Below are 114,140 nucleotides of genomic sequence, written 5' to 3'. Positions count from 1 at the left end.
TCGCAGCACGCCGATATGGCGGGGTTGGGCGGGCAGAGGATGCTTCATGCGCTTGGCAACATTGAGAACGGGAAAGTTCTACATTCTATATGATAAGGACAGTCTATGTGACGCCGACCAGGCGCCACAAATTGGCCCGTCAACCTTCGAACCCGACTGGTGGCTGGCGCAAGGCCGGGTCACCGGCCAGGCCCCGGGGCGCGGTGCCAGCCTGTTTCTGGATGCCGGTACTGGAGAAGAGTGGGTACTGCGCCCTTACCGCCGCGGCGGCATGGTGGCACGCTTCAGTGATGCCCGTTATCTATGGACCGGCCTGGAGCGCACCCGCGCCTTTCGCGAGATGCGTCTCACCGCCGACCTGCTTGCCCGTGACCTGCCGGTTCCGCGACCGGTCGCCGCCAACGTCACCCGCCATGGTCTGACCTATGAGGCCGCGCTACTCACCGTGCGCATTCCCGGCGCCCGCGCCCTGGCCAGCCTGCTGGAAAATGGCGAAGCCGATGGCGAGCTACTGCAACGGGTCGGTGCCACCATCCGCCGTTTCCACGATACAGGCCTCGACCATGTCGACCTCAATGCCCGCAACCTGCTGGTGGATAAAGGCGGCAAGGTGTGGTTGATCGACCTGGATCGCTGTCGACTGCGTCCCGACGGAGCCTGGAAAGCCCGCAACCTGAAGAGACTAGAGAGCTCTGTAGCCAAGTTTGTCGCTACAGAAGAAATAACGCGCATAATCGAGCGGATTACTGCCAGCTATGGTAGTTGACGCTCTTGTGTGGTCATGAAGCGCGGCTTGACTGTTTTCTCCATGAACCTTGCCCACTTGCGCCGAATCTTGCGCCGTCCAAGCCAAGGCACATATGCTGGCAATGGAATAAATTCCGAGACACCAAGGCCGTCGATCAGTATGACCGCGGTGGTATCCGTCCGCTCAATCACAAGCAGATTGCTCATCACCAGATCGCAAGGCACCACATTATAGGCCAACAAGTAGGTCTGGAGTGCTTCGAGCCCAACCCAAAATTGACCTACCTGCTGCTGCGTCAGCGGCTTGGCCAGGTATTCAGCCACATTAGGTGGAAGTAGTCCCTGATCATCGAGCACCAACTGCTGCTCGATTCCGATCACTTCATCATCTTTCACCACCCCAAAGAACTCAGGAATAAATGTGAAAGGAACCTTCCTTCGCTTCAACAGCCGGAAATATCGAAGTTCGCGATAAGTCTGCTTGGCCTTTTCTCTTCTACTGAGTTTAATACAGCGAGCTGGATCATTTGGGTGCAGATAGCAGATGCGCTCATCTCCCCGGCCGATGATCTTCCAGTTTTTTACATCTGGCATTGAGCCGCCTGCTTTTCCTGATATACGTCAAGGATGCACCGGTAGTTCTGGGCCATGATTTCTTCTATGTCGAGGGATAATGCCAGCTCTCGGCAGCAAATTTTCAGACTAGCATCACCTTTCCTCCTGGCCCAGTGGGACATAGCGTCGGTGAGTGCTTCAATGTCATCTGGGCGATCGATAACCGTAGCCACCTCTGACGTCACCACCTCTTTAGCGCCACACTTTTGGGTAGTTATAACTGGCGTTCCACAGGCAAGTGCCTCAAGTACGGTAAAGCCAAACGGCTCGTAATACGCCGGTAGCATATAGCAGTCGGCAAGGGAAAAATATCGTTCTGGTGAAGGCTGCTCGCCCAGGAATCGGCATTTATCTGCAATGCCGAGACTCTGGGCAAGCTCCTGATACTGAGCCTGTCGAGAGTCACGCCCAACCACCAGCAAGATGGCTTCTCCGTCGAGCCGGGAGAAGGCTTCAAGGGTTGGCTCCAGCCCTTTGCGACGATAACCGGTGCCCAGAAACAGAAAAACAGGAACTTGACCATCCAATTCTAATTCCTGGGCAAGAGCACTAACATCACCACTGAGCCGTGTGCGGTCAAAACGCTGAGTGTCGACAAAGTTATGAATCACAGAGCGCCGCTCAGCAGGTACATTGTACGCTTCGGCAATCTCATGGTCGCTTTGCCGAGAATTTGATACCACATGATAATAGGCGCCAGGCGCCATGGCCCGAGCCTCAATTTGCGCAGCCACCCTATCCTTCCACCGCCACTGACGCTTCGGCTTCGAGGCAAGATGGTGATGGACAGTGCCACCACCTATGCGCAACAGATCATGTGTCCAGGTTTTTCCCAATCCATAGACGAGATCATAGCCTGCAGCCTCTACATGGCGCTCCACCGCCTGGGCAAAACGCCACATGCGCTGGGCCTTACCAATACTGAACGGGCGTAAGCGAACAAAACGAATAGCCGGATGAGACGGAGCCACGTGGGAACGGCAGATGATTGTAACATCCTCACCACGCTCGGCTAGATACCGTGACAGTTCATTAAGAAACCGCTCAGTACCGCCGGAGGCAGCGTGGCGCATATGTACTAGGGCTATTTTCACCGGCATGGCCTCATGGTCGGCTCGTTCATATATCCCGAACACGACGTTTCATATATTTCCAGAACACACCGTTTGCATTAGCCACGGCGATTACCAAACCACGCCAGCCATCGAGAAAGCCGCACTTTAAAAGATAGGTACGCAAGAAAGCAAACGCGGATTTTAACACAACAACCCACACGGGATATACCGGAAACTTGTCCGATTTTGCACGAATAGTCGAATATCGATTTATCTTATCCAAAAACTGACCAAGTTCGGTGACAGCCAGATGCTCAATGCAACCGTCTAAACGAACGACTGACGTGGATTTTGCAACCTTCACTGACTCATGCACCATGGCATCATTGAAGTTATGCCATTGGCGATGAAAGACACGCACCAACCAGTCATTGCCCCAGCCCGAATGATGCACGGGCTTGCCCAATAGCCAGTTTTCTCGCAACACCTCTACCACCTGATCGGTATCAGCGGTGGGCAGCCAGCTGGCCAGCGCCTCAAGCCAGCAACTGGTGGGCGCCTCGTCGGCGTCCAACGAGACAATCCACTCACTACGAGCGAGTGACACGGCATGGCGCTTGGTAGGGCCAAAGCCAAGAAAGTCGCCCTGGTGAAGCGATACGTTGGCGTAGCGACGAGCAATTTCGAGAGTCTCATCGGTGGAGCCATTGTCGTAAACTACCACCTCCCCCAGGGCTTCGAGCGAGTCCAAGGTGCGGCCCAAGGTTGCCGACGCGTTGCGCGTGATGATCACGGCGCTTAGCTCAGAGAGCATGCAAAAACCACCCTGCCAGAATAGACACCGGATGCTACTATAGCCGTCATTATACCCACAAACCTTCTACGAGGCGGCTTTGCACATCATCCATGCCAATCTGGCCCGGGGGTTTCGCGGCGGCGAGCGGCAAACAGTGCTGCTGATCCAGGCACTGGCCGACAAGGCAGAAGTATCACTCCAGACGCTTGTGTGCCGGCCAGATTCGCCTATGCGCGCAGAGCTGGCCACAACCCACGGTCTTCGATTTGTCAGCGCTCGCCATCAGCTGGCCGGCCATCGACAGGCGGGGCGAGCCACCATGGTTCATGCCCATGACGCCAAGGCTGTACATTGGGCTTGGCTACACCATCGACTGTTTGGCATTCCCTACCTGATTACCCGTCGGGTGGATACACCCGTCAAGCACAAACTCAGCAACAGAATTTTTTACCGTGAAGCGCATCGCTGCGTCGCGCTATCCCGGGTTATTGCCGAGAATATCCAGCCGCTAAGCCCGCACCCGGTGGCACAAATTCCCAGCGCATTTACTCCACTAGTCTCAGACCCCAACATAACGCGGGCTTTCCGTGCACGCTATCCCGGTCGATTCCTGGTCGGCCACGCTGGGGCCCTTGTGGACCGACACAAGGGACAACGTGTTCTGCTCGACGCGGCTCGACGACTACAACACTCGCAGCCGGACATGCTATTTGTGTTTTTTGGCCAAGGCGAGGATGAGGCCGAACTAAAGCAAGAAAGTATCAGGCTGGACAACGTAATCTGGGCCGGCTTCAAGTCCGATATCGGCAATTACCTTCCGGCATTGGATATTTTTGCCTTTCCTTCTCGTAACGAAGGGCTAGGGTCAGTGTTGCTGGATGCCATACGAGCAGAGGTGCCCGTGGTAGCTAGCAAGACGGGCGGTATCCCGGATATTGTCCGTCATGAAGAAACCGGTCTCTTGTTTCCGACTGGTGATAGTGAGTATCTAGCTGAATGTTTGGTAAGGCTGCGCGACATCGACTTACGCAAAAGGCTTGTAGAAAAAGCCTCCCAGCATTTAGCCAAATACAGCCCTGAGGCTATGGCTAACTCATACACATCACTCTATTCTCGAGTCTAAAAAATCGTATTTATTCAATGAAATTACTCAACATGGGCGGAAAGAACGCTTATCGTGCGCATAAATTCATGTTTTACGCCTCAGGTCTGCTAGGTGCCCTACCTCCGAGAAGCCTTTTCCGACGTCGGCGCGATAAACTGATGGCCCAGTTTGACACCCTGCCTTCAGCCGATCAGGAATTTATCATGAAACGCGTAGCCTATTACAACAAACTTGACACCTTATCAGAGCTTTCTGGTGCAGCCACTAGCAACCAAGACTTCAAAATACACTCAAAAAAATCCACATATCATCTCGACTTTTACCAAGTTGCTAAGCACTTCCCAGCAAGTAGTGCATATCACTATCGTTTTGGCGACAAGACTTTCGTTCCAAACGAACCCACGTTTGTCAAGAGCAGGCCAATTAACGGGGAAAACTACAATTCAGTACTACTCAAACTCGACAGCGTTCGACATTTTTACACGGTAAACGATCCTTATGATTATGATAAAAAAAAGAGCACCCTAGTGTGGCGGGGAGCAGCACATCAACCCCACCGCCAAAATTTTCTAGCACAGTGCCACGATATGGCCCAGTGCGATGTTGGTGCTACCGACAACAAGGTAGAAACGACCGCATATCGAAAGCCATTCATGTCTATCAAACAACAGCTTGGGCACAAGTTTATCTTCAGTATTGAGGGCAACGATGTTGCCACAAATCTGAAATGGATAATGGCATCGAATTCGTTGTGCTTTATGAAACAACCAGCTTATGAAACTTGGTTCATGGAAGGTACGCTGACCCCAGGCCACCACTATGTAGAGGTCAGTGATGATTTTTCCGACCTGGACGAAAAAGTTGCATACTACCTAACACATCCCGAAGAAGCCCAAGACATCATACACAACGCCAACCAATACATTACCAATTTTTATCACCCGCAACGGGAAAGGCTCATCGCACTGCTGGTTTTTGAGCACTACTTAGCACACACACAACAATATATTTAATAAATACCCACGGTAACTTTACAATATTTTTCTGATGATGATGAGTGAGGTTAGATGCAGGACTCATGGGCTAGTCTAAATGTTAAAATTTCCCAAAATATCAAGCAGCAGTACTGCTTTACGTTCTAAATAAACCTTTTCCTCTTGATATCTACCTTTATAGGTCTGCTTTGCAACAACCGAATTTAAAAAAACATCTATAGACTCTTTGTTATTACAAAAATTGTTTGGCAAATTAAAGAACATTTTTTCTTCAAAGTCATTAAATAATTCACCCATGCTTTCATTTAAAAAATAGGCCAATGTGAAATATGGCATAAAACCATACTTCTCAGCGTTATGTACACCTTGTGCATATATTTTATCAGGATGTGTCTTTTCATACCCCAGCTTGCGCATCATTTTCTTACTATTCGAAACGTAAATTGCGAACTCTCTATCCTTCAGCAAATAACTTAAATAAAGACCAAATGCTTTAGCAATTAAAGGTGAGCCTTTTTTAGCATAAATAAACCAAACTTCAAGGGGGCGACTCTTTACCTCTTCTTGTCTAAACATGAAAAAATCAGCTTGGTGCTTAATATGTGGAAGCCAAGAGCTAAGCGGCTTTAGGCAAAAGGTGGTTGCATCTGCCCATACACCACCAAACTGAGTTAGCAAATAGACTCTCAACAAATCAGCCTTATTAGCCTTTGTTAGCCTTATGTTGCATAAATGAAATATAGAATTAAAATCAAACCCTAACTTATTTTCGATATTCTCATCATTTAAAAATACCACCTTATAATCCGGGTTTAGCTTTTCCCAAGAAACATAGCTGAGCCGAACCACTTCAGGTGCGTTTGCCAAGTCTGAATCCCAATAAATCCATATAATTTTAGTATCGGTGCCTTGCTCATATGAGGTTAAGCATGCATCTTCTAAAATCTTTAAAGAAATCTTTGCTCTTTCTTTTAGCTCTTCATTTTCAAACCCTTCACCGATACCATGAGAATATCTATATCTCTTCTCTACCCAATCTAACTTTTTTCTAACTTTGAAAAACTTTTTTTCGAAAAAATTGCTTTTTATAAACTTATCCAGCATTTACGCCTCCATCACAACTCAATATTATAAAAACTCATCACATTAGCTATTTGCTTGTCATTATACCCCCTGTCCACGTTTAATTTATTCAAACCCACAACATAGCTATTCGATATTTCGATGAAATCTTTGAAATCCCTACCTTGTACATTTATAATCTCAGTTCCATTTAATTTTGCCATGAAAAACAACCACACATCATCTGCATAAGGGCAAATATCAGTGAATATTTCTTTCTTTGCCACATCTTTATACAAGGATCCCGGAGGATATAATATTGCTCCGCTGCCTGTTAAAAATATATTACCATTATTATCATTGGTTTCTTTCGCCCACTTCCTATAAGGCCTTATTTTACCTTTCTTATAAGTAATCTCATGTGCTCTATTTCCTATTATAGCGTTTGGATTTTTTTTATGACTTCTCAACAAGATTTCAATAGTATCTCTAGGGTATAAAACATCATCGTCTAAAGTAATAATCACACTATTTGGAAAACTTTCTATCGTAGGAATTATCTTCTTGTAACTTCTAATATCTGAACAAAACCTAACCTCAAGTCCAAAACTCACCCTTGATGTGATTGATATTGGCAAGTCATTAAAGTCAAATTCATCTTCTGCAAGCCATAGAATAACTCTGTTAGGCAAAACAGTTTGCTGAGAAATAGTTTCAAGAACCAAATACACGTCATGGATTCTTTTTGAGTAAGTCGTCAAGCTTACAACTATCTCACCATTTACAATACGCTTTTCTTGAGTTAGCTTCTTCAGCTTTCTCGCATCAACCTGGCACTGTTTTTTAGCCACCTCTCTCTCTACAAGTGCTCCGATTTTATAAATATTTCTCTTTTGCACCTTCTTAAAAAACATGGAACTTGGCCTCTATTCGTAAAAACAGGAAGAATGTCGGGTCCCGTATGACTAACTACCCGTTTGGTAAATAACTCAGAACGTTTGTCCTGCTATTCTTTAATCGCTGCGATCGGTGACTGATGGTACAGTGCCTTCTGCGGGATATGTTGATTGTACAGCCAAGCGTAGCACTTGAGTGTCTCTTCCAAGTCCTCGCTTGAGACATAGCACCGGGTCGAGAGCACGTCGCTAACCCGTTCGTTGAAGCGCTCCACCATGCCATTCATCTGCGGCCGTCCCGGCTTGATTAGCCAGTGCTCGATACCATAGACCTGACACTACTGATCGAAGGAATGGCGACCGCTGGGCTTGCGTTCGCCTGCCCGCGTGAAGCGACCGGTGAAAGACTTGGGTTTCTCGTCGTCACCGGCGGCCTGCCAAGCCAGTTCCACCAGCGTCGGCACTTCATGCCGCTTGAGCATGCGATGCAGGGCAGAGCGTGACAAGCGGGGATTCAGGAACTCACACGCAACGACGAGATGGTCATCCAGGCCGAGGCACAGGAACTCACGAGCCGTGATCAGCACCTCCTCTTGCTCGGACGTGAGCGTAGCCAGGAGGTTGTGACGCGTGTAGGGTCGATCATAGACATTATCACGATAACGCCAGCGCCGAATGGTCACGGTGACAACACCACACTGACGGGCCAGCTCGCTATCCGTGATGCTGGAGGGTGCTGCCTGGATCTTGGCACGAATCTTCGGTGTCGTCGCCGCTTGTTTATGCAGCTTGATGTCCATGAACCTGCTCCCGGATGAATTGCTGAAGAAGCTCCCTCGCGGCTAGCAAAAAATAATTTGATCATCCGGGACCCTACACTCCCCATCAAATGCAGCACTGACAGCTAATGATCGATGCTATTTTTTCCAGCGAATTCTACTTGATGATCGAAGCAAGCTCTATCCTGAATCCGAGAAGCTGACGCCAGCATTTTTCTTATCATCCAGTAGCGCACAACTTTTGTCTCTGGCCAAAAAATCGGAAGATCCCGGTAGTTGTCAAGAAATCTGTCGACTCTGCGTTCATTCAGGCCCCATGATCTTGCTCCACCAGTGCTGGGTAGGATCAAATGCATGCCGGACCAAAATGACGCCCCCAGAACTGACACGGGCTTTGTTATCGCCTTCTCCAACGCCAATGGCGTATTCTGGAAGTACATGAAGGCCTACGCGCTCCACCAGTCTTCCTGACAGGGTCCATGGATGCAGCTGAAAGGCCGCCACCCGATCCCTATCGAAGAGACTCATGCAACTCGCAAACCCGAACTGGCTCAAACATTCTCGCTGGTGGTCCCTGCTCGTCATCGGGGTCTGCCTTGGCTATGCCATCGCCACCGTGGCCGTGCTGCCACTCTGGAGCCTGATCCCCATCACCGGCCTCTGGCTGGGCCTTGGCTGGCTGCTGCGCTGGGGAAGGCCGGCCACGCCACGCCCGCCCCGGCAGATCTGGCCCTGGTCGCTGGTGCCCCTTTGCCTGTGGGGCGTCTACGTCTACCTGGCCGAAAGCTTCGGCATCGTCGAGATCGGGGCGATCTTCTTCCACCTCCAGGCCGGGATCGCCGAGCATGGAGGCAGCAGCCGCCTGCTGGCGGCGGCACTCTATACCCTGGCGATGCTGGCCCTGCTCGCTGCCTATACCTGGCTGGTGCGCCGTGACCATCGCTGGCGCCTCGTCGACCGCCTGCTGGCACTGGTACTGATCGCCACCAATCCGCTCTTCTACAGCATGGGGCAACGCAGTGCGGCCATCGTCACCGATGACGGTGCCTGGCTGGATCGTCGCTATGTGGCTCCGACGATCCAGCAGGCGCCGGAGAGCCCACCCAACCTGCTGCTGCTCTACCTGGAAAGCATGGAGCGCACCTATGCCGACCGCCAGCGCTTCGGGGATGCCTACGCCTTCCTCGATGCCCTGGGCCGACGCGGTCATGTCTTCGAGGGCATACGCCAGCTGGAGAACACCGGCTGGACCATGGCCGGCATGATCGCTAGCCAGTGTGGCACCCCGCTGATGCCCGCGGGCCTGCTCCACGACAACCAGTTCGAGCCTCTGGGCCGCGTGGTTCCCGGTATTCGCTGCCTGGGCGACCTGCTGGATGAACAGGGCTATCGTCTCAGCTTCCTGGGCGGCGCCAGTACCGAGTTCGCCGGCAAGGGAATCTTCTACGAGGATCATGGCTTCGACAGGGTGATGGGACGAGCCAGTCTCGAGCCTCGTCTCGTCGAGCCCGATTATGTCAACGACTGGGGACTCTACGACGACAATCTGTATGACTTTACCATCAACGAGATTCGCCGCCTGGAGGCGGAAGATGCCGGCCCCTGGGGGGTGGTCAATCTGAGTCTCACCGCCCATGCGCCCAGAGGCTATCCGGCGCGGGCCTGTCGAAAGCGTCAGGGCGAGTTCGACGGCGAGGATATCCTCTACTCCGTGGAGTGTTCGGCCTGGCTCGCCTTCGACCTGATCGACCGACTCGAAAATGAAGGGCTGCTGGAGAATACGCTGGTCGTGCTCGCCAGCGATCATCTGACGATGCGTGTGTCGGCCTGGGAGCAACTCATCGCCGGCGAGCGGGACAACACCTTCATGTTGCTGGGCCAGGGTATCGAGGCCGGCCAGCGGACCCATCGCGAGGCCGCCTCTATCGATCTTTTCCCCACCATACTTGAGGCGATGGGCTATACCATCGAGCGCCACCGGGCTGGGTTAGGTGTCTCCCTGCTCTCCGAGCAACCGACCCTGGTGGAGCAGCATGGCCTGACCGACCTGGCGGCTCGCATGCACGAAGAGACCGCCCTGCAGCAGCGCTTATGGGAAGGCCTGATACCTGAAGGCAGGCAGCAGAAGAGCGGGCAGGCCGCTTCCCGGCAGATTCTGGATGCGCTCGACAATACTGCAGATGAAGCAAACTCCGGCAAGGACTAACCGCGCATCAGCTCCTTGCGATGGTGGTACGCCACGCATGAATCGCCCGGTGCACTCGCTCGGGAGCCATCTCCACCAGGCAGCGCGTATGACCCAGTGGGCAGGTACGCTCGAAGCAGGGCGAGCACTCAACGGCCAGGTAGTGGATCTCGGCGTTATCGGTCAGTGGCGGCGTATAGGCCGGCGACGAGGAGCCATAGAGCGCCTGGACGCGAGTGCCCACCGCCGCCGCCACATGCATCAGCCCCGAGTCATTGGTGACCACCTGCTCGCAGTCGGCCAGCAGGTCCACGGCGTCGGCGAGGCGTGTCTTGCCGCACAGATTATGGGCACCCATCAGCCCATCGACGATCGTCTCACCCGCCTCGACATCCTTGGGCCCTCCCAGCACCCGCACCTCGACCCCCTCTGCTATCAGCGCCTCGGCCAGGCTGCGGAAGTGCTCCAGCGGCCACTGCTTGGCGGGGCCGTACTCGGCCCCCGGCATCATGCCGATGGCCGGTGACGCGGAAAGCCCCAGACGCTCGCGCAGGGCGGCCTGATTACCCGCGTCCACCATCAGCCGAGGCTGAGGTATGGGGAAGTTGCCCCTGGCCGCCTCCTCGGCGGACAGCCCCAGGGAGACAAAACGCTTGACGGTCTGGTCGAGCACGCTCTTGTCGAGACGACGACGCTCGGTGAGCAGACCAAGGCGCTGCTCGCCATGGAAGCCGACGCGTCGTGGGATACCCGCCAGGAAAGGCACCAGCGCCGATTTCCAGGAGCGCGGCAGCACGATGGCTCGATCGAAACGACCCCGCAGCCCGCGAGCCGCCTCACGGCGTACGGACCAGCCGAACTGGCCATGAGCCACGTCCAGGGCGATCGTCTCATCCACCTCGGGCATGCGCTCGAGGATCGGCAGCGACCAGCCCGGCGCCATCACGGCGAGTGTGCAGCCGGGGTGGCGGTCACGCAGCGTCATCAACAGGCTCTGGGCCATCACCATGTCGCCGACCCAGGAGGGGCCGACCACCAGGATACGCTCGCCGCTTGTCTCCCCCCGCGAAGCCGATTCAGCCATTCAGCCACTCCAGGTACTCGCGTACCCCCTCGGCCACGGTGCGAAATTCGCGATCGTATCCGGCCTCGCGCAGCCGCGAGATATCGGCTCGGGTATAGCTCTGATAGCGCCCCTTCAGCTCATCGGGAAAGTCGATGTACTCGATGGCCCCATGACCATAGTAATCGATCACCGCGTTCCCGATCGCCTTGAAGGGTTCGGCACGACCGGTGCCCAGATTGAAGATGCCGGACGCTTCGGGGTTGTCGAGGAACCACAGGTTCACATCCACCACATCCCCGACGTAGACGAAGTCGCGGCTCTGCATGCCGGCATCAAAGCCATCCCAGGCGCCGAACAGCTTGACGTCCTGGCCGGCGCTGATCTGGGTATGGTGGTGATAGGCCACGCTGGCCATCTTGCCCTTGTGCTGCTCTCGGGGACCATAGACGTTGAAGTAGCGGAAACCCACCACCTGGCTGCGAAATGAATCCCGGTGGATACGCACATACTGGTCGAAAAGCAGCTTGGAGTAGCCATAGACGTTGAGCGGCTTCTCGTGCTCCGGCGCCTCCTGAAACACCTCGCTGCCACCGTAGGTGGCCGCCGAGGAGGCATAGAGGAAGGGAATCCCCCGCTGCTGACAGAAGTGCAGCAGCACCTTGGAGTACTCGAAGTTGTTATCGAGCATGAAGCGGCCATCCCACTCGGTGGTATCGGAGCAGGCTCCCTCGTGAAAGATCGCCTCGATCTCCGGCAGCCTGGCAGACTCTCCGCGCAACTCGGCCTCTACCCGCTGGCGGAAGTCATCCTTGTCCAGATAGTCACCCAGGCTGCAATCGGCCAGATTGACGAACTTGGTGCCGTCGCTCAGGTCGTCGACCACCATCACATCCTGATGGCCACGCTGATTGAGTGCCTTGACCAGATTCGAGCCGATGAAGCCGGCCCCGCCTGTCACTACGATCATGGAGAGATTCCTCTGTTCGGGGCGTGCGCCTATAACCGATCTTCCGGTGATTGTATACTTGAAGCCCTGTGAATTCATGGCCAACGGTGCTTTTCCAATGACACTCGCGACACCAACGTCGACCTCGCCCTCCGGGCCGGCGCCAGACGTCTCAACCTTTCAGGGTCTGATCCTGGCCCTGCAGCAGTACTGGGCCGATCAGGGCTGCGTGGTGCTGCAGCCGCTGGACATGGAGGTCGGTGCCGGTACCTTCCATCCGTCGACCTTCCTGCGCTCCATCGGGCCCGAGACCTGGAACGCCGCCTATGTGCAGCCCTCCCGTCGTCCGACCGACGGCCGCTATGGCGAGAACCCCAACCGCCTGCAACACTACTACCAGTTTCAGGTGGTGATGAAGCCCTCCCCCGCCGAGTTTCAGGAGCTCTATCTCGGCTCTCTCAAGCACCTGGGCCTCGACCCCCTGGTTCACGACATCCGTTTCGTCGAGGACAACTGGGAGTCCCCCACCCTGGGTGCCTGGGGCCTGGGCTGGGAAGTGTGGCTCAACGGCATGGAGGTGACTCAGTTCACCTACTTCCAGCAGGCCGGCGGCATCGAATGCTTTCCCGTGACCGGCGAGCTGACCTACGGCCTCGAGCGTATCGCCATGTATCTGCAGGACGTGGACAGCGTCTACGACTTGGTGTGGACCACTGCCCCGGATGGTTCCAGGGTCAGCTACGGCGATGTCTACCTCCAGAACGAGCGTGAGCAGTCCGCCTATAACTTCGAACACGCCGACGTCGATTACCTGTTCGGTGCCTTCGACCAGAACGAGCGGGACTGCACTAGGCTGCTCGAGGCCAATCTGCCGCTGCCCGCCTATGAACAGGTGCTCAAGGCCTCGCACACCTTCAACCTGCTCGATGCCCGCCACGCCATCTCGGTGACCGAACGCCAGCGCTACATCCTGCGCGTACGCACCATGGCCCGTGACGTGGCCCACGCCTATTTCGATTCGCGCAAGGCCGCCGGCTTCCCGCTGGCTCCCGAGGCACTGCGCCGCGAACTGCTTGAACAGGGAGACGCTTGAGCATGGCTGCCAACACCCTACTGGTTGAACTGGGCGTCGAGGAACTACCTCCGAACGCCATCGACGCCCTCTCCGATGCCCTGGCCGAAGGGCTGCGCCGCGGCCTGAGCGATGCCGATGTCGAGCATGGCGAAATACGTGCGTACGCCACGCCGCGTCGCCTGGCGGTCCAGATCGAGTCCCTGGCCGGCAAGCAGCCCGACCGGGTGGTGGAGAAGCGCGGCCCGGCACTGGCCGCTGCCTTCAAGGATGGCCAGCCCTCCAAGGCCGCCGAAGGCTTCGCTCGCTCCTGCGGCGTCAGCGTGGATGAGCTGATTCACCTGGAAACCGACAAGGGCACCTGGCTGGGGTATCGCGAACAACAGCAGGGGGAGAGTATCGCTGCCCTGCTGCCAGCCATCCTCAAGAAAGCCGTCGCCGCCCTGCCGGTACCCAAGAACATGCGCTGGGGTGCCTCACGGGTGGAGTTTTCCCGGCCGGCACACTGGCTGGTCGTGCTCTATGGCAACGAGATCATCGAAGCCGAGGCACTGGGCCTCGAGGCCGGCCGCACGACCCGTGGCCATCGCTTTCATGCTCCCGACCCCATCGAACTGGCCCACGCCGATGACTATCTCGCCACCCTGGAACAGGCGTGGGTTCTGGCCGACCGCGAGCTACGCCGCGAGCGTATCCGTGAGCAGGTACTTTCGGAAGCGGAGGTGCAGGAGGCCACCGCAGTCATCGATGAGGCGCTGCTGGTCGAAGTCAGCGGCCTGGTGGAGTGGCCCGTGGCCCTCACCGGCAGCTTCGACGAGCGCTTCCTTGAGGTACCGGCCGAGTGTCTGATCTCCTCGATGAAGGCGAACCAGAAGTACTTCCACCTGCTCGATAGCGAAGGCCAGCTGAAGCCGCTGTTTATCACCGTTGCCAATATCGACAGCAGTGAGCCCGACCGCGTCATCGAGGGCAACGAGAAGGTCATTCGCCCCCGCCTGGCCGATGCTGCCTTCTTCTACGATACCGACCGCAGGCGCACCCTGGCCTCTCGAATCGACGAGCTCTCGGGCGTTGTATTCCAGAAGCAGCTCGGCACCCTCGCCGACAAGGCCCACCGTACCGCCGCCGTGGCCGCCTTTATCGCCGGCCAGCTAGGTGGTGATGTCAGCCATGCCCGCCGCGCCGCCGAACTGGCCAAGTGCGACCTGGTGACCGAGATGGTGCTCGAGTTTCCCGAGCTCCAGGGCACCATGGGTCGCTACTACGCCGCTCAGGATGGTGAGCCCGCCGAGGTGGCCCGGGCCATGGAGGAGCAGTACCTCCCCCGCTTCGCGAGCGATGCCACTCCCCGGAGCCGGACCGGCCAGGCCCTGGCCCTGGCCGACCGCCTCGACACCCTGACCGGCATCTTCGGTATCGGCGCCCGCCCCACCGGTACCAAGGACCCCTTTGCGCTGCGTCGCGCCGCCATCGGTGTGCTCAACATCATGGTCAAGGGGGAGCTGCAACTCGACCTCCGTGAGCTGCTCGAGCTGGCCGCGGCCCAGCACCAGGGGCTGCCGTACGCCGAGAACCTTGTGGATGAGGTGCTTGCCTACATGCTCGACCGCTTCCGGGCCTGGGGTCAGGGTGAGGACATCTCGACCGAGGCTTACCTGGCGGTGCGGGCACGCCCCGTGACTCGTCCGCTGGATTTCGCCCGCCGCCTGCGCGCGGTAGAGGCGTTCACCGGACGCGACGAGGCCGCCGCCCTCGCCGCTGCCAACAAGCGTGTCTCCAATATCCTTGCCAAACAGGGCAGTGAGGTGAGCAGCACCGTGGATGCCACTCTGCTGCAGGAAGCCGCCGAGAAGAGGCTCCACGACGCGGTGGTCAGTCACCGAGACAGGGTCACGCCACTGCTCGTTGAGGCGCGCTATCAGGAGGCGCTGGATGTCCTGGCCGGCCTGCGTGAGCCGGTTGATACCTTCTTCGATGAAGTGATGGTCATGGCCGATGATGAGGGGGTGCGCTGTAACCGGCTCGCCCTGCTGGCCGGCCTGCGGGCACTGTTCCTCGAGGTTGCCGATATCGCTCAGCTCCAGCAGTAACCGCCCCCCGTAGCACCATCGAGGCCGGCAGCAACAACTGCCGGCCTTTTTGTATCTGGCCACCCTGGTGTTTCACATGGAACATGGGCTGCCATTCATGGTGATGTTTCACGTGGAACATCGCCGTTCCAGCCACGCAACGCCAAACAATAGCCAATCACCCCCACGCCCTTGCTCCTTGCTCCTTGCTCCTTGCTCCTTGCTCCTTGCTCCTTGCTCCTTGCTCCTTGGCAGGCCATGTTTCACGTGAAACACTGCGTGCCAACCAACCCAGCGAAAAGGAAACGGTGCCGTGCATACCAGTGATCGCCTGGTGATCCTCGACCGAGATGGCGTGATCAACCAGGACTCTGATGACTATGTGAAATCTCTGGCGGAGTGGATTCCCTACCCCAGCGCCATCGCAGCCATAGCACGCCTGAGCCAGGCCGGTTGGACGGTAGCCGTGGCGACCAACCAGTCGGGCATTTCTCGTGGTTACTACACCGAGGAAACCCTGGCAGAGATGCATGAGGAACTTTGCCGCCGGGTAACCGAGGCCGGTGGCGAGATTGCCCATATCGCCTGGTGCCCTCACGGTCCCGATGACCACTGCTGCTGCCGCAAGCCGCTGCCCGGGCTACTGGAGCAGATTCGCGATGCCCTGCAGCTGCGTGGCCTGGCAGGCAGCTGGATGGTGGGAGACAGCCTGCGCGACCTGCAGGCCGGAGCCCCCATGGGCTGTCGCCCCGTTCTGGTTCGCACTGGCAAGGGTCAGCGCACCCTTGAGCAACACACCGAGCTGGCCGCTCCGGGTAACGATACGCTGATCTTCGACAGCCTGGCCGACTTCGTCGGCTGGCTTCTAGGAGATGGGGGTGACAGTGGACGTGGGAGTGAGAGCGAGGATGGAAATAAGGCGTGAGGCACAAGGGCCCGGCTCAGCCTCCCCACGCCTTGAGGTACAGTGATGAAGAGGCCCGTCATCGATAGCGATGACGGGCCTCTTACAGTCGCCTGATGACGGGCATCAAGGCGATTGGCGGTGTTTCACATGAAACATGTGATCAGACATCGAGATTGGCCACCAGGGCGAAGCGCTCGATGAAGTCCCGGCGCGGCTCCACCTCATCGCCCATCAGGGTATTGAACATCATGTCGGCGCCCACGGCATCCTCGATGGAGACGCGCAGCATACGCCGTGTCTCGGGATTCATGGTGGTCTCCCAGAGCTGCTCGGGGTTCATCTCCCCCAGCCCCTTGTAGCGCTGGATGGAGAGGCCACGCTGGGCTTCATTCATCAGCCACTCGAGGGCAGCGTAGAAGCTCGACACGGAGCGCTTGCGCTCCCCGCGCGCCACATAGGCGCCCTCCTCCAGAAGCCCGTTCAGGGTCTCGCCGAGGCTCGTCATGGCGCGATAGTCGGCGCTGGTAAAGAAGTCGATGCCCCACACATAATCGGTCGCCACGCCATGGGCGGCGATCGTCACCGCCGGAAGGTAGAGGCCTCGCTCACTGTCATCCTCGAGCCGGAAGCTGTAGCGCGGTCCACCTTCATAGGCGAGCTGCGCATCCATCTCGGCCTGCAGACCCTCGATCCAGTTCTGCATGGTGACCCGGTCGCGCAGACTCACCTCGCCGTCGAGTTCCGCGGCATGCACGATCTTGCGCAGCACCTCTTCGGGATAGACCCTCGACAGACGCTCGATGCGACGCATGACATCACGATACTGGTCGACAAGTGCCTCGAGCTGGGCCCCGCTGATCCCTGGCGCATCGGCATTGACATAGAGGCGAGCGCCATCCAGAGCCGTGGTGGTCAGGTAGTCGGTCATCGCCTGCTCATCCTTCAGGTAGAGCTCCTGCTTGCCACGCTTCACCTTGTAGAGCGGTGGCTGGGCAATAAACACATGCCCCCGCTCGATCAGCTGCGACATCTGCCGGAAGAAGAAGGTCAGCAGCAGGGTGCGGATATGCGAGCCATCCACGTCGGCATCGGTCATGATGATGATCGAGTGATAGCGCAGCTTGTCGGGGTTGAACTCCTCACGCCCGATACCACAGCCCAGCGCGGTGATCAGGGTGCCGACCTCTGCCGACGATAGCATCTTGTCGAAGCGCGCCTTCTCGACGTTGAGGATCTTGCCCTTGAGCGGCAGGATGGCCTGGGTACGGCGGTCACGCCCCTGCTTCGCACTGCCACCGGCGGAGTCACCCTCTACCAGAAACAGCTCCGACAGACTCGGGTCCTTCTCCTGGCAGTCGGCCAGCTTGCCTGGCAGGCCGGCGATATCCAGGGCCCCCTTGCGCCGCGTCATGTCCCGCGCCTTGCGTGCCGCTTCACGGGCACGCGCGGCATCGAGCATCTTGTTGACGATCGCCTTGGCTTCGTTGGGCTTCTCGATCAGATACTCGCCAAGCAGACGCGCCATCTCCTGCTCTACCGCCGTCTTGACCTCCGAGGAGACCAGCTTGTCCTTGGTCTGGGAGGAGAACTTGGGGTCCGGCACCTTCACCGAGATGATCGCCGTCAGCCCTTCCCTCGCATCATCACCGGCGGTACTGATCTTCGACTTCTTGAGCAGCCCCTCCGACTCGATATACCCGTTGAGGGTACGCGTCAGTGCCGCGCGGAAGCCTGCCAGATGGGCGCCACCATCCCGTTGCGGAATGTTGTTGGTATAGCAGAAGATGTTCTCGTTGAAGGAGTCGCTCCACTGCATCGCCACCTCTACCCCGATACCGTCCTCGCGGTCGATATTGAAGTGGAAGACAGGGTTGAGGACTGTCTTGTTGGTGTTGAGGTGATCGACAAAGGCCTTGAGGCCGCCTTCATAGTGGAACAACTCCTCCTTGCCGGAGCGCTCATCGATCAGGCGAATGGCCACCCCGGAGTTGAGGAAGGAGAGTTCGCGCAAGCGCTTGGCCAGGATGTCGAAGTGAAACTCGATATTGCCGAAGGTCTCCGACGAGGGACGGAAGTGCACGCGCGTACCGGAGTTTTCCGTCTTCCCCACCACCGACAGTGGCGCCTGGGGCACACCGTGACGATAGAGCTGCTCGTGCACGTTACCGGCACGCCACACCGTTAGGCGAAGCTCCTCGGACAGCGCATTGACCACCGAGATGCCGACGCCATGCAGACCACCGGAAACCTTGTAGGAGTTGTCATCGAACTTGCCGCCGGCATGCAGTACCGTCATGATCACTTCGGCGGCGGATACTCCCTCCTCCTCGTGAATATCCGTCGGAATGCCGCGGCCATTATCGCTCACCGTCACCGACTCATCGGGATGAATAACGACACGAATCTCGCTGCAGTATCCGGCCAGCGCCTCGTCGATGGAGTTGTCCACCAGCTCGAACACCATATGGTGGAGCCCGGTGCCATCATCGGTATCGCCGATATACATGCCGGGACGCTTGCGTACGGCATCGAGCCCCTTGAGAACCTTGATACTCGATGAGTCGTAGGCCTGTTCGCTCATTGACTGCTCCGTCATGAAATCTGTCACTCCAGTGGCAGCAACGTACCGTTCCCGGACGCCGAGCGTTTCACGTGAAACATCTCGACCGGGGTCTCGGCCTGCCACAGATCCGCCAGGGCATCGTGATCGATGGTGGTGATGAACACCTGGCAGCGCATGTTTTCCAGCCAGCGGCAGAACAGTCGCCGATGCGTGTCGTCCAGTTCCGCTGGAAGGTCGTCAATCAGGTAGACGCAGCGGCGTCCCGTACTGGCTTCCAGCAATCGCCCCTGAGCCAGCTTCAGGGCACTGACAACCAGTTTCTGCTGGCCCCTGGACAGGACCTCCACCGCGGGCCGCTTTCCCAGGCGGATCGCCAGGTCGGCTCGCTGAGGCCCCTGCTGGGTAAACCCCATCTGCCGATCGACATCGCGGCCCTGTCGCAACAGTTCGCCCAGCGACTTGCGTCGATCCCAGCCGCGCGAGTAGCGCAACTGAAGATCCTTCAGCGGCAACAGCCCGTTCAGGGTTTCCTCGAAGACCGGGAGGAAGGCCGTGATCCAGGCGGTGCGCATCTCATCGATCCGCTCGCTCCAGTGCACCAGCTCCAGCTCCCAGGCCGCCAGAGAGTCGGGGTCCATTCTACCATGCCTGAGCAGGGCGTTCCGATGTTTCAGCGCCCGCCGAGCGCGTTGCCAGGCCTCCAGGAAGTCATGTTTCACGTGAAACACTCCCCAGTCGAGGAACTCTCGCCGGCCAGCCGGAGAGCCCTCCAGAAGCTGGAAGGCATCGGGATTGATCAGCTGCAGGGGAAGGGTCTCCACCAGTCGCGAGAGCCGACTGACACGCTCCCCTGCAAGGCGAACCTCAAGTTCGTCCTCATTGCGACGGCGCCTGACGCCGAATGGCACAGGGGGGGAGCCGGCGATACGGCCATGGACCATCAGTTCATCACCGCCATGGGCAATGACATGACGCATGTTACGGGTACGGAACGAGCGCCCCATACCCAGAACATGGATACCTTCCAGCAGGCTAGTCTTGCCACTCCCATTCTCGCCAGAAATCAGATTGACTTGGCAATTCGGTTTGAAATCAACAGGTTGAAGATTTCTCAGGCCATGGAAGACGAGATGATCAAGGGGCATAGACATAAGGGGAGAACATGGCGGCCCGGTCGGGCCGCCCTGGGTGGGTCACAGGCGCATCGGCATGACGACGTAGAGAGCGTCCCCACCACCCGGCTCCTCCATCAGCGCACTGCTATTGGAGTCTGCCAGCGTCATCTGGATGCGCTCGTCGTCGATGGCATTGAGCACATCGACCAGATAGCCGACATTGAAGCCGATCTCGAGAGAGTCGCCGCTGTATTCGATCGCGATGTTCTCCTCGGCCTCTTCCTGCTCGGGATTATTGGCCATCACCTTGAGATTGCCCTCCTCGAGGTGAAGTCGCACTCCTCGATACTTCTCGTTGGAGAGAATCGCGGTGCGTGACAGCACCTGCCGCATCTCGGCACGCTCGGCGATGAACACCTTGTCCCCACCGCGGGGAACCACTCGCTCATAGTCGGGGAACTTGCCGTCAACCAGCTTGGAGGTGAAGGTGAAGTCTCCCGTGTGGGCCCGAATATGGCTGGCTCCCAGGGTCAGGCTGACCGGATCCTCACCATCATCGAGCAGGCGCACCAGCTCCAGGATCCCCTTGCGCGGCACGATCAACTTCTGAGGCGACTCCACATGAAGCTCCGCCGGACGCGAACAGACCGCCAGGCGGTGGCCGTCGGTAGCCACCGCGCGGATCAGGTTGTCACGCATCTCGAGGAGCATGCCATTGAGGTAGTAGCGCACATCCTGCTGTGCCATGGCGAAGGAGGTAGCGTCGATCAGGTGCTTGAGCATTCCCCGCGGCAGGCTCAACTCGGTGCTGCCCTGACTGTCCTCGATGCTCGGGAACTCGGCGACCGGCAAGGTAGAGAGGGTGAAGCGCGATCGACCACTACGCAATACGGCGCGCCCATCCTCGAGGGAGAGCTGGATCTCGGCCTGGTCGGGGAGCGACTTGCAGATATCCATCAGCTTTCGGGCTGGCACGGTAACGCCACCAGGCTCATCCACCCGGGTTGCCACGGTGCGACCGATCAGCTCTACCTCCAGGTCGGTGCCGGTCAGAGCGACCTCCTCCTGCCCTACCTGAATCAACACATTGGAAAGTACCGGCAGGGTCTGGCGGCGTTCGACCACGCCTGCCACCAGCGTCAACGGTCGCAGCAGCGCTTCGCGGGAGATGGAAAATTTCATGTCGGCTCCACGTCTTGTCCTGAAGGGGTTGCAGCCGGCAGGGGCCCGGCCAGATGGCATGACGACCATTAAACCACAAGCCGGCAGTATCTCGGAGGGCGAAGCGATCAGCTGGTCAGCAGACGCATGAGGTTCTTGTAGTCCTCACGGATATCGGAGCTCTCCTCCTGAAGTTGCTTCACCTTGCGACAGGCGTGCAGCACCGTGGTGTGATCACGCCCTCCGAAGGCATCACCGATCTCCGGCAGGCTATGATTGGTCAGCTCCTTGGCCAGGGCCATGGCCACCTGTCGAGGGCGTGCCACCGAGCGAGAGCGGCGCTTGGAGAGCAGGTCGGCGAGCTTGATCTTGTAGTACTCGGCCACGGTGCGCTGGATATTGTCGACCCCCACCTGCTTGTCCTGGAGGGCCAGCAGGTCCTTCAGCGATTCGCGGATAAAGTCCTGGGTGATCGGCTTGCCCATGAAGTGGGAGTCGGCGATTACCTTCTTGAGTGCCCCCTCCAGCTCACGCACGTTGGAACGGATCTTCTGGGCGATAAAGAAGGCGGCGTCGTGCGGCAGGTCGACCCTGGCCTGATCGGCCTTCTTCATCAGGATGGCGACACGCGTCTCGAGCTCCGGGGGCTCGATCGCGACCGTCAGCCCCCAGCCGAAGCGGGACTTGAGGCGCTCTTCCACACCGCTGATCTCCTTGGGATAACGATCGGAGGTCAGGATCATCTGCTGCCCGCCCTCGAGCAGGGCGTTGAAGGTATGGAAGAACTCCTCCTGGGAGCGCTCCTTGCCGGCGAAGAACTGGATGTCATCGATCAGCAGGGCGTCGACGCTACGGTAGAAACGCTTGAAATCGTTGATGGCGTTGAGCTGCAGTGCCTTGACCATATCGGCCACGAAGCGCTCGGAATGCAGATAGACGACCCGCGCATTCTCGCGCCGGCCCGCCAGGGCATTGCCTACGGCATGCATCAGGTGGGTCTTGCCCAGGCCCACGCCCCCATAGAGAAACAGCGGGTTATAGGCCCCACCGGGATTCTCCGATACCTGGCGCGAGGCGGCCCGAGCCAGCTGGTTCGACTTGCCCTCGACAAAGGTCTCGAAGGTGAAGTTGGGATTGAGGCCACTGGTGTGCTTGAGACTCCCCTCCACCTGGACCTGACGCTCCCCTCCTGGTCGTCGGGCCGACGGCGCGTCGTCTCGGGATGTCTGAATCTCGGCCTCGTCGGCCACCTCACCCCGGGGTCGCGTATGGACCGCCGGAGCTGCCGGCTGCCGCGGCGTCGCCGACACGGGCGTGCCGAGCTCCCGCGGTTGTGGCCGAGGCGTGGCACGCCGGCTTCCCACGCTCAGGACCACCTTGGGCGGCCGCGCCGGGGAGAGCTCGCGCAGCAGTTCGGTGATCCGCTTGGCAAACTTGTCGCTGACCCAGTCACGCACGAAGCGATTGGGGGCCAACAGGCACAGCTCTCCCCCTTCGCCCTCCTCTACCTGAAGCGGGCGAATCCAGGTGTTGAACTGCTGCGAGCTCAACTCATCCTGCAGGGTATCCAGACACTGTTGCCAGAGAGCCAGCGACACGCGACGTCACCACCTTGTCGTAAAACGGCCGGGCATTGTATCGCCACAACACTCGGTTATCCACACCCCGAGGCACCTTGACACACCCTGTGGAAAACAGGCGTATGGTGTGATGACGCCTTCTGGATTGAGCTGTGGGCAACCCAGCGCTGTGGAGAAGACCCATTTTCATCCACAGGATCTCCGCGAGGAGGGCACCGTTTTTCCCGCCATTATCCACATATTTTATTGCAGCCCAACTAATTGTCATAATTGATATAAAACCAGTTATCCACAAACAGCTTCCCCAGTATTAATAACAAGGCATTACAAGATATAAACATTATTGTTATTGATGCCGCGCAAGCCCGCTACGTACTTGAATCCCCCTTGGCTGCCGAGATCCCACACCACCCAGCACGATCGCCCACCACGCCTGCCTTGACGAAGAGTGCAATTAGCACACGGAAAAATTGCACCGCTCGGGGGAAAACACTACAATTTCCGGTCTTGAGCCGAATACGTCCGGGTTCCCAGCGGGAATCCAGACGCCTCGAAAACGACGAATCGTCCTGAAAACCACGTGGGAATAACGAGTTATGAAACGCACCTTTCAGCCCAGTGTCCTGAAGCGCAAGCGCATGCATGGTTTCCGTGCCCGGATGGCCACCAAGAACGGTCGTGCCGTACTGGCGCGTCGTCGCGCCAAGGGTCGCAAGCGCCTGAGCGCCTGATCACGGACCCTGCGTGCCCTGCCAAACGTTTCCCCGCCGTCTGCGCCTGCTGACGGCAGGGGATTACCGTCAGGTCTTCGATAACGCTGCCTTTAAGGTACATGGTAAAGGGCTGATGGCACTCGCCTCGCCCAACGATCTGGGACACCCCCGTATCGGCCTTGTGATCAGCAAGAAGAGCATGCGCCGCGCCGTGGACCGCAATCGTGTCAAGCGGCTGGTGCGCGAATCGATCCGGTTCCAGCAACATCGGCTACCTGCCGTCGACATCGTGATACTGTCACGTCGCGGAGTCGGCGAACTGGACAATGAGACCCTGCACCGGCAGCTGTTCGGAATGTGGCGAAGGCTGACCCGCGACGCCAAGAAATCGTTCGCAACACAGCCATCACCGAGCATCGAGCCACTCTCATCGGATCGGAGCCCGCAGGATCATGAGCGCACCCCTTCTCGAGGCAGGACTTGACGCTGCCGGGGCTACCCTAGAAAGTCCGTGTTCGGAATACAGCCTGCCCTTGGCAGGCTTTTGTCTATCTCGGGCGGCTGAATCGCCTTCCGCCCCTGGCAAGTTCACTACCCACTGGGCAGAACCCTCATGGACGTAAAACGACTCCTATTGCTGATTCCACTGGCGGTGCTCGCCTATCTGATCGTCGTTCAGTGGAATCAGGACTACGGCCAGATGGCCGCTGAGCCGCAGGCTCCCTCCTTCGCCAGCAGCCAGCCCCAAAGCACCGGCTCCCAGGCCGAAAGTGCCGAGGAAGGCCTGGCAGCCCCCACGGCGAACGGTGGCGATCGCATGACGGAGGCGATGCCTGGCGAGAACGCGACAGCGTCCAGCCGGGACCTGGTTGCCGTGATGACCGATGTGCTGGACCTGCGTATCGATCCCCAGGGCGGTGACATCGTCTATGCGGCGCTGCCTCAGCATAAGTTGACCCTCGACTCGGACCGCTCCTATGTGATGCTCTCCGATGGCGAGACGCGCAGCTATGTGGCACGTTCCGGGCTTCAGCTGGATGGCCAGTCTGGGCGCATCGCCTACGCTCCCGAGCAGACCGAGTATCGCCTGGCCGAAGGAGACAGCCGCCTCGAGGTGGACCTCAATGGTGAGGTCAACGGCATCGAGGTCATCAAGCGATTCACCTTCGAGCGCAACAGCTATGCGGTGGATGTCGAATACTTCCTGGCCAACCACACCGAGTCTCCTGTCTCCGCTCGCTTCATCGGCCAGCTGGCCCGCGACAACAGCAGCGACCCCTCCAGTGGCCCCAAGATGGGCATGCGCTCCTATCTGGGCGCGGCCTACTCCACGCCTGAGGATCGTTACCTGAAGGTCGACTTCGAGGAGATCCAGGAGGGCAAGTTCGAGAACCGCGAAGCCGAGGGCGGCTGGGTAGCGATCATCCAGCACTACTTCGTCAGCGCCTGGGCCCCGCCGCAGAACCAACAGAACCTCTTCTACGCCACCACCGACTCCCGCGGTCGTAATGTGGCCGCCTTCGCCGGCCCGGTGACGGAACTGGCGGCCAATGGCGAAACACGCCTCGGCGCCACCCTCTATGTGGGCCCCAAGGTGCAGGACTACATGGAAGCGGTGGCACCCAACCTCAAGCTGACCGTCGATTTCGGCTGGCTGTGGTTTATCGCCAACCCGCTGTTCTGGTTGCTCGACAAGATTCATGACGTCATCGGCAACTGGGGCTGGTCCATCGTGCTGTTGACCATCCTGGTCAAGACCGCCCTGTGGCCGCTCTCCGCCAAGGCTTACAAGTCCATGGCCCGCATGCGCAAACTGGGCCCGGAGATGCAGCGCCTCAAGGAACAGTATGGCGACGACCGCCAGAAGATGTCCCAGGAGATGATGAAGTTCTACCAGAAGGAGAAGATCAATCCTCTGGGTGGCTGTCTGCCGATTCTGGTGCAGATGCCGGTATTCATCGCACTCTACTGGATGCTGCTGGAGTCCGTGGAACTGCGTCACGCGCCCTTCATGTTCTGGATTCAGGATCTCTCGGTGAAGGATCCGCTGTTTATCCTGCCGATCCTGATGGGTGCCTCCATGTTCGTGCAGCAGATGCTCAACCCGACGCCGCCGGACCCCATGCAGGCGAAGATCATGCGCATGCTGCCCATCGTCTTCGCCTTCTTCTTCCTGTGGTTCCCGGCCGGTCTGGTTATCTACTGGGTGGTGAACAACATCATCTCCATCGCCCAGCAGTACGTGATCACTCGCAAGATCGAGAACGACCCAAGCGTCGGCAAGGGCATGAAGACCAAGTAACCGCTCATTCCCGAGCCACTCCCCGGACCCCCGCCTCATGCGGGGGTCTGGCGTTTCAGGGAAGGCGCAACGACAATGCCTGCATCACGCATAGGAGACCCCCATGGCCCCGCTTCACGACCAGGACACCATCGCCGCACTGGCCACGCCGCCGGGACGCGGCGGCGTCGGCATCATCCGGGTCTCAGGCCCGCTCTGTGCAATGATCGCCAAGGCGGTGGTGGGCCACTCCCCCGCACCTCGTCACGCGCACTATGGACCCTTTCGAGGCGGCGGCGGCGTGATCGATGAAGGCATCGCGCTCTTCTTCCCCGGGCCACACTCCTTCACCGGGGAGGATGTCCTCGAGCTGCAGGGGCATGGTGGTCCGGTGATCATGGATCTGCTGCTCGGCCGCTGCCTCGAGCTGGGGGCCCGCCCCGCCCGTCCGGGGGAGTTCTCCGAGCGCGCCTTCCTCAACGACAAGCTCGACCTCGCCCAGGCCGAGGCGATCGCCGACCTGATCGATGCCAGCTCCCAGGCCGCGGCGGAAAATGCCTTGCGCTCCCTGCAGGGGGACTTCTCCAGGCGTGTCGAGGGCCTGGTGGAGCGTCTGATCGAGCTGCGCATCTATGTGGAGGCGGCCATCGACTTCCCCGAAGAGGAGATCGACTTCCTGGGTGACGGCCGGGTGGCGGCGATGCTCGCCGAGGTAAAGGCGGAGCTGGCCATGGTGCGTGCCGCCGCCGGCCAGGGCGCACTGATGCGTGAGGGCATGAACGTGGTGATCGCCGGCCGGCCCAATGCCGGCAAGTCGAGCCTGCTCAATGCCCTGACCGAGCAGGAGACGGCCATCGTCACCGATATAGCCGGCACCACTCGGGACGTGCTGCGCGAGCATATCCATATCGACGGCATGCCGCTGCATGTGATCGACACCGCCGGCCTGCGCGACACGCCGGACGCCGTGGAGCGGATCGGTGTGGCTCGCGCCTGGGCGGAGATCGAGAAGGCCGACCGGGTGCTGCTGCTGGTCGATGCCGCGGCCACCGACGCTACCGACCCGATGGCCATCTGGCCGGAGTTCGTGGCCCGGCTACCCGATCCTTCTCGGCTGACCCTGGTACGCAACAAGATCGACGCCAGCGAAGAGCGCCCGGGGCTCGACTTGTCCACACCCACTCCCATCGTGAAGCTCTCGGCGAAGACCACGGAGGGTGTGGATAACCTGAAGGCGCATCTCAAGGAGGTGATGGGCTTCAACGCCACGGCGGAGGGACGCTTCTCGGCCCGTCGGCGCCACCTCGATGCCCTGGACCGTGCCGAGGAGGCACTGGAGAACGGAGAAGCCCAGCTCACCGGCCACGGCGCCGGCGAGCTGCTCGCCGAGGACCTGCGTGATGCCCAGCAGGCGCTGGGCCAGATCACCGGTGAGTTCAGCGCCGATGATCTGCTCGGCGAGATTTTCGGTAGCTTCTGTATCGGCAAGTAGATAAGCATGCGAGAGCTTCGACGGCTTCTGTATCGGCAAGTAGATAAGCATGCGAGATCTTCGGCAGCTTCTGGATCGACCAGAAGCGTTCACTTGCGAAAGAAGTGCGTCTTGTCGAACAGCTCGTCCAGTCGCTCGTAGCGATCACGGACCTCCGGCCATCGCTGCTCCTGGACCGCGGCGATCATCGCCTCGAGCAGCAGCAGGGTGGAGACGCTGGAGTCCCACCCGGAAGGAATCTCCACCCAGCAGTTGAAGGTCACATCGGCCACACTCGAGATCGGTGATCCCCACTGGTCGGTACACAGCACGATGGCCACGCCACGCTGGCCGACCAGCTCGGCCAGGCGCAGCAGGTTGGTCTCGTAACGGCGGATATCGAAGATCAGCAGGGTATCCCCGGGCTGCATGTCGAGCACGTAATGGGGCCAGGTACCCGAGGAGTCGCTCAGATGAGTGACTCGAGGGCGAACCGCCTGCAGATGGGTGAAGGCGTAGTCGGCCAGGGCATGAGTGATGCGTCCACCGACGATATAGAGCTGATGCTCGGCATCGGCCATTCGGTGAACCGCCCGATCGAACTGCTCCAGCTCTATCTGGGCGAAGGTCTGCTCAAGGTTATGGCGAACCGCATGGGTGAAGCGGTTCAACAGGTGCGTCTCGGGCGCCTCGGTGAGCCAGCTGTTGCGCCGCTGGGTCGGGCCCACCCCGCGGGCCTCCAGCTCCTCGAGCAGCGCCTGATGAAACTGAGGATAGCCCTTGAAACCAAGCTTCTTGACCATTCGCGCCACGGTCGGCGAGGAGACCCCTGCGTTGCCGGCGACGCTGGTAATCGAGGCGAGCCCCGCCGCCGGGTAGTTCTCCAGCAGGGTATTGGCCAGCTTGCGCTCGGACTGGGTCAGTACCGAGTAGTGCTGGCGGATAAGCTCACGCACGGTAGCCTTGAGGGTCGTCAAGCATCACCTGTCTGTGGCACGCCATGGCGGTGTGAACGGCGCTTCTGAAGAAATCTTGACATGCTGATCAACTCCCGTCTATATCTTTACAAGACCGTGGAGGAAGCACGATGTCAACAACAACAACGTCAACAACAGTGACATCCCCGAGCGTAGAGCTGCACAACCCTGCCGGCATGGGGCCGGTGATATTATTGTGCGAACACGCATCGCATCATATCCCCACGCCCTATCACGAACTGGGTCTCGCCCCCCGTCACCGCTACAGCCATGCGGCCTGGGACCCAGGAGCCCGCGAGCTGGCCCTGCGGCTCTCACAGGCGCTGGATGCGCCCCTGGTGGCCAGCCGTGTGTCGCGACTGGTGTATGACTGCAATCGCCCGCCCGAGGCGGCCAGCGCCATGCCCGAGCGCTCCGAGATCATCGAGGTCCCGGGCAATCGTCGGCTGACACCTGCCCAGCGCCAAGCCCGTATCGAGTCCGTCTACCTTCCCTTCTGCGCCAGCGTGACCCGGGTCATCGAGTCTCGCACCGAGCAACACCATCCCACCGCGCTGGTCACCGTGCACAGCTTCACCCCCGACTACCACGGCCGACGAAGGGCGGTGGAGATCGGTGTGCTCCACGACGCCGACAGCCGCCTGGCCGATGCCATGCTGGTCCAGGCACCACGTCTGGCGCACCGCAAGGTAGAGCGCAACGCGCCCTACGGGCCCGAAGACGGCGTGACCCACTCGCTGAAGTTGCATGGCATCGGCCATGGGCTGCCCAACGTGATGCTCGAGATCCGCAACGACCTGCTGGCCACCCCCGAGGCCATCCACACCCTGGCCGACGAGCTGCTGCAACTGCTCGAACCGGCTCTGGTGGCACTGGGGTTGATCCGCCCCGGCCCGAAAGGATCCCCCCATGCCTAGCCTGATCCGTGGCTATATCCGTGCCATCGACGCTCTCAACCGCGTCATCGGACGGGCCGCCATGTACCTGATCTTCGTGCTGATCGGCGTGCTGCTGTGGTCGTCGACCTCCAAGGTGTTCCTGACTCCCTCGATGTGGACGCTCGAGACCGCCCAGTTCGTCATGGTGGCCTACTTCGTGCTGGGTGGCCCCTACTCGATCCAGCTGGGTTCGAACGTTCGCATGGATCTGTTCTACGGCGACTGGAGCCTGAAGACCAAGGCCTGGGTCGATGCCTTCACGGTGTGCTTTCTGCTCTTCTATCTGGGGGTGCTGCTGTATGGCGGACTGGTATCGACCGCCTACTCGCTGGGTTACTTCGGCAGCGAACCCTTCGCCTTCCTGTTCAACCTGGGATGGACCTTCCTGACCCAGGGCTCCTCGGCAGCGGGGGAGATGATCGGCTTCCTGGAGCGCAGCCCCACCGCCTGGCGGCCGTGGCTCTGGCCGATCAAGACCCTGCTGTGCATCGGGATTTTTCTGATGATTCTTCAATCCCTTGCCGAATTTTTCCGGGATATCGGCCGGCTTCGCGGAGTGGACATCTGATGTCGTACGAGATGATCGCCATCGTCATGTTCAGCTCGATGATGCTGATGCTGATGACCGGACAGCGGGTATTCGGCGCCATCGGCTTCGTCGGCGCCCTGGCCGGCGTGCTCCTCTGGGGCACGGGAGGGGTGGATATTCCCTTCTCCTCGGCCATGAAGCTGATGAAGTGGTACCCGCTACTGACCCTGCCGATGTTCGTCTTCATGGGCTATGTGCTGTCGGAAAGCCGCATCGCCGACGATCTGTATCGGATGTTTCATGTCTGGATGGGCCCGGTAAGGGGAGGCCTGGCCATCGGGACCATCGGCCTGATGGTGCTGATCTCGGCCATGAACGGGCTTTCGGTGGCGGGCATGGCCATTGGCGCCACCATCGCCCTGCCCGAACTGCTGCGACGTGGCTACGACAAGATCATGGTCACCGGGGTCATACAGGCAGGCTCGAGCCTGGGGATTCTCGTGCCACCCTCCGTGGTGCTGGTGCTCTACGCCATGATCGCCCGTCAGCCGGTGGGCCAGCTATGGCTGGCCGGGGTGCTGCCGGGGCTGATGATGGCGACGCTGTTTATCCTCTACATCTACTTTCGCTGTCGCCTGCAGCCCGAGCTGGGACCGGTGCTGCCCGCCGAGGAGCGCGATGTGCCCATGGCGGAAAAGCTGCGCCTGCTGCGCGCGGGCGTGCTGCCGCTGGTGATCTTCGCGGTGATGATGGTGCCCTTCGTCAAGGGCTGGACCTCGCTGGTCGAAAGCTCGGCGGTGGGGGCCACGGCGGCCCTGCTGGCGGCCATCCTCAAGGGACGCATGACGCGCCGGGTATTCGAGGTATCGGTGCGCCAGACCCTGGCGATCTCCTGCATGTTCATGTGGATCATCCTCGCCGCCCTGGCCTTCGGCGCCATCTTCGATGGGCTGGGTGCGGTCAAGGCGATCGAGAGCCTGTTCACGGAGAAGCTGGGACTATCGCCATGGCTGATCCTGATCCTGATGCAGCTCAGCTTCATCGTGATGGGAACCTTCCTCGACGACACCGCCATGCTGGTGATCGTGGCGCCGCTTTATGTGCCGCTGGTCGATGCGCTGGGCTTCGATCTGATCTGGTACGGCGTGCTCTACACCATCACCACCCAGATCGCCTACATGACCCCGCCATTCGGCTACAACCTGTTCCTGATGCGCGCCATGGCCCCTCCCGAGATCGGCCTGCGCGACATCTATCGTTCGATCATCCCCTTCGTGTTCGTGATGACCGTGGCCCTGAGCCTGGTGATGCTGTTCCCACAGATCGCCCTGTGGCTGCCCGGCTATGTCTATGGCCACTAGACATATCAATGACATCGACTTGGCGTTGGCTTCGGGTCTCATCGCCATGAAAGGGGCTCTCAGGGAGGAGCGCCAAGAGCGTAAAACCAGGAAAAGACGAGCGTTATCAACAGTGTTATGAAATAGCAGGAGAGCGACACAATGACAACAAGACGCAAGTTTCTGATCACCGCCGCCGCCGGAGCCGCCATGGCACCGCTGGCCAGCCGCGTCATGGCGCAGTCCCAGGACGAGCCCACCATCAAGTGGCGCATGCAGACCTACGCCGGCGCCGCACTGGCCGAGCACGTCGCCAAGCCGGCCATCGACCTGTTCAACCGCATCGCCGGAGACCGCATGCAGATCGAGCTGTTCTACGCCGATCAGCTGGTGCCTACCGGCGAGCTGTTCCGTGCCCTGCAGCGCGGCACCATCGACGCGGTGCAGTCTGACGACGACTCCATGGCCTCACCCACGGAGGTGACCGTGTTCGGCGGCTACTTCCCCTTCGGGTCGCGCTATAGCCTGGATGTCCCGGTGCTGTTCAACCAGTACGGACTCAAGGAGATCTGGGAGGAGGAGTACGCCAAGGTCGGCGTCAAGCACGTCAGCGCCGGCGCCTGGGACCCCTGCCATTTCGTCACCAAGGAGCCGATTCGCAGCCTCAAGGATCTCGAGGGCAAGCGTATCTTCACCTTCCCCACCGCCGGGCGCTTCCTGTCACAGTTCGGTGTGGTACCGGTGACGCTCCCCTGGGAGGACATCGAGGTGGCCGTGCAGACCGGCGAGCTGGACGGTATCGCCTGGTCCGGTATCACCGAGGACTACACGGTGGGCTGGGCCGATGTCACCAACTACTTCCTGACCAACAACATCTCGGGGGCCTGGATTGGCCACTTCTTCGTCAATATGGAGCGCTGGAATGCGCTGCCCGAGGATCTTCGGCTGCTGTTCGAGGTGTGCTGCGAGCAGTCTCACTATTATCGCCAGCACTGGTACTGGGGCGGTGAGGCCAGGCTGCGGGTGCATGGCGACAAGCTCGAACTCACCTCCATCCCCGATGCCGAGTGGGATCAGGTGGAGAATGCCGCCCAGGAGTTCTGGGACGAAATCGCCGCCCAGTCGGAGACCAAGGCCAAGGTGGTCGAGATCTTCAAGCAGTACAACGCCGACATGCGCAAGGCCGGCCGTCCCTACCGCTACACCGACGCCTGAGCTATCACACCCCCGGCTACGCCGGGCTCAAAGCCCACCGCGCCCCGACACCGTCGGGACGCGGCACGGCGACCCCATAAGGAGCCATGGAAATGAACAGTGCAGTGACGCTGGATGCCCTGGAAGACCTAGCGGATCGGGTCAAAAACGGTGAGGTGGACACGGTGCTGGCGTGTTTCGTCGATATGCAGGGCCGCCTGATGGGCAAGCGGCTGCATGCGCACCACTTCATCGACGGAGGCTGGCGGGAGACTCACTGCTGCAACTATCTGCTGGCCACCGATCTGGAGATGGAGACCCCGGATGGCTATGCCAGCACCTCCTGGCAGGCCGGGTACGGCGACTACATCATGCGCCCCGATCTGACCACGCTACGCCCCCTGCCCTGGCTCGAGGGCACGGTGCTGGTGCTGTGTGACGTGCTGGATCACCACACCCACGAGCCCGTGCCCCATTCACCCCGAGCGATGCTGAAGCGCCAGCTGGCACGTCTGAGTGATCTGGGACTGAGCGCGATGATGGCCACCGAGCTGGAATTCTTCCTGTTCGAGAAGAGCTTCGATGAGATCCGCCGGGGGGACTTCCGCGACCTGCAGCCGATCAGTGGCTACAACGAGGACTACCATATCTTCCAGACCAGCAAGGAGGAGCATGTGATGCGTCCGGTGCGCAATCATCTCCACGCCGCCGGGATACCCATCGAGGGGACCAAGGGGGAAGCCGGCAGGGGTCAGGAAGAGCTCAATATTCGCTACGCACCGGCGCTCGATACCGCCGACTATCACACCATCGCCAAGCACGCGATCAAGGAGATCGCCTGGCAGCAGGGTCGCGCGGTGACCTTTCTGCCCAAGTGGCACCACGCTCATTCGGGCAGCTCCAGCCATATTCATCAGTCATTGTTTCGAGATGGATCGTCCGCCTTCTTCGATGAGGATGACGACCTGGGCATGTCGCCACTGATGAAGCACTACCTGGCCGGACTGCTGCACTACGCCACCGATACCACCTACTTCCTGGCGCCCTACGTCAACAGCTACAAGCGTTTCCAGAAGGGCTCCTTCGCCCCGACGCGCACGGTGTGGTCGGTGGATAACCGCACCGCCGGCTTCCGCCTCTGTGCAGCGGGTACCGAGGCGGTACGGGTGGAAAACCGCATCGGCGGCTCCGACCTGAACCCCTACCTGGCCATGGCGGCCCAGCTGGCCGCCGGCATTCGCGGGATCACCGAGGAGCTGGCGCTATCGCCGCCGGCCAAGGGCGACACCTACAGCGGCGACAGTGGCTTGATTCCGCAGAATCTGCGCGATGCCAGGGATGCTCTCGCAGGCTCCACGATGCTGCGCGAGTCATTGGGCGACGATGTGGTCGATCACTACGTGCGCGCCGCCGAGGTCGAGCTGGAAGCGTTCGACCAGGTGGTGACCCAGTTCGAGGTGGCACGCGGCTTCGAGCGTGCCTGAGAGAGTCACTGCTACAACGATTTCAGCCTATCGGAGAGGATAATGGGCCAGACACTGCAATGCATCTCACCAATCGACGGCACGGTCTATGCCGAACGCCTGACGCTGTCACCCGACGCCGCCCGACAGGCGGCACGACAGGCGCGTCAGGCCCAGCTCGAGTGGGCGGCACGTCCGCTGCAGGAGCGTATCGACCGCGTCCTGGGTGGCATCACCGCGGTGGGTGAGATGAACGACGTTATCGTTCCCGAGCTGGCCCGGATGATGGGGCGGCCGGTGCGCTACGGGGGCGAGTTCGGCGGCTTCGAGGAGCGCGGCCGACACATGGCTTCCATCGCCCAGGAGGCGCTGGCCGATATCAGGGTCGGCGACGACCCCGGCCTCAAGCGCTATATCAAGCGTGTCCCTCACGGCGTGGTGCTGGTGGTCGCGCCCTGGAACTACCCCTACATGACCGCCATCAACAGCGTCGCCCCGGCACTGATCGCCGGCAACAGCGTGCTCCTCAAGCACGCCACCCAGACCCTGCTGGTGGGTGAGCGCATGGCTCAGGCGTTCCACGCAGCAGGGGTGCCCGAGGCGGTGTTCCAGAACGTCTTCCTCGATCACGCCACCACTTCGACGCTGATCGCCGAGGGGAGCTTCGATTTCATCAACTTTACCGGCTCGGTGAACGCCGGCCGCACCCTGGAGCAAGCGGCGGCAGGCACCTTTACCGGCATGGCCCTGGAGCTGGGGGGCAAGGACCCGGGCTATGTGATGGAGGACGCCGACCTCGACGCCGCCGTCGCCACCCTGATCGACGCCGCGATGTTCAACTCCGGCCAGTGCTGCTGCGGCATCGAGCGCATCTACGTGCACGAAAGCCTCTTCGACGCCTTTGTCGAGAAAGCCGTGGCACTCGTCGAGGGCTACCGGCTGGGCAACCCGCTGGAAGAGACCACCGATATCGGACCCATGGCCCATGTGCGCTTCGCCGCCGAGGTACGTGCCCAGATCGATGAGGCGGTCGCTGCCGGCGCCACGGCGCATATCGCCACAAAACCCCAGGACGACGGCGGTGCCTACCTCACGCCGCAGATCCTGACCGACGTAACCCACGACATGCGGGTGATGCGCGACGAGAGCTTCGGTCCGGTGGTGGGCATCATGCCCGTCGCCGATGATGCCGAGGCGATTCGTCTGATGAATGACAGCCCCTTCGGGCTGACCGCGAGCCTATGGACCACCGACGCCGCACGTGCCCGGCATATCGGCGACCAGCTCCAGACCGGCACCGTGTTCATGAACCGCGCCGACTACCTCGACCCTGCGCTGTGCTGGACCGGCTGCAAGGATACCGGCCGCGGCGGCTCACTCTCGGTCATCGGCTACCACAACCTGACCCGCCCCAAGTCCTACTACCTCCAGGCGCCATCGGGCTAACCGATACCAGGCATCGAACACGCCCCGAACGGGGCAACGCTTACTATCCGAGGAAGGTAACAACATGACGCTGACGGGAAACTGGTCCTACCCCACCGCCATCCGCTTCGGCGCAGGGCGGATTGGCGAACTACCCGAGGCCTGTGCCCAGGCCGGCATCCGCCGCCCCCTGTTGGTAACCGACAGGGGGCTGGCCACCCTGCCCATCACTCAAGCCACGCTGGATATCCTCGAGGCGGCCGGCCTCGGACGCGCGCTGTTCGCCGAAGTCGACCCCAATCCCAATGACACCAACCTGGCGGCCGGAGTGGAGGCGTACCGGGACGGCAACCATGACGGTGTCATTGCCTTTGGAGGGGGGTCCGGGCTCGACCTGGGCAAGATGGTAGCCTTCATGGCCGGCCAGACGCGCCCGGTGTGGGACTTCGAGGATATCGATGACTGGTGGACCCGTGCCGACGCCGAGGCGATCGCCCCCATCGTCGCGGTGCCTACCACCGCCGGAACCGGCTCGGAGGTAGGGCGGGCCAGCGTGATCACCAACTCCCTAACTCACGAGAAGAAGATCATCTTCCATCCCAGGGTGCTGCCCTCGGTGGTGATCTGCGACCCCGAGCTCACCGTCGGCATGCCGAAGCCGATCACAGCCGGTACCGGCCTGGATGCCTTTGCACACTGCGTCGAGGCATTCTCCAGCCCCCACTATCACCCCATGAGCCAGGGCATCGCCCTCGAGGGCATGCGTCTGGTCAAGGAGTATCTGCCGCGCGCCTATGCCGATGGCGGCGACATCGAGGCCCGCGGCCAGATGATGAGCGCGGCGATGATGGGCTCCACCGCCTTTCAGAAAGGCCTGGGGGCCATCCATGCGATGAGTCATCCCATCGGGGCGCTGTTCAATAGCCACCATGGCACCACCAATGCCATCTGCATGCCGGCGGTACTCGATCTCAACGCCGAGGCGATCCGCGAGCGCTTCGACATGGCCGCTGCCTACCTGGGCATCGAAGGCGGTTTCGATGGCTTCCGCACCTTTGTACAGACGCTCAACGACCGGCTGGGCATTCCCCGTACCCTCTCCGAGATAGGAGTGACCGAGGATCGCATCGACGAGCTGACCCGCATGGCCCTTCAGGACCCCAGCTGCGGAGGTAACCCCATCGTGCTGACCCAGGACAATCTCGAGGCACTGTTCAGGCGCTGCCTGTAATCCCTTCGACTCTCTGCCCGCTACTCGCCCACCCACCAGTCGGCCTGGTAGCGGGCCTCTCGCGACAGCAGCGGTGCCACCCGCGCCATGGCCCCGGCCAGGCGCTTATCGAGCCCCCAGGGCGGATTGATCACCAGCATGCCGCTGCCATACATGCCGCGCTCGCCCTCCCTGGGGGCATGCTGCAGGAACTCGCTGCGCCATACCTTGCGCAGGCCATGCGCCTTCACCGCCTCGAGCAGCTCATGGTGGCGCCCCGCCGGCAGCAGCGGGTACCACACCAGCACCACGGCATGACGCGCCTTGTGCAGGGTCGTCGACAGCGTATCGGCCACCTCGACATACTCCTGCTTGCGCTCGTAACTGGGGTCGATCAGCACACAGAGACGCGGCGTCTTCACCGGCAAGCGCTCCACGAGCCCCTTCAAGCCATCGCCGTGGATCGTGCGAACGGCGCCCCCCAGCACCTGGTCCGCCAGGTGATCATGCTCCCCGGGATGCAGCTCGAAGAGCAGCTGACGATCCTGGGAGCGCCGGCGCTGGCTCATCCACCAGGGCGACCCTGGGTAATGGCTCAACCGTGACGGATCCGACTGTACCTCGGCCAGTGCCACCAGCCAGTCATGCAGAAGCCCATCCGTCGAAAGCGACTCACGGGACTCCCATAGCGGCAGAACCCCCTGATGGTACTCATGCAGCCGAGCCGTCTCCTCCGCGGCCAGGGGATAGAGGCCTCGGCCGGCGTGAGTATCAATAAACGTAACAGGTGATTCTTTACGTAATAAATGATCGATGACCCCGTACAGGGTCAAGTGTTTATGAACGTCGGCGAAGTTGCCGGCATGATAGGCGTGCTGATAGGAGAGCATGGAGCGGGTCCGCGAATCGGCCAGAAAGAGAAAGGGCTCGCCACACCAGTGACGAGCCCGAAGGGTTACCGCTCGCTGTCGCGGTAGCGCTTACTCGAAGCGACTCTGGATGGGAGAGAGGGTAATCTCGACCCGACGGTTCTGGGCACGCCCCTGCTCGGTGTTGTTGTTGGCCACCGGCTGGTTCTCGCCATAGCCGGTCATGTTGAGACGACCGCTCGCCACACCGGCCTGGGAGAGGTAGTTGCCGACGGCCTGGGCACGACGCTCGGAGAGGCGCTGGTTATAACCGGCATCGCCTGTGCTGTCGGTATGCCCACCGATATTGACGCGGGTGTCGTCATACTGGGTCAGCACCCTGGCCACATCATTGAGGGCATTACGCGCATTGGAGGTCAGTTCGCTGGAGTCGAAGCCGAAGGTGACCTCGCTGGGCATGTTCAGCACGATATCGTCACCGCGACGGTCGACACCAATGCCGGTGCCCTGGGTGCTCTGGCGAAGCTGCTGCTCCTGACGATCCATGTAGGCACCGACACCGGCACCCGCGGCGGCGCCCACGGCGGCACCCACCAGGGCACGATCGCGACGGCTGGTGCTGCCGTCACCGCTCAGGGCACCGGCGGCGGCCCCCACCACGGCGCCGATGGCGGCACCGGTCCCCGTCTGGTTGCGGTTGGTCTGACCGCTATAGGGATCCGTAGTGGCACAACCCGCCAGCAGAACGGCGGCTGCCAGCGGGGCAACAAGGCGGAATGGCTTGGTCATCGTGATTATCTCCTTGGTTCGGTGGCCCGGTCGATCATCCATGGGGCCATTGAGGGCAAAGGTTGCGATGAGCCTTTACACGGGCGGCATCGTCACTGCTCGTCGATCGATGCCAGCAATTCATTCAAGAATAGTAGACCTCGCGGGGTAGCTTGAAGCCTGTGGCCGGCTTCCATCAACAATCCTTTTTCACGGGCGGTCGCGAGACGTTCGGCCAGCACGGCTTCCGGTAGGCCGGTGGACTCACGCCAGAGCGCCATCGGCACCCCCTCGGGGAGTCGCAGGACATTCATGGCGAACTCCAGCGGCAGATCGGCCTCGCCGACGCGATGCGCATCGGCAACGAAGCCGCGCGGGTCATGCCGCCGGCGCAGATAGGCCTCGGGCTGACGACTCTTCCAGCGGCGTTCGATACGCAAGCCGCCCTCCTCGCCGGGTAGGCTCAACTTGCCATGGGCGCCGGCCCCGATGCCCAGGTAGTCACCGAACCGCCAGTAGTTGAGATTATGCCGCGATCGATAGCCCTCTCTCGCATAGGCCGAGATCTCGTAACGGTGATAACCCGAAGCCTCGAGACGCTCATGGCCCCGATCCTGGATCTCCCACAGCGCTTCCTCCTCGGGCAGAGCCGGCGGATAGCGGTAGAACTCCGTATTGGGTTCCAGGGTGAGCTGATACCAGGAGAGATGCTCGGGTCCCAGCGCCTGGGCACGCTCAAGATCCTGCAGCGCCTGTTCGGGGGTCTGGCCCGGCAACCCATGCATCAGATCGACATTGAGGTTGTCGAAACCGGCCTCGCGGGCTTCGGCAAAGGCGGCCTCGGCGTCATCACCACTGTGGATGCGGCCCAGTGCCTCGAGCTGCGCCGCCTGGAAGCTCTGGATACCCAGCGACAGGCGGTTGATGCCCACCTCTCGGTAGCCGGCGAAGCGACCGCGCTCTAGGGTGCCGGGATTGGCCTCGAGGGTGATCTCGATATCGCGGGCCAGGGGCAGCCGCTCGGAAACCCCCGTCAGCAGGCGACGATAGAAGCCTGAAGAGAGCAGACTCGGGGTGCCGCCGCCGATAAAGAGGCTGACCAGCTCGCGCTCCCCCGCCAGCGGCAGGTCGGCGTCCAGATCGGCGAGCAAGGCCTCGAGATAGGCCTCCTCGGGCAGCCCGGCATCGCGGCCGACCCCATGCGAGTTGAAGTCGCAGTAGGGGCACTTGCGCACACACCAGGGCACGTGGACATAGAGGGCCAAGGGCGGAAGCACCGGGGACGGAAATGCCATCAGCGGCTCCCGTCGACTCGGCGGAACGGCTCGACCAGAGCCTGCAACGCCCGCCCCCGGTGACTCAAGCGGTTCTTCTCCGCCGCCGACAGCTCGGCGGCACTCATGCCCTGATCGGGCAGCCAGAACAGCGGATCATAACCGAAGCCACCCTCGCCACGCGGATGGGCGAGGATCTGCCCCTCCCAGCTACACTGCACGATCAGCGGCACCGGGTCCTCGGGATGGCGAAGGTACACGAGTACACACCAGTAGCGTGCATCGCGGGCCCCTTCGGGAACCTCGGCCAGCGCCTCGAGCAGCTTCGCATTGTTGCGCGCATCGCTCTTCGGTTCGCCGGCATAGCGGGCCGAATAGATACCGGGTGCCCCCTCGAGGGCGTCGACCTCGAGGCCCGAATCATCGGCCAGCGCCGGCAGGCCACTGACACGACTGGCCTCACGCGCCTTCAATAGAGCGTTTTCGACGAAGGTCAGGCCGCTCTCCTCCACCTCGGCGACGGCAAAGTCCGACTGTGGGAATACCTGGCAGCCCAGCGGCCCCAGCAGCTGGGCGAATTCACGCAGCTTGCCGGCATTACCGCTGGCAAGCACCAGACGAGCGGGAGTGATCATGACATTTCTCTCAGGCAAGCTTCACGTGCTCCTCGATCAACCCCAGCAGGGTATCGGCGGCATTGTCCGCGGTGGTATCGAGATGGACCAGATGCAGACGCTCCTCGTCGCCGAACGGCTCGAATCGCCGCTGCTGCCGCGCCAGTACCGCCAGGCTCTCCTCGACGGCGCCCCCCTGGCGCGTGGCCCGTTTCTCGATGCGCCGCCTCAGGGTGGCATCATCGGCCTCGAAGCTGACCAGCAGACAGGGAAGGCCACGCGCCTCGGCCTGCTGACGCAGCTGATCGCGCTGGGCACGCGTCAGACAGGTGGCATCCACGCAGGCGGGAATGCCGGCATCGAGCAGAAAGCCGGCACAGGCGGCAAGCCGCCGATAGGTCGCCGCGGTGGCCGCCTCGCCGAAGATATCCACAGCCGTCTGGCCGGGATCGCCCTGTGGATGGCCTGAACCCTCCTCGGGCTGTGCGAGTCGCTGGCGTTCCGCCTCCGAGCTGACACGAATCGCACCGAGGCCGGTCACCAGCCCACGGGTAAAACGGCTCTTGCCGCTGCCCGAGACGCCCACGGCGATCACCAGTGGAGGGAAGCGGAACTCCGCGATCCGCTCGGCAAGGGCCAGGTAGCGACGGCACTCGGCCATGCTTTCGGCCAGCAGGGCGGAGTTTTCCGAATCGACACCATCCGCGAGTCGACGTCGCAGGGCGCGTCGTGCCGACGTCAGGGCATGACAGGTTCCGAACAGCGACAGCAGACGGGCGAGTTCATAGTCCCCCGACCGACGCAGATAGCGATCCAGCGCCAGCCGCGTCAGCTCCGGGGTCTCGCGGCCCTCCAGGCCCACCAGCAGCGCCGCCAGGTCGCTGGCCGGATCGTCGGCGAGATCGGCCCCCGGCACCTCCAGGTCACGTCCGATGGCGTTGACCAGCAGCGGTCGACCGGCGTGACACAGGCGGCTTTCGGGATGGTGCAGCGCCCAGCTCGGCACCCGACGGTGGGCACGCGCCTCGAGGATGGGCGTCAGCCGCACCAGATCCTGCTCCAGCCACTCTCCCAGCTGATCGAGTCGCTTACGCTCCCCTTCATCCCACAGAGCCCCGCGAATCTCCGCCAGCTCGGCCTTCATGGCCAGCGTCAATGGCCGACCGGCCTCCTGCGCCGCGGCGGCGTCGGATATCGCATCGCGATGATGGGCCACCAGCGCATCGATAAGCGATTCCAGCTCAAGACTTTCGCCACTGCCGGCCTTGTCGGCGTCCAGGGTATGACGCATGGGGGTTCTCCCGGTGGTGATTCAATGAGGCGTCAGTCCTGACGCTGCTCAGTCTTGACGTTGCATAGCCACGAAGGCCTTCTCGGCGGCATCCAGGGTGAACTGGATATCCTCCGGTGTATGGGCGCTGGACATGAAGCCCGCCTCGTAGGCCGACGGCGCGAGATAGACACCCTCGTCGAGCATCGCCGAGAAGAAACGGCGGAAGGCATCGGCATCACAGGCGGTGGCCTGGGCGAAGTTGTCGACTCGGCTCTGGCCGGTGAAGAAGAGGCCGAACATGCCCCCCGCACTCTGGGTGATCATCTCCACCCCTGCCGCGTCGGCACGCTCCTGCAGGCCGTGGCAGAGGGTATCGACCCGCTGTGCCAGGGCATCATGGAAGCCGGGCTCACGCAGCTTGCCGAGGAGTGCGATGCCCGCCGCCATGGCCAGCGGGTTGCCGGATAGCGTGCCCGCCTGATAGATGGAGCCCAGCGGCGAAATATTGGACATGAGGGCCTCGTTCCCGCCGAAGGCGCCCACCGGCATGCCACCGCCAACGATCTTGCCCAGGCAGGTCAGGTCGGGGCGCACGCCATAGTGCGCCTGGGCACCTCCCATGGCCACGCGGAACCCGGTCATCACCTCGTCGAAGATCAGCACGCTGTCGTGGGCGTTGCAGACTCGACGCAGGCACTCCAGGAAGCCGGGCTGCGGGGGAATGCAGTTCATATTGCCGGCCACCGGCTCGACGATGATGCAGGCCACCTGATCGCCGATCTCCTCGAAGCACTGCTCCACGGCCTCGACATCATTATAGGCCAGGGTGATGGTGTGCTCGGCCAGGGAAGCGGGAACCCCGGGAGAGCTGGGCTCGCCGTGGGTCAGTGCGCCCGAGCCGGCCTTGACCAGCAGGGAGTCGGAGTGACCGTGGTAGTTGCCCTCGAACTTGACGATCTTGTCGCGTCCGGTGACGCCACGTGCCAGACGGATCGCCGACATGGTGGCCTCGGTACCGGAGTTAACCATGCGTACCATCTCGATGGAGGGGATCATCTCGCAGATAAGATCCGCCATGGTGGTCTCGATGGCGGTGGGGGTCCCGAACGAGAGGCCGTTGTCGAGGCGGCTGCGCACCGCGCCCAGCACATCGGGGTCGGCATGTCCGGTGATCATCGGACCCCAGGAGCCCACGTAATCCACATAACGCTGGCCCTCGACATCGAACAGATAGGCTCCCTGGGCGCGCTCCATGAACACCGGCGGGCGATGCAGCCCCTTGAAGGCGCGCACCGGCGAGTTGACGCCCCCGGGAATATGCCGGCAGGCCTGAGCGAAAAGCTGAGCGGAGGTTGTCATATCGTATCTGTCCTCGAAGCTGTGGATAATTCTCTGGATAAGCTATTCACAGGGGGTGAAAAGGTGGCAAACGTCTTCAATTCCCCCATTCTCGATGCTCCGGCCGCCAAAGACCATCCCCCCATCAGGGAGAAGCGGGCGATCCGCGGTGCGTCGCCATCGGCAAGTGCCAGAGGCGACGCGGCAGCGCCTGGCCCGAGCCGGGTCGCCAACCGTGCGACAGGGCTTCCCAGGTGAAGGCCTGTGCCTGTTCACACGCCGCCACCAGCGACTCCCCAAGGGCTAGGCGCGTGGCCAGGAAGGCCGCCATGGTGCAGCCGGAGCCATGAAACTGCCCCGTCAGCCGCGGCCAGTTCCACTGACGACTCTGGTCAATGGCATGCAGTGTGTGTGTCACCCGATCCGCCGGTGCGCCGGGTACGGGGTCGTCTGTCCCGGTCACCAGTACCGCCTGACAGCCAAGATGCATCAGCGCCACGGCTCGCTCCGTGTCCTCGGCCAGTTGCGGCGACAGCCTCGTCAGCTCACCCCGGTTGGGGGTCAGGATATCCACCCGTGGCAGCAGCCGTTCCCGGTAGGCGTCGATCAGCTCGATTGTGGATAACTCTCTTCCCCCGCCGGCGCGCAGCACCGGATCGGCCACTACCGGCACCCCGGGGAAGCGTTCGAGAATATCGCTGACCGCATCCAGGGTAGCCAGATCGGCCACCAGGCCGAGCTTGATCGCCGCCACCTCGAACTCATCGAGGGCAGCGACACTGGCCCGCATGACATCGGGGTCGGCAGGCAACACCCTGGAGACATCCGTACAGGACTGAACGGTCAGGGCCGTGGGGACGGTAAGCGCCCAGCCGCCACCGGCGGCCACCGCCTCGGCGTCGGCTACCAGACCCGCGCCGCCGGTAGGGTCATGACCCGCCAGTACCAGCACCACCGGAAGATGGGGTTCGTGTGTCACGTTGTCTGCCATCAGAACGGCTTGAGCACGGCCAGGAAGATGATGATCAGCAGGGCGATCACCGGCAGCTCGTTGAACCAGCGAAAGAAGACATGACCACGCCGGCAGCGTGCCTCGGCAAACTGCTTCAAATAGATCAAACAGACATGGTGATAGCCGACCAGCAGTGCCACCAGCAGCAGCTTGGCATGGATCCACCCCTGAGTCAGCCAGCCGGGGTTGAGCACCAGCATGATGCCGCCGAACAGCAGCACGGCAATCATGGAGGGGGTCATGATGCCGCGATAGAGCTTGCGCTCCATGACCAGGAAGTGATCGATTGCCTGCTGCTCCCCCCGGTCACGCGCCTTGGCGTGGTAGACGTAGAGCCGGGGCAGATAGAACATGGCGGCAAACCAGGTCACCATGGCGATGAGATGCAGGGCCTTGAACCACAGATACATGGGAGTTCCTTGCGAGACCGATGAGGTGATGGGTGGCGTCAGCCACCGACGCGATAGAAGCGTTCGATGGCTCCGCGGGTGATGATACCGGAAATGCGCTTCTGCTTCGGCCGATGACCATGCTCGACATAGAGCGCATCGAGCATCGAGTCGTTGAGCTTGTTGAACGCCTCGGAGAGCGTGGCCTGCAACCCGATCGGGGCGAGCTCCAGGCGCTCGCCGGGTATCTCCAGCAGATCCACCAGGGGTGGTTCACTCCTGTCCCTGCTTCTCTCTTTCGGTGTTCCCTTCCTGCGACCCTGTCGATCGCCGGCCTCCTCGCCCTCGAGGGGTGAACCTGCATTCTCCTTCTCTTCCCGGGCGGTCTCTTCCTGGACAGTGAGCCAGCGAGCCAGATCCGCGGCCTTGAGCGCCAGTATCGGCTTCTCGTCACTGGAGCGCTCGATCAGGATCCACACCGGCTCCGATTTCAGCAGCGCCCGCGCCTTCTCATGGGTCACCATGCGCTGGGTACGCTCCAGCCGACGATCCATCACCGCCGGTACCGAGACCCGCGAGAGCGCCTGCATCAACGGCTGCTGAAGGGGGTGCAGCCCCTGGCGCTTCACGCTCAGGAAGAAGCCGCTACAGCGGCATAGCTGCCGCGCGGTCAGGCAGGAGATCACCACCGCGAGCATGCCTGGGAGGATGATATTGGGGTTGTGAGTCAGCTCGAGCAGCGCCATCAGCGCCGCCAGCGGCGCCTGCAGTACCGCCCCCATCATCGCCGCCATGCCCAGCATGGCGAACAGCGCCGGGTCGGATGCCTCGATGGGCAGAAGCCAGTGGCCCGCCATGCCACACAGCGCACCGGCTGCCCCACCGATCACCAGTACCGGCCCGATGATGCTGACCGGAATTCCGCAGGCCACGGTGCCGGCGGTAAGCAACAGCTTGCCGATCGCCACGGCGATCAGCACATCCACCGCCACCGAACCGCTGAGAGTGGCCTGCAGTGTGTCGTAGCCCATGCCCTGTACCTGGGGGTACCACCAGGCCACGACGGCCACGGCACCGCCTGCCATCAGGAAGCGCAGCGCCATGGGCAGAGGCTCCAGGCGATCCCCCAGCCGCGAGACCCTCACGAACAAGCCGGCGAGCAGGCCAATGACAAGGGCACTGACGATGATCCACGGCAGATCGAGCAGCGAGTTGAGATGCAGGTCGGGCACGAAGATCGCAGGGTCGGGGCCATAGACCATCTGAGCCACCACAGCGCCCATGGTGGAGGCCAGGATCACCGGCATGAAGCCGATGATGGTGTACTCCATCATCACCACTTCCATGGCGAAGATGACACCGGCAATCGGGGTATTGAAGGAGGCGGCGATACCGGCCGCCGTACCACAGGCGACCAGCACACGCAGGCTGTTATGGGGCAGTCGCAGGCGCTGGCCCAGGCCGCTGGAAGCGGCGGCCCCTAGGTGAATGGCCGGCCCCTCGCGACCGGCGGAGAGCCCCCCCAGCACCGAGATCAGGCCTACCACCCATTGGGTCAGCCAGTTACGCAGCGGAAAGCGTCCCTGATGGTAGGTCAGGCGGTCGATCACGTGAACGACCCCCACCTGACGGCCAGCCGGGGGAATCGACCACATCCACAACCCGATCAGCAGCGCCGCCCCCAGCGGCATCAGGCTGCGCAGCACCGGTGGAATGGGCTCGAAAGCCTCGGGACTGTCGGCGGGGAAGAGCCACAGTCCACCCAGCTCCAGCAGACTGCGAAACCCCACCATCAGCACGCCGGTCAGCACTCCCGCCACAACGCCCAGGACGCAGAGTTGCGGTAGGGCATCCACATTGGCAAGCTGGTGGCGAAAGCGCTCCAGTCCTTGGCCGACATTGAAGCGTGGCAAACGCGGCACGTCGTGGTTTCCTTTACGACTGAGTGACAACCTTCCGGTCTTTCACCTGTGTATCATACCCCAGCGGGGCGTTGACAGCCCGGCACCCATCAATCCAAGGAGGCTTACGTGATCAAGGTCGGAATCGTCGGCGGCACCGGGTATACCGGCGTCGAACTGCTCAGGCTGCTGGCCCAGCATCCCCAGGTGGAGATCGAGGCCATTACCTCACGCTCCGAGGCGGGCCAGTGCGTCACCGATCTCTATCCCAATCTGCGTGGTCACTATGACGACCTGACCTTCAGCGAACCCGATGTGAAGCGTCTCGGCGCCTGCGATGCCGTGTTCTTCGCCACTCCCCACGGCGTGGCCCACGCCCTGGCCGGTGAGCTGCTCGAGCAGGGCACTCGCGTCATCGATCTTTCCGCCGACTTCCGCCTGCGTGATGCCACGGAGTGGGCCGAGTGGTATGGCCAGCCCCATGGAGCACCGGCACTGCTCGACGAGGCGGTGTATGGCCTGCCCGAAGTCAATCGTGACAGGATTCGTGAGGCACGCCTGATCGCCGTACCCGGCTGCTATCCCACCGCCGTCCAGCTCGGCCTGCTGCCGCTGCTTGAGGCCGGCCTGATCGATGTGGAACGTATCATTGCCGACTGCAAGTCCGGTGTCACCGGTGCCGGCCGCGGCGCCAAGGTGCCCTCGCTGCTGGCCGAGGCCAGCGAATCCATGAAGGCCTACGGCGCCAGCGGCCATCGCCACCTGCCGGAAATCCGCCAGGGCCTGGGCGATGCCGCGGGCCGGGCGGTAGGATTGACCTTCGTGCCCCATCTGACGCCGATGATTCGCGGTATCCACGCCACCCTCTACGGCCGCCTCACCGGCAGTCACGACGACCTGCAGGGGCTGTTCGAACAACGCTTCGCCAACGAGCCCTTCGTCGATGTGATGCCGCCGGGTAGCCACCCGGAGACCCGCAGCGTCAAGGGTGCCAACCTCTGCCGACTCGCCCTGCACCGCCCCGGCGACGGCGATACCGTGGTCGTGCTCTCGGTGATCGACAACCTCGTCAAGGGCGCCTCGGGCCAGGCGATCCACAACCTCAACCTGATGTTCGGCTTCGACGAGAACGCCGGGCTTGCCGCCCCCGCGCTGATGCCCTGATCCCTTCCCGCTTTCCCGGCAGAGGTTGACCAGAGCTATCGCAGATAACTTGACAGCTCGGTAGCTCGGGGCTGATCTGGCGACAAGCCCCGGAGCGCCGGACCGACGAGGAGGCGCTGTGAACCCTTCTCTGGGCGCTACCGACGCCTTCCCTGGCGTAGGACCTCCTCTTCGGCTTGTCCCCAGCGCCCCTTGGCTCCGGTAACTGCGATAGTCCTGAGAAGTTGACCCTTTTGCTGGGGTTTGCGGATAATGATCGGTCACACTTCCATCCCCTGGAGTCCACCATGAGCGAAGCCGAATCCTTCGTCCCCACGCCTCTGATGCTGTCCGACAGCGCACGGGCCCGGCTGCGCGCGCTGATCGCGGAACAGGGCAACAGCGAGCTGAAGCTACGCGTCTACGTCACCGGTGGCGGCTGCTCGGGCTTCCAGTATGGCTTCGACTTCGCCGACGACATCGCCGACGACGATACCGTCATTGCGTTCGGTGACGTGGCGCTGGTGGTCGACCCTCTCTCCTACCAGTATCTGGTGGGCTCCACCGTCGACTACGAGGAGGGGCTGGCCGGCGCTCGCTTCATGGTTCAGAACCCCAACGCCAGCACCACCTGTGGCTGTGGAGCCTCCTTCATGGTGTAACACCGCTCCGCTGGTGTGGAGCGTGAGATTCCCCAACTTGACGCTCTGTCGGAATCTCGCCAAGGTTGACACGGCGAGTCCCACAGAAAAGTCCCAAGAACAGGGGAACCCCATGAAGAATAGCACTACGGCCTCACCCTTCCTGAAACAGACCCTTATGGCCAGCGCCCTGGCCCTGGGCAGTGGTCTGGCCGGCTCCGCCCTGGCCCAGGACGCCACCGTCAACGTGGTCACCGACCCCAGTTTCGTCCCCTTCGAGATGCTGGATACCGAGACCGGCGAGATGGTCGGCTTCGATATGGATATCATCCATGAAGTGGCCGACCGCGCCGGCTTCGAGGTCAACCTGACCACCATGGAGTTCAACGGCATCATTCCGGCGATCCAGACCGGCAGCCAGGAGATCGCCATCGCCGGTGTGACCATCACCGAAGAGCGCGCCGAGATCGTCGACTTCTCCGATCCCTACTACGACTCCGGCCTGCGCATCATGGTGCGTGCGGATAACGACGAGGTGGAGAGCCTGGAGGATCTCGAAGGCCTGACCGTGGCCACCAAGATCGGCTCCACCAGCTATGACTTCCTCCAGGAAAAGCTGGGCGACAGCGCCGAGATCACGCCCTATCCGGGCACTTCCGACATGTACATGGCGCTGCTCGGCCGCAATGTCGATGCCACCTTCTACGATGCGCCCAACGTCGGCTACTTCGCCCAGACCCGCGGCGAGGGGCGTACCAAGGTGGTCGGCCCCCTCTACGAGGGGCAGCAGTATGGCATCGTCTTCCACAAGGGCAGCGAGTGGGTAGAGCCGGTCAACGAGGCACTGGCCGCGATGCAGGAAGATGGCACCTACGACGAGATCTACACCAAGTGGTTCGGCGAGGCGCCCAGCGACGACTGAGGCGGCTCCCCCTCCCGATATCGTCGCCCCCCGGGCGACGCGAGTATCCGCGGGGCCGGGCGGCATGACCACCCGGCCCCGTGTCGTTTAACACTCCCGGAGAACTTCTCGTGGACGTGACCTTTCAATTCGACTGGGCGGCCGCCTTCAGCTCGATACCACACCTGTTGCCGGGCGTTCCCTGGACGCTGCTGATCTCCTTCGGCGGTCTCGCCATCGGCTTCGTGATCGGCATCGTCTTCGGCCTTATGCGCATCAGCCCGGTCGTCTGGCTGCGCCTGCCCGCCATCTTCTATATCGAAGTGTTTCGGGGCACCCCGATCCTGGTACAGGTACTGTTCATCTTCTACGGCCTGCCGCAGATTCTCGGTGAACCGATCAACGCCCTGACCGCCGGCATTGCCGCCATCGCCGTCAACTCCGGTGCCTACATCTCCGAGGTGGTTCGTGGTGGCGTGCAGTCTATAGAACGTGGCCAGCGCGAAGCCTCACTCTCCCTTGGGCTGTCGCGTACCCAGGCATTCCGTTACGTGATCTGGCCTCAGGCCCTGCGTCGCATGATCCCGCCACTAGGCAACCAGGCGATCATCAGCATCAAGGATACCTCGCTGTTCTCCGTGATCGGGGTCGGCGAGCTGGTGCGACAGGGCCAGATCTATATCGCCACCACCTTCACCGCCATGGAGGTCTACCTGATGGTGGCAATGCTCTATCTGGCCATCACCTGGACCCTGTCGATCCTGCTGCGCCAGCTCGAGCGTCGCGGCCTGGTCGGCCAGTGACGGGGTTAACAAAGAGCAAGTGAGGGCCAACACATGACCCAGAAAGAGAAGACGACCTCCGCCATCGTACGCATGGAGAAGGTCAACAAGCACTTCGGCAATCTGCACGTTCTGAAGGAGATCGACCTGGAGGTCATGCCCGGTGAGGTGGTGGTGATCATCGGCGCCAGTGGCTCCGGAAAGTCGACCCTGATTCGCTGCATCAATGGCCTGGAGGAGTTTCAGGATGGCCATATCGATGTGGACGGCAACGAGCTCACTCCCCACGGCAAGAGCGGCCGCGCGCTGCAGAGGATCCGCACGGAGGTGGGCATGGTGTTCCAGCAGTTCAACCTCTTTCCCCATCTGAGCGTGCGCGACAACGTCACCCTGGCCCCCATGAAGGTGCGTGGCTGGAGCGAGGAGGACGCGGTGGAAACCGCCGAACGTCTGCTCGAGCGCGTCGGGATCGCCGATCAGTCCGAGAAGTATCCGACCCAGCTCTCCGGTGGCCAGCAACAGCGTGTTGCCCTGGCCAGGGCGCTGGCCATGGAACCACGGCTGATGCTGTTCGACGAGCCGACTTCCGCACTCGACCCCGAGATGATCGGCGAGGTGCTCGACGCCATGCGTGAGCTGGCCCGGGAAGGCATGACCATGATCATCGTCACCCATGAGATGGGGTTCGCTCGGGAAGTCGCCGATCGGGTCATCTATGTCCACAAGGGTGAGATCGCCGAGGTGGCGCCCCCCGAGAAGATCTTCGATAGCCCCAACGATGAGCGTACCCGCAGCTTCCTCTCGCGGGTGCTCAAGCACTGAGACTGTCCTGTCTATAAGAGCTGTTCGTGAGCCCTGCTCGTGAGGAAAGGAAAAATGGCCCAGCCGCATCGCGGCTGGGCCATTTTTTTGGCTGTGGACAGAATTTCTTCTGATCTCCTGAATTTCGGCTCCAGGGCCCGCGCCTGAGGGATTCGTGGATAACTGCGGTGGTTGTTCACAGCCGCGGGCACAAGCCAGGTAGCCGACGGTGGAAAAGCGGTGAGGGGTTGCCGTTGTGGACAAGCCGGCACTCCATCCACAGGCTTTTCGCCGCTCATCCGCAGGCTGTCAGCCTCTTCTCCTCGCCGTGGTCAACAATGCAAGTCACTAATCAGAAAGGAGAGGAATTGGTTATCCACAGATATTGTCCACACCAGTAGTTACAACCATTACAGAACTTCTTTATTTATATACTGATATTAATTAATAGTCGGTAAGGAGAAAAACACACCGGCGACCAGGGTGTGGAAAACCCTGACGATTACCCACAGGAGGTTTATACTGGCGGGCTGATTTCATCCCTAGTTCGCAAGACAGGCGCCATGGCGCCAATGAGGTGCACCTTGGATTACCCCGACCGCTTCGACGTCATCGTCATCGGCGGCGGCCATGCGGGAACCGAAGCCGCCCTGGCCGCTGCTCGCATGGGCTCTCGAACCCTGCTGCTGACCCACAACATCGAGACCCTCGGGCAGATGTCCTGCAATCCGGCCATCGGGGGCATCGGCAAGAGCCATCTGGTTAAGGAGATCGATGCACTGGGCGGAGCCATGGCACAGGCCACCGACCTGGGAGGCATCCAGTTCCGCGTGCTGAATGCCCGCAAGGGGCCTGCCGTGCGGGCGACCCGTGCCCAGGCCGACCGAGTGCGCTACAAGGCGGCCATTCGTGGCCTGCTGGAGAACCAGCCGAACCTGACGCTGTTCCAGCAGGCCGCCGGTGACCTGATCGTCGATAACGACCAGGTACGCGGTGTGGTCACCGAGACCGGTATTCGTTTTCACGGCGAAACCGTGGTGCTGTGCACCGGTACCTTCCTCGGTGGCGTCATCCATATCGGACTCGACAGCACCCACGGAGGCCGTGCCGGTGATCCGCCCTCGAACCGCCTGGCCAATCGTCTGCGTGCCCTGCCGTTCCGGGTCGATCGTCTCAAGACCGGCACCCCCCCGCGCCTCGATGCGCGTAGCCTGGACTTCTCCCAGCTGGAGGAGCAGCCCGGTGATTCGCCCACCCCGGTAATGTCGTTCATGGGCAGCCGTGAGCAGCACCCCCGCCAGGTAAGCTGTCATATCGCCCATACCAACGAGCGCAGCCACGAGATCATCCATGCCAACCTCGATCGCTCGCCGATGTACTCCGGGACGATCGAGGGGGTCGGTCCACGCTACTGCCCCTCCATCGAGGACAAGGTCCACCGTTTCGCCGACAAGGCAAGCCATCAGGTCTTCATCGAGCCCGAGGGGCTCGATACCCATGAGCTCTACCCCAATGGCATCTCGACCTCACTGCCCTTCGATGTGCAGCTGCAGGTCGTCCGCTCCATGAAGGGGCTCGAGAATGCCCATATCACCCGGCCCGGCTACGCCATCGAGTACGACTTCTTCGACCCGCGTGACCTCAGGCATTCGCTGGAGACCCGGTTCATCTCCAACCTGTTCTTCGCCGGGCAGATCAATGGCACCACCGGCTACGAGGAGGCCGGTGCCCAGGGACTGCTGGCGGGTCTCAATGCCGCCCGCCGTGCACAGGGGCTCGATACCTGGTGCCCCGGACGCGACGAGGCCTATCTCGGCGTGCTGGTGGATGACCTGATCACGCTCGGCACCCGAGAGCCCTACCGGATGTTCACCTCCCGCGCCGAGTACCGCCTGCTGCTTCGCGAAGACAACGCCGACCTCCGTCTCACCGAGATGGGCCGCAAGCTCGGGCTGGTGGATGACGTACGCTGGGCGGCCTTCAGCGAGAAGCGCGAGGCCATCGAGCGTGAAAGCGCCCGGCTCAAGGCCAGCTGGGTCCAGCCCGACAGTGTCGCGGCGGGTATCATCACCGAGAGGACCGGCAAGGCGCTGACCCGGGAGTACAGCCTGATGGACCTGCTCAAGCGTCCCGAACTCGGCTATGGCGATGTGGCGGGACTTCCGGGCATCGAGGGTCAGGCGGTGAGCGACGAGGCAGTGGCCGAGCAGGTGCAGATCCAGGCCAAGTACCAGGGGTATATCGATCGCCAGCGCGACGAGATCGCCAAGCTGAAGCGCCACGAGGCGACGCCGTTGCCCGCTGATCTCGACTACACCCGGGTCGATGGGCTGTCGCATGAGATTCGTCAGAAGCTGGAGGAGGCGCGTCCCGAGACGCTTGCACAGGCCTCGCGGATCTCAGGCATCACGCCCGCAGCGATATCGATCCTGCTGATTCACCTCAAGAAGCGTCGACTCCTCGATGATCACAAGGTGGCCAACGCATGATGGAGTCACAGGGCATGGTGGAGACGAGACTCGACGAGGGGCTCAAACAGCTGGAGATCAGCGTCGATCCCGAGCAGCGTCGCCAGCTGCTCGCGCTGGTCGGGTTGTTGCACAAGTGGAACCGCGCCTATAACCTCACCGCGATACGCTCGGCCGAGGAGATGGTCTCGCGCCACCTGCTGGACAGCGCCGCGGTGCTGCCCTACGTGAGCGGGCGAACACTGCTGGACGTGGGCGCCGGGCCGGGCTTTCCCGGGTTGGTGCTGGCGATCCTCAGGCCTGACCTCGAGGTAACCCTGCTCGACAGCAACGGCAAGAAGGTTCGCTTCCAGCGTCAGGCGGCGATGGAGCTGGGGCTCACGAATGTAACGCCGGAACAGGCGCGGATAGAGGCCTTCGAGGAGCGCTATGACCAGGTGATCTCCCGAGCGTTCGCCAGTCTTGGCGACTTCGTCGCGCTGACCCGTGAGCGAGTGGTGGCCGGTGGCCAATGGCTGGCCATGAAGGGGCCCTCCGTGGACGAGGAGCTGGCCGAGCTGCCGGCTGAGATCATCCCGGTGGCCCATCACCGCCTCGAGGTGCCCTTTGATGTCGGCACTCGCCTGCTGGTGGTGCTAGAGCGCCGGACACAAGCCCCGGCACCCTGACAACCCGCGTTTCCCCGCAACGGAGTTGCCCGTGACCAAGATCATCGCCCTGACCAACCAGAAAGGTGGCGTCGGCAAGACCACCACCGCGGTCAATCTCGCCGCCAGCCTGGCGGCCCTGGATCGCCGTGTGCTGCTGGTCGATCTCGACCCTCAGGGCCATGCGACCATGGGCAGTGGCATCGACAAGCATGACCTGGATGGCAGCGTGCTCGAGGTGTTGCTCGGCGAGCGTGATGCCACCGGAGTGATCCTCGACTGTCCCGAGGCGGGCTATGCCTTACTGCCGGGCAACGGTGACCTGACCGCCGCCGAGGTCGCCCTGCTGGACAGAGAGGCGGGACGCGAGCGCTGCCTGGAGAACGCCCTGTCGGCAGTGGCAGACGAGTATGACGTGGTGCTGATCGACTGCCCCCCGTCGCTCAACATGCTGACCGTCAATGGCCTGACAGCGGCCCATGGGGTGCTGATACCGCTGCAGTGTGAGTTCTACGCCCTGGAGGGGCTCTCCGCGCTGCTCGACACCGTGGAGCAGATCAAGGACAGCGTGAACCCCGGGCTCGAGATCTTCGGCATCCTGCGTACCATGTTCGATGCCCGTAACAGCCTGACCCGCGACATCACCAAGCAGCTGCGCGACTACTTCGGCGAGACCCTGCTCAAGGCCACCATTCCCCGCAACGTGCGGGTCGCCGAGGCGCCCAGCCATGGCCTGCCGGTGACCAAGTATGCGCGCTTCTCGCGGGGGAGCCAGGCCCACCGGGTGCTGGCCAAGGAACTGATTCGGCGCCTGTCGCTGTAACTCCTGTTGTGCAACATCAGTGATGAGGGAAAGTCGATGACGCGTAAACGCGCCCTGGGACGCGGCCTGGATGCCCTGATCGGTGGTAATGCCCGCCGCCGCGAGAGCCTCGACCTGCCCGAGGTGGAACTTGATGACGATGAGGTGTCGAGCAACCCTGCCACCGAGCCGGAACCGGTCGAGCGTCTCGAGCGGCTGCCGCTAGGCCAGCTTTCCCGCGGCAAGTACCAGCCACGCCGCGATATTCAGCCCGAGGCGCTGGAGGAGCTGGCCGACTCGATTCGAGCCCAAGGGGTGATGCAGCCCATCGTGGTGCGCCCCGTGTCCCAGGACCGCTACGAGATCATTGCCGGGGAGCGCCGCTGGCGTGCCGCCCAGCTGGCCGAACTCGATGTCATTCCCGCGGTGGTTCGCGAGGTAAGCGACGAGGTCGCGCTGGCCCTGGCGCTGATCGAAAATATCCAGCGCGAGAACCTCAACCCGGTCGAGGAGGCCATGGCCCTCAAGCGGCTGCTGGAGGAGTTCGAGCTTACCCAGCAGCAGGTGGCCGACGCGGTGGGCAAGTCCCGCACCCAGGTCACCAACCTGCTGCGGCTGCTGGCCCTCGACCCCGAGGTGCAGACCCTGCTGGAGCGTGGCGACCTCGACATGGGTCATGCACGTGCCCTGCTGGTCCTGCCGGCTGCCAAGCAGCGCAAGGCCGCCCACGAGGTGGTCAATCAGGACCTGACCGTGCGCGCGACCGAGGCACTGGTGAAGCGGCTTGCCGAGGGACAGCCCGGCAAGGCCGAGCCGGCACCGCCCAGCCCGGACGTCACCCGACTGGAGACTCGTCTGGGCGAGCTCCTCGGCGCCCCGGTGAAGATCCAGCATGGCCGTGGCGGCAAGGGCCGAGTGACCATCCGCTACTCGAGTCTCGATGAGCTGGATGGGATCCTCGAGCACATTCGCTAGCCGTTGTGGCATGATGCACGTCAGGTTGTCGACAACTTTTGCACCTTTGGTCGAAAAATGACCGAAAATCACGGGGAAAGCCTGCCACCTCAGTTGAAGCGCCGGCGGGGCTTCCCTATAATCCGCGGTGATTTTGGCCTTGTGCCAGGCTCGACCCAAGGATCCGGCGAGAAAACGATGAGATATCCCGTGACTCGCCGGCACAATCTGGGCTGGCGTCTACTGCGACTGGAAGCCCTGGTGATGTTCGCCCTGGTCGCCGTAGCGACCCTGCTGGGAGGCGTCGAGGTGGGGCTATCGGCCCTCTCGGGGGCCCTGGTCGGCCTGCTGCCCCAGGCGTTCTTCGTCTGGCGAAGCAGCAGCAGCCTGGCGCGAGGCGGCAGACAGGCACATCGGTTCGTGATGAACCTTTACCGTGCCGAAGCGGGCAAGTTCGGTTTGACGGTGGCACTGCTGGCGATGGTCTTCGTGGCAGTGCCCCCCTCAAACCCGATTTCTTTCTTCAGCGCATACGTGGCGACCCATCTCATGCCCTGGCTGGCAGCATGGCTAAGGCGTGAGCGGTCGACCCCTTAACCGAGGTGATCTTCGCATGGCAGCAGGCAGTGATAACGCGGCGGCTAACTATATACAGCACCACCTCCAGAACCTGACCTTCGGCCACCACCCCGAGAACGGCTGGTCCCTGGCACACAGTGCCGAGGAGGCCAGCGAGATGGGGTTCTGGGCCATCCATCTGGATACCATGGGCTGGTCCATCGCCATGGGGGTGCTGTTCATCTGGCTGTTCCGCAAGGCCGGCAAGGCGGCGACGACCGGTGTTCCCGGGCCGCTGCAGAACCTGGTGGAAGTGGTCTTCGAGTTTATCGAACTCACCGTGCGTGGCGCCTTCCACGGCCGCAACCCGGTGATCGCGCCCCTGGCACTGACGCTGTTCGTCTGGATCTTCCTGATGAACGCCCTCAAGCTGGTCCCGATCGACTTCGCGCCCGGAGTGTTCGCCCGACTCGGCATCGACTACATGAAGCTCGTGCCGACCACCGACCCCAATGCCACCCTGGGCATGGCCATCGGTGTGTTCGGTCTGATCATCTACTACAGCATCAAGGTCAAGGGTGCTGGCGGCTTCGCCAAGGAGCTGTCGCTGACCCCCTTCAACCACTGGTCACTGATTCCCTTCAACCTGGTGATGGAAATCATCGGTCTGCTGGTCAAGCCGCTGAGCCTTGGCCTGCGTCTGTTCGGCAACATGTTTGCCGGTGAGGTGATCTTCATCCTGATCGCCCTGCTGCCCTTCTGGGTGTCCTGGACCCTGAGTGTGCCCTGGGCCATCTTCCATATCCTGATCATCACCCTGCAGGCCTTTATCTTTACCGTGCTGACTGTCGTCTATCTGAGCCAGGCACACGAGCACCACTGAAGTCGAACCCCTTGCAACACCCTTAACCTTCAACCCTAAACCCTTAACCCTAAACTACTCTCAATCAGGAGCATTACCATGGAACTCGTCTATATCGCTGCCTCCCTCATGATCGGCCTGGGCGCTCTGGGTACCGGCATCGGCTTCGCCATCCTGGGCGGCAAGCTGCTCGAGTCTACCGCTCGTCAGCCGGAGCTGGGCGACCAGCTGCAGACCAAGACCTTCCTGATGGCGGGCCTGCTCGACGCCGTGCCGATGATCGGCGTGGGTATCGCGATGTACCTGATCTTCGTCGTTGCCGGTTAATGCATGACAGCACCGAGCGCACGGCGCTCGGTTTGCTTGTTTCCGGACAACACGAACCTGTCAGAGGTACCGCCCCGTGAATATCAACATGACGCTGATCGGGCAGACGATCGCCTTCGCGATCTTTGTCTGGTTCTGCATAAAGTACGTGTGGCCACCGATCAGCAATGCGCTTCATGAGCGCCAGAAGAAGATTGCTGACGGCCTGGATGCGGCCAGCCGTGCATCGCGCGACCTGGAACTCGCCCAGGAGCGCGCCGAGCAGACGCTGCGTGAAAGCAAGGAACAGGCTTCACAGATTCTCGAGCAGGCCAACAAGCGTTCCTCCCAGATGGTCGAGGAGGCCCGTGAGCAGGCCCGCGTCGAAGGCGAGCGTATCGTCGCCTCCGCTCGTGCCGAGATCGAGCAGGAAGTCAATCGCGCCAAGGACGAGTTGCGTGCCCAGGTGTCCAGCCTGGCGGTCACCGGTGCCGAGCGTGTCCTGGAAGCCTCCATCGACGAAAAGGCCCATCGCAAGCTGCTCGACAAGCTTGCTGCCGAACTGTGAGGAGGTGATCCATGGCGGAACTGTCTACCGTCGCCAGGCCCTATGCCAAGGCGGCGTTCGAGTACGCACGCGATCACCAGACGCTGGATACCTGGTCCGACTGGCTGAGCAAGCTGGCCATGGTGGTAACGAGCCGTGAGGCACTCAAGCTTCTCGCCAGCCCCAAGCTCGACGTAGAGCGCAAGGTGGCCCTGGTGGTCGAGCTGGCGGAGGTCGACCTCGATGAGGCGGCTAGCCGCTTCCTCAACACCCTGGGTGAGAAGGGGCGCCTGCCGGCCCTGGCCGCTATCGGCGAACAGTTCGAGACGCTGCTCGCCGATCACGAGAAGCGCGTCGACGTTACCGTGGTGTCGGCCTACAAGCTCACCAAGGCCCAGCAGGACAAGCTCTCCGGCGCGCTCAAGAAGCGCCTGAATCGCGAAATCTCCATTACCACTCAGGTGGATCCCGAGCTTCTCGGTGGTGTCATCCTGCGTGCCGGCGATACCGTCATCGACGGGTCGGTGCGTGGTCGATTGAGCCGCCTTTCCGAAGCCCTTACCGCCTGAGTCTGAGGGACATGGCATGCAGCAACTGAATCCTTCCGAGATCAGCGACATCATCAAGCAGCGTATCGAAAAGCTGGATGTCGCATCCGAAGCCCGTAATCAGGGCACCATCGTCAGCGTTTCCGACGGCATCGTGAAAGTACACGGCCTCGAAGACGCGATGTTCGGTGAAATGATCGAGTTCCCCGGCAGCATCTACGGCATGGTGCTCAACCTCGAGCGTGACTCCGTGGGCGCCGTGGTGCTTGGCGACTACCTGCAGCTTGAAGAGGGCATGACCGCCCAGTGCACCGGACGCATCCTCGAGGTGCCGGTGGGCCCCGAGCTGTGCGGGCGCGTGGTCGATGCGCTGGGCAATCCCATCGACGGCAAGGGCGAGCTCAACGCCAAGCTGACCGACGCGGTGGAAAAGGTCGCCCCCGGCGTCATCACCCGTCAGTCCGTCGACGAGCCGATCCAGACCGGCTTCAAGTCCATCGACGCCATGGTGCCGATCGGCCGCGGCCAGCGTGAGCTGATCATCGGTGACCGCCAGATCGGCAAGTCGGCGATCGCCATCGATGCCATCATCAACCAGAAAGGCACCGGCGTCACCTGTGTCTACGTGGCCATCGGTCAGAAGCAGTCGACCATCGCCAACGTGGTGCGCAAGCTCGAAGAGCATGGCGCCATGGAGCACACCATCGTGGTCGCCGCCGGCGCCGCCGATCCGGCCCCGATGCAGTTCCTCGCGGCCTACTCCGGTTGCACCATGGGCGAGTACTTCCGCGATCGCGGTGAAGACGCCCTGATCGTCTACGACGACCTCTCCAAGCAGGCCGTGGCCTATCGTCAGGTCTCCCTGCTGCTGCGTCGTCCGCCGGGCCGTGAAGCCTATCCCGGTGATGTCTTCTACCTCCACTCCCGCCTGCTGGAGCGCGCGGCACGCGTGAACGCCGACTACGTCGAGAAGTTCACCAACGGCGAGGTGAAGGGCAAGACCGGCTCGCTGACGGCGCTGCCGATCATCGAGACCCAGGGTGGTGACGTCTCGGCCTTCGTTCCGACCAACGTGATCTCGATCACCGACGGTCAGATCTTCCTCGAGACCGACCTGTTCAACTCGGGCATCCGTCCGGCCATCAACGCCGGTCTCTCGGTCTCCCGTGTCGGTGGTTCCGCCCAGACCAAGATCATCAAGAAGCTCGGCGGCAGCGTGCGTCTGGCCCTGGCCCAGTACCGTGAGCTGGCGGCCTTCGCCCAGTTCGCTTCCGATCTGGACGAGGCGACCCGCAAGCAGCTGGAGCACGGTCAGCGTGTCACCGAGCTGATGAAGCAGAGCCAGTATGCGCCGATGTCCGTGGCCGAGATGGCACTCTCCCTGTATGCCGCCAACGAGGGCCATCTGGAGGAGGTCGAGGTCAACAAGGTTCTGGACTTCGAGCGTGCCCTGCGCGACTTCATGAAGGCCGAATACGCCGAGCTGCTCGACAAGATCAACCAGACCGGCGACTACAACAGCGAGATCCAGGACGGACTGAAAGAGGGTCTCGAGAAGTTCAAGGCCACTCAGAGCTGGTAATCCCGTTGGCCCATCCCGCCCGCGGGATGGGCCCTGGAGCTTACTGAGTGCCACGAACGGAGTAGATCGCTATGGCAGCTGCAAAAGAGATACGCACCCAGATCGGGAGCATCAAGAACACGCAGAAGATCACCAGCGCCATGGAAATGGTCGCGGCGTCGAAGATGCGCAAGGCCCAGGACCTGATGAAGTCCAGCCAGCCCTATGCGCGTCAGATTCGCAACGTGGTCGCGCATGTCGCCGATGCCAACCCCGAGTACCGCCACCCCTGGATGGTCGAGCGTGAGGTCGAGCGCGTCGGCTACATCGTGGTGTCCACCGACCGCGGCCTGTGTGGCGGCTTGAACATCAACCTGTTCAAGGCCGTGACCAAGGACGCCAAGGCGTGGCATGACCAGGGGGCCGAGCTGGATTTCTGTGCCCTGGGCAGCAAGGCCGGCAGTTTCTTCAGAAGCTACGGGGGCAACCTCGTCGCGGCGAAGAGCGGCCTGGGCGAAGCGCCCGAGGTCGAGGATCTGATCGGCAGTGTGAAGGTGATGCTGGATGCCTATGACGAGGGTCGGCTGGACCGCCTGTGCGTGGTGTACAACGAGTTCGTCAACACCATGACCCAGAAGCCGGTGGTCCGTCAGCTGTTGCCCCTGTCACCCGATATGGGCTCGGATTCGAACGACGAAGAAGACAAGCGTCCCGGTAGCTGGGACTACCTGTATGAGCCGGATGCCAAGGCGCTGCTGGATAGCCTGCTGGTGCGATTCGTCGAATCGCAGGTCTACCAGGCGGTGGTCGAGAACGGAGCCTGTGAGCAGGCCGCCCGAATGATCGCCATGAAGAGTGCCACCGATAACGCCGGCAATCTCATCGACGACCTGGAGCTGGTGTACAACAAGGCCCGTCAGGCGGCCATTACCCAGGAAATCTCCGAGATCGTCGGTGGTGCCGCGGCCGTATAAGCGCCAGGGAGGCCATGGCCCTCCCGGCATGCAGGTTTCATTTTCAGGTATTTGAGAGGAACCAAGATGAGCGGACGTATCGTACAAATCATCGGCGCGGTGATTGACGTAGAGTTTCCGCGGGACAATGTTCCCAAGGTCTACGACGCGCTGAAGGTCTCGAATGTCGAGACCGTGCTCGAGACCCAGCAGCAGCTGGGTGATGGCGTGGTGCGTACCATCGCCATGGGCTCCACTGAGGGGCTCAAGCGGGGCATGGACGTCACCAACACCGGTGCGGCCATCTCCGTGCCGGTGGGCGAGGAGACGCTGGGTCGCATCATGAACGTGCTCGGCGAGCCCATCGACGAGGCGGGCGAGATCGGTGAGCAGGAGCGCATGCCGATTCACCGCAGTGCGCCGGGCTATGCCGACCAGGCGGCTTCCAGCGAGCTGCTCGAGACCGGCATCAAGGTCATCGACCTGGTCTGCCCGTTCGCCAAGGGCGGCAAGGTCGGCCTGTTCGGCGGCGCCGGTGTGGGCAAGACCGTCAACATGATGGAGCTGATCCGCAACATCGCCACCGAGCACAGCGGCTACTCGGTCTTTGCCGGTGTCGGTGAGCGTACCCGCGAGGGTAACGACTTCTATCACGAGATGACCGAATCCAACGTTATCGACAAGGTATCGCTGGTCTACGGTCAGATGAACGAGCCGCCCGGGAACCGCCTGCGCGTGGCCCTGACCGGCCTGACCATCGCCGAGAAGTTCCGCGATGAAGGCCGTGACGTGCTGCTGTTCGTCGACAACATCTACCGTTATACCCTGGCCGGTACCGAGGTCTCCGCCCTGCTGGGTCGGATGCCCTCCGCGGTGGGTTACCAGCCGACCCTGGCCGAGGAGATGGGTGTGCTCCAGGAGCGCATCACCTCCACCAAGACCGGCTCGATCACCTCCGTGCAGGCCGTCTACGTGCCCGCGGATGACCTGACCGACCCGTCGCCGGCGACCACCTTCTCGCACCTGGACGCCACCGTGGTACTGGCGCGTTCGATCGCCGAGCTGGGTATCTACCCGGCCATCGACCCGCTGGACTCCACCTCCCGTCAGCTCGACCCGCTGGTGGTGGGCGAGGAGCACTACGGCGTCGCTCGCGGCGTGCAGAACGTGCTGCAGCGCTACAAGGAGCTCAAGGACATCATCGCGATCCTGGGCATGGACGAGCTTTCCGACGAGGACAAGCTGGCCGTGTCTCGCGCGCGTAAGATCCAGCGCTTCCTGTCACAGCCGTTCTTCGTCGCCGAGGTGTTCACCGGTTCGCCCGGCAAGTACGTGTCCCTCAAGGACACCATCCGCGGCTTCCAGGGCATCCTCGACGGCGAGTACGACGAGCTGCCGGAGCAGGCCTTCTATATGGTCGGCACCATCGACGAGGCCGTCGAGAAAGCCAACCAGATGAAGTAATCCCGTCTACCTGGGAGACGTCGTCATGACGAAAAGCTTCAAGTGCGAGATCGTCAGCGCCGAGGAAGGAGTCTTCTCCGGCCAGATCGAGCGGATCATCGCCAACGGGCGCATGGGCGAGCTGGGCATCCTGCCCGGTCACACCCCGCTGCTGACCGAGCTCAAGCCGGGACCGGTGCGCGTGCTTCATGATGGCGGTCAGGAGGAGAACTACTACGTTTCGGGAGGCTTCATGGAAGTCCAGCCGGACGTGGTGACCATCCTGGCCGACTCGGCCACCCGTGCCCATGACCTCGATGAGGCGGCGGCGGAAGAGGCTCGACAGCAGGCGCTGAGGAACCTCAACGACAAGTCCGCCGAGCTGGACTACACCCGGGCATCGGCCGAACTGGCCGAAGCCGTGGCCCAGCTGCGTACGATCCAGCAGCTACGCAAGAAGGCCGGCAAGGGCTGATCTTTGCCCCAGCGTGAAGTCTCGCGCCCCCGGCTCGACGGTAATGTCGAGCCGGGGGCGTTCTTGTCTCTATCATCCCGGTAGCCTGACCCTGGGGCGCCGAGGAGCATGCCATGTCCCTCACCGATATTCTCAACACCCATCGGGCCACACTCTGCCAGGCGCTTGCCGAAGAGGAGAGCGAGCGCGCCACTGCGCTGCTGTCCGAGCTGCGCTCGGCGGATATCGCCGAGATCCTCGGGGCCGTCCTGTCGGAGGACGAGGAGCCGTCCCGCACCCTAGCCCTGATGGAGTACCTGCCCCTGGAGCGGCGTGCCAGCATGCTTGGGCATCTGCCCGGTGATACCCAGCGGGTGCTCGCCGAGGCGATGAGCGATGAGCGCCTGCTGTTGACCCTCGAGGAGATGGGCTCCGACGAGCGTGCCGATCTCTTCAACCTGCTCGACGAGGATCGCCGCCAGAGTCTGCTGCGGCGCATGGCCCGACGCGAGCGGCAGGAGCTCAAGCGCCTGGCCAGCTACGAGGAGGGGACCGCCGGGGCGATCATGACCACGGACTACGTGGCCATTCCCAGTGGCATGACGGTCCCCCAGGCGATGATGCGGGTTCGCCAGACGGCGCCCGATGCCGAGACGGTCTATCAGCTCTATATCATCGATGGCCATGGCCGGTTGGCCGGCACCCTGTCGTTGCGTCAGCTGATGGTGGCGCCACCCGGAGAGCAGATCGACGAACTGATGATCCGCGATGTCATCCACACCTCGGTCGACGAGGCTCAGGAGGAGGTGGCGCGCATCGTCGCCCGCTACGACCTGCTGGCGCTGCCGGTGGTGGATGGCGATGAGCGACTGGTGGGGATCGTTACCCACGACGATGCCATGGACGTGGTCGAGTCCGAGGCCACCGAGGATATCCACAAGGGGATGTCGATCGGCACCCTGGAGGGCGGGGTCAGCCGAGTGCCGCTGTGGAGCCTGTATCGCAAGCGTGTCACCTGGCTGGTGCTGCTGGTATTCGCCAACCTCTTCTCGGGAGCGGGGATCGCCTACTTCGAGGAGACCATCGCCGCCCAGGTGGCACTGGTGTTTTTCCTGCCACTGCTGATCGGCAGCGGCGGCAACGCCGGCGCCCAGGCCGCCACCCTGATGGTGCGCGGCATGGCGACCGGCGACGTGGGCATCAAGGACTGGGGCAAGCTGATGGGGCGTGAGATGCTGGTGGCGGGCTCGCTGGGCCTGACCATGGCCCTGGCGGTGGCGCCCATCGGGGTCATGCGCGGCGGTGAGGCGCTGGCCCTGGTGGTGGCCATGAGCATGGTCACCATCGTGCTGTTCGGCAGCCTGCTGGGCATGTGCCTGCCCTTCCTGCTCGACCACCTGGGCTGGGATCCGGCCACCGCCTCGGCGCCGTTGGTGACCACCCTGATCGATGCCTCCGGCGTGCTGATCTACTTCGGCATCGCCACGACGATCCTCGGTACATGAGCCCTGAACCGATGGCAAGCGGGGCGGACAGCTCGGTCGCGCGGGTGTATCCTCTGCACGGCGTGGCGCCTACGGGTGCGGGCTTCATCTGACAGGAAACTACCATGGATTGGCTTCAGGTCGTCATACTCGCGATCGTACAGGGACTCACCGAATTTCTGCCGGTCTCCAGCTCCGCTCACTTGATCCTGGTCCCCGTCCTCACCGACTGGAGCGATCAGGGGCTGGCCTTCGATGTGGCGCTGCATATCGGCAGCCTGGCGGCGGTGGTGTTCTACTTTCGTCATGAGCTCGTGAAGATGACGTTGAGCTGGTCGGGTTCGCTGGTGGGGCGCGGCGTGGATGCCGATGCCCGCCTGGCCTGGTGGGTGGTGCTGGCGACGATACCCGTGGGGCTGGGGGGGCTGATCTTCCATGATGATATCGCGGAGGGGATGCGCTCGCCGCTGATCATCGCCTTCGGCCTGATTGCCTTCGGCCTGCTGTTGGCCTATGCGGACCTGCGTCAGAGTGGCAGTCGCGACGAGTATCAGCTGACCCTGCGCGATGCCCTGCTGATCGGTCTGGCCCAGGCGCTGGCGTTGATTCCCGGAACCTCGCGCTCGGGCATCACCATCACCGCGGCGCTGTTGCTGGGCATGAATCGTGAGGCCGCGGCGCGTTTCTCGTTCCTGATGTCGATCCCGGTGATCGTGATGGCCGGCGGGATGGAAGTCGTGGCACTTGTCCGCGATGCCGCGGAGGTGGAGTGGGTTACCCTGGTGGTGGGGGGGCTGCTCTCGGCCATCAGCGCCTATCTCTGCATTCACTACTTCCTGGCCTTTATCAAGCGGGTCGGCATGCAGCCCTTCGTGATCTACCGGCTGCTGCTCGGGGCCTGGCTGCTATGGCTATTCTGGTAACACCCCCTGTGAGGAGTCCGGCGTGATTCGACACCTGCTGTTGCTGCCCACCTTGCTGCTGCTGCTTGCGCTGGCGGCCTGCTCCGAGCGCGACCGGCCGCTCGATTCGCCGGTACGCCTCGAGGGCGCCATCTTCGGCAGCTTCTACCAGGTGACCATCGTCGATCCCCTGACCCGCGGTGAGGCCAGCGCCCTGGAAGAGGGGATTCTCGCCGAGCTCGAGGCGGTGGATGCCAGCATGTCGCTCTACCGCGATGACTCCGAACTGATGGCCTTCAACCAGGCACCGACCGGGGAGTGGCAGCCACTCTCCGATGCGCTTTACGAGGTCCTGGCCATCGGTCGGACCGTGGCCGAGGAGAGCGGCGGAGCCTTCGACATGACCATCGGCGGGCTGGTCAACCTGTGGAGCTTCGGTGCCGAGGCCCGTCCCCGGGAGGTTCCCGCCGACGCCGAGCTGGCCAGGCGCCTGGCACAGGTCGGCACCGACGCGCTGGAGCTCGACGCCCAACAGCGTGAGGCGAGGCGTACGCGCGAGGTGACCGTCGACCTGGGTGGGGTCGCCAAGGGCCACGCCACCGATCGGGTAGCCGCCTTTCTCGACGCCGAGGGGGTCGAGCACTATCTGGTGAACCTCGGTGGTGACCTGCTTGCCAGCGGCTACCGGGACGGCGAGAAGGAGCCCTGGCGCATCGGTATCGAGGCGCCCCTGGAGGATCGCCAGGAGGCGCAGTATATGCTGTCGCTGCACGATGTCTCGGTGGCGACTTCCGGCGACTACCGCAACTATTTCGAGGAGGAGGGGCGGCGCTACTCCCACACCCTGGACCCACGCAACGGGCGGCCGATCACCCATCGCCTGGCGTCGGTCAGCGTCTTCCATACCTCCAATGCCTGGGCGGATGCCTGGGCCACGGCACTGACGGTGCTCGGCGAGGAGGCGGGCATGGCGCTGGCCCGTGAGCACCGGCTGAGTGCGCTGATGATATTACGCGGGGAGGAGGGCTGGACGAGCCGGGTCACTCCCGCCTTCGTCGAGCAGTTCGGCAAGGCGCGGGTCGAGGAGCTCGGTCTCGAGGTCGCGGACAGCGACGCCTCCCGGCAACATGAACAACAGGATCAGGAGTGAAGGATGACGCTTGATGTCGTGATACTGGCCGCCGGGCAGGGCACCCGGATGCGCTCGACCCTGCCCAAGGTGCTGCACCGTCTGGCCGGCAAGCCGATGGTACGCCACGTGATCGATACCGCCGCGGGACTCAGCGCCGAGCGCACCCACGTCGTGGTGGGCCATGGCGCCGAGAAGGTGCGTGAGGCCCTGGCCGACTGTCGGGTGCACTTCGCCCTGCAGGCTGAACAGAAGGGCACCGGCCATGCCGTGGCCCAGGCGCTCGACGGGCTCGGCAATGGCAAGGTCCTGGTGCTCTACGGTGATGTTCCCCTGATCCAGCGCACGACCCTCGAACGACTGCTGGAGGGTGTCGACGACGATCACCTGGGCCTGCTCACCGTGACCCTCGATGATCCCAGCGGCTATGGACGCATCCTGCGCAATGCCGAGGGGCAGGCGGTGGCCATCGTCGAACACAAGGACGCCAGCGAAAGCGAGCGTGCGGTGCGAGAGTGCAATACCGGCATCATGGCGATGACCGCCAGCCAGCTGCGCCGCTGGCTGCCGCGACTCTCCGCCGACAATGCCCAGGGCGAGTACTACCTCACCGACATCATCGCCATGGCCGCCGCCGAGGGCGTCAGGGTGGTCACCGCTCAACCGGGCGACCCGATCGAGGTGGAGGGGGTCAACAATCGCCTGCAGATGGCGCGTCTCGAGCGGGCCCACCAGCAGGCCATCGCCGAAAAACTGATGACCGAGGGCGTGGCGCTCGCCGACCCGTCGCGTCTCGACGTGCGTGGCACCCTGCGCTGTGGTCATGACGTGGAGATCGACGTGGGCTGTGTCTTCGAGGGCGAGGTGGAGCTGGGCGAGGGCGTTCGCATCGGGCCCCACTGCGTGATTCGCGACAGCCATATCGGCGCCGAGAGCGTGATCGAGCCCCATAGCGTCATCGAAGGGGCGGTGATCGCCGGACACGCCACCATCGGCCCCTTCGCGCGCCTGCGGCCCGGCTCGCGCCTGGCGGTAGGGACCAAGGTCGGTAACTTCGTCGAGACCAAGAACGTCGAGGTGGGCGAGGGCAGCAAGATCAACCATCTGAGCTATGTGGGCGACGCCCGCCTGGGGCGCGGTGTCAACGTCGGTGCGGGCACCATCACCTGCAACTATGATGGTGCCAACAAGCACCATACCGAGATCGATGACGAGGCCTTCATCGGCTCCAACAGTGCCCTGGTAGCGCCGGTAAGCATCGGGCGGGGAGCCACCGTGGGGGCCGGCTCCACCGTGGCCAAGGATGTGCCCGACAACTCCCTGGCGGTGACTCGTGCCCGCCAGATGACCAAGGCGGACTGGCCCCGGCCCCGCAAGCAGGACGACTAAGGAGAGAGAGCGATGTGTGGAATCGTCGGAGCCGTTGCCGAGCGTAACGTGGAAGGGATTCTTCTGGAGGGCCTCAAGCGCCTTGAGTATCGTGGCTATGACTCTGCGGGCATGGCGGTGCTTGACCCCGACGGCAGACTGCAGCGGTGCCGGGCGATGGGCAAGGTGGCGGCCCTGGAGGAGCGCCTGGTCGCCGAGCCGCTGGCCGGTCGCAGCGGGATCGCCCATACCCGCTGGGCGACCCATGGTCGACCCAGCGAGGTGAATGCCCACCCCCACCAGTCCGGCGAGCGCCTGGCGGTGGTGCACAATGGCATCATCGAGAACCATGAAGCCTTGCGTCGTGAGCTCGAGGCCGAGGGCTACCACTTCACCTCCGAGACCGACACCGAGGTGGTGGCGCATCTGCTGGAGCGCGAGAGCCGCCAGGCGGGTGATCTGCTCACCGCGGTACGCGGCATTCTCGCTCGGCTGGATGGGGCCTATGCGCTGGGAGTGATCCACGCCGATGAGCCCGACGTCATCATCGGGGCCCGCAAGGGCAGCCCGCTGGTGGTCGGGGTGGGCATCGGCGAGGCCTTTCTCGGCTCCGATCCGCTGGCCCTGCTGCAGGTCACCGACCGTTTCATCTACCTGGAGGAGGGGGATGCGGTTCGCCTCTCCGCCGGTGGCCGCATCGAGATCTTCGATGCCGACGGTGAGGCGGTGAAGCGTGAGATAACCACCTTCGAGCATGGCGATGGCGCGGCCAGCAAGGGCGAGTACCGTCACTTCATGCTCAAGGAGATCCACGAGCAGACGGCGGTGATTGGCGCGACCCTGGAGGGGCGTCTCGGGGAGCGCTCGGCGCTGGTGGAGAGCTTCGGCCCCGAGGCCGAGGCGCTCTTCGGGCAGGTCAGGCAGATTCATATCGTTGCCTGTGGCACCAGCTATCATGCGGGCATGGTGGCGCGCTACTGGCTGGAGCGCTATGCCGGCGTTCCGGTGCAGGTGGAGGTCGCCTCGGAGTATCGCTATCGCCGGGTCGTGGTTCCCGAAGGGACCCTGTTCGTGACCCTCTCCCAGTCCGGCGAGACCGCCGATACCCTGGCGGCGCTGCGCTTCGCCAGGGCGGGCGACTATCTGGCCAGCCTGGCGATCTGCAACGTGCCGGGCAGCTCCCTGGTGCGCGAGTCGGACCTCTCACTGATGACCCATGCCGGGCCCGAGATCGGCGTGGCGTCCACCAAGGCCTTCACGACGCAGCTTACCGCCCTGCTGTTGCTGACCCTGGCGCTGGGGCGCGTCAAGGGGCTCGACGAGGCCGTGCAGGCCGAGGTGGTCACGGCGCTGCGCGGCCTGCCGCGGCTGGTGGAGCGTGTGCTGGCGCTGGATCCGGCCATCGAGGAGCTCTCCATGGCCTTCGCCGAGAAGCAGCACGCCCTCTTCCTGGGGCGTGGGGCTCACTTCCCCATCGCCCTGGAGGGCGCGCTCAAGCTCAAGGAGATCTCCTATATCCACGCCGAGGCCTACCCGGCGGGCGAGCTCAAGCATGGCCCGCTGGCACTGGTCGACAGCGAGATGCCGGTGATCTCCGTGGCGCCCAACGATGAGCTGCTCGACAAGCTCAAGTCCAATCTGCAGGAGGTGCGCGCGCGCGGCGGTGAGCTGTTCGTGTTCGCCGACGAGGGGGTAGGACTCGAGGCCTCCGAGGGCATTCGGGTGCTGCGCCTGCCCCGGGTGCATGAGGCGCTGGCGCCGATCGTCTATACCTTGCCGCTGCAGCTGCTCAGCTACCATGTGGCGGTCCTCAAGGGTACCGATGTGGATCAGCCACGCAACCTGGCCAAGAGCGTGACAGTGGAGTGACGGCCCCAGGTGCTGAACCGCCGCTCCATCTGGGGCTGCCCATGTGGGCCAATCCCGACTGGCGCGGCGGACTCTATCCTCCTCATGGCGGCGGCCTCGAGGAGTATGCCCGGGTCTTCACCTGTGTGGAGGGCAACACCACCTTCTACAGCGGCGCGCCACGCGCCGAGACCGTGGCGGCCTGGGCGCGTCAGGCACCCCCGGGCTTCCGTTTCTGCTTCAAGCTGCCCGCCGCCCTGACCCATGAGCGACGCCTGGCCGGCATCGAGGCCGAACTCGATGCCTTCCTCACGGTCCTCGAACCGCTGCACGGCCGCCTGGGCCCGTTGATGGTCCAGCTTCCCCGGGATTTCGGTGGCGATGAACTGCCTCGTCTCGAGGCGCTGCTCGCACGCTGGCCGGGCGACATTCCCTGTGCGGTCGAGGTGCGCCACACCGATTTTTTCCACAAGGGGAGCGTCGAGCGCCATTTCAACAGGATGTTGATAACTCACGGTGTGGATCGGGTGATGCTCGATGTGCGCCCCCTATTCGCCACTCCCGCCGGTGAGCATCCCGGCCTGCAGCAGGCCCAGCGCGAGAAGCCGAAACGCCCATTACACGTGCTTTCCACGGGAGGTCGACCCCTGGTGCGCTATATCGGGCATCACGACTCGACCATCAATGAACATTACTTCGCGGCCTGGATCGATCGCCTTGCCCTGTGGATAAAACAGGGGAAAACCCCTTATCTGATGGTGCATACACCGGACAACCGGCAGGCACCCCAGCTGGCGCGGCGCCTCCATGATCGCCTGGCAGAGCGACTGGCCCTGCCCTCCTTGCCGGCCTTCCCCGGCGAGGCCCAGGCCAGCCTGTTCGGGAGTTGATGCCTGCTTCCCCCTGCTCCTAAAGAGCAAGTGCCAAACCACAGAAGACGCTGGCCATCGAGTGTTTGATCGGATAGTTTTATGGTCCGGAGTGCTCATACCCCCGGATTCTGACTGGATTTGGCGCTGAACCTGCGTCGATCTTGCGATGGTCCTGCGCTCCCGTGCTCTTCGGTCAACGGCCACCCGCCGACGATCGTGAAGCGCAACGGCAGTGATCCTGCCCGGATCCTGTCATGCTCTGGACGGTGTCATGTAATCCATGACGCTCTGGACGTGGCAATGACAAGCACAAGCCGCCAACGCGCCGGATCGGCCGCTGGCGACACGTACACACAGGGTGAAACATGTCCAAACTCTCCCATGCACAGTGGTCATCGAAGATGGCCTTTATCCTGGCAGCCACCGGTTCGGCGGTGGGGCTGGGCAATATCTGGCGCTTCTCCTATATGGTAGGGGATAGCGGGGGCGCGGCCTTCGTGCTCATCTACCTGGCCTGTGTGGCCCTGGTCGGCCTGCCGATCCTGGTCGCCGAATGGCTGATCGGCCGCCGTGGCCAGAAGAACCCGATCAACTCGATGCTCGACCTGGCTCGTCAGAGCGGTCGTCTGCCGGCCTGGGCACTGGTCGGGGTCAGTGGCGTTCTGGGTGCCTTCCTGATTCTTTCCTTCTACAGCGTGATCGGCGGCTGGTCGCTCTTCTATACCCTGGGTTCGGTCACCGGCAAGTTCACGGGCATGGACTCCGATGGTGTCGGCGCCATCTTCAGTGGCCTGCTGGGTAACGCCACCGCCTTGACCCTGTGGCATACCGCCTTCATGGCGCTGGTGATCTTTATCGTGGCTCGCGGCGTGACCAAGGGCCTGGAGGGTGCCGTCAAGACTCTGATGCCGGCACTGGTCATCCTGATGGTGGTGCTGGTGATCTATGGCATGACCACCGGTCACTTCGGTGAGGCCATGGCCTTCATGTTCAGCCCCGACTGGAGCGCCATCAACGGTGAGGTAGTGCTGGCCGCCATGGGACAGGCCTTCTTCACCCTGTCGCTGGGCATGGGCATCATGCTGGCCTATGGCTCCTATCTGGGTGAGGACGTCAGCCTGATCGGCACGGCACGCACGGTGATCATTCTGGATACCGCCATCGCGCTGCTGGCCGGCATGGCGATCTTCCCCATCGTCTTCGCCAATGGCCTGAGCCCGGGCGAGGGACCGGGGCTGATCTTCGTCACCCTGCCGCTGGCCTTCGGCAACATGGCATGGGGTACCATCCTCGGCCTGGCGTTCTTCCTGCTGCTGACCTTCGCCGCCCTGACTTCGGCGATCTCGCTGCTGGAGCCGACGGTGGAGCTGCTCGAGGAGCGTACGCCGCTATCGCGTGTCGCGGCCACCCTGGTGGCCGGTGTGGCGGTCTGGGTGCTGGGTATTGCGGCGCTGATGTCGTTCAACGTCTGGGACGAGTTCCTGATCCTGGGGCTGAACGTCTTCGACTTCCTGGATACCCTCACCAGCAAGTTCATGTTGCCGCTGACCGGCCTGGGCGCGATCCTGTTCGTGGCCTGGCGTCTCGACCGCGACAGCGTGATCAACGAGCTGGGGCTCTCGGCCGGTCAGGCCCAGCTGTGGCAGGTGGTGTCTCGTGTGGTGGCACCGATCGGGGTGGTCGTGGTGTTCGTCTACGGCCTGGTCTAGGCTCGCCGACCATCACGGTACTGGCTTCAAGCCCTGACGAGCCCCGCCCTGGCGGGGCTCGTTGCATATCGTGGGGTGACGTCAGTGCATGGCGTCCTCGGTGAGCTCGGCTTCTGGCAACTCGGCGATCTCCCGAGCCAGCTGCTTGAACTCGCTGTGGAGCTCGATGCCACGCCGGGCCCGCAGGTGACGCTGGGCGGCGGTACGAGTCCGCTCTTCGTGCTCATGGACTTCCATGCTCATGAAGATGTCGAGAAGTTCACTCTTCAGGGAGGTTAACCGTTCGGTCTTGTGCATGATCGACTCTCTCCTTGGACGCTACGCGACACTGCACTTGTTACTATACATCACTTGACAGAATGATGACGGCGTGAGTCTTTTCCTCATGACGCTGCCTCAACGCTCCCCGGGCGGAGGCGCACTGCCCATATGGCCCCGCCTTCGGGCATACTGTAATTGGATAACATGAGTCAGATACCATGATCGTTCGTCATCGCATTGCGGTGGCCAGCCAAGGAGTTCCGTGTGAGTCGTGCCCTGTTCGATGAGATGAGACACCGCATGGAGCACTTCCGCCGCTCCGAGCAGAAGGTGGCGCGCTTCGTGCTGCGCAACCCCGAGGAAGTGATCCATATGCGCATCGTCGACCTGGCGACCGAAGCCAAGGTCAGCGAACCGACGGTGGTGCGCTTCTGTCGGGCGCTGGGCTGCAACGGCTTCCAGGACTTCAAGCTCAAGTTGGCGCAGATGCTGGCGGCCGGCAGCCAGTTCGCCCAGTTCTCGATGAACGACAGTGACTCGGTGGCGGAGTTTTCCCACAGCATCTTCGACTCCACCGTGGGCACCCTGCTGTCGGTGCGCGACCGCCTCGACAACGAGGCGCTGAGCAAGGCGATCAATGCCCTGGCCATGGCCAATCGGGTCGAGTTCTACGGTTTCGGGGCCTCCGGCGCGGTGGCCTTCGATGCTCAGCACAAGTTCTTCCGTCTGCAGATCTCCACCGCCGCCTATGCCGACCCGCATATGCAGAACATGTCGGCGGTGACCCTCAAGGAGGGGGATGTGGTGGTCGCCATCTCCCAGACCGGCCGCACCCGGGCGCTGGTGGCCAGCGTGCGCCTGGCACGGGAGGCCGGTGCCACGGTGATCGGGCTGTGCCCCGACGGTTCGCCGCTGGCCGAGGAGGTGACCCTGCCGCTGTATATCGACGTTCATGAGGACACCGAGATCTACACGCCCATGAGCTCGCGCATCGCCCATCTGGTGCTGGTCGATGTGCTGGCCGTGGGCGTGGCCAAGACCCGCGGTCCCAAGCTCGCCGAACAGCTTCGTGAAGTGAAGAAGAGCCTGACACCGCTGCGTTTTCCGGAGCAGGACGGCAAGCCGTAGCCACTTGAGGATACGGCTTGCCCGGGGACAGCTCGCCTCCCGCAGGGGACAGATCCCGGCCAAGCCGCCCAGTCCGCGTTGGTGCACCCTGCTTACGGTGCCCTCAGGGGGTAAGCTTCCAGCCAGGGGCATATGGTAAGCTGGTCGGCCATTCTCGACCCGGCACAGCCTTACCATGGACGACGTCACGGCGATCCTCGACCACCTGAATGCCGCCCAGCGCGAGGCGGTCAGCGCCCCCCAGGGCAATATGCTGGTGCTGGCCGGGGCCGGCTCCGGCAAGACCCGGGTGCTGGTGCAGCGCATCGCCTGGCTGATGCAGGCCGAGGGGCTCTCCCCCTATGCGGTGCTGGCCGTGACCTTTACCAACAAGGCGGCCCGCGAGATGCGCACGCGTCTGGAGGCGTTGGTAGGCACGTCACTGCGCCATGTCTGGGTCGGCACCTTCCACTCCATCGCCCATCGCCTGCTGCGCACCCACTGGCAGGACGCTCGCCTGCCCCAGCATTTCCAGATCATCGACAGCGATGACCAGCTGCGCCTGATCAAGCGACTGATCAGGGAGAACGACATCGATGACGAACGCTTCCCGCCCCGTCAGGTGCAGTCGTTCATCTCCGGCTGCAAGGAGGAGGGGCTACGCCCCCATCGGGTCGATGTGCATGGCGATGCCTACCTGGGCCAGATGGTCGAGCTCTATGATCGCTATCAGCTGACCTGCGAGCGTGGCGGCCTGGTCGACTTCGGCGAGCTGCTGCTGCGTAGCCTGGAGCTGCTGCGTGACAACCCGGCGCTACTGGCCCACTACCAGCAGCGTTTCGCCCATGTGCTGGTGGACGAGTTCCAGGACACCAATACCCTGCAGTACGCCTGGCTCAAGCTGCTGACCGGCATGACCACGCCGATGACCGTGGTGGGTGACGATGATCAGTCGATCTATGGCTGGCGTGGCGCTCGTGTGGAGAACATTCGCCGCTTCGAGCGCGAGTTCCCGCAGACGAAGACGGTGCGCCTGGAGCAGAACTATCGCTCCACCAGTGCCATCCTCGAGGCCGCCAACGCCCTGATCGGCCACAATGCCGAGCGCATGGGCAAGACGCTATGGACCGCCGGCGAGCGCGGCGAGCCGATCTCGGTCTACAGCGGCTTCAATGACCTCGACGAGGCGCGCTTTATCGTCGACACGCTGCGCGAACGGGTCGAGGAGGGGGTCAATCGCCGCGAGATCGCCATTCTCTACCGCTCCAATGCCCAGTCGCGGGTGATCGAGGAGACCCTGATCCGCCAGGGCGTGCCCTATCGTATCTATGGCGGTCATCGCTTCTACGAGCGTCTGGAGATCAGGAACGCCCTGGCCTACCTGCGACTGCTGCTCAATCGCGATGATGATGCCTCCCTGGAGCGGGTGATCAATGTGCCGGCCCGGGGCATCGGCACGCGTACCGTGGAACTGCTGCGCCGGCGTGCCCGCGAGGGGAGCGTCTCGCTATGGCAGGCGCTCCATGATGGTCTGGCCGACGGCGCCCTCAAGGGGCGTGCCGGCACCGCTCTGCAGGCCTTCGCCGATCTGATCGATACTCTGGACAACGATGGCGCCGGCCTCGCGCTCCACGAGATCATCGACCATGTGATCGCGCGTACCGGGCTGCTCGAGCACCATCGCAATGAGAGGGGAGAGAAGGGGCAGGCGCGGGTCGAGAACCTCGAGGAGCTGGTCACCGCGGCCAGGGCCTTCACCCAGGGCGACGCCTTCGATGCACCGGAGGCCGGCGAGGGGGCCACGGCGCTGGAGGCCTTCCTCTCCGAGGCGGCGCTCAACGCCGGCGAGCATGAGGCCGACGAGTTCGAGGATAGCGTTCAGCTGATGACCCTGCACTCGGCCAAGGGTCTCGAGTTCCCGGTGGTGTTTATCGCCGGGGTGGAGGAGGGGCTCTTTCCCCACCGCATGTCGGCGGAGGACCCGAGCCGCCTGGAAGAGGAGCGTCGCCTCTGTTACGTGGGCCTGACCCGCGCCATGCGCAAGCTCTATCTGACCCATGCCGAGATTCGCCGGCTGCACGGCAAGGAGACCTTCCAGCGCGCCTCGCGCTTCCTGCGCGAGATTCCCGAGGAGTATCTCGAGGAGGTGCGCCTGCGCGGCCAGGTATCGCGACCCGTCACCACCTCGCGCCCCACCGGGCTGCGCCAGAGCGAGGTCAACGGTGGTGATGACCTGCCATCGCTCTCCCTCGGGCAGCGGGTCAGTCATCCGGTATTCGGTGAGGGGGTGATCCTCAATGCCGAGGGCGAGGGTCCCCGGGCGCGGGTGCAGGTCAGCTTCGCGGGGGAGGGGGACAAGTGGCTGGTGCTGGGCTTCGCCAAGCTGACGCCACTGTGACATTCAGGGTGCCTGAGTTTCCGTTGACGTTCACGGCAGCGGGTGGCTTGTGGGTCTGTTCACGTCTGGAGCATACTGCCAGGCGGACACAGCCGCGCGACAGGCGCGGCGCTCGCATAATAATCCGTACGGAGTGATGCCTGAATGCAACGTCGCAAGTTCTTGACCACCCTGGGTGCCGGCGCCGCCGGTGTGGTCGCCGCCCCCTTCGTTTCCACCGCCAAGGCCCAGGAGACCATCACTTGGAACATGGTCACCTCCTGGCCCAAGAACTTCCCGGCCCTGGGTACCGGTGCCAGCGAGTTCGCCAAGCGCATCGAGACACTCTCCGGCGGTCGCATGCGTATCCGCGTGCATGGTGCCGGTGAACTGGTACCGGCACTCGAAGTGTTCGATGCCGTGGCCGCCGGTACCGCCGAGATGGGTCACTCCGCCTCCTACTACTGGCGTGGCAAGGTAGCGGCGTCACAGTTCTTTACCGCCGTGCCCTTCGGCATGACGACCCAGGAAACCAACGCCTGGCTCTATTACGGCGGCGGTCAGGAACTGTGGGACGAGCTCTATGCCAAGCACAATCTCAAGCCCTTCCCGGTGGGCAATACCACCACCCAGCCCGGCGGCTGGTTCAAGAAGGAGATCAACTCCCTGGAGGACCTGCAGGGGCTCAAGCTGCGTCTGCCCGGCCTGGCCGGTGAGGCGATGAACCGTATCGGTGTCACCACCGTCACCATGCCGGGCTCGGAGATCTTCACCTCCATGCAGACCGGGGTGCTGGATGCCGCCGACTGGGTCAGTCCCTACAACGACCTGGCCTTCGGTCTTCACCAGGTGGCCGACTACTACTACACCTCGGCCTGGAACGAGCCCAGTGCGATCCTCGAGGGAACCGTCAACCTGGAGGCCTGGAATGCCCTGCCCGATGATCTCAAGGCGGTGGTGACCGAGGCGGCTCGGGCGGCCAATCTGGCGATGATCAGCGAGTTCACCTTCCGCAACGCCCAGGCCCTGGATACCCTGGTCAACGAGCATGGAGTCAAGCTGCGCATCTTCCCCGAGGATGTGATGAAGGCGCTCTATGAAGCCTCCCAGGAGGTGATCGCCGAGCAGGTCGAGAGCGACCCGGACTCGAAGAAGGTCCATGACTCCTACGTCGCCTTCCAGAAGCTGGTGCGGGCGTCCAACGATGCCGGCGAATTTGCCTACCTCAAGGCGCGTGAGGCGGTGCAGTCCTGAGGGCATGACCCCTCGGCAGAGGACCGATAGGCCACGGCCCCCGGCGTATGCCACTGAACCGGCATGAAATGGCGGCTATCGGCCGGGGGTGTTTGAAAACCAGAGCGGGGGCGCCGAGTGGCGCCCCCGCTCTGCATTGGTGGAAGCAGTCAGGTCTCGCGACGCACCGCACGGATGCGCCCATTGTCATCCATGGCCACCATCACGAAGCGAGCCTCGGTCACCTTGTGGAGCTCGTTGGGATTGCGTTCATGGGGTTGGCGGATCCACACCTCGACGTCGATGCGGATGGAGCTATGGCCGATCTCGACCAGGCGGGTGAAGATATTGACCGTGGAGCCGACCCGCACCGGACACAGGAAGTCCATCGACTCGATCGCCACGGTGGCGGTGCGACCATTGGCCTCCCGGTCGGCCGCCAGCTCGGCGGCCTGATCCATATGTGCAACCAGCCAGCCCCCGGCGATATCGCCGTGGAGGTTGGTGTCCTGGCGACTGGCCAGCAGCTTGAGAGTCAGCTCTCCCCGTGGGCGCGGGCTGTCATCGAGTTCTGTCATGAAGGTGTCATCATCCTGGCTTGTTATTGGGGGCGAGACCGGACCCATGGTAAACCCGGGCTCGCTCGCTCTCCAGCCCCGTGTGACGTGTGGCAGGGTGGAGGATAGCGAGAAGCCGTTGCCCAAACTATCAGTCGATAGGCCGCGGGCGCGGCTCCGCAGTCGGCCGTGGGGTAGCATGGGAAGAGGACGCCAGGGCGAGGGGAGGCCACATGGCCAGAGTCGATGAGCGCAGAGGGTTACGCCGGATGGCACCGCTGCTTGGCGTGTTGCTGCTTCTGCTGGCGGTACGGGTGCCGGCGGATGATGTCATCGGACCGCTGAGTGCGGTGGGATCGGACACCCTGGCGGGCCCCATGCTGCGCTGGGGGGAGCGGCTGGCCGAGCGCCATCCGGGGGTGCGCCTGCAGCTTCAGGCCAGAGGCTCGGCCAGCGCCCCGGCCGCGCTGACCGCTGGCACCGCGCGCCTGGGCGCGATGTCGCGACCCATGAATGATCACGAACGCGAGGCCTTCATCGCCCGCCACGGCTATCCTCCCGTGGAACTGAAGGTGGCCCGCGATGCCCTGGTGGTCATCGTGCATCGCCATAATCCGCTGGAGAGCCTCGGCCGTCGGGAGCTGGATGCCATCTTTTCGGAGTCGCGTCGCTGCGGCGCCGACCACGGGGTCGAACGCTGGTCCCAGCTGGGGGGCATGCTGCCGGAGGACCGTATCGTGCTGCATGGACGCAACGTCGCCTCGGGGACCCATGATCTGTTTCGCAGGCGGGCCCTGTGTGGTGGCGGTTTCCGGGTGCGTCTCAACGAGCACCCCGGCTCGGCGGCGGTGGCGGCGGCGGTGGCCGCCGAGCCATCGTCCATCGGCTTCGTGGGTCTCAATCACCTGACCGCCGGCGTCAGGGCGCTTCAGCTCCATGACGCCCAGGGCCGGGCCGTCTCACCCACGCCTCGGGCCGTGCGCCGCGGCGACTACCCCCTGTGGCGTTACCTCTATCTCTATGTGAACCTGCCCCCCGGCAGTGCGCTGACGGGGCCGGAGCATGCCTTCCTCGAGCTGGTGCTCTCCCCGCAGGGCCAGGCGGTGGTCGAGGAGCTGGGCTTCGTCACCCTGACCGAGGAGCGGCTGATGCAGCAGCGCGACTGGCTGGCCTCGCTGCCGATGGCCGAGTAGCGCTGTCACGCGACTGTCATCGTTCTGTCGTAAAGTGGTGTTCCTGTTTCTATCCTCCGCGCCTGATGAGTGGCCATGATCGACTCTCGCCCGCCTCCCTCGCTGCACCTGCGTCGTCGTCGCCTTCGCGACCGCCTGGCGACCCTGCTGATCACCGCGGGGGGCATCGGGGTGCTGGTATCGGTACTGGCCATCGGGGTGTTTCTGGCGCTGGAGGTGATACCGCTCTTTCTGGGGGCGGATGCTATTGATACCGATGCACTGTGGCGCCCTCAGCCGGTGGAGGGGGCCGTCGAGCCCCGGCATCGCTGGCGGCCCGAGCCCCTGGGGGAGGCCAGTCCGGCGCATTACGGCATGCTGCCGCTTGCCTGGGGCACGCTCAAGGCCGCGCTGTGGGCGCTGCTGTTCGCGGTTCCCCTGGCGCTGGGCGCCGCGGTGCATTCGGCGCTCTACATGCCGCGTCGCCTGCGGGCCCGGTTGAAGCCTACCCTGGAGCTGATGGAGGCCATGCCCGGGGTGGTGGTCGGTTTCGTTGCCGGCCTGCTGCTGGCGCCCTGGGTAGAGCGGCATTTAATCGCCACCTTGCTGCTGGTGATCACCTTGCCTCTTGGGGTGCTGCTGGCAGGAGGAGCGAGGGGGCTGTTGCCGGCGCCACTGGGGAGGCAGCTGCCCCTTGGCTGGGCGGGAGTGTGGCTGATGCCCTGGCTGCTGATGGTGGGGGCCATCACCCTGTGTCTGGCGCCCTGGCTCGAGGCGGCGCTGGTGGGGGGAGATCTGCGTGGCTGGCTCGCCGCCACCCTGGGCCTCGACTATGCGGCGCGCAATGCCATGATCGTCGGTGTGGCCATGGGCTTTGCCGTGATCCCCGGCATCTATGCGCTGGCCGAGGATGCCCTGAACGGGGTGCCCGATAGCCTCGCCGAGGGTGCCCAGGCACTGGGTGCCACCCGCTGGCAGACGCTCTGGCGGGTGGTGCTGCCCGCGGCCTCACCGGGCATCCTGAGCGCGGTGATGATCGGCGCCGGCCGGGCGGTGGGTGAAACCATGATCGTGTTGATGGCCAGCGGCAATACCGCCCTGATGACCCTGAGTCCCCTGGAGGGGCTGCGCTCGCTGTCGGCGACCATTGCCATCGAGCTGCCTGAGGCCGCCGTCGGCGGTACCCACTATCGGTTGCTGTTCCTGGCGGCGCTGGTGTTGTTTCTCTTCACCTTTCTGGTCAATACCCTGGCCGAAGTGATGCGTACTCGCCTGCGGCGCCGCTATCGACGCCGGGAGGGAGGAGCATGAGAGGGTCGTGGCGACGCTACGGTGAAGGCCCCTGGCCCTGGCTGGCCGCCGGCAGTGTGGCGCTGTCGCTGCTGCTGTTGCTGGCTCTGCTGTTGCTGCTGGCCACGCGTGGGCTGGGCCATTTCTGGCCCGCCGAGGTGGCCGTGGTGACGCCTCACGCCGGCTCGCCCTTCGCCGGCATCGCGGTGCGTGAGGAGACGATCCCCGGCGACACCCGGCGTGAGCGCCTCTACTTCACCGCCAACCGGGATCTGGAGGGTGACCGCTGGCGCTGGGTCGAGCTGGGGGAGATCGCCAGGATCGACTACCCAGCCGAGCTGGTGATGATGGAGCGCAGCCGCTGGGGCGATCTTGTCGGTCGGTTGGTAGCGCTCGAAGGGGAGGAAGAGAGCCATGTCGGCGAGGCTGCCTGGCCCGCCCTGGAGGCGCGACTGAAGGCGCTGGAGAGGCTGCGCGACGAACGCAACCGCCTGCGCGACGAGGTGGTGATGCCTCTGGTTCGTCGCCTCGAGACCGTCGACAGCGACGAGGCTCGCGCGGCGCTGGTCGCGGCCAATGGGCGTATCCGTGAGCTTCAGGCGGCCATGGGCGGCGCTACCCTGATAGTGGAGAGCGCCGACGGGCGGCGTGTCGAGCAGCCCCTGGAGGAGGTACTACGTGCCTGGCGGCCCAACGCCATGACGCTGCCCGACAGAGTGGTTGCCTGGGCAGAAGGCGTGTGGCGCTTCCTCTCCGAGGGGCCACGCGCCGCCAACAGCGCCGGAGGGGTGTGGCCGGCGATCTTCGGTACCATGTTGATGGTGCTGCTGATGTCGCTGGTGGTGACCCCCTTCGGTGTGCTGGCCGCCATCTATCTCAATGAGGTGGCCCATCAGGGAGCGCTGACTCGCATCGTGCGCATCGGTGTGCGTAACCTGGCCGGGGTTCCCTCCATCGTCTTCGGGGTGTTCGGGCTGGGAGTGTTCGTCCATGGCATCGGCGGGAGCCTGGACGAGTGGTTCTTCAGCGAACGACTGCCATCCCCTACCTTCGGCACCGGCGGCCTGCTGTGGGCCTCCCTGACCCTGGCCCTGCTGACCCTGCCGGTGGTGATCGTGGCCACCGAGGAGGGGCTGGCTCGGGTGCCCGACCATCAGCGGGAGGGAGCCCTGGCGCTGGGCGCCACCCGCATGGAGATGCTGACCCGGGTGGTGCTGCCGATGACGCTGCCCGCCATGCTGACCGGCATGATCCTGGCCGTGGCCAGGGCCGCCGGCGAGGTGGCGCCCCTGATGCTGGTGGGGGTCGCCAAGCTGGCCTCCCGGGTGCCGGTGGACGGCGACTTCCCCTACCTGCATCTTGAACGCAAGTTCATGCATCTTGGCTACCATATCTACGACACCGCCCTCCATGGCGATGATGTCCAGGCCGCCATGCCGCTGGCCTTCGCCACGGCACTGTTGCTGGTGCTGGTGATCCTGATGCTTAACCTGACTGCAATATTTCTGCGCCATCATCTGAGGCTGCGTCATGAGGTGCCGTCGCGCGTCTAGCGGTGGCCTCGAGGAGAATCTGTCTGGTGTCCGTTTTCACGTCGTCATCCGCCGCGAGAGGGCCGATCATCGACTTCGCCGCCTCCGAAAGCTGCCTGGAGATCACCGGGGTGAGCCTTGCGTATGGCGACAAGCCGGCGCTGCGCGATCTCACCCTGCGCGTGCCACGCCACCGGGTGACGGCCTTTATCGGCCCATCCGGGTGCGGCAAGTCGACCCTGCTGCGCGCCCTCAACCGACTCCACGATCTCAACGAGGAGGTGGTGCGGTGCGGCGAGATTCGCCTCGAAGGGCAGGATATTCACGCCCCCGAGGTGGAGGTGGCGGAGTTGCGGCGCCGGGTGGGCATGGTCTTCCAGGCGCCCAATCCCTTCCCCATGTCGATCTATGACAACGTGGCTTTCGGTCTGCGCCTGCAGGGGGGGATGCGCAGGCGCCAGATGGACGATAGCGTCGAGTGGGCGCTGCGCTCCGCGGCACTCTGGGAGGAGGTGAAGGATCGCCTTCGGGCCTCTGCCTGGGCACTTTCGGGGGGCCAGCAGCAGCGCCTGGTGATCGCCCGGACCCTGGCGGTTCAGCCCGAGGTGCTGCTGCTCGACGAACCGGCCTCTGCCCTGGATCCCATCTCGACGCTGAAGATCGAGGAGCTGATCGGCAACCTGAAGTCGCGCCTCAGCCTGGTGCTGGTCACCCACAACATGCAGCAGGCGGCACGGGTCTCCGATTTCACCGCCTTCCTCGAGCAGGGCGAGCTGGTGGAGTACGGCCCCACCCAGACGCTGTTCACCCATCCGCGCCTCGCGCGCACCGAGAACTACATCACCGGGCGCATGACCTGAAGGGTCCGGCCCCAAGGAGAGTCCCATGGACATCAGCAGCGATATCCACAGCCAGCACATTTCCCGTCAGTTCAATCAGGAGCTCGAGGAGCTCAAGACCCAGCTGATGGCGATGGGGGGCCTGGTCGAGAAACAGGTCCAGGATGCCGTGGCGGCCCTGCTCGAGGGGGATTCCGCACTGGGCCGTCAGGTGGTCGAAAATGATCGCACGGTCAACGACATGCAGATCAGGATCGATGCGGAGTGCACCCAGGTCCTGGCGCGACGACAGCCTACCGCGTCCGACCTGCGTCTGGTGCTGGCGGTGATCCGCGCCGCCTCCGATCTGGAGCGCATCGGTGACGAGGCGAGCAAGATCGCCCGCAACTCCTGTGAGTTGATCGAGGGCGATAACGGCAGCCGCGGCTTCGTGGAGGTACGCATGATCAGCGAACATGTGCGGCGCATGGTGCGCGATGCGCTGACCTCCTTCGCCAGGCTCGATACCGAGCTGGCGCTCAAGCTGGTCCACGAGGATGAGCAGGTCGACAGCGAGTACCAGAGCGCCATGCGCTCGCTGATGACCTTCATGATGGAGGATGCGCGCTCGATCTCGCCGGTGCTCAGCCTGATGTGGATCCTGCGTGCCCTGGAGCGCATCGGCGACCATGCCAACAACCTCGCCGAATATGTGGTCTATCTGGTCAACGGCATGGATATCCGCCATACCGCGCCCGATGACCTGGATGCCGAGGCCATTGCCCGCAGGGGTTGACCATCGCCGGTGTTTCGTCGTCAATAACGCAGCCCCTTGATCTCGATCGCTGCAAGAGACGCTGAAATGCTTGATGCCTTCACGGCCCTGGCCCGTGGTACCCGCCTGGTCTACGGCGCCGGCCTGCGCCGCTATGTGTTTGCCCCCATCGCCGTGAACCTGCTGGTCTACGTCGCCATGCTGTGGTTCGTGCTGGCCAACTTCGGCAGCTGGCTGGACCACTGGATGAGCCTGGTACCGGGCTGGCTCGCCTGGCTGGAGTGGCTGATCTGGCCGCTGTTCGTGGTCAGCCTGGTGCTGGTGGTGTTCTTCACCTTTACCCTGGTGACGCACCTTGTCGCCGCGCCCTTCTACGGCTTTCTGGCCGAAAGGGTGGAGATCGAGGCCACCGGGCGGCAGCCGCTGGATGACCGGGGACTGACGAGAACCGCACTGGATGCCCTGGGCCGCGAGCTGGTCAAGCTGGTCTATATCCTGCCGCGCATGGCGGCCCTGTTCGTGCTCAGCTGGATTCCCGTGGTCAATCTGGTGGCCCCGCTGCTCTGGGCGCTGTTCTCGGCGTGGATGATGGCGATCACCTATCTCGACTACCCCATGGACAACAACAAGGTCAGCTTCGCCGAGATGCGACGCCGCCTCAGGATGCGCTGGTGGCCGACCATGACCTATGGGGGCGGGGTGACCCTGATCACCTGGATCCCGCTGGCCAACCTCTTCCTGCTGCCCGGGGCGGTGGCCGCCGCGGTGCTGATGTGGGACGGCCACTATCGTGACCTGCCCGCCGACCTGCCAACCCGTCGTTGAGGCGGCGTCAGGTCGCGCGGGTCTCCCCTTCCAGTCGGGTAGCGGGGAAGAGACAGCGAAAGGTGGTGCCCTGGCGCGGCCGTGAGTCGATCTCCAGGCGGGCGTCGTGGCGTAGCAGCACGTGCTTGACGATGGCCAGGCCGAGGCCGGTACCGCCGGTCGCCGTGCTGCGCCCCTTGTCGACCCGGTAGAAGCGCTCGGTAAGGCGCGGAACATGCACCGGGTCGATGCCTTCGCCGTCGTCGACCACCTCCAGGTAGGCGCCATGGTCGGGCCCGGGGCGCCAGCTCAGGGTGATATGACTGCCTTCGGCGGTGTAGCGCACGGCGTTGAAGGCCAGGTTGGAGAGGGCGCTGCGAACCTCCTGTTCACTGCCCACCAGGGCGCGAGGCTCCTTGAGCTCCACCCGGATGTGATGGCGACCGCCGGATAGCGCCATGGCATCCCGCTTTACGCCCTCCAGCAATCTGACCATGTCCAGCGGGGCATGGTCGCTGCCGCTGCGGTCGATCTCCAGCCGCGACAGCAGCAGCAGGTCCTGGACCAGGTTCTGCATGCGGGTGGTCTGCTCCTGCATCTGGCCGAGTCCCCTGGCGAACCGTGGGGGCAGCTGGTCGGCGAAGCTGGCGTAGGTCTCCAGGTAGCCGGCCAGCACGGTGAGAGGGGTGCGCAGCTCATGGGAGACATTGGCCACGAAGTCCCGGCGCATCTCCTCGAGGCGATGCAGGCGGGTGATATCGCGGGCCATCAGCAGCCGCTCGTCGTCGCCATAGAGGGTGATCTGAAACTCCAGGATGGTCCGCTCGTCGATGGGGGAGGGCAGGGTCAGGGAGTCGCGGTAGTCGCGTGCATGGAAGTACTCGACGAAGCGCGGGTCGCGCAGCAGGTTGGTGATATGGTGGCCGCGATCATGGGGCGCTTCCAGCCCCAGCAGCCGAGCCGCCGCGCTGTTCCACCACTCCATGTCGCCGTGTCGGTCGAGCATGACCACGCTGTCGCGCATGGCCTCGGAGGACTCCTGAATCCGCCCCAGGGTGCTGCGCAGTCGCTCCTGGGCGATACGCTGGACCTTCTGGTAGCGGTAGAGGCGATCCATCAGCTCACCCCATAGCCCGGCGGCCGAGGGCGGCTCGGCCTGGCTGTCATGGGTCAGCCAGTGGTGAAGGCGGTGCAGTTGATAGAGATGGTAGACAAGGCTCAGCGCGAGCCCCAGGGCCAGGCCGGCCCCCGGCGCGCCCAGCGGCCAGCCGACCGCCAGACCGAGGCCGGCGAGCAGAAGCAGGCGCCATAGCTCATGCCTCCAGTGCCTCACGTCAGCCCTTGGTGGAGAACCGGTAGCCGGTGCCACGCACCGTCTGTACCAGGTGCTGATGGCGCTCGCCCAGCGCCTTGCGCAGGCGGCGGATATGCACGTCGACGGTGCGCTCCTCCACGTAGACGTTGCCGCCCCACACCTGATCGAGCAGCTGGCTGCGAGTGTAGGCGCGCTCCTGGTGGGTCATGAAGAACTGCAGCAGGCGGTACTCGGTAGGGCCCACCCCCAGCTCCTGCCCGTCGGCGCTGACCCGATGGCTGACCGGATCGAGCCGCAGGCCATCCACCTCCACCGCCTCCTCGACACCATGGGGCGTTGCCCGGCGCAGCACGGCCTTGAGGCGTGCCACCAGCTCCCGGGGCGAGAAGGGCTTGGTGATATAGTCATCGGCGCCGGCCTCGAGCCCCTGGATCTTGTTGTCCTCCTCGCCCTTGGCGGTGAGCATGATGATCGGCAGTTCGGCGGTGGTCTCGTTGCGCTTGAGGCGCCGCGCCAGCTCGATGCCGCTGGTGCCGGGCATCATCCAGTCGAGCAGCAGGAGGTCGGGCTGGTGGTCGACCACCATGGCATGGGCGGTCTGGGCGTTGTCCGCCTCGAGCACGCGATAGTCGGCCATCTCCAGCGCCATGGCGATCATCTCGCGGATGGGCGCTTCATCATCGACGATCAGTACGGTCTTGGCGGTCATCCTGAAGCCTCGGGTCAATGACGGGTCGATGTCGAGTAGATCACGACATTATGACACTGACATGACAGGCCGGCCCGCACCGGAGGCACGGCTACTGGATGCCTGGCCACAGGCTCAGGGCGATGCCCGCGAACACCAGCAGACCCGACCAGTAGTTGTTGAGAAAGGCCCGGAAGCAGGGCTCCCGCTCGCGCTCGCGGATCAGCCAGTGCTGCCAGACGAAGGTGGCCGCCATGGCCACCAGCCCCAGCCAGAAGAAGCCGCCCAGGGCGAGTCGTGTGCCGGCCCAGGCCAGCAGCAGCAGCGTCACGATCTGCAGCAGGCCGATCATGAAGCGGTCGGCGCTGCCGAACAGCACCGCGGTGGACTTGATGCCGACCTTCAGGTCGTCGTCGCGATCGACCATGGCGTACTGGGTGTCGTAGGCGATGGTCCACACCACATTGGCCGCGAACAGCAGCCACGCCTCGAAGGGCACATGGCCGAGCACCGCACCGTACGCCATGGGGATCGCCCAGGAGAATGCCGCTCCCAGAAACAGCTGCGGCAGATGGGTGTAGCGCTTCATGAAGGGGTAGATGAAGGCCAGTATCACCCCACCGATGGAGAGCAGCACCGTGAACAGGTTGGTGAACAGCACCAGCACGAAGGCGCCCGCCACCAGCATCAGAAACAGCGCCTGGGCCTCGCCCTCGCCGATGCGCCCGGTGGCCAGGGGGCGGTCGAGGGTGCGCTTGACGTAGCCGTCCACATGGCGGTCGGCGTAGTCATTGATCACGCAGCCGGCGGCACGCATCAGATAGACGCCGGCGATGAAGATCAGCAGCAGGCGACGGCTGGGCAGCCCCTCGGCGGCGGTCCACAGCGCCCACAGGGTAGGCCACATCAGCAGCCAGGTGCCGATGGGACGGTCGAGGCGTGTCAGGCGCAGGAAGTCGGGGAGTCGGGCCAGGCCCGTGGGGCGCATCAAAGAGCGGTCCATCTCTACCTCGTGGCGGGTGGGAACACCAAAGCCTAGCGCGAAGGCAGGCCGAGGTCATCCGCCATGGCGTCGAGGAACCACTCCTGCACCAGCACGCGGAAGCCACCGTGGTGAAATACCGAACGGCGTCCCCAGGGCCCGCGGGTCTCTTGGAAGCCTGCCGGGTCACGGGTGACCTCGATCTCGCCGCGCTCGAGGTCGGGCTGACGGAACAGCCAGCTGCCCAGGGAGCGCTCGCCGAGATGCGCCAGCTCGTGGGCGGGCAGGCCCTCGAGCGGGGCCACCGAGCGTGCCACCACCCAGGGCGTCTCGCCCAGGCATAGCGCGACCTCGCGCCGCCAGGCCTGGCGGCCCGGGGGGAGGTCCAGCGCCTGGGCCTCGTCGCGCCGCAGCGCACCGGTGCGCTGGTCGATCAGGTGGACCCGGAAGGGACGCGGGCGCCCCGCCTCGGTGAGGCGCAGGGTCAAGGAGTCCCGCGAGCCTACCCACTGGCGCCAGGCCGGGCTCATGGTGGGGCGGACGGCGGCCAGGGGTAACCAGCGCGCGGGGCCATGCTGGGCGTGGGATCGGGAATCGGACACCGCGGACTCTCTGTCCATCCATGGGGGCGGGTAGTGTACCATGCGCAACCACCACCCATCCTCGACGAGGAGACCCATGAGTGCCCCCCTGACCATTCTCGGCAGCGGCATGGCGGGCCTTGGCCTGCTGCGCCAGCTGCGTGCCCTGGACAAGGAGCGGTCGGTGACCCTGATCACCGCCGACAGCGGTGACGACTACTCCAAGCCGCTGCTCTCAACCGGCTTCACCAAGGGGCTGCCACCCGAGCGGCTGGCGGCCCGTGATGCCCTGGCGGTGGCAGAATCGCTGAATGCAGTGGTGCGCACCCAGACTCGCGTCGACGCCATCGATACCGACTCCCGCATCCTGCATATCGGGGAGGAGCGGCTGACCTACGGCGAGCTGGTGCTGGCGACCGGAGCGGCGCCCACCATGCCCTTCGATATTCCGGCGTCCCTGGCCGGTCGGGTGATGGCGATCAACGACCTGGATGATTATCGGGCCTTCCACGCCGCAATAGGCGCCCTGGGCCGCTCCGCCCGAGTGGCGATCATCGGTGCCGGCCTGGTGGGCTGCGAGTTCGCCAACGACCTGCTGGCGGGCGGCCACCGGGTGACCCTGGTCGCACCGGAAACGGCACCGCTGCCGCGGCTGCTCCCCGAGCCGCTGGGCCGGGCGCTGGGGGAGGCGTTCCACGCGGCGGGCATGGCCCTGTGCATGGGGAGCGGTGTCGCCGGGCTGGCTGCCGAGGGCAGCGAGGCCGTCGTCGAGCTCGACGGTGGTGGATCGGTGGTGGCCGATCTGGTGCTGCTGGCGACGGGGCTGCGGCCTCGCACGTCACTGGCCGAAAGGGCGGGGGTCGAGGTCAGCGCCGCGGGGATTCATACCGATCGCCTGATGGCCACCTCGGCGCCGGGGGTGCATGCCCTGGGCGATGTGGCCTGCGTCGACGGCGTCAATGCCATGTATGTGCAGCCGCTGCAGGCCGGCGCCAGGGCCCTGGCGCATACTCTTGCCGGCACGCCGACGCCGGTGCGTTATGGCCCCTGGCCGGTGCTGGTCAAGACGCCGTTGCTGCCGGTAGTATCGCTGCCGCCCGCCCATCCCCCGGCGCGCTGGCGCATCGAGGGCGAGGCGGGGGATCTGACCGCCCTGGCCGAGGCCGAGGACAGCCGTTTGATCGGATTTGCGTTGACAGGAAGCTGTGTGCGTCGGAAAGTCGAACTGGCGCGGGCTGCGCCGGCGTTGCTAGGCTAGGTCGGCGATGGCGGTCCCAGGGTCGCCCTATGTTGTAGTAGATCGTTAGTATCTCTTTCGACGTCGCTCGCCCGTCGCCCGGTGAGACAACCGAGTGAACGGCGAGCGTCGTCTGCCATGACAGCTATCTCCCGACGAAGGTGTCGGGACCCAGTGTCAATACCAGGAGGGTTGTATGCGTAAGCCAGAACTCGCGGCGGCGATTGCCGAGCGTGCCGATCTGTCCAAGGACAAGGCGAGCCAGGTGCTCAATGTCATTCTCGACGAGATCACCGGGAGTGTCTCCCAGGGGCAGGATGTCACCCTGATCGGCTTCGGTACCTTTGCCGTGCGCGAGCGTGCCGCGCGCACCGGCAAGAACCCCCAGACCGGTCAGCCGATGAACATTCCGGCCAGCAAGACCGTGGCCTTCAAGCCGGGCAAGGGCCTCAAGGACGCCGTGGCCAAGTAACTCCGGGGAAAGCAACCCCGGGAACGTCACTCCGGGAAAGTGCCCCCGAACGCCTGGCCCCTTTCCGGTGCCAGGCGTCTTTCCCCCTATTCTCCAGGGATCCGGTGGTGATGACATGAAGCTGAAACTGATGCTCTGGGTGCTGGGTTGGCTACTCAAGCGCGCCTTGCGTCGCAAGGCACGCTTCCGCGAGCTCCTCGACGAGATGGGCCATCTCGACTGGGGGGTGGCCACCGAGGATCTCTCCATCGCCCGCCACTACCGCATGTCGCCTCGTGGCATCGAGCATGGCCGCGGCCTGCCGGTGGATCTCGACCTGGAGCTGCGCTTCGAGGATGCGACGACCGCGCTCGAGGTGCTGCGCAAGCCGAGCCAGCGGGTCTTCCTCGACGGCATGATGGAGGGCCGTGTGCGCCTGGTGGGCGATGCCAACGACCTGCAGCGCCTGCAGAAGTTGCTGCGCCACCTCTGACACGCCTCACCATGTCTCCGTCACTGGTCCTGCGGCGCTTCTGGACCCTCGAGGCCGCCGCCTACAGCCTGCGGGTGTTTATTGCCCTGGGTGGCATCACCCTGCTGTGCTGGTGGCGCGGCGATATGGCCAGCCTGATTCCGCTGTTCCTGGGGGCCATCGCCTGCGCCCTGGCCGAGACCGATGACGACTGGCCCGGGCGGCTGGCCGCCCTGCTGGTCACCCTGGTCTGCTTCGCGCTGGCCTCGCTGGCGATGGAGCTGCTCTTCGTCCATCCCTGGCTCCTCGTCGTGAGCCTGGGTGTGGCCGCCTTCGGCATGACCATGTTCGGCGCCGTCGGCCAGCGCTACGCCACCATCGCCAACGCCACCCTGATCCTGGCCATCTACACCCTGATCAGCCTCGAGCAGCGCGGCAGCCCGGTGCTGGATGAACTGTGGCGCGAACCGTCATTGCTGGTGGCCGGTGCCGCCTGGTATGGAGTGATCTCGGTCGTCTGGTGTGCGCTCTTCTCGCGTCAGCCGCTGCAGCTTGCCCTGGCACGGGTCTACCGTGAGCTGGCCCGCTACCTCGGCCTCAAGGCGGCGCTGTTCGAGCCCTTGCGCGAACTGGATGTGGAGAGCCGGCGCCTGGCCCTGGCGCATCAGAATGGCGTTGTGGTGGAGGCCCTCAACGACGCCAAGGAGCGCCTCTTCCGCCGCCTGGAGGGGCAGCGCGAATCGCTGCGCCTGGCCCGTTATCTGGGGCTCTACATGATCGCCCAGGAGATCCATGAGCGGGCCAGCTCCTCCCACTCCCCCTATGCCGAGCTGGCCGAGGCATTCTTTCATCATGACGTGCTGTTTCGGATGCAGCGGGTACTCTCCCGACAGGGCGAGGCGTGCCGCACCCTGGCCCGGGGGCTGCTGCTCAAGCGCAGCTTCGATCTGGCACCGAGCGAGCAGGCGCTGGTCGATCTCGACGCCTCCCTGGTACATCTGCGCGGAGAGCTGACCGACGAGCGCAAGGCGCTGCTGCCCGCCCTGGAGGCCGTGGCCGATAACCTGGCGACCCTGGCACAAGCCCTGGCCAGGGCCCGTCACCCGGAGTTCGGGGAGCGCGGTGACAGGGTGCTCCACGACCGCACCCCCCAGGGACTGGGGGAGGTCGTCGAACGCCTGCAGGCGCAGCTGACCCCAGGCTCACCGGTCTTTCGTCACGCCGTACGGCTCGCTACCACCCTGGTGGCCGGCTTCGGCCTGCTGCATCTGATCCATCCCACCCAGGGCTACTGGATACTGCTGACCAGCCTGTTTGTCTGTCGCCCCAGCTTCGGGGCCACCCGGCGCTTCCTGTGGCAGCGCATCCTGGGAACTGTGCTGGGGCTGGTGGCGGGCTGGGCGCTGATCACCCTGTTCCCGGCGCCGGCGCTCCAGGCGGGAATCGCGGTGGTCGCCGGGGTCGCCTTCTTTGCCCTGCGCGGGCGTCACTACACCCTGGCCACGGCGGCCATCACCCTGATGGTGCTGAGCTGTTTCAATCAGGTGGGCGACGGTTTCGGGCTGATCTGGCCCCGTCTGGTGGATACCCTGCTGGGCGCGGGAATTGCCGGGTTGGCGGTGCTGACCATACTGCCCGACTGGCAGGGCAGGCGACTGCATCGCCAGGCCGCCGCCGCCGTGGCCTCGGAACGGGACTACCTGGCGGCACTGGTGGCGCAGTACGCCGAGGGCAAGCGTGACGACCTGACCTATCGACTGGCGCGCCGCAATGCGCATAACGCCGATGCGGAGCTCGCCGCCATGCTGGCCAATATGCAGCAGGAGCCGGGCCCCTTTCGACGCGATGCCGAGCGGGGAGTGCCTTTCCAGCTGCATGCCCATACCCTGCTCAACTATCTGTCCGCCCTGGGTGCCCATCGCGGCGAGAGCCAGGGAGTCACCCCGGCGGAGAGTGCCCTGGCCGAGGCGATTATCGCCGAGCTGGATGATCTGGCCCTGGCGCTGGAGCGGCGCGAGCCGATCCCCCCGGGGGAGGCGCTCGAGGTAGCCGAGGGAGAGTCGGACTCGCTGCTGGGGGCGCAGCTGATGCTGATCGCTCGACAGCTGGTGCCGCTGCGAGAAGCCGCACAGGAACTTGAAGAGCGGCGCTTCGCGCCTGGAAGTCAGAAGCTCGAAGAAACCCCTTGACCCCTGAGTTACTGGAGCATGATCCTCAGGGGACAGGCCCCGGCCAAGCCGTCTCGGCTAGTCTTGGTGCACCGTGCTTACGGTGTTTCCTCCGCCGGGGCCTGTCCCCAAGCGGCTATGCTGTTTTCCAGCTTCCAGCTTCCAGCTTCCAGCTTCCAGCTTCCAGCTTCCAGCTTACGGCGTCACACCTGGCCGTAGCGTCCAGCCTCCTCACCCAGCCAGCGCCGGATCAGCGGCTGGCTGGCCTCGGGGTGGCTGGCCATCAGCGCCTCGGCGAGCGGCGCGACCCGGTCGAGCAGGTCGGCGTCGCGCTCCAGGTCGGCGATCTTCATCTGGGCCAGCCCCGTCTGGCGGGTGCCCAGCACCTCGCCGGGACCGCGCAGCTCCAGATCCTTCTCGGCGATGCGAAAGCCGTCGCTGGTCTCGCGCATTACCGCCAGGCGCTCTCTGGAGTGGGCCGACAGCGGCGGATGGTAGAGCAGCACGCAGAAGCTCCGGGTGGCACCGCGGCCGACCCGGCCACGCAGCTGGTGCAGCTGGGAGAGGCCCAGGCGCTCGGGGTTCTCGATGATCATCAGGCTGGCGTTGGGTACATCGACCCCCACCTCGATCACCGTGGTGGCGACCAGCAGATCCAGCTCCCCGGCCTTGAAGGCTTCCATCACCGTGGCCTTCTCGGCGGCCTTCATGCGGCCGTGTACCAGGCCGATGGCGAGTTCCGGCAGCGCCTCCACCAGCTCGTCCCGGGTCGCCTCGGCGGCCTGGCACTCCAGCACCTCCGACTCCTCGATCAGGGTGCAGACCCAGTAGGCCTGACGCCCCTCGGCGCAGGCATGGCGGATGCGCTCGACGACCTCGGGACGTCGCTCATCGGGCATCGCCACGGTCCTGACCGGGGTGCGGCCCGGGGGCAGCTCGTCGATCACCGAGACATCCAGGTCGGCGTAGGCACTCATCGCCAGGGTGCGTGGGATAGGCGTGGCGGTCATGACCAGCTGATGCGGGGTAAGGCCGCCGGCCTCACCCTTCTCACGCAGCGCCAGGCGCTGATGGACCCCGAAACGGTGCTGCTCGTCGACGATCGCCAGGCCCAGGCGCTGAAAGTGCACATCGCCCTGGAACAGCGCATGGGTGCCCACCACCATCTGGGCGCGGCCATCCTGAATCGCCGCCTTGGTGTCGAGGCGTGCCTTGCCCTTGAGCTTGCCGGCCAACCAGGCGACGTCGATGCCCAGCGGGGTAAACCAGGCCCGGAAGGCGCGATAGTGCTGCTCGGCCAGGATCTCGGTGGGGGCCATCATCGCCGCCTGGCACCCCCCGGCGATGGCGGCCAGGGCCGCCATGGCGGCCACCACGGTCTTGCCGGAACCCACATCGCCCTGCACCAGCCGCAGCATGGGCAGCTCCCGGGCCAGGTCGGCGCCGATCTCGTCGAGCACGCGGCGCTGGGCGGCGGTCAGCGAAAAGGGCAGCTGGGTCAGGAAGCGGGCCTGCAGCCCACGGCCCGAGGGCAGGGGGGGCGCACCATCCTCCTGAATGCGCAGGCGCACCGTCTGCAGGCTGAGGCGGTGTGCGAGCAGCTCCTCCAGTGCCAACCGACGCGTCGCCGGGTGGTGCCCCCCGGCCAGCTGTTCGGGGTCGATCTCCGGCGGTGGCTGGTGCAGCACATGAAGACAGCGATGCAGTCCGGGCAGCCGGAAGCGGCTTCGCAGGTCCGCGGTGATCCAGTCGGGCAGCGCCTCGGGAGCGTCATCGAGCCGCTCCAGGGCCTGCTCGATCAAGGCGCGCAGGCGGGTCTGGTGCAACCCCTCGGTCGTGGGGTAGATCGGGGTGAGGTGGTCCTCTACCGGCGGCGCATCGGTCTTGAGCAGGCGATACTCAGGGTGGTAGAGCTCGAGCCCGGTGGCACCGGTACGCGCCTCACCGAAGCCGCGCACTCGGCTACCGGGCTGAAACTGCTGCTGCTGCGCCGGTGAGAAGTGGAAGAAGCGCAGGCTGAGCAGGCCGCTGCCGTCGCGCAGTCGCACCAGCAGGCTGCGGCGCCGGCCCCGCACGACCTCGGCGGCAATCACCTCGCCCTCGACCACCGCTTCATGGCCGGCGCGCAGGGTGCCGATGGGGGTAATGCGGGTGCGGTCCTGATAGCGCAGCGGCAGGTGGAAGAGCAGGTCGGCCACGCTGTCGATGCGCAGCCGGGACAGCTTCAGGGAGAGCGCCTCGCCGACCCCCTTGAGCGAGGTGACCGGGGCGTCGAGGGGCGTGTTCTCGGCGCTCATGTCTTGACGGTGTCGGCCTGGCGGCAGCGAGCGACGGCCTCGGTGATGGCGTCGATCGCCCTGGGCCGGGGGAAGCTGGCGCGCCAGGCGATGGCGACGGTCCGCCCCGGGGCGGGGGCCGCGAACGGTACGCTCTCGAGCAGGCCGCTCTCGTAGTGGACGGTACCAATGGCCGAGTGGGGCAGCACCGTGATGCCGAGCTTGGAGGCGACCATATGGCGGATGGTTTCCAGCGAGCCCCCTTCGGCGGTCAGCGTATTGCTGGGGCTTGCGAGCTTCTGGCTGATGGCCGGGCAGGCCTCGAGAATCTGGTCTCGGAAGCAGTGACCCTCGCCGAGCAGCAACAGGCGCTCATTGAGCAGCTCCTCCTTGTGCACGCTGTCGCGGCTGGCCCAGGCGTGGTCCGCCGGGACCAGCACCTCGAACTCCTCTTCATAGAGTGCCTTGGTCAGTACATCGGTCTCGGTGAAGGGCAGCGCCACGATGATGGCGTCCAGCTCGCCGCTGCGCAGCTTGCGGCGCAGGCTGCCGGTGAAGCCCTCCTCGATATAGAGCGGCATCTGGGGTGCGCTGCGTGCAAGCTCGGGCACCAGATGAGGAAGGAGGTAGGGGCCGATGGTGTAGATGGCGCCGATGCGCAGCGGGCTTGCCAGCTGGTCACGGCCTGCGGTGGCGAGCTCCTTGATCACGCTGGTCTGTTCCAGCACCCGCTGGGCCTGCTCGACGATCTTCTCGCCGAGCGGTGTGACCTGCACCGTTGACTTGGAGCGCTCGAAGAGCGGGACGCCGAGCTCCTCTTCGAGCTTCTTCACCGCCACCGACAGGGTCGGTTGGGAGACGAAGCAGCGCTCGGCGGCACGACCAAAGTGGCGCTCCTGGGCCAGTGTCACGATATAGCGGAGTTCTGTTAGAGTCATGAGGGTTGCCTAGCGGGCATCCTTGTGGATTTCCAATAGGACCTTTCTATCAGGGGGCGAGGCAAAGGTGAAGACAACGACATTGATTCTGGGCTGCGGGGACATCGGCACGGCACTGGGCCAGCGCCTGCAGGCGCAAGGCCAGCCCGTGATTGGCGTACGCCGCCGTGTCGAGTCGCTCAAGGAGGCGGGCCTGGAGGCGGCTACCGCCGACCTCGCCGATCCCGCCAGCCTGGCTGGCCTGCCGGACGCGGATATCCTGGTCTATGTAGCCAGCGCCGACCGCTTCGAGGAGGCCGCCTATCGTGCCGCCTACCCCGAGGGGCTGCGGGCCGCCCTGGCGGAATTCGGCGCACGCGAGAAGGCGCCGCGCCACGTCTTCTTCATCTCCTCCACCAGCGTCTATGCCCAGCGCGATGGCGAGAGCGTGGATGAAACCAGCCCCACGGAGCCCACCGGTTTCTCCGGCCAGCTGATGTGCGAGGCCGAGCGGGCACTCCTCGAGCACGACCTGCCCGGCACGGTGGTGCGTTTCTCGGGGATCTACGGGCCTGGCCGCGACCGTCTGATTCGTCAGGTCAGCGAAGGCCGCATCGCCCCGGCGAGCCCCGCCATGTATACCAATCGTATTCATCGCGATGACTGTGCCGGCGTGCTGGCTCACCTGATCGGTCGGGTACTCGCCGGTGAGACCGTCGATGAGCTCTATCTGGCGACCGACAGTGAGCCGGCGCCGCTGCACGACGTCATGGCCTGGCTGGCGAAACAGCTCAAGGTGGAGGCCACCGAGACCATCCAGTCTCCGCTGCGTCGCCGTGCCAGCAAGCGCTGCAGCAACACCCGGCTACTGGAGAGTGGCTATACGTTCCAGTATCCCAGCTTCCGCGAGGGCTATGCCCAGGTGCTCAGGGAGGGAGGCTTCCTGCCCGAGAAGGCCTGAGGGCGGGCAGCCCTTCCGGCTCTCTCAGGCCGAGTGGGCCAGGGCCTCGTAGCGGGCCCCATCCTGCTCGGTGTAGGAGCGCAGCAGCGTCAGGCGTTGCCACCGCCAGTCGAGCGCGACCGGGGCCTGCGCCTCGAGGGGCTCGATGGCCATCCGCTCGGCTCGTCGCAGCAGGGTAATGTGGGGCACGAAGTGCGTTGGTCGCCCGCTCAGGTCGAGTGGCTCCAGGTCATCCCACAGGCTCGCCTGCAGCGCATCGAGCGCCGGGTCGGGCGTCCTGCCCCCGACCCATACGATGCCCGGCCGCCGGAAGCTGCCCCAGCGATCCAGCCGCCAGACGCCCCCCGTCGGTGCCTGGCCACTCACCCACTCGACAAGTGCCGGAAGACGGGCCTCGTCGACCTCGCCGAGGAATGCCAGCGTCAGATGCAGGCTCGCGTCCGGCACCCGCCGACCGCCGCAGCGGGCCTGGGCCAGGTCGGCCAGCGTAGCGAGCCGCTCGCGCAGATCGTCGGGCGGTTCGAGAGCCAGAAATAATCTCATATAAGTGCCCGAATCAATTATTCGGGTGCTTATCAGTCGCCGATGATCATCACACCCTCGGCCTCGAACTGCGCGCCCTTGGGCAGCGCCTTGACGCCGATGGCGGCACGCGCCGGGTAGGGCTTCTCGAAGAACTCCTCCATCATGGCGTTGACGACCGCAAACTGCCCCAGGTCGACCAGATAGAGGTTGAGCTTGACGATGTCCTGCAGGGAGCCGGCGGCCTCCTCGCAGACGGCGCGCAGATTGGTGAAGACCTGGCGGGCCTGGGCCTCGAAGTCATCGGAGACCAGCTCCATGGTGGCCGGATCGAGGGGAATCTGGCCGGAGAGGTAGACGGTGTTGCCGGCCTTGATGGCCTGCGAGTAGGGGCCGATGGCGGCGGGAGCTTTCTCGGTGTTGATCACGGCCTTGTTGCTCATGGTGTACTCCATCGTGTGGTTGATTTTCGTCGATCAATAACGGCCCGCTCGCCCCATGGGGCGCTGACGGGCCGGTCGGGGAGGGCTCAGTTGCCGATGCGGCTGATGCGCTCGACGTGTGAGAGGTTGCGTAGTCGCTTGATGATGCGCGCCAGGTGGACGCGATCACGCACCGCCAGGGTCAGGTTGAGCGTGGCCAGGCGGGCATCGCGCTCCTCGATGCCGATGCGCTCGACGTTGGCGTCCGCATCGGTGACCACCCCGGCCAGCTCGGCGACCAGGCCGCGATGGTTCTGCACCTCGAGGCGCAGTGCCACCGGGAAGTCCTCGTCGATGGTCTCCGCCCACTCCAGGGGGAAGAGCTTCTCGGGATCGGTCCCGAGCTCGGCCAGGTTTCGGCACTCGGCGCGGTGCACCACGATGCCCTTGCCTACCGAGATGTGGCCCACCACCGGATCGCCGGGCAGCGGATGACAGCAGCGAGCGAACTTGATGATCATGCCCTCGGCGCCGCTGATCAGGATGGGACCATGACGGCGAGTGTCCGGGGCGTTGTCCTGGCCGGTGGCCGCACCATGCTGAAGGTCCATCAGGCGCCGCGCGATGACGTGGGCCACACGTGAGCCAAGACCGATCGACTCCAGCAGGGCAGCCTCGTTCTTCAGGCTCAGCTCCGCGAGCAGCTCGGGCAGCAGGCCTTCGGGCAGCTCCTCCAGGCTGGTCTCGAACTCGCCTAGGGCCTTGTTGAGCAGGCGGCGGCCGAGCTGTACCGCCTCGGTGTGCTGCTGGTGCTTCAGGGCATGACGGATCGCCGAACGCGCCTTGGCGGTGATCACGAAGTTGAGCCAGCTGAGGTTGGGGCGCGCGCCGGGGGCCGTGATGATCTCCAGGGTCTGGCCGCTCTCCAGGCGGGTCGAGAGCGGGGCCAGGTGACGATCGATGCGACAGGCAATCGTGCTGTTGCCGATATCGGTGTGCACGCTGTAGGCGAAGTCGATCACCGTGGCGCCCTGAGGGAGCTCCATGATATCGCCCTTGGGCGTGAACACGTAGATATCGTCGGGGAACAGGTCGTTCTTGACGTGCTCGATAAACTCCAGCGAATCCCCGGCGTGGCGCTGCATCTCGAGCAGCCCCTTGACCCAGGCGCGGGCCCGGGCGTGGCTTCCCTCGGCGATGGGGTGATCGGTCTGGCCCGCCTTGTAGAGCCAGTGGGCGGCGACGCCGTTGTTGGCCATGGCCTCCATCTCGCGGGTGCGGATCTGCACCTCGATGGGCATGCCGCCGGCGCCGAACAGGGTGGTATGCAGGCTCTGGTAACCGTTGGCCTTGGGGATGGCGATATAGTCCTTGAAACGCCCGGGCACCGGCTTGTAGAGGTTATGCACCACGCCGAGGATGCGGTAGCAGCTGTCGACATCCTCGGCGAGAATGCGGAAGCCGAAGACGTCCATGATCTCGTTGAACGACTTGCGCTGATCGCGCATCTTGCGATAGATCGACAGCAGGTGCTTCTGGCGTCCGACCACCGTGCTCGGCAGGCCCCCGTCGTCGAGGCTCTGCTGAAGGGTGTTCTGGATCTGACGAATCGCCGAACGGCGGTGGCCCCGGGCGCTGGAGACGGCGCGCTTGATACGCTCGGCGCGCATCGGGTGCAGGGCGTGAAAGGAGAGATCCTCGAGTTCCACGCGGATGGTGTTGATGCCCAGCCGGCTGGCGATGCGGGCGTAGATCTCCAGGGTCTCGCGGGCGATGCGGCGTTTCTTCTCGGGGCGTAGGGCACCGAGGGTGCGCATGTTGTGCAGGCGGTCGGCGAGCTTGACGATGATCACCCGGATATCCCGGGACATCGCCAGCACCATCTTCTGGAAGTTCTCCGCCTGGGCCACCGCCTTGTCCTCGAAGGCGATCTGGGTCAGCTTGGAGACGCCATCCACCAGCTCGGCAACCGGGGCTCCGAACTGCTGGGCGAGGGCCTCCTTGTCGACGCCGGTATCCTCGATCACATCATGCAGCATGGCCGCCATCAGGCTCTGATGGTCCATATGCATGTTGGCGAGGATGTTGGCGACCGCCAGAGGGTGGGTAACGTAGGCTTCGCCGGAGCGCCGACGCTGGCCGTCGTGGGCCTGCTCGGCATAGTAGAAGGCGCGCTTGACCTGCTGGATCTCGCTCTGGGGTAGATAGCCGCCGAGACGATCGGCCAGGTCATCGATGGTGAACATGCGGCGCGCCTGACTCCTGGGTGAGTGTCCGAAAGGGGAGGACGGCGCCGTGGCGCCGTCGGGGATCACTCCTCGGTGAAGCTACCGTACTGTGGCTGGGGCGGACGCACCAAGGCCTCGATAGGCTCGTCGAGCACACTGGAGTCGACCAGGCCGGCGGCGATCTCGCGCAGGGCCATGACGGTGGGCTTGTCGTTGTCCCACGGCAGCTGGGCGTCGCGGGAGCCGCGGGCCAGCTGGCGAGCGCGGTGGGTGGAGATCATCACCAGCTTGAAGCGGTTTTCGACGTTTTCCAGACAATCTTCGACTGTGACTCGCGCCATGGGTGCCTTCCTGAAGAGCTGACGGGACCCCCGACATCAAACACGCGGTGGGCGCGTGGACGGGTGTCCGCTATGGGTAGACCCAATAGGTTACTCGACGCCCGGCAGCGCTGACAAGCGCCACAGACGCGGCCTTCAGGCAAGAAGCGCCTGCAGCAGGGGGGCATGGGTGGCGCCGGCGCGCTGGCGGGTCAGGCGATGAGACACCACCAGGGCGCGCAGTTCGGCCAGGGCGGTGGTGAAGTCGTCATTGATCACCAGGTAGTCATACTCGTCGTGATGGGACATCTCGCTCACCGCGTCACGCATGCGCCGTTCGATCACCGCGTGTTCATCGGTACCCCGTCCGGAGAGTCGACGCTCCAGCTCTTCCCGTGAGGGAGGCAGGATAAATATCGACACCGCCTCGGGGAGCTGTTGACGGACCTGGCGGGCGCCCTGCCAGTCGATCTCCAGGATCACGTCCTGGCCGGCGGCCAGCGCCGCCTGTACCGCGGGCCGCGAGGTGCCGTAGTAGTTGTCGAACACCCGGGCGTATTCGAAGAACTCGCCACGCTCGATCATCGCCTCGAACTCGGTCACCTCGACGAAGTGGTAGTTGACCCCGTCCACCTCGCCTTCGCGACGGGGCCGCGTGGTGTGTGAGATCGACACCTGGATGCCGTCGAGACTCTCGACCAGTTCGCGCACCAGGCTGGTCTTGCCAGCGCCGGAAGGAGCGGAAACAACGAACAGCGTACCTTGCGACATGCGCATCTCCGGGTTGGGTGGTCCGGGGACCGGGATGAGGCCGATAGTGGAAGGGGGCGAAGTATCGCATACCCATGTGAGGCCTGCATCCGGCTAGCCGGAGGGGGCGGGACGCCGCCGCTCGAGCTGGCGCCCCAGGACGAAGATCATCAGGCCGCCCAAGGCCAGGCCGGCACCCACCAGCCCGGTGGCCGACCAGGCGGCGCCGGTCTTGACGGTGATGCCGCCCAGCCAGGCGCCGAGGGCGTTGGCGCCGTTGAAGGCGGCGTGATTCATGGAGGCGGCCATGGTCTGTGCCTCACCGGCCACATCCATCAGCCGCGACTGCAGCGCCGGCCCCAGGGCGATGCCGGTCCCCACCAGGCCAACGAACAGCAGCCCCGTCACCAGGTGATTGGCGGCGATATAAAACCCCAGCTGTATCGTCAGGCTCCACAGCAGGATGCAGGGGATTGCGCCGACGGGGTGACGGTCGGCAAGCCTGGCACCGACCAGGTTGCCGATGATGCCGCCAATGCCGAAGATGGCCAGCACCCAGGGGCCCAGGGCTTCGGGCATGCCCGCCTGATCGCGCAGGGTCGGCACCACGTAGCTGAATACCGCGAACATCCCGCCGAAGCCGATGGCGGCGATGGCCAGGGTAGCGAGGACCCGCTGACTGACCAGGGCGCCGAGCTCGCGGCGTGGACTCGCGTTACGATCGCCGGGCTGGACCGGAACGAACAGCCGAATCATCAGCATGGTGGCCAGGGCCACACCGCCCACGGCGTGGAAGGCGAAGCGCCACCCCAGCCACTGGCCGGCCCAGGTGGCCAGGGGGGCGCCAATCACGATGGCGACGCTCAGCCCCAGCATCACCCGGCCGATGGCGCGAGCGCGTTGATCCACGGGTACCGCCGCCGCCGCGACCAGCGCGGCCACGCCAAAGAAGGCGCCGTGGGGCAGTCCGGCGACGAAGCGCAGGGCGACGAAGGGCCAGAAGGTGGTGGTCAGGGCACTGGCCACGTTGCCCAGGGCGAACACCAGCATCAGGATGATCAGCAGGGCGCGGCGAGGCACGCGCGCGGCCAGTGCCGAGATCAGCGGCGCGCCCACCACTACGCCCAGGGCGTAGGCGGAGATGGCGTAGCCGACGTCGGCGGTGGCCACCTCGAGGTTGGTGGCGACCCGCTCCATCAGGCCCATGATCACGAACTCGCTGGTGCCGATGCCAAAGCCCCCCAGCGCCAGGGCGAGTTCCGCCAGGCGCGGATGGCGAGCCGCGGCGGGTGAAGATACGGACATGATGTCTCCATGAGAGGTAGGGCGGCCCCCACTGGGTGGCAGGGGGGCAGGTCTTGCCTATTCGATGTTCTGCACCTGCTCGCGGATCTGCTCGATCAGCACCTTGAGCTCCACTGCGCAGCGGGTGGTACTGGCCACCACCGACTTCGATGACAGGGTATTGGCCTCGCGGTTGAGCTCCTGCATCAGGAAGTCGAGGCGCCGGCCCACCGGGCCCTTCTGGTCGAGCTGGCGCTTCACCTCGGCGACATGGGTCACCAGACGATCGAGCTCCTCGTCGACGTCGGCCTTCTGGGCCAGCAGGGTAAGCTCCGCCTCCAGCCGCTGGGGGTCGAGCTCGGCCATTACCGTCTCCAGGCGCTCGAGCAGCTGGGCACGCTGGCGCTCGAGGATCCGTGGCATCAGGCCACGCACCTCGGTCACCTGGGTTTCGATGCAGGCGAGCCGTTCGCGGATCAGCTCGGCGAGCTTCCCCCCCTCCCGGGCGCGGCCGGCGAGCAGGTCGACGAGGGCGCGCTCGAACAGTGCCAGGGCGGCGCTCTTGACCGTTTCGGGATCGGGGCCGCGGTTCTCCAGCACACCGGGGTAGTCGAGCAGGGCCAGGGCGTCGGGCGGGGTGGCCTCCGTCACCACCTGGCGCACCTCGCCCAGGGCGCGGCCGAGCTCGGCGAGCCGCGCCGGGTTGACGGCGAGTCCGGCGCCGTCTCCGGCGGCCTCGAAGCGCAGGCTGACTTCGATCTTGCCCCGCGCCAGGCGGGCACGCAGCGCATCGCGGAAGGCGGGCTCCAGGTCGCGAAGGCTCTCCGGCAGGCGGAAGTGGGGTTCGAGATAGCGCTGGTTCACCGAACGCAATTCGAGCTGCAGGCTGCCCCAGGCGGCGGTGTGCTCCTGACGGGCGAAGGCGGTCATGCTGTGCACCATGGTGGGCTCCCGGGGTGACTGGTGTGAGATGAGGGGTGAGAAGAGCGGGTCATGCCTCGTGAACAGGCCGCAGTGTAACCGATTCGCCGGCAGCGTCGGGCCAAGCGTGTAGAATGTCGGCCAGCCGAAACAACTCAACGTCTCCTCAACCCCTATCGATCACGAGGTATCATGGCCAACGACTTTCGACGCCCCAGCGGGCGCGCGCCCGAGCAGCCCCGCGAGATCCGCCTGACCCGCGACTACACCCGTCATGCCGAGGGCTCGGTGCTGGTGGAGTTCGGCGATACCAAGGTGCTGTGCAACGCCAGCGTCGAGCCCGGCGTGCCGCGCTGGCTGCGCGGCAAGGGTCAGGGCTGGGTCACCGCCGAGTACGGCATGCTGCCCCGGGCCACCCATACCCGCGGTGGACGCGAGGCGACCCGCGGCAAGCAGGGTGGCCGCACCCTGGAGATCCAGCGGCTGATCGGCCGTTCTCTGCGTGCCGCGGTCAACCTCAAGAAGCTGGGCGAATTCACCATCACCGTGGACTGCGACGTGATCCAGGCCGATGGCGGCACGCGTACCGCTTCCATCACCGGCGGCTGCGTGGCGCTGGTGGATGCGATTCGTTACCTGCAACGCAACAAGCTGATCAAGGGAGACCCCTTCAAGCAGCTGGTCAGCTCGGTGTCGGTGGGCATCTTCAAGGGCGTGCCGGTGGTGGACCTGGACTACCCCGAGGATAGCGGTGCCGATACCGACATGAATGTGGTGATGACCGAAGGGGGCAGCCTGATCGAGGTGCAGGGCACCGCCGAGAAGGACAGCTTCAGTCGCGCCGAGCTCAATGCCATGCTCGAGCTGGCCGAGAATGCCGGCGTGCAGCTGTTCGACCACCAGCGTGAGTCGCTGGGTATTCCGCGCTGATCCTGCAGGCCTCCTGCTAATGCAGAGTGCCGGCCATCACTGGCCGGCACTCTGCGTTCCGACAGACCGGAACGGCGACGGAGGGAGGCGCCTAGAGCGGCAGGTCGTACTCGACGATCAGCGGCGCGTACTCCGAGAAGGTGGCGTCGTAGTCGATCCAGGCGTCCACCACATGGCGGCGGAAGTTGGGCCCCACCACCTGATAGTCGATACGCCAGCCCTCCTGGCGAGAGCGCGGCACCTCCTGGTCGGGCTTGGGCCACCAGGTGTACTCACCGGCGTCACGGTTGATCTCACGGAAGGTGTCGATAAAGCCGGTGGGGCCGAACACCTGATCCATCCAGGCACGCTCCTCGGGGGTAAAGCCGGGCGTGCCCTGGTTATCGGCCCAGTTCTCCAGGTCGATGGTCTTGTGGGCGATGTGCCAGGTGCCACAGATGATGTACTCGCGGCGCTTGCGAGCCATCTTGCTGAGGTACTCCTGATACTGTGCCATGAAGGTCTGCTTGGCGGCCGGGTCGCTGCCGTCGGGCATCAAAAAACTGGCGATGCTGAAACGGTCATAGTCGGCCTGCAGGAAGCGTGCCTCATGGTCGCACTGGGGAAAGCCCAGTCCGTACATGATCGCCTTGGGAATCTTGCGGCAGTAGAGCCCGACCCCGGAGAAGCCGTCCTGCTCGGCGTCGAGGAAGTAGCCCTCGTAGCCTTCCGGATAGAGGATGCTGTCATCCAGCTCGAAGCTCTTGGCCTTGAGGTTCTGAACGCAGACGACATCGGCGTCCTGATTGGCCAGCCAGTCGAGAAACCCGCGACCGACCGCTTCGCGGATGCCGTTGACGTTGATGGTTGCAATTTTCATACGTGGTCCCTTTTCCGTCGCGCGTGTATGATACCCGACGTTTCGACGTATGGGTAAATGGCCAAGGCCAATAAATGTGATAGGAGGCCCCGTGGCGGATCAGCACCTGCAGCCCTACCAGCGTGAGTTCATCGAATTTGCCATCGAGCAGGGCGTGTTGCGCTTCGGCGAGTTCACCCTCAAGTCCGGTCGTGTCAGTCCCTACTTCTTCAACGCCGGCCTCTTCCGCAGCGGCGCCGCCCTGGCCCGCCTGGGTCGCTTCTACGCCCACGCGATCGCCGAGCGTGCCCCGCGGTTCGACGTGCTCTTCGGTCCCGCCTACAAGGGCATCCCCCTGGCCGCCGCCACCGCCGTGGCGCTGGCCGACCAGCATGACCGCGACCTGCCCTACGCCTTCAATCGCAAGGAGGCCAAGGCCCACGGCGAAGGAGGCACCATCGTCGGTGCCGAACTGGCCGGTGATATCCTGATCATCGACGACGTGATCACCGCCGGCACCGCCATCCGTGAGGTCATGACGCTGATCGAGGGCGCCGGGGCCCGTGCCGCCGGGGTGGTGATCGCCCTGGACCGCCAGGAGCGCGGTAGTGATGAGGTCGAAGGCGAAGGGCTGAGCGCCATCCAGGAAGTGGAGGCACGCTACGCCATGCCGGTGGTCAGTATCGTGACGCTGGATATGGTGCTGACCTATCTCGAGGAGCATGCCGGCGACTCACTGCGTGGCCATGCCGCGGCCATTCGCGACTATCGTGCGCGCTATGGTGTTTCCGCTGTGGCGTGACGGCCGATTGCGCTAAGCTCTACAGGAGCCAAAACAGGATATGCCGACGGCAGAGAACGGGAAGAGCATGATGAGAACGAGACAGACGCTGCTGGCGTGCCTGCTGCTGATGGGTGCAGGCACTGCCCAGGCCGCCAGCCTGGACCTCAATCTGGGCGAGGATGCCGTGCAGTTCGAGGCGGCCGGCGAGGTCGTGGAGGGCGTTCAGCTCGGCGGTGGCGTGCTCGACAGCGACTACCGCAAGGATGCTACCGTCTATCATGCCCAGCTGATGGGCAGCCAGCACACCTCGCGTCGTGAAGTGGGCATCGGTGCCCGCTGGACGCACTATGATGCCAGGGGCGGAGAAGGTGGCGGTTTGGGTCTCGGTGGCTACGGCTACGTCTATCTGCCCAATCTGCCGGCGGTCTCGCTGGGCGGTTACGGCTTCTACACCCCCGGTGTGGTGACGACCAGCGAGCTGGACAAGGGCTATGAGGTCGGCCTGCGTGCCCGCTACGCCTTTACTCCCAATGTGGATGGCTACCTCGGGCTGCGTCAGCTGGATGCCGACTTCGACGACGACCGCGGCAGTCAGACCCTGGACCGCGGCGCCCAGGTCGGCGTGCGCCTGCGCTTCTGACGGCCTCCCTGCGGCGAGGATTGCGGGCCCCATCATGGGGCCCGCCTGCGTTCCAACGGGACCACAGCGGATAAATCATGCTCGATGTCGTTCTGTTCCAGCCCGAGATACCCCCCAATACCGGAAACCTGATTCGGCTGTGCGCCAATACCGGCTTTCGCCTGCACCTGATCGAGCCGCTGGGGTTCGAACTCGATGACCGGCGCCTGCGCCGTGCCGGTCTCGATTATCACGAGTGGGCAGCGGTAGGCGTGCACCCTGACTGGCAGGCCTACCTCGAGGCCGCCAGGCCGGTGCGGGTCTTTGCGGTATCGACGCGCGGGCGGCGTGGCTACCATGAGCCCGACTACCGGGCAGGTGATGCCCTGGTGTTTGGCCCCGAGACCCGTGGCCTGCCCCAGGAGATGCTCGATGCCCTGCCCGAGTCCCAGCGGCTGCGCATCCCCATGCGGCCCGACAGCCGTAGTCTCAATCTCTCCAATGCCTGTGCGGTGCTGGTCTATGAAGCCTGGCGGCAACTGGACTTCGCCGGCGCGGCAGGGGAAGACAGCGTGAGGCCTCTCCCTTGAGTGCTCCCAAGACCATCCAGCAGCGTCTCGCCGGCCTCAACCCCCGGCAACAGGAGGCGGTGCGCTATATCGACGGCCCCTGCCTGGTGCTGGCGGGGGCCGGTTCCGGCAAGACCAGCGTGATCACCACCAAGATCGCCTACCTGATTCAGGTGTGCGGCATGAGTGCCCGACGCATTGCCGCGGTGACCTTCACCAACAAGGCCGCCCGGGAGATGAAGGAGCGGGTGGGAGCAATGCTCAAGGGCAAGGAGGGGCACGGGCTGACCGTCTCCACCTTCCATACCCTGGGGCTCAATATCATCCGCCGCGAGCTCAAGGCGCTGGGCTATCGCCCCGGCTTCTCGCTGTTCGACCCCGAGGATGCCAAGGCACTGCTGCGCGACCTGATGCACAAGGATGCCCAGGTCGACGCCGACCAGATCAATGCCGTGCAGCACCGCATCTCCGAGTGGAAGAACGACCTGATACTGCCGGGCCAGGCGCTCTCGCATGCCGCCGATGAGGATGAGCTGTTCGCCGCGCGGGTCTATGAGGCCTACAACCGCCACCTCAAGGCCTATAACGCGGTGGACTTCGACGACCTGATCCTGCTGCCGGTGGTATTGCTGCGCGACGACCCCGAGGCCTTGGCACGCTGGCGCAAGCGCATTCACTACATGCTGGTGGATGAGTATCAGGACACCAACGTCAGCCAGTACCAGCTGGTCAAGCTGCTGATGGCCGAGCGGGCCACCTTCACCGTGGTGGGCGACGATGATCAGTCGATCTACGCCTGGCGTGGGGCACGCCCCGAGAACCTGGTGACCCTGGGCGAGGACTTTCCGCGCCTGGATGTCATCAAGCTCGAGCAGAACTATCGCTCCACCGGCACCATCCTGCGCGCCGCCAACACCCTGATCAGCAACAACCCCCATGTCTACGAGAAGACCCTGTGGTCGGACATGGGCGAGGGCGCGCCGATCCGCGTGGTGGTCAACCGCCACGAGGAGGCCGAGGCGGATCGCGTGGCCAGCGAGATCCTCACCCGGCGCATCAAGGAGCGCGCCGAGTGGAGGGATTTCGCCGTGCTCTACCGCGGCAACTTCCAGGCCCGGCTACTGGAGCTCAAGCTGCAGCACTACCAGATTCCCTACAAGCTCTCCGGGGGCACCTCCTTCTTCTCGCGCAACGAGATCAAGGATGCCATGGCCTACCTGCGGCTGCTGATCAATCCGGCCGATGACAACGCCTTCCTGCGCATCGTCAATGTGCCGCGCCGCGAGATCGGCCCCGGTACCCTGGAGAAGCTGGCCAACTACGCTAACGGGCAGGCCAATGGGCGGAGCATCTCGCTGTTCGCCGCCTGCCATGAGCTGGGTCTGGCCGAGCAGCTGCCGGTCAGGGCGGTCGAACGTCTGGGGCGGTTTACCCATTTTATCGACGGCGTGCGGCGACGCATGGATGGCGGCGATGCCATCGCCGCCATTCGCGACATGTTGCACGAGATGGATTACGAGGCCTGGCTCTATCAGAACGCCAGCGCCCCGACCATCGCCGAACGGCGCATGGCCAATGTCTGGACCCTGATCGACCAGCTGGAGAAGTCGATGGAGGCCGACCCGGAGGAGAGTACGGCCTCCGAGGAGACCGAGACCGACAGCGTGGAGGCGGCCATCTCGCGGCTGGTGCTGCGGGATATTCTCGAGCAGCAGGCCGAGGAGGATGACTCCGACCGTGTTCAGCTGCTGACCATGCACGCCTCCAAGGGCCTCGAGTTCCCGCATGTCTATCTGATGGGGCTGGAGGAGGAGCTGTTGCCCCACCGCAATGCCATCGAGGCGGGCACGGTGGAGGAGGAGCGGCGCCTGGCCTATGTGGGCATCACCCGGGCGCGGCGTACCCTGACCCTGACCCTGGCTCGACAGCGCAAGACCTACGGAGAGCTGATGGACTGCGCACCCAGTCGCTTTCTCGACGAGCTGCCCGAGGCGGATCTGGAATGGGAGGGGCGGTCGGACCGTGAGGATCCGGAGAAGAAGCAGGCGCGGGGGCAGAGTGCCATCGCCGGGCTGCGCTCTCTGTTGGGGTGAGTCGAATGCCTGCTCTGCTGGGCTGGCATCTTGCTGGCAATCAGACGCAAGCGGGGCGCCCGTAGGCGCCCCGCTTGACCCGCCGTGATCGGGAGCTTATCGCACCGGAGCGATCAGGTAGTCGGTAGCAGCCTTTACCTCATCATCGGAGAGGTTCGGGTTGCCGCCCTTGGCCGGCATGGCGTTGAAGCCGTTGATGGAGTGGTCGTAGAGGGTCTCGATGCCCTGCTCCAGGCGAGGAGCCCACTGGTCGGCTTCACCGCGGACCGGAGCGCCAGCTGCCCCCGTCATGTGACAGGCCATGCAGATCTGATTGAAGATCGCTTCTCCGTCGATACCGGCGTGGGAGGGTTCACCGCCCGCGGCAGACTCCTCGGCGCTGGCATTCCCTGCCGACTCATCGGTAGCATCTTCCTGGCTGGCGGCATCGGCCTGTGCCTTCTCGTCGGCTTCCTCTGCCGGCGCTTCGGCCGCCGCCTCGTCGCCGCCGCCCAGTTCCGGCACATCCATCACCGGCTCGACCATATAGGCGGTGACGGCCTCCATCTCGGCGTCGGAGAGGTTGGGGTTGCCGCCTCGAGCCGGCATGGCATTGAAGCCATTCATGGAGTGGTCCAGCAGGGTGGCGAAGCCCTTCTCCACGCGATCGGCCCAGGCCGCTTCGTCGCCGCGAATCGGGGCGCCAGCGGCACCGGTCTCATGACAGGCCATGCAGACACTGTTGTAGATGCTGGCGCCATCGATATCGCCGCCGCTGGAGGCACCGTTGCTGGCACCGCCGGCACTGGCACTGGCGGTGCCGCAATCTTCGCCCTCGACACAGAGCTCGCCCACCGGCTTCAGGCGCTCGGCGATGGCTTCGCGTTCGGCGTCGACCTGCGCCAGGGCGGTGCCGGCGCCGGCGGTCAGGCCCAGGGTGGCCAGGCACCCCATGATCAGCTTGCTGAATTTCACTCTCACCACCTCTTCACGGTCCTTTAGGAAGTTGTTCGTGGCAGCGCCCGGCGGGAACGGTATCGGCAACGCAGCCGAGGAGATGCCATCATGCAGTCATTGCCGACAGTATACCGGCAACCCTGGCGCCAGGAAAATGGCAGCGCCGTCCACGCTTAGGTGCCATGAAAGCGTTCGCAACGCCTTGCGCTGGACAGTGGCCTGCCTGGCGGTTAGGATGTCGACCGCTCGATGCCATGTCGAGCAAGGCGCCCGTAGCTCAGTTGGATAGAGTGTTGGCCTCCGAAGCCAAAGGTCGCAGGTTCGAATCCTGCCGGGCGCGCCAAGAATATCGTAGGCCCCGGGGAGAACTCTCTCCCCGGGCCCTTCTGCGTGCCTGGGATTCGTTGGCAGGGGCGTCGGCCCGCTTCACTGTCTGTGGTGATGCCGACAGTGGCGACAAGGGGAGTGAGGCCTTGGCAAGGCGGGGAAACATGACACCGATCAAATTTAATTCATTTGGTTATAAATAATACTTGCTTTAATGTCGTTAAGTAATTTGTCAGACTCTGCCGCTCACCCCTCACGATTCAGGAACGATGAAGACCTATCTGGGAAAGATGCGCGGTGAGCGCCTGCGACGCGATACGCCCGATCTCGGTGATGCCCTCTGGTCATGGCTGGGTGCCATGGCCGGCATGGGGGCGATCTGCTGGCTCAGTGCGCACTGGCTCTCCCAGCAGCTGCTGATCGTGGCCTCCTTCGGTGCCACCTCGGTGCTGCTCTACGCCGCACCGGAAAGCCCCTTTGCCCAGCCACGCAATGTATTGCTGGGCAGCCTGCTCTCGGCGATGGCCGGGGTCGCCTGCTTCCAGCTGCTGGGCGCTACCACGCTGGCGGTGACCCTGGCGGTATCGCTCTCCATCCTGTTGATGCAGCTGACTCACAGCGTGCACCCGCCCGGTGCCGCCGCGGCCCTGATCGCGGTGATCGGCGGGCCCGAGATCACGGGGTTGGGCTGGTGGTATCCGCTGATGCCCATCGGCGTCGGTAGCGCCATCATGGTGGTGGTGGCGGTGCTGGTGAACAACCTGGCCCGCCACCGGCGCTATCCGCTGCACTGGTAGGGGCTCAGAGCCAAGGAGCGCAGAAAAACCGCCATCTCCTTGCCGTAAAACAGGAAGGATCACACCGCTATTCGCTACCTCAAGGGCTCGGTTGTGCCGGGGGCACTCTGCTATTGTGCTGTGGACAATTTCACGCCGCCGACGCGTTGTCGGTGGCCCCACGAGCATTCCCACCAAGGAGGCAGCAGATGGCGAACCCCACTCCCCATGCAAACGTTCCCGCCACCATGTCGGCCATGCTGCTGACCGGGCATGGCGATATCGACAGGCTGGTCTACCGAGATGACGTGCCGACCCCGCGGCCGGGCCCAGGCGAGGTGCTGGTAGGGGTCACGGCCACCGCCAAGAACAACACCGATCGCAAGGCCCGGGAGGGGCTCTACCCGGTGAAGAAGGGCGAGGTGACCTCCTTTGCCATGGGCGGTGAGCCGACCCTGACCTTCCCGCGTATCCAGGGTGCCGATATTGCCGGGCGTGTGGTGGCGGTGGGCGAAGGCGTCGATGCCGCACGGATCGGCGAGCGCGGCCTGCTCGACTTCAACCTCTACCCGGACGCCCGCCGCGACATCAATCTGACCCCGGACTACTACGGCCATGGCGCCGATGGCGGCTTCGCCGAGTATGTCGTCGTGCCCTCGGACCAGTTCCATCATGTACCCAACTCCGAGCTCGACGATGCCGAGCTCGCCGCCCTGGGCATGTGCTCCTATCAGACCGCCTACCATATGTTGACCTCGACCGGCGTGGCTGCCGGTGAGCGGGTACTGGTCAGCGGCGCCAGCGGCGGCGTGGGCACGGCACTGATCCAGCTCTGCCGCATCCTGGGGGCCACTCCCTATGCGGTGAGCCAGCCGGAGAAGGCGGAGGCGCTCGAGGCCCTGGGTGCCGAGGCGGTAATCGATCGCGGCGAGCTCGAGGGCTTCGCCCAGCGGGTCCTCGAGGCCACCGGAGGGGCGCCCATCGATGCGGTGATGGACCTGGTCGGTGGCGAGATGACCGACTGTTTCATCGATACCATGATTCAGGACATGAAGGCGCGCACCAGCTATCCGCGGCTCTCCATCGCCGGGGCCAGCGGCGGCAATATCTCGGAGATCCTGTGGACGCGCATCTACCTCTATCAGGTGCAGATCTTCGGTGTCTCCCATGGCACCCGTGACGAGGCCGAGCAGCTGATCGTCTGGATCCGCTCCGGTAAGCTCAAGCCGGTACTGCATGCCACCTTCCGGCTCTCGGAACTTCACCAGGCCGAGCGCTACTTCGTCAGTCGCGGCAGCAACTTCCTGGGCAAGATCGTGATCGTTCCCGACCGCCAGTGGGAGGCGCATGGTGCTCCCTTCGCCCTTGCCGCTCCCTCTTCCCAGCAGGAGTCGCGCCCATGACCCGCCCGCTCAGCTTCAGGATGATGGACACCCACGCCGGCGGTGATGTCAGCCGGATCGTGTTGGGGGGCATCGACGCCCTGCCCGGCGCCACCGTACGCGAGCAGATGCACTACCTGCGCGATGATGCCGATGGCCTGCGCAAGCTGCTGCTGTTCGAACCCTATGGCGTGCCCGAGATGTCGGTGGACCTGATCGTTCCGGCCAGTGACCCCGAGGCGGCCGCCGGCTACATCATCATGGAGGTGATGGGTTACCCCATCTACTCGGGCTCCAATACCATCTGCACCGCCACCGCGGTCCTCGAGGCCGGCATCGTGCCCAAGCGGGAGGGTGTGCAGCGCTTCACGCTCGAGGCGCCGGCGGGGCTGGTCAGAATCGAGGCGAGGGTGGAGAACGGCGTGGTGGAGGCGATCACCTGCGAGGGGCTGCCCAGCTATATCGATACCTATCGTGCCTCGATCCAGGTGCCGGGGCTGGGCGAGGTGGCCTACAGCGTGGCCTACAGCGGCGGCTTCTATGCCCTGGTGGATGCCGGTGAGCTCGGCTTTCATCTCAACCGCGACGAGGAGCGTGAGCTCGCCGAGTGTGCCCACAGGATCGTCGAGGCGATTCAGGCCGAGCGCGGCTTCTCCCACTACACCCTGGGCGATGTGGGGCCACTGCCCTTCCTGCACTTCATGGGCCCGGTGGAGCAGGTGGCCGATGACTTCTACCGCTCGCGTTCGGCCACCTATGTGCATCCGGGGGTGATCTGCCGCAGCACCACCGGCACCGGGACCTCGGCACGCCTGGCGCTGATGCGCCATGAGGGTACCCTCGAGCCCGGCGACCGGCTGGAGACCATCTCCCTGCGCGAGACCGGCTTTATCGGCACCTTCACCGGTACCCGTCGGGAGGGCGCCCATACGGTGGTGGAGAACACCATCACCGGCAAGGGCCATGTGCTGGGTCACACCGAGGTGGTGGTCAACTGCGACGACCCCCTGGTGGAGTGCAGCGGCCTGCACCATATCCTCAGCGCCCGCCACGGCTGAGTCTTGCTCCCACCATCTTGACTGAGTCGATTCGCCCGCCTTCCCCTTGAGCGCCGCCTCCAAAGGGAGCAGGCTGGCGCTCACTCTTCTTTTCGATTGCCCCCGGAGGCTTCGCATGGCCATCACCAACTTCTCCGATCTGCTAAGCGAAGCGCGCCTGCAGCCCGATGCCCAGCGCCTGCTGTTCGTCTTTACCCGTGCCGAACTGCCGGACAACCCCTCCGCCGAGCAGCGTGCCCGCTTCGAGCGGGGCGAGGGTGGCGTGCTTGCCCCGGTGCTGTGTGTCGACAAGGCTCCCGAGGAGCTGACCGATATGGCCGGCCTGGTGGTGGAGTCGCAGAACACCGGTGTCGAGTGGGACATCGTCTTCGTCGGTGCCCTTTCGGGGCGTGGCAGCGAGGCCCCCGCTTCCGAGCAGGCCGAGGCGCAGCTCGAGCGCATGGTCGAGTCGCTGAAGATGGGCAACGTCGAGGCCTTCCTGGCTCTGGACCGCCAGGGGGAGGCGGTGCGCATCGGCTGACCGTGCACCGCCCCTGTCATAGGGTTGAATTATCAGGGCGATGCCCCCATTCAATTTATACTATCGGGTAATACGGGCTACCATGCCTGCGTATTCCAGCCACCCCTAGGCAACGACGAAAGGAGCATTAACGAATGTCCCTGCTTAACACCGAAATCAAGCCGTTCAAGGCCACCGCTTACCATAACGGTGAGTTCATCGACGTCAGCGAACAGGACGTGAAGGGCCAGTGGAGCATCTTCTTCTTCTACCCGGCCGACTTCACCTTCGTCTGCCCCACCGAGCTGGGTGACCTGCAGGACAACTACGAAGCGTTCAAGAAGCTGGGCGTCGAGATCTACAGCGTCTCCACCGACACCCACTTCACCCACAAGGCGTGGCACGACAGTTCCGAGACCATCGGCAAGCTGACCTACCCGATGCTGGCCGACCCGACCCACACCATCTCGCGCAACTTCGAGGTGCTGATCGAGGATGCCGGTATCGCCGAGCGTGGCACCTTCGTGGTCGACCCCGATGGCAAGATCCAGATCATCGAGCTGAACGCCGGCAACATCGGCCGTAACGCCGAAGAGCTGCTGCGCAAGGTCAAGGCCGCCCAGTACGTGCGTGCCAACCCCAACGAGGTCTGCCCGGCCAAGTGGGAAGAAGGCGAAGAGACCCTGGCGCCGTCACTGGACCTGGTCGGCAAGATCTAAGCCCCGCCCGCGTGGCGAGGCCCTCTTCCGGCCTTGCCACACCGCCCCGGGCACCTCCCCCGCCCGGGGCCCTATTTCGCATCACGAGCCAGATCGATGGCACTGTCAAACCGGCAGGGCGCGGCTAGCTCGTGGCCTGATACTCTCGAACATGAAGGAACACGCTGTCATGTTGGACGACAACCTGAAAACTCAGCTCAAGGCCTATCTGGCCAAGGTCACTCAGCCCTTCGAGATCGTTGCGTCCCTCGATGATGGCGCCAAGTCGAAGGAACTGCATGGCCTGCTGGCCGATATCGTCGGCCTGACCGACAAGATTACCCTCAAGCTTGATGGCGAGGAGGCACGTCGCCCCTCCTTCGCCATCAATCGCCCTGGCGAGGAGACCGGCGTGGTCTTCGCGGGCATCCCCATGGGGCACGAGTTCACCAGCCTGGTGCTGGCGCTGCTGCAGGTGGGTGGCCATCCGCCCAAGGCCAGCGACGAGGTGATCGAGCAGATCAAGGGGCTGGAGGGTGAGCTCAACTTCGAGACCTACTTCTCGCTCTCCTGTCAGAACTGCCCGGATGTGGTCCAGGCGCTGAACCTGATGGCGATCCTCAACCCCAACGTCCATCACGTGGCCATCGACGGGGCCCTGTTTCAGGACGAGGTGGAAGAGCGCCAGGTGATGTCGGTGCCGAGCATCTATCTCAACGGCGAGCCCTTCGATCAGGGACGCATGAGCATGGAGCAGATCCTGGCCAAGGTGGACACCGGTGCCGCCGAGCGCGAGGCCGCCAAGCTCAGCGAGAAGCCGACCTTCGATACGCT

At 63.8% G+C, this 114,140-nt stretch carries 107 protein-coding genes, 1 tRNA gene and 1 pseudogene (2 of these 109 running past the window's edge); 69 read left to right on the top strand and 40 right to left on the bottom strand.

Annotated elements, in window-relative coordinates:
- Positions 1-48, bottom strand: the start of a protein-coding gene (locus IOC61_RS10210) for a glycosyltransferase family 9 protein (RefSeq protein ID WP_195688708.1). The gene continues 1,056 nt to the left of window position 1, outside the view; the window shows 48 of its 1,104 coding nt (coding positions 1-48); its start codon is at positions 46-48; the stop codon falls past the left edge of the window.
- On the opposite strand from IOC61_RS10210, the gene IOC61_RS10205 reads away from it, so the two are divergent.
- Entirely contained in the window at positions 47-766 is a 720-nt protein-coding gene (locus IOC61_RS10205) for a 3-deoxy-D-manno-octulosonic acid kinase (protein ID WP_195688707.1), read from the top strand. The genes IOC61_RS10210 and IOC61_RS10205 overlap by 2 nt on opposite strands.
- Here IOC61_RS10205 and IOC61_RS10200 read toward each other — a convergent pair.
- Genes IOC61_RS10200 through IOC61_RS10190 form a run of 3 tightly spaced genes read right to left on the bottom strand, consistent with a single transcriptional unit; the run spans position 754 to position 3,231 of the window.
- Positions 754-1,341, bottom strand: a complete 588-nt coding sequence (locus tag IOC61_RS10200) for a YrbL family protein (RefSeq protein ID WP_195688706.1) — start codon at positions 1,339-1,341, stop codon at positions 754-756. The genes IOC61_RS10205 and IOC61_RS10200 overlap by 13 nt on opposite strands.
- Entirely contained in the window at positions 1,329-2,456 is a 1,128-nt protein-coding gene (locus IOC61_RS10195; protein ID WP_195688705.1) for a glycosyltransferase family 4 protein, read from the bottom strand. Before IOC61_RS10195 ends, IOC61_RS10200 begins: the two co-directional genes overlap by 13 nt.
- Before the next feature lie 25 nt (positions 2,457-2,481).
- Positions 2,482-3,231, bottom strand: coding sequence for a glycosyltransferase family 2 protein (locus IOC61_RS10190; RefSeq protein WP_195688704.1), 750 nt, complete (start codon positions 3,229-3,231; stop codon positions 2,482-2,484).
- Between the two features lie 79 nt (positions 3,232-3,310).
- On the opposite strand from IOC61_RS10190, the gene IOC61_RS10185 reads away from it, so the two are divergent.
- Together IOC61_RS10185 and IOC61_RS10180 are read left to right on the top strand one after the other, a co-directional pair.
- Positions 3,311-4,336, top strand: a complete 1,026-nt coding sequence (locus IOC61_RS10185) for a glycosyltransferase family 4 protein (protein WP_195688703.1) — start codon at positions 3,311-3,313, stop codon at positions 4,334-4,336.
- Between the two features lie 140 nt (positions 4,337-4,476).
- Complete coding sequence (locus IOC61_RS10180) at positions 4,477-5,331, top strand: glycosyl transferase family 90 (RefSeq protein ID WP_229333015.1); 855 nt, start codon at positions 4,477-4,479, stop codon at positions 5,329-5,331.
- A gap of 75 nt (positions 5,332-5,406) precedes the next feature.
- On the opposite strand, the gene IOC61_RS10175 is transcribed toward IOC61_RS10180, so the two are convergent.
- The 3 genes and pseudogenes from IOC61_RS10175 to IOC61_RS10165 form a co-directional block, all read right to left on the bottom strand.
- Positions 5,407-6,417: a capsular polysaccharide synthesis protein gene (locus IOC61_RS10175; protein WP_195688702.1), complete on the bottom strand. Its 1,011-nt coding sequence runs from the start codon at positions 6,415-6,417 to the stop codon at positions 5,407-5,409.
- Between the two features lie 11 nt (positions 6,418-6,428).
- Positions 6,429-7,289 (bottom strand): glycosyl transferase, encoded by an 861-nt coding sequence (locus IOC61_RS10170; protein WP_195688701.1) that lies wholly within the window; start codon positions 7,287-7,289, stop codon positions 6,429-6,431.
- Positions 7,290-7,321: 32 nt separating this feature from the next.
- Positions 7,322-8,071 (bottom strand): annotated as a pseudogene (locus IOC61_RS10165) (integrase core domain-containing protein); the annotation flags it as partial.
- Positions 8,072-8,576: 505 nt separating this feature from the next.
- Between IOC61_RS10165 and IOC61_RS10160 the strand changes: the two are divergent.
- A complete protein-coding gene (locus IOC61_RS10160; protein WP_195688700.1) occupies positions 8,577-10,256 on the top strand; it encodes a sulfatase-like hydrolase/transferase in 1,680 nt (559 codons plus the stop codon).
- A gap of 7 nt (positions 10,257-10,263) precedes the next feature.
- Here IOC61_RS10160 and waaF read toward each other — a convergent pair whose 3' ends face one another.
- Both waaF and rfaD read right to left on the bottom strand, forming a co-directional pair.
- Complete coding sequence (waaF, locus tag IOC61_RS10155; RefSeq protein WP_195688699.1) at positions 10,264-11,319, bottom strand: lipopolysaccharide heptosyltransferase II; 1,056 nt, start codon at positions 11,317-11,319, stop codon at positions 10,264-10,266.
- The gene (gene rfaD, locus IOC61_RS10150; protein WP_132043438.1) at positions 11,312-12,268 is read right to left on the bottom strand and encodes an ADP-glyceromanno-heptose 6-epimerase; all 957 of its coding nucleotides are present in this window, start codon (positions 12,266-12,268) and stop codon (positions 11,312-11,314) included. The genes waaF and rfaD overlap by 8 nt, the downstream gene beginning before the upstream one ends.
- A 97-nt stretch (positions 12,269-12,365) precedes the next feature.
- Here rfaD and glyQ point away from each other — a divergent pair, with 97 nt between their 5' ends.
- The 3 genes from glyQ (at position 12,366) to gmhB (ending at position 16,313) form a co-directional block, all read left to right on the top strand.
- Positions 12,366-13,340, top strand: coding sequence for a glycine--tRNA ligase subunit alpha (gene glyQ / locus IOC61_RS10145; RefSeq protein WP_195688698.1), 975 nt, complete (start codon positions 12,366-12,368; stop codon positions 13,338-13,340).
- A gap of 2 nt (positions 13,341-13,342) precedes the next feature.
- Entirely contained in the window at positions 13,343-15,409 is a 2,067-nt protein-coding gene (glyS, locus tag IOC61_RS10140; RefSeq protein ID WP_195688697.1) for a glycine--tRNA ligase subunit beta, read from the top strand.
- Positions 15,410-15,701: 292 nt separating this feature from the next.
- Positions 15,702-16,313 carry a D-glycero-beta-D-manno-heptose 1,7-bisphosphate 7-phosphatase gene (gene gmhB, locus IOC61_RS10135; protein WP_195688696.1) on the top strand — a complete coding sequence of 204 codons (612 nt, stop codon included), beginning with the start codon at positions 15,702-15,704 and terminating at the stop codon, positions 16,311-16,313.
- 142 nt (positions 16,314-16,455) lie between these two features.
- Here gmhB and gyrB read toward each other — a convergent pair whose 3' ends face one another.
- From gyrB to dnaA, 4 genes are all read right to left on the bottom strand, one after another.
- Entirely contained in the window at positions 16,456-18,876 is a 2,421-nt protein-coding gene (gene gyrB, locus IOC61_RS10130) for a DNA topoisomerase (ATP-hydrolyzing) subunit B (RefSeq protein WP_195688878.1), read from the bottom strand.
- Between the two features lie 23 nt (positions 18,877-18,899).
- A complete protein-coding gene (recF, locus tag IOC61_RS10125) occupies positions 18,900-20,003 on the bottom strand; it encodes a DNA replication/repair protein RecF (protein ID WP_195688877.1) in 1,104 nt (367 codons plus the stop codon).
- Between the two features lie 48 nt (positions 20,004-20,051).
- Complete coding sequence (gene dnaN / locus IOC61_RS10120; protein ID WP_195688695.1) at positions 20,052-21,155, bottom strand: DNA polymerase III subunit beta; 1,104 nt, start codon at positions 21,153-21,155, stop codon at positions 20,052-20,054.
- Positions 21,156-21,262: 107 nt separating this feature from the next.
- Positions 21,263-22,732: a chromosomal replication initiator protein DnaA gene (gene dnaA, locus IOC61_RS10115; protein WP_195688694.1), complete on the bottom strand. Its 1,470-nt coding sequence runs from the start codon at positions 22,730-22,732 to the stop codon at positions 21,263-21,265.
- Between the two features lie 578 nt (positions 22,733-23,310).
- Between dnaA and rpmH the strand changes: the two genes are divergently transcribed.
- The 4 genes from rpmH (at position 23,311) to mnmE (ending at position 27,200) form a co-directional block, all read left to right on the top strand.
- The gene (rpmH, locus tag IOC61_RS10110) at positions 23,311-23,445 is read left to right on the top strand and encodes a 50S ribosomal protein L34 (RefSeq protein ID WP_027960517.1); all 135 of its coding nucleotides are present in this window, start codon (positions 23,311-23,313) and stop codon (positions 23,443-23,445) included.
- Between the two features lie 13 nt (positions 23,446-23,458).
- Positions 23,459-23,911 carry a ribonuclease P protein component gene (gene rnpA, locus IOC61_RS10105; protein WP_195688693.1) on the top strand — a complete coding sequence of 151 codons (453 nt, stop codon included), beginning with the start codon at positions 23,459-23,461 and terminating at the stop codon, positions 23,909-23,911.
- Between the two features lie 129 nt (positions 23,912-24,040).
- The gene (yidC, locus tag IOC61_RS10100; protein WP_195688692.1) at positions 24,041-25,729 is read left to right on the top strand and encodes a membrane protein insertase YidC; all 1,689 of its coding nucleotides are present in this window, start codon (positions 24,041-24,043) and stop codon (positions 25,727-25,729) included.
- 103 nt (positions 25,730-25,832) lie between these two features.
- Complete coding sequence (gene mnmE / locus IOC61_RS10095) at positions 25,833-27,200, top strand: tRNA uridine-5-carboxymethylaminomethyl(34) synthesis GTPase MnmE (protein WP_195688691.1); 1,368 nt, start codon at positions 25,833-25,835, stop codon at positions 27,198-27,200.
- A gap of 89 nt (positions 27,201-27,289) precedes the next feature.
- Here mnmE and IOC61_RS10090 read toward each other — a convergent pair whose 3' ends face one another.
- The gene (locus IOC61_RS10090; RefSeq protein WP_195688690.1) at positions 27,290-28,156 is read right to left on the bottom strand and encodes a MurR/RpiR family transcriptional regulator; all 867 of its coding nucleotides are present in this window, start codon (positions 28,154-28,156) and stop codon (positions 27,290-27,292) included.
- Between the two features lie 110 nt (positions 28,157-28,266).
- On the opposite strand from IOC61_RS10090, the gene IOC61_RS10085 reads away from it, so the two are divergent.
- From IOC61_RS10085 to IOC61_RS10055, 7 genes are all read left to right on the top strand, one after another.
- The gene (locus IOC61_RS10085; RefSeq protein WP_195688689.1) at positions 28,267-29,073 is read left to right on the top strand and encodes an N-formylglutamate amidohydrolase; all 807 of its coding nucleotides are present in this window, start codon (positions 28,267-28,269) and stop codon (positions 29,071-29,073) included.
- A complete protein-coding gene (locus IOC61_RS10080; RefSeq protein WP_195688688.1) occupies positions 29,066-29,662 on the top strand; it encodes a TRAP transporter small permease subunit in 597 nt (198 codons plus the stop codon). The genes IOC61_RS10085 and IOC61_RS10080 overlap by 8 nt, the downstream gene beginning before the upstream one ends.
- Positions 29,662-30,984, top strand: a complete 1,323-nt coding sequence (locus IOC61_RS10075; RefSeq protein ID WP_195688687.1) for a TRAP transporter large permease — start codon at positions 29,662-29,664, stop codon at positions 30,982-30,984. The genes IOC61_RS10080 and IOC61_RS10075 overlap by 1 nt, the downstream gene beginning before the upstream one ends.
- A gap of 141 nt (positions 30,985-31,125) precedes the next feature.
- Positions 31,126-32,178: a TRAP transporter substrate-binding protein gene (locus IOC61_RS10070; protein WP_195688686.1), complete on the top strand. Its 1,053-nt coding sequence runs from the start codon at positions 31,126-31,128 to the stop codon at positions 32,176-32,178.
- A gap of 92 nt (positions 32,179-32,270) precedes the next feature.
- Positions 32,271-33,641 carry a glutamine synthetase family protein gene (locus tag IOC61_RS10065; RefSeq protein WP_195688685.1) on the top strand — a complete coding sequence of 457 codons (1,371 nt, stop codon included), beginning with the start codon at positions 32,271-32,273 and terminating at the stop codon, positions 33,639-33,641.
- 42 nt (positions 33,642-33,683) lie between these two features.
- The gene (locus IOC61_RS10060) at positions 33,684-35,066 is read left to right on the top strand and encodes an aldehyde dehydrogenase family protein (protein ID WP_195688684.1); all 1,383 of its coding nucleotides are present in this window, start codon (positions 33,684-33,686) and stop codon (positions 35,064-35,066) included.
- Positions 35,067-35,130: 64 nt separating this feature from the next.
- Positions 35,131-36,276, top strand: a complete 1,146-nt coding sequence (locus IOC61_RS10055) for an iron-containing alcohol dehydrogenase (protein WP_195688683.1) — start codon at positions 35,131-35,133, stop codon at positions 36,274-36,276.
- 20 nt (positions 36,277-36,296) lie between these two features.
- On the opposite strand, the gene IOC61_RS10050 is transcribed toward IOC61_RS10055, so the two are convergent.
- The 9 genes from IOC61_RS10050 to IOC61_RS10010 all read right to left on the bottom strand — a co-directional run bounded on the left by IOC61_RS10050 (position 36,297) and on the right by IOC61_RS10010 (position 45,714).
- On the bottom strand, positions 36,297-37,145 hold the full coding sequence (locus IOC61_RS10050; protein WP_195688682.1) for a 23S rRNA (adenine(2030)-N(6))-methyltransferase RlmJ: 849 nt from the start codon (positions 37,143-37,145) through the stop codon (positions 36,297-36,299).
- 90 nt (positions 37,146-37,235) lie between these two features.
- Positions 37,236-37,913, bottom strand: a complete 678-nt coding sequence (locus IOC61_RS10045; RefSeq protein WP_195688681.1) for an OmpA family protein — start codon at positions 37,911-37,913, stop codon at positions 37,236-37,238.
- Positions 37,914-38,005: 92 nt separating this feature from the next.
- Positions 38,006-39,187, bottom strand: a complete 1,182-nt coding sequence (hemW, locus tag IOC61_RS10040) for a radical SAM family heme chaperone HemW (RefSeq protein WP_195688680.1) — start codon at positions 39,185-39,187, stop codon at positions 38,006-38,008.
- Entirely contained in the window at positions 39,187-39,801 is a 615-nt protein-coding gene (rdgB, locus tag IOC61_RS10035) for an RdgB/HAM1 family non-canonical purine NTP pyrophosphatase (protein WP_195688679.1), read from the bottom strand. The genes hemW and rdgB overlap by 1 nt, the downstream gene beginning before the upstream one ends.
- A 10-nt stretch (positions 39,802-39,811) precedes the next feature.
- Positions 39,812-41,071, bottom strand: coding sequence for an AAA family ATPase (locus tag IOC61_RS10030; protein ID WP_195688678.1), 1,260 nt, complete (start codon positions 41,069-41,071; stop codon positions 39,812-39,814).
- Between the two features lie 48 nt (positions 41,072-41,119).
- Positions 41,120-42,412 carry a glutamate-1-semialdehyde 2,1-aminomutase gene (gene hemL, locus IOC61_RS10025; protein WP_195688677.1) on the bottom strand — a complete coding sequence of 431 codons (1,293 nt, stop codon included), beginning with the start codon at positions 42,410-42,412 and terminating at the stop codon, positions 41,120-41,122.
- A gap of 124 nt (positions 42,413-42,536) precedes the next feature.
- Complete coding sequence (thiD, locus tag IOC61_RS10020; protein WP_195688676.1) at positions 42,537-43,382, bottom strand: bifunctional hydroxymethylpyrimidine kinase/phosphomethylpyrimidine kinase; 846 nt, start codon at positions 43,380-43,382, stop codon at positions 42,537-42,539.
- A complete protein-coding gene (gene hemJ / locus IOC61_RS10015) occupies positions 43,382-43,813 on the bottom strand; it encodes a protoporphyrinogen oxidase HemJ (protein ID WP_195688675.1) in 432 nt (143 codons plus the stop codon). The genes thiD and hemJ overlap by 1 nt, the downstream gene beginning before the upstream one ends.
- A 38-nt stretch (positions 43,814-43,851) precedes the next feature.
- Positions 43,852-45,714 carry a chloride channel protein gene (locus tag IOC61_RS10010; protein ID WP_195688674.1) on the bottom strand — a complete coding sequence of 621 codons (1,863 nt, stop codon included), beginning with the start codon at positions 45,712-45,714 and terminating at the stop codon, positions 43,852-43,854.
- Positions 45,715-45,822: 108 nt separating this feature from the next.
- Here IOC61_RS10010 and argC point away from each other — a divergent pair, with 108 nt between their 5' ends.
- From argC to IOC61_RS09885, 25 genes are all read left to right on the top strand, one after another.
- The gene (argC, locus tag IOC61_RS10005; protein ID WP_195688673.1) at positions 45,823-46,857 is read left to right on the top strand and encodes an N-acetyl-gamma-glutamyl-phosphate reductase; all 1,035 of its coding nucleotides are present in this window, start codon (positions 45,823-45,825) and stop codon (positions 46,855-46,857) included.
- A gap of 287 nt (positions 46,858-47,144) precedes the next feature.
- Positions 47,145-47,498: an iron-sulfur cluster insertion protein ErpA gene (erpA, locus tag IOC61_RS10000; protein ID WP_195688672.1), complete on the top strand. Its 354-nt coding sequence runs from the start codon at positions 47,145-47,147 to the stop codon at positions 47,496-47,498.
- A 112-nt stretch (positions 47,499-47,610) separates the two neighbouring features.
- Entirely contained in the window at positions 47,611-48,399 is a 789-nt protein-coding gene (locus tag IOC61_RS09995) for a transporter substrate-binding domain-containing protein (protein WP_195688671.1), read from the top strand.
- A gap of 110 nt (positions 48,400-48,509) precedes the next feature.
- The gene (locus IOC61_RS09990; protein WP_195688670.1) at positions 48,510-49,181 is read left to right on the top strand and encodes an amino acid ABC transporter permease; all 672 of its coding nucleotides are present in this window, start codon (positions 48,510-48,512) and stop codon (positions 49,179-49,181) included.
- Between the two features lie 33 nt (positions 49,182-49,214).
- Positions 49,215-49,982, top strand: coding sequence for an amino acid ABC transporter ATP-binding protein (locus tag IOC61_RS09985; RefSeq protein WP_195688669.1), 768 nt, complete (start codon positions 49,215-49,217; stop codon positions 49,980-49,982).
- A gap of 563 nt (positions 49,983-50,545) precedes the next feature.
- Positions 50,546-52,450 (top strand): tRNA uridine-5-carboxymethylaminomethyl(34) synthesis enzyme MnmG, encoded by a 1,905-nt coding sequence (gene mnmG, locus IOC61_RS09980; RefSeq protein WP_195688668.1) that lies wholly within the window; start codon positions 50,546-50,548, stop codon positions 52,448-52,450.
- The gene (gene rsmG, locus IOC61_RS09975; RefSeq protein ID WP_195688667.1) at positions 52,447-53,097 is read left to right on the top strand and encodes a 16S rRNA (guanine(527)-N(7))-methyltransferase RsmG; all 651 of its coding nucleotides are present in this window, start codon (positions 52,447-52,449) and stop codon (positions 53,095-53,097) included. The genes mnmG and rsmG overlap by 4 nt, the downstream gene beginning before the upstream one ends.
- A gap of 31 nt (positions 53,098-53,128) precedes the next feature.
- Positions 53,129-53,899: a ParA family protein gene (locus IOC61_RS09970; RefSeq protein WP_195688666.1), complete on the top strand. Its 771-nt coding sequence runs from the start codon at positions 53,129-53,131 to the stop codon at positions 53,897-53,899.
- A 36-nt stretch (positions 53,900-53,935) separates the two neighbouring features.
- A complete protein-coding gene (locus IOC61_RS09965; protein ID WP_195688665.1) occupies positions 53,936-54,853 on the top strand; it encodes a ParB/RepB/Spo0J family partition protein in 918 nt (305 codons plus the stop codon).
- 189 nt (positions 54,854-55,042) lie between these two features.
- A complete protein-coding gene (locus tag IOC61_RS09960) occupies positions 55,043-55,429 on the top strand; it encodes an ATP synthase subunit I (protein ID WP_324254713.1) in 387 nt (128 codons plus the stop codon).
- A 16-nt stretch (positions 55,430-55,445) separates the two neighbouring features.
- On the top strand, positions 55,446-56,273 hold the full coding sequence (atpB, locus tag IOC61_RS09955; protein WP_195688663.1) for a F0F1 ATP synthase subunit A: 828 nt from the start codon (positions 55,446-55,448) through the stop codon (positions 56,271-56,273).
- Between the two features lie 78 nt (positions 56,274-56,351).
- The gene (gene atpE / locus IOC61_RS09950) at positions 56,352-56,579 is read left to right on the top strand and encodes a F0F1 ATP synthase subunit C (RefSeq protein WP_023006402.1); all 228 of its coding nucleotides are present in this window, start codon (positions 56,352-56,354) and stop codon (positions 56,577-56,579) included.
- A gap of 76 nt (positions 56,580-56,655) precedes the next feature.
- Entirely contained in the window at positions 56,656-57,126 is a 471-nt protein-coding gene (locus IOC61_RS09945; protein ID WP_195688662.1) for a F0F1 ATP synthase subunit B, read from the top strand.
- An 11-nt stretch (positions 57,127-57,137) separates the two neighbouring features.
- A complete protein-coding gene (locus IOC61_RS09940; protein WP_195688661.1) occupies positions 57,138-57,674 on the top strand; it encodes a F0F1 ATP synthase subunit delta in 537 nt (178 codons plus the stop codon).
- A 16-nt stretch (positions 57,675-57,690) separates the two neighbouring features.
- A complete protein-coding gene (atpA, locus tag IOC61_RS09935; protein WP_195688660.1) occupies positions 57,691-59,235 on the top strand; it encodes a F0F1 ATP synthase subunit alpha in 1,545 nt (514 codons plus the stop codon).
- Positions 59,236-59,306: 71 nt separating this feature from the next.
- The gene (atpG, locus tag IOC61_RS09930) at positions 59,307-60,188 is read left to right on the top strand and encodes a F0F1 ATP synthase subunit gamma (protein WP_132043358.1); all 882 of its coding nucleotides are present in this window, start codon (positions 59,307-59,309) and stop codon (positions 60,186-60,188) included.
- A 66-nt stretch (positions 60,189-60,254) separates the two neighbouring features.
- On the top strand, positions 60,255-61,631 hold the full coding sequence (gene atpD / locus IOC61_RS09925) for a F0F1 ATP synthase subunit beta (protein WP_195688659.1): 1,377 nt from the start codon (positions 60,255-60,257) through the stop codon (positions 61,629-61,631).
- Between the two features lie 25 nt (positions 61,632-61,656).
- A complete protein-coding gene (locus IOC61_RS09920) occupies positions 61,657-62,085 on the top strand; it encodes a F0F1 ATP synthase subunit epsilon (RefSeq protein WP_195688658.1) in 429 nt (142 codons plus the stop codon).
- Positions 62,086-62,198: 113 nt separating this feature from the next.
- Entirely contained in the window at positions 62,199-63,569 is a 1,371-nt protein-coding gene (mgtE, locus tag IOC61_RS09915; protein WP_195688657.1) for a magnesium transporter, read from the top strand.
- A 104-nt stretch (positions 63,570-63,673) separates the two neighbouring features.
- Positions 63,674-64,471: an undecaprenyl-diphosphate phosphatase gene (locus tag IOC61_RS09910; RefSeq protein WP_195688656.1), complete on the top strand. Its 798-nt coding sequence runs from the start codon at positions 63,674-63,676 to the stop codon at positions 64,469-64,471.
- 22 nt (positions 64,472-64,493) lie between these two features.
- Complete coding sequence (locus IOC61_RS09905; RefSeq protein WP_324254712.1) at positions 64,494-65,600, top strand: FAD:protein FMN transferase; 1,107 nt, start codon at positions 64,494-64,496, stop codon at positions 65,598-65,600.
- A 3-nt stretch (positions 65,601-65,603) separates the two neighbouring features.
- On the top strand, positions 65,604-66,968 hold the full coding sequence (glmU, locus tag IOC61_RS09900) for a bifunctional UDP-N-acetylglucosamine diphosphorylase/glucosamine-1-phosphate N-acetyltransferase GlmU (RefSeq protein ID WP_195688655.1): 1,365 nt from the start codon (positions 65,604-65,606) through the stop codon (positions 66,966-66,968).
- Positions 66,969-66,980: 12 nt separating this feature from the next.
- Positions 66,981-68,816, top strand: coding sequence for a glutamine--fructose-6-phosphate transaminase (isomerizing) (gene glmS / locus IOC61_RS09895; RefSeq protein ID WP_195688654.1), 1,836 nt, complete (start codon positions 66,981-66,983; stop codon positions 68,814-68,816).
- 41 nt (positions 68,817-68,857) lie between these two features.
- Entirely contained in the window at positions 68,858-69,685 is an 828-nt protein-coding gene (locus IOC61_RS09890; protein ID WP_195688653.1) for a DUF72 domain-containing protein, read from the top strand.
- A 347-nt stretch (positions 69,686-70,032) separates the two neighbouring features.
- Positions 70,033-71,376, top strand: a complete 1,344-nt coding sequence (locus IOC61_RS09885) for a sodium-dependent transporter (protein ID WP_195688652.1) — start codon at positions 70,033-70,035, stop codon at positions 71,374-71,376.
- 81 nt (positions 71,377-71,457) lie between these two features.
- Here the strand turns inward: IOC61_RS09885 and IOC61_RS09880 are convergent, their stop codons facing one another.
- A complete protein-coding gene (locus tag IOC61_RS09880) occupies positions 71,458-71,673 on the bottom strand; it encodes a PA3496 family putative envelope integrity protein (protein WP_132044663.1) in 216 nt (71 codons plus the stop codon).
- 228 nt (positions 71,674-71,901) lie between these two features.
- On the opposite strand from IOC61_RS09880, the gene hexR reads away from it, so the two are divergent.
- The 3 genes from hexR (at position 71,902) to IOC61_RS09865 (ending at position 76,375) form a co-directional block, all read left to right on the top strand.
- Positions 71,902-72,765, top strand: a complete 864-nt coding sequence (gene hexR / locus IOC61_RS09875) for a transcriptional regulator HexR (protein WP_195688651.1) — start codon at positions 71,902-71,904, stop codon at positions 72,763-72,765.
- A 175-nt stretch (positions 72,766-72,940) separates the two neighbouring features.
- Positions 72,941-75,142, top strand: coding sequence for a DNA helicase II (gene uvrD / locus IOC61_RS09870; RefSeq protein WP_195688650.1), 2,202 nt, complete (start codon positions 72,941-72,943; stop codon positions 75,140-75,142).
- A gap of 144 nt (positions 75,143-75,286) precedes the next feature.
- Positions 75,287-76,375, top strand: a complete 1,089-nt coding sequence (locus tag IOC61_RS09865; RefSeq protein WP_195688649.1) for a TRAP transporter substrate-binding protein — start codon at positions 75,287-75,289, stop codon at positions 76,373-76,375.
- 149 nt (positions 76,376-76,524) lie between these two features.
- Here the strand turns inward: IOC61_RS09865 and IOC61_RS09860 are convergent, their stop codons facing one another.
- Entirely contained in the window at positions 76,525-76,932 is a 408-nt protein-coding gene (locus IOC61_RS09860; RefSeq protein WP_195688648.1) for an acyl-CoA thioesterase, read from the bottom strand.
- Between the two features lie 212 nt (positions 76,933-77,144).
- On the opposite strand from IOC61_RS09860, the gene IOC61_RS09855 reads away from it, so the two are divergent.
- The 6 genes from IOC61_RS09855 (at position 77,145) to cysZ (ending at position 83,323) form a co-directional block, all read left to right on the top strand.
- Positions 77,145-78,104, top strand: coding sequence for a PstS family phosphate ABC transporter substrate-binding protein (locus tag IOC61_RS09855; protein WP_229333014.1), 960 nt, complete (start codon positions 77,145-77,147; stop codon positions 78,102-78,104).
- A 75-nt stretch (positions 78,105-78,179) separates the two neighbouring features.
- Positions 78,180-79,394: an ABC transporter permease subunit gene (locus IOC61_RS09850; RefSeq protein WP_195688647.1), complete on the top strand. Its 1,215-nt coding sequence runs from the start codon at positions 78,180-78,182 to the stop codon at positions 79,392-79,394.
- The gene (pstA, locus tag IOC61_RS09845; RefSeq protein ID WP_195688646.1) at positions 79,391-80,926 is read left to right on the top strand and encodes a phosphate ABC transporter permease PstA; all 1,536 of its coding nucleotides are present in this window, start codon (positions 79,391-79,393) and stop codon (positions 80,924-80,926) included. The genes IOC61_RS09850 and pstA overlap by 4 nt, the downstream gene beginning before the upstream one ends.
- Before the next feature lie 65 nt (positions 80,927-80,991).
- A complete protein-coding gene (gene pstB, locus IOC61_RS09840; RefSeq protein WP_409229402.1) occupies positions 80,992-81,765 on the top strand; it encodes a phosphate ABC transporter ATP-binding protein PstB in 774 nt (257 codons plus the stop codon).
- Positions 81,766-81,790: 25 nt separating this feature from the next.
- On the top strand, positions 81,791-82,519 hold the full coding sequence (gene phoU / locus IOC61_RS09835; protein WP_195688645.1) for a phosphate signaling complex protein PhoU: 729 nt from the start codon (positions 81,791-81,793) through the stop codon (positions 82,517-82,519).
- A gap of 66 nt (positions 82,520-82,585) precedes the next feature.
- A complete protein-coding gene (gene cysZ / locus IOC61_RS09830; protein WP_195688644.1) occupies positions 82,586-83,323 on the top strand; it encodes a sulfate transporter CysZ in 738 nt (245 codons plus the stop codon).
- Positions 83,324-83,330: 7 nt separating this feature from the next.
- Here cysZ and phoR read toward each other — a convergent pair whose 3' ends face one another.
- The 4 genes from phoR to IOC61_RS09810 all read right to left on the bottom strand — a co-directional run bounded on the left by phoR (position 83,331) and on the right by IOC61_RS09810 (position 86,907).
- On the bottom strand, positions 83,331-84,635 hold the full coding sequence (gene phoR, locus IOC61_RS09825) for a phosphate regulon sensor histidine kinase PhoR (protein ID WP_195688643.1): 1,305 nt from the start codon (positions 84,633-84,635) through the stop codon (positions 83,331-83,333).
- 1 nt (position 84,636) lies between these two features.
- Positions 84,637-85,326 (bottom strand): phosphate regulon transcriptional regulator PhoB, encoded by a 690-nt coding sequence (phoB, locus tag IOC61_RS09820; protein ID WP_195688642.1) that lies wholly within the window; start codon positions 85,324-85,326, stop codon positions 84,637-84,639.
- A 91-nt stretch (positions 85,327-85,417) separates the two neighbouring features.
- Positions 85,418-86,308: a 4-hydroxybenzoate octaprenyltransferase gene (gene ubiA, locus IOC61_RS09815; RefSeq protein WP_195688641.1), complete on the bottom strand. Its 891-nt coding sequence runs from the start codon at positions 86,306-86,308 to the stop codon at positions 85,418-85,420.
- 32 nt (positions 86,309-86,340) lie between these two features.
- Positions 86,341-86,907 (bottom strand): chorismate--pyruvate lyase family protein, encoded by a 567-nt coding sequence (locus IOC61_RS09810; RefSeq protein WP_409229404.1) that lies wholly within the window; start codon positions 86,905-86,907, stop codon positions 86,341-86,343.
- A 58-nt stretch (positions 86,908-86,965) separates the two neighbouring features.
- Here IOC61_RS09810 and IOC61_RS09805 point away from each other — a divergent pair, with 58 nt between their 5' ends.
- The 4 genes from IOC61_RS09805 (at position 86,966) to yccS (ending at position 91,217) form a co-directional block, all read left to right on the top strand.
- The gene (locus IOC61_RS09805) at positions 86,966-88,126 is read left to right on the top strand and encodes an FAD-dependent oxidoreductase (RefSeq protein WP_195688640.1); all 1,161 of its coding nucleotides are present in this window, start codon (positions 86,966-86,968) and stop codon (positions 88,124-88,126) included.
- A 175-nt stretch (positions 88,127-88,301) separates the two neighbouring features.
- Positions 88,302-88,577 carry an HU family DNA-binding protein gene (locus tag IOC61_RS09800; RefSeq protein WP_195688639.1) on the top strand — a complete coding sequence of 92 codons (276 nt, stop codon included), beginning with the start codon at positions 88,302-88,304 and terminating at the stop codon, positions 88,575-88,577.
- Between the two features lie 115 nt (positions 88,578-88,692).
- Positions 88,693-89,049, top strand: a complete 357-nt coding sequence (locus IOC61_RS09795; RefSeq protein WP_195688638.1) for a hypothetical protein — start codon at positions 88,693-88,695, stop codon at positions 89,047-89,049.
- A gap of 11 nt (positions 89,050-89,060) precedes the next feature.
- Positions 89,061-91,217, top strand: a complete 2,157-nt coding sequence (yccS, locus tag IOC61_RS09790; protein ID WP_195688637.1) for a YccS family putative transporter — start codon at positions 89,061-89,063, stop codon at positions 91,215-91,217.
- Positions 91,218-91,399: 182 nt separating this feature from the next.
- Here the strand turns inward: yccS and recG are convergent, their stop codons facing one another.
- Both recG and IOC61_RS09780 read right to left on the bottom strand, forming a co-directional pair.
- Positions 91,400-93,493 (bottom strand): ATP-dependent DNA helicase RecG, encoded by a 2,094-nt coding sequence (recG, locus tag IOC61_RS09785; protein ID WP_195688636.1) that lies wholly within the window; start codon positions 93,491-93,493, stop codon positions 91,400-91,402.
- Positions 93,490-94,410, bottom strand: coding sequence for a hydrogen peroxide-inducible genes activator (locus tag IOC61_RS09780; RefSeq protein ID WP_195688635.1), 921 nt, complete (start codon positions 94,408-94,410; stop codon positions 93,490-93,492). Before IOC61_RS09780 ends, recG begins: the two co-directional genes overlap by 4 nt.
- A 67-nt stretch (positions 94,411-94,477) precedes the next feature.
- On the opposite strand from IOC61_RS09780, the gene IOC61_RS09775 reads away from it, so the two are divergent.
- Positions 94,478-95,350: an SDR family oxidoreductase gene (locus IOC61_RS09775; RefSeq protein ID WP_195688634.1), complete on the top strand. Its 873-nt coding sequence runs from the start codon at positions 94,478-94,480 to the stop codon at positions 95,348-95,350.
- Between the two features lie 24 nt (positions 95,351-95,374).
- On the opposite strand, the gene thpR is transcribed toward IOC61_RS09775, so the two are convergent.
- From thpR to IOC61_RS09740, 7 genes are all read right to left on the bottom strand, one after another.
- Positions 95,375-95,893, bottom strand: a complete 519-nt coding sequence (thpR, locus tag IOC61_RS09770; RefSeq protein ID WP_195688633.1) for an RNA 2',3'-cyclic phosphodiesterase — start codon at positions 95,891-95,893, stop codon at positions 95,375-95,377.
- A gap of 32 nt (positions 95,894-95,925) precedes the next feature.
- Entirely contained in the window at positions 95,926-96,315 is a 390-nt protein-coding gene (locus tag IOC61_RS09765) for a RidA family protein (RefSeq protein WP_195688632.1), read from the bottom strand.
- An 86-nt stretch (positions 96,316-96,401) separates the two neighbouring features.
- The gene (locus IOC61_RS09760) at positions 96,402-98,540 is read right to left on the bottom strand and encodes a RelA/SpoT family protein (RefSeq protein WP_195688631.1); all 2,139 of its coding nucleotides are present in this window, start codon (positions 98,538-98,540) and stop codon (positions 96,402-96,404) included.
- A gap of 65 nt (positions 98,541-98,605) precedes the next feature.
- Positions 98,606-98,863: a DNA-directed RNA polymerase subunit omega gene (gene rpoZ / locus IOC61_RS09755; protein WP_132044707.1), complete on the bottom strand. Its 258-nt coding sequence runs from the start codon at positions 98,861-98,863 to the stop codon at positions 98,606-98,608.
- Between the two features lie 135 nt (positions 98,864-98,998).
- A complete protein-coding gene (gene gmk, locus IOC61_RS09750; protein ID WP_195688630.1) occupies positions 98,999-99,613 on the bottom strand; it encodes a guanylate kinase in 615 nt (204 codons plus the stop codon).
- A gap of 93 nt (positions 99,614-99,706) precedes the next feature.
- Complete coding sequence (locus IOC61_RS09745) at positions 99,707-100,897, bottom strand: MFS transporter (protein WP_195688629.1); 1,191 nt, start codon at positions 100,895-100,897, stop codon at positions 99,707-99,709.
- 57 nt (positions 100,898-100,954) lie between these two features.
- Positions 100,955-101,818 carry a YicC/YloC family endoribonuclease gene (locus tag IOC61_RS09740; protein ID WP_195688628.1) on the bottom strand — a complete coding sequence of 288 codons (864 nt, stop codon included), beginning with the start codon at positions 101,816-101,818 and terminating at the stop codon, positions 100,955-100,957.
- Positions 101,819-101,989: 171 nt separating this feature from the next.
- Between IOC61_RS09740 and rph the strand changes: the two genes are divergently transcribed.
- Positions 101,990-102,727: a ribonuclease PH gene (rph, locus tag IOC61_RS09735; protein ID WP_132044715.1), complete on the top strand. Its 738-nt coding sequence runs from the start codon at positions 101,990-101,992 to the stop codon at positions 102,725-102,727.
- Positions 102,728-102,818: 91 nt separating this feature from the next.
- Here rph and IOC61_RS09730 read toward each other — a convergent pair whose 3' ends face one another.
- On the bottom strand, positions 102,819-103,586 hold the full coding sequence (locus IOC61_RS09730) for an exodeoxyribonuclease III (protein ID WP_195688627.1): 768 nt from the start codon (positions 103,584-103,586) through the stop codon (positions 102,819-102,821).
- 91 nt (positions 103,587-103,677) lie between these two features.
- On the opposite strand from IOC61_RS09730, the gene pyrE reads away from it, so the two are divergent.
- From pyrE to rep, 4 genes are all read left to right on the top strand, one after another.
- Positions 103,678-104,367: an orotate phosphoribosyltransferase gene (gene pyrE, locus IOC61_RS09725; protein ID WP_311430164.1), complete on the top strand. Its 690-nt coding sequence runs from the start codon at positions 103,678-103,680 to the stop codon at positions 104,365-104,367.
- 70 nt (positions 104,368-104,437) lie between these two features.
- Positions 104,438-104,989: a YfaZ family outer membrane protein gene (locus IOC61_RS09720; RefSeq protein WP_229333012.1), complete on the top strand. Its 552-nt coding sequence runs from the start codon at positions 104,438-104,440 to the stop codon at positions 104,987-104,989.
- A 77-nt stretch (positions 104,990-105,066) separates the two neighbouring features.
- Complete coding sequence (gene trmL, locus IOC61_RS09715; protein WP_195688624.1) at positions 105,067-105,558, top strand: tRNA (uridine(34)/cytosine(34)/5-carboxymethylaminomethyluridine(34)-2'-O)-methyltransferase TrmL; 492 nt, start codon at positions 105,067-105,069, stop codon at positions 105,556-105,558.
- On the top strand, positions 105,555-107,630 hold the full coding sequence (gene rep, locus IOC61_RS09710; protein ID WP_195688623.1) for a DNA helicase Rep: 2,076 nt from the start codon (positions 105,555-105,557) through the stop codon (positions 107,628-107,630). Before trmL ends, rep begins: the two co-directional genes overlap by 4 nt.
- A gap of 96 nt (positions 107,631-107,726) precedes the next feature.
- Here the strand turns inward: rep and IOC61_RS09705 are convergent, their stop codons facing one another.
- Positions 107,727-108,584, bottom strand: coding sequence for a c-type cytochrome (locus IOC61_RS09705; RefSeq protein WP_311430163.1), 858 nt, complete (start codon positions 108,582-108,584; stop codon positions 107,727-107,729).
- A 248-nt stretch (positions 108,585-108,832) separates the two neighbouring features.
- Here IOC61_RS09705 and IOC61_RS09700 point away from each other — a divergent pair.
- From IOC61_RS09700 to ahpF, 7 genes are all read left to right on the top strand, one after another.
- A tRNA-Arg gene (locus tag IOC61_RS09700) sits at positions 108,833-108,909 on the top strand.
- Positions 108,910-109,162: 253 nt separating this feature from the next.
- A complete protein-coding gene (locus IOC61_RS09695; protein WP_195688622.1) occupies positions 109,163-109,690 on the top strand; it encodes an HPP family protein in 528 nt (175 codons plus the stop codon).
- Positions 109,691-109,878: 188 nt separating this feature from the next.
- The gene (locus IOC61_RS09690; RefSeq protein ID WP_195688621.1) at positions 109,879-111,072 is read left to right on the top strand and encodes a zinc-binding dehydrogenase; all 1,194 of its coding nucleotides are present in this window, start codon (positions 109,879-109,881) and stop codon (positions 111,070-111,072) included.
- Positions 111,069-112,109, top strand: a complete 1,041-nt coding sequence (locus tag IOC61_RS09685) for a proline racemase family protein (RefSeq protein WP_195688620.1) — start codon at positions 111,069-111,071, stop codon at positions 112,107-112,109. The genes IOC61_RS09690 and IOC61_RS09685 overlap by 4 nt, the downstream gene beginning before the upstream one ends.
- Positions 112,110-112,224: 115 nt before the next feature.
- Positions 112,225-112,629 (top strand): ribonucleotide reductase subunit alpha, encoded by a 405-nt coding sequence (locus tag IOC61_RS09680; RefSeq protein ID WP_195688619.1) that lies wholly within the window; start codon positions 112,225-112,227, stop codon positions 112,627-112,629.
- Positions 112,630-112,763: 134 nt separating this feature from the next.
- Complete coding sequence (gene ahpC, locus IOC61_RS09675; RefSeq protein WP_195688618.1) at positions 112,764-113,327, top strand: alkyl hydroperoxide reductase subunit C; 564 nt, start codon at positions 112,764-112,766, stop codon at positions 113,325-113,327.
- Between the two features lie 169 nt (positions 113,328-113,496).
- Positions 113,497-114,140 carry the beginning of an alkyl hydroperoxide reductase subunit F gene (ahpF, locus tag IOC61_RS09670; protein ID WP_195688617.1) on the top strand. 910 nt of this gene lie beyond the right edge of the window, so 644 of the gene's 1,554 nt are visible here — the first part of the coding sequence; its start codon is at positions 113,497-113,499; its stop codon lies off the right edge, out of view.

This window comes from Halomonas sp. KAO, from assembly GCF_015595025.1.
Taxonomy (GTDB): domain Bacteria; phylum Pseudomonadota; class Gammaproteobacteria; order Pseudomonadales; family Halomonadaceae; genus Halomonas.
This window is presented reverse-complemented; position numbering and strand designations above follow the sequence as displayed.

Excerpts from the sequence above, each read along its gene's own strand:
- thpR (WP_195688633.1), bottom strand. The coding sequence starts at position 95,893 with ATGAGATTATTTCTGGCTCTCGAACCGCCCGACGATCTGCGCGAGCGG.
- gmk (WP_195688630.1), bottom strand. The coding sequence starts at position 99,613 with ATGTCGCAAGGTACGCTGTTCGTTGTTTCCGCTCCTTCCGGCGCTGGC.
- IOC61_RS09995 (WP_195688671.1), top strand. The coding sequence starts at position 47,611 with ATGAAGAATAGCACTACGGCCTCACCCTTCCTGAAACAGACCCTTATG.
- recF (WP_195688877.1), bottom strand. The coding sequence starts at position 20,003 with ATGCCCCTTGATCATCTCGTCTTCCATGGCCTGAGAAATCTTCAACCT.
- IOC61_RS09695 (WP_195688622.1), top strand. The coding sequence starts at position 109,163 with ATGAAGACCTATCTGGGAAAGATGCGCGGTGAGCGCCTGCGACGCGAT.
- IOC61_RS10075 (WP_195688687.1), top strand. The coding sequence starts at position 29,662 with ATGTCGTACGAGATGATCGCCATCGTCATGTTCAGCTCGATGATGCTG.
- atpB (WP_195688663.1), top strand. The coding sequence starts at position 55,446 with ATGGCAGCAGGCAGTGATAACGCGGCGGCTAACTATATACAGCACCAC.
- glyS (WP_195688697.1), top strand. The coding sequence starts at position 13,343 with ATGGCTGCCAACACCCTACTGGTTGAACTGGGCGTCGAGGAACTACCT.
- IOC61_RS09805 (WP_195688640.1), top strand. The coding sequence starts at position 86,966 with ATGAGTGCCCCCCTGACCATTCTCGGCAGCGGCATGGCGGGCCTTGGC.
- IOC61_RS09810 (WP_409229404.1), bottom strand. The coding sequence starts at position 86,907 with ATGGACAGAGAGTCCGCGGTGTCCGATTCCCGATCCCACGCCCAGCAT.
- phoU (WP_195688645.1), top strand. The coding sequence starts at position 81,791 with ATGGACATCAGCAGCGATATCCACAGCCAGCACATTTCCCGTCAGTTC.
- IOC61_RS09880 (WP_132044663.1), bottom strand. The coding sequence starts at position 71,673 with ATGCACAAGACCGAACGGTTAACCTCCCTGAAGAGTGAACTTCTCGAC.
- trmL (WP_195688624.1), top strand. The coding sequence starts at position 105,067 with ATGCTCGATGTCGTTCTGTTCCAGCCCGAGATACCCCCCAATACCGGA.
- hemW (WP_195688680.1), bottom strand. The coding sequence starts at position 39,187 with ATGGCATTTCCGTCCCCGGTGCTTCCGCCCTTGGCCCTCTATGTCCAC.
- rph (WP_132044715.1), top strand. The coding sequence starts at position 101,990 with ATGGCCAACGACTTTCGACGCCCCAGCGGGCGCGCGCCCGAGCAGCCC.
- IOC61_RS10200 (WP_195688706.1), bottom strand. The coding sequence starts at position 1,341 with ATGCCAGATGTAAAAAACTGGAAGATCATCGGCCGGGGAGATGAGCGC.
- atpG (WP_132043358.1), top strand. The coding sequence starts at position 59,307 with ATGGCAGCTGCAAAAGAGATACGCACCCAGATCGGGAGCATCAAGAAC.
- IOC61_RS10170 (WP_195688701.1), bottom strand. The coding sequence starts at position 7,289 with ATGTTTTTTAAGAAGGTGCAAAAGAGAAATATTTATAAAATCGGAGCA.
- IOC61_RS09800 (WP_195688639.1), top strand. The coding sequence starts at position 88,302 with ATGCGTAAGCCAGAACTCGCGGCGGCGATTGCCGAGCGTGCCGATCTG.
- IOC61_RS09940 (WP_195688661.1), top strand. The coding sequence starts at position 57,138 with ATGGCGGAACTGTCTACCGTCGCCAGGCCCTATGCCAAGGCGGCGTTC.
- IOC61_RS09765 (WP_195688632.1), bottom strand. The coding sequence starts at position 96,315 with ATGAGCAACAAGGCCGTGATCAACACCGAGAAAGCTCCCGCCGCCATC.
- atpE (WP_023006402.1), top strand. The coding sequence starts at position 56,352 with ATGGAACTCGTCTATATCGCTGCCTCCCTCATGATCGGCCTGGGCGCT.
- IOC61_RS10080 (WP_195688688.1), top strand. The coding sequence starts at position 29,066 with ATGCCTAGCCTGATCCGTGGCTATATCCGTGCCATCGACGCTCTCAAC.
- IOC61_RS10205 (WP_195688707.1), top strand. The coding sequence starts at position 47 with ATGCGCTTGGCAACATTGAGAACGGGAAAGTTCTACATTCTATATGAT.
- IOC61_RS09720 (WP_229333012.1), top strand. The coding sequence starts at position 104,438 with ATGAGAACGAGACAGACGCTGCTGGCGTGCCTGCTGCTGATGGGTGCA.
- IOC61_RS09760 (WP_195688631.1), bottom strand. The coding sequence starts at position 98,540 with ATGTTCACCATCGATGACCTGGCCGATCGTCTCGGCGGCTATCTACCC.
- thiD (WP_195688676.1), bottom strand. The coding sequence starts at position 43,382 with ATGGCAGACAACGTGACACACGAACCCCATCTTCCGGTGGTGCTGGTA.
- IOC61_RS10055 (WP_195688683.1), top strand. The coding sequence starts at position 35,131 with ATGACGCTGACGGGAAACTGGTCCTACCCCACCGCCATCCGCTTCGGC.
- rdgB (WP_195688679.1), bottom strand. The coding sequence starts at position 39,801 with ATGATCACTCCCGCTCGTCTGGTGCTTGCCAGCGGTAATGCCGGCAAG.
- atpA (WP_195688660.1), top strand. The coding sequence starts at position 57,691 with ATGCAGCAACTGAATCCTTCCGAGATCAGCGACATCATCAAGCAGCGT.
- dnaN (WP_195688695.1), bottom strand. The coding sequence starts at position 21,155 with ATGAAATTTTCCATCTCCCGCGAAGCGCTGCTGCGACCGTTGACGCTG.
- IOC61_RS09780 (WP_195688635.1), bottom strand. The coding sequence starts at position 94,410 with ATGACTCTAACAGAACTCCGCTATATCGTGACACTGGCCCAGGAGCGC.
- ubiA (WP_195688641.1), bottom strand. The coding sequence starts at position 86,308 with ATGGACCGCTCTTTGATGCGCCCCACGGGCCTGGCCCGACTCCCCGAC.
- erpA (WP_195688672.1), top strand. The coding sequence starts at position 47,145 with ATGAGCGAAGCCGAATCCTTCGTCCCCACGCCTCTGATGCTGTCCGAC.
- IOC61_RS10085 (WP_195688689.1), top strand. The coding sequence starts at position 28,267 with ATGTCAACAACAACAACGTCAACAACAGTGACATCCCCGAGCGTAGAG.
- rpoZ (WP_132044707.1), bottom strand. The coding sequence starts at position 98,863 with ATGGCGCGAGTCACAGTCGAAGATTGTCTGGAAAACGTCGAAAACCGC.
- IOC61_RS09850 (WP_195688647.1), top strand. The coding sequence starts at position 78,180 with ATGATCGACTCTCGCCCGCCTCCCTCGCTGCACCTGCGTCGTCGTCGC.
- uvrD (WP_195688650.1), top strand. The coding sequence starts at position 72,941 with ATGGACGACGTCACGGCGATCCTCGACCACCTGAATGCCGCCCAGCGC.
- IOC61_RS09965 (WP_195688665.1), top strand. The coding sequence starts at position 53,936 with ATGACGCGTAAACGCGCCCTGGGACGCGGCCTGGATGCCCTGATCGGT.
- IOC61_RS09920 (WP_195688658.1), top strand. The coding sequence starts at position 61,657 with ATGACGAAAAGCTTCAAGTGCGAGATCGTCAGCGCCGAGGAAGGAGTC.
- rsmG (WP_195688667.1), top strand. The coding sequence starts at position 52,447 with ATGATGGAGTCACAGGGCATGGTGGAGACGAGACTCGACGAGGGGCTC.
- IOC61_RS10050 (WP_195688682.1), bottom strand. The coding sequence starts at position 37,145 with ATGCTCTCCTATCAGCACGCCTATCATGCCGGCAACTTCGCCGACGTT.
- IOC61_RS10160 (WP_195688700.1), top strand. The coding sequence starts at position 8,577 with ATGCAACTCGCAAACCCGAACTGGCTCAAACATTCTCGCTGGTGGTCC.
- waaF (WP_195688699.1), bottom strand. The coding sequence starts at position 11,319 with ATGGCTGAATCGGCTTCGCGGGGGGAGACAAGCGGCGAGCGTATCCTG.
- IOC61_RS09730 (WP_195688627.1), bottom strand. The coding sequence starts at position 103,586 with ATGAAAATTGCAACCATCAACGTCAACGGCATCCGCGAAGCGGTCGGT.
- atpD (WP_195688659.1), top strand. The coding sequence starts at position 60,255 with ATGAGCGGACGTATCGTACAAATCATCGGCGCGGTGATTGACGTAGAG.
- glmS (WP_195688654.1), top strand. The coding sequence starts at position 66,981 with ATGTGTGGAATCGTCGGAGCCGTTGCCGAGCGTAACGTGGAAGGGATT.
- IOC61_RS09690 (WP_195688621.1), top strand. The coding sequence starts at position 109,879 with ATGGCGAACCCCACTCCCCATGCAAACGTTCCCGCCACCATGTCGGCC.
- IOC61_RS10180 (WP_229333015.1), top strand. The coding sequence starts at position 4,477 with ATGGCCCAGTTTGACACCCTGCCTTCAGCCGATCAGGAATTTATCATG.
- rfaD (WP_132043438.1), bottom strand. The coding sequence starts at position 12,268 with ATGATCGTAGTGACAGGCGGGGCCGGCTTCATCGGCTCGAATCTGGTC.
- glmU (WP_195688655.1), top strand. The coding sequence starts at position 65,604 with ATGACGCTTGATGTCGTGATACTGGCCGCCGGGCAGGGCACCCGGATG.
- IOC61_RS10030 (WP_195688678.1), bottom strand. The coding sequence starts at position 41,071 with ATGCGTCATACCCTGGACGCCGACAAGGCCGGCAGTGGCGAAAGTCTT.
- IOC61_RS09910 (WP_195688656.1), top strand. The coding sequence starts at position 63,674 with ATGGATTGGCTTCAGGTCGTCATACTCGCGATCGTACAGGGACTCACC.
- IOC61_RS09855 (WP_229333014.1), top strand. The coding sequence starts at position 77,145 with ATGGCCAGAGTCGATGAGCGCAGAGGGTTACGCCGGATGGCACCGCTG.
- IOC61_RS09985 (WP_195688669.1), top strand. The coding sequence starts at position 49,215 with ATGACCCAGAAAGAGAAGACGACCTCCGCCATCGTACGCATGGAGAAG.
- IOC61_RS10045 (WP_195688681.1), bottom strand. The coding sequence starts at position 37,913 with ATGACCAAGCCATTCCGCCTTGTTGCCCCGCTGGCAGCCGCCGTTCTG.
- IOC61_RS09865 (WP_195688649.1), top strand. The coding sequence starts at position 75,287 with ATGCAACGTCGCAAGTTCTTGACCACCCTGGGTGCCGGCGCCGCCGGT.
- yidC (WP_195688692.1), top strand. The coding sequence starts at position 24,041 with ATGGACGTAAAACGACTCCTATTGCTGATTCCACTGGCGGTGCTCGCC.
- cysZ (WP_195688644.1), top strand. The coding sequence starts at position 82,586 with ATGCTTGATGCCTTCACGGCCCTGGCCCGTGGTACCCGCCTGGTCTAC.
- IOC61_RS09740 (WP_195688628.1), bottom strand. The coding sequence starts at position 101,818 with ATGGTGCACAGCATGACCGCCTTCGCCCGTCAGGAGCACACCGCCGCC.
- glyQ (WP_195688698.1), top strand. The coding sequence starts at position 12,366 with ATGACACTCGCGACACCAACGTCGACCTCGCCCTCCGGGCCGGCGCCA.
- IOC61_RS10065 (WP_195688685.1), top strand. The coding sequence starts at position 32,271 with ATGAACAGTGCAGTGACGCTGGATGCCCTGGAAGACCTAGCGGATCGG.
- IOC61_RS09685 (WP_195688620.1), top strand. The coding sequence starts at position 111,069 with ATGACCCGCCCGCTCAGCTTCAGGATGATGGACACCCACGCCGGCGGT.
- hemL (WP_195688677.1), bottom strand. The coding sequence starts at position 42,412 with ATGACAACCTCCGCTCAGCTTTTCGCTCAGGCCTGCCGGCATATTCCC.
- phoB (WP_195688642.1), bottom strand. The coding sequence starts at position 85,326 with ATGACCGCCAAGACCGTACTGATCGTCGATGATGAAGCGCCCATCCGC.
- mnmE (WP_195688691.1), top strand. The coding sequence starts at position 25,833 with ATGGCCCCGCTTCACGACCAGGACACCATCGCCGCACTGGCCACGCCG.
- IOC61_RS10190 (WP_195688704.1), bottom strand. The coding sequence starts at position 3,231 with ATGCTCTCTGAGCTAAGCGCCGTGATCATCACGCGCAACGCGTCGGCA.
- IOC61_RS09745 (WP_195688629.1), bottom strand. The coding sequence starts at position 100,897 with ATGTCCGTATCTTCACCCGCCGCGGCTCGCCATCCGCGCCTGGCGGAA.
- IOC61_RS09890 (WP_195688653.1), top strand. The coding sequence starts at position 68,858 with ATGTGGGCCAATCCCGACTGGCGCGGCGGACTCTATCCTCCTCATGGC.
- IOC61_RS10060 (WP_195688684.1), top strand. The coding sequence starts at position 33,684 with ATGGGCCAGACACTGCAATGCATCTCACCAATCGACGGCACGGTCTAT.
- pstA (WP_195688646.1), top strand. The coding sequence starts at position 79,391 with ATGAGAGGGTCGTGGCGACGCTACGGTGAAGGCCCCTGGCCCTGGCTG.
- IOC61_RS10175 (WP_195688702.1), bottom strand. The coding sequence starts at position 6,417 with ATGCTGGATAAGTTTATAAAAAGCAATTTTTTCGAAAAAAAGTTTTTC.
- IOC61_RS10070 (WP_195688686.1), top strand. The coding sequence starts at position 31,126 with ATGACAACAAGACGCAAGTTTCTGATCACCGCCGCCGCCGGAGCCGCC.
- gyrB (WP_195688878.1), bottom strand. The coding sequence starts at position 18,876 with ATGAGCGAACAGGCCTACGACTCATCGAGTATCAAGGTTCTCAAGGGG.
- IOC61_RS09860 (WP_195688648.1), bottom strand. The coding sequence starts at position 76,932 with ATGACAGAACTCGATGACAGCCCGCGCCCACGGGGAGAGCTGACTCTC.
- recG (WP_195688636.1), bottom strand. The coding sequence starts at position 93,493 with ATGAGCGCCGAGAACACGCCCCTCGACGCCCCGGTCACCTCGCTCAAG.
- ahpC (WP_195688618.1), top strand. The coding sequence starts at position 112,764 with ATGTCCCTGCTTAACACCGAAATCAAGCCGTTCAAGGCCACCGCTTAC.
- mgtE (WP_195688657.1), top strand. The coding sequence starts at position 62,199 with ATGTCCCTCACCGATATTCTCAACACCCATCGGGCCACACTCTGCCAG.
- yccS (WP_195688637.1), top strand. The coding sequence starts at position 89,061 with ATGTCTCCGTCACTGGTCCTGCGGCGCTTCTGGACCCTCGAGGCCGCC.
- IOC61_RS09885 (WP_195688652.1), top strand. The coding sequence starts at position 70,033 with ATGTCCAAACTCTCCCATGCACAGTGGTCATCGAAGATGGCCTTTATC.
- IOC61_RS09680 (WP_195688619.1), top strand. The coding sequence starts at position 112,225 with ATGGCCATCACCAACTTCTCCGATCTGCTAAGCGAAGCGCGCCTGCAG.
- hemJ (WP_195688675.1), bottom strand. The coding sequence starts at position 43,813 with ATGTATCTGTGGTTCAAGGCCCTGCATCTCATCGCCATGGTGACCTGG.
- rpmH (WP_027960517.1), top strand. The coding sequence starts at position 23,311 with ATGAAACGCACCTTTCAGCCCAGTGTCCTGAAGCGCAAGCGCATGCAT.
- IOC61_RS09795 (WP_195688638.1), top strand. The coding sequence starts at position 88,693 with ATGAAGCTGAAACTGATGCTCTGGGTGCTGGGTTGGCTACTCAAGCGC.